At 73.8% G+C, this 110,630-nt stretch carries 109 protein-coding genes and 1 pseudogene (1 of these 110 running past the window's edge); 71 read left to right on the top strand and 39 right to left on the bottom strand.

Annotated elements, in window-relative coordinates; genetic code table 11:
* The 10 genes from AB0J97_RS38190 to menC all read left to right on the top strand — a co-directional run.
* On the top strand, positions 1–987 hold the 3' portion of the coding sequence (locus tag AB0J97_RS38190; protein WP_364098248.1) for an MFS transporter. The gene continues 447 nt to the left of window position 1, outside the view; the window shows 987 of its 1,434 coding nt (coding positions 448–1,434); its start codon lies beyond the left edge, outside the window; it ends in the stop codon at positions 985–987.
* 97 nt (positions 988–1,084) lie between these two features.
* Positions 1,085–2,656, top strand: a complete 1,572-nt coding sequence (locus AB0J97_RS38185; RefSeq protein WP_364098245.1) for a serine hydrolase domain-containing protein — start codon at positions 1,085–1,087, stop codon at positions 2,654–2,656.
* Between the two features lie 121 nt (positions 2,657–2,777).
* Positions 2,778–4,337, top strand: a complete 1,560-nt coding sequence (locus AB0J97_RS38180; protein WP_364098242.1) for an ABC transporter substrate-binding protein — start codon at positions 2,778–2,780, stop codon at positions 4,335–4,337.
* On the top strand, positions 4,337–5,284 hold the full coding sequence (locus AB0J97_RS38175) for an ABC transporter permease (protein ID WP_364098239.1): 948 nt from the start codon (positions 4,337–4,339) through the stop codon (positions 5,282–5,284). The genes AB0J97_RS38180 and AB0J97_RS38175 overlap by 1 nt, the downstream gene beginning before the upstream one ends.
* Positions 5,281–6,138 (top strand): ABC transporter permease, encoded by an 858-nt coding sequence (locus tag AB0J97_RS38170; protein ID WP_364098236.1) that lies wholly within the window; start codon positions 5,281–5,283, stop codon positions 6,136–6,138. Before AB0J97_RS38175 ends, AB0J97_RS38170 begins: the two co-directional genes overlap by 4 nt.
* Positions 6,131–7,843: an ABC transporter ATP-binding protein gene (locus AB0J97_RS38165; protein ID WP_364098233.1), complete on the top strand. Its 1,713-nt coding sequence runs from the start codon at positions 6,131–6,133 to the stop codon at positions 7,841–7,843. The genes AB0J97_RS38170 and AB0J97_RS38165 overlap by 8 nt, the downstream gene beginning before the upstream one ends.
* Positions 7,844–7,884: 41 nt before the next feature.
* Positions 7,885–9,435 carry an amidohydrolase family protein gene (locus AB0J97_RS38160; RefSeq protein ID WP_364098230.1) on the top strand — a complete coding sequence of 517 codons (1,551 nt, stop codon included), beginning with the start codon at positions 7,885–7,887 and terminating at the stop codon, positions 9,433–9,435.
* Positions 9,432–11,048 carry a helix-turn-helix domain-containing protein gene (locus tag AB0J97_RS38155; RefSeq protein WP_364098227.1) on the top strand — a complete coding sequence of 539 codons (1,617 nt, stop codon included), beginning with the start codon at positions 9,432–9,434 and terminating at the stop codon, positions 11,046–11,048. The genes AB0J97_RS38160 and AB0J97_RS38155 overlap by 4 nt, the downstream gene beginning before the upstream one ends.
* A gap of 53 nt (positions 11,049–11,101) precedes the next feature.
* Positions 11,102–11,899: a GNAT family N-acetyltransferase gene (locus AB0J97_RS38150; RefSeq protein WP_364098224.1), complete on the top strand. Its 798-nt coding sequence runs from the start codon at positions 11,102–11,104 to the stop codon at positions 11,897–11,899.
* The gene (gene menC / locus AB0J97_RS38145) at positions 11,896–13,014 is read left to right on the top strand and encodes an o-succinylbenzoate synthase (protein WP_364098221.1); all 1,119 of its coding nucleotides are present in this window, start codon (positions 11,896–11,898) and stop codon (positions 13,012–13,014) included. Before AB0J97_RS38150 ends, menC begins: the two co-directional genes overlap by 4 nt.
* Here the strand turns inward: menC and AB0J97_RS38140 are convergent.
* Positions 12,998–13,453 (bottom strand): MarR family transcriptional regulator, encoded by a 456-nt coding sequence (locus tag AB0J97_RS38140; protein WP_364098218.1) that lies wholly within the window; start codon positions 13,451–13,453, stop codon positions 12,998–13,000. The genes menC and AB0J97_RS38140 overlap by 17 nt on opposite strands.
* Positions 13,454–13,543: 90 nt before the next feature.
* Here AB0J97_RS38140 and AB0J97_RS38135 point away from each other — a divergent pair, with 90 nt between their 5' ends.
* Both AB0J97_RS38135 and AB0J97_RS38130 read left to right on the top strand, forming a co-directional pair.
* Entirely contained in the window at positions 13,544–14,089 is a 546-nt protein-coding gene (locus AB0J97_RS38135) for a YceI family protein (protein WP_357705533.1), read from the top strand.
* 21 nt (positions 14,090–14,110) lie between these two features.
* Positions 14,111–14,734, top strand: coding sequence for a GDSL-type esterase/lipase family protein (locus AB0J97_RS38130; protein WP_364098215.1), 624 nt, complete (start codon positions 14,111–14,113; stop codon positions 14,732–14,734).
* 12 nt (positions 14,735–14,746) lie between these two features.
* Here AB0J97_RS38130 and fxlM read toward each other — a convergent pair whose 3' ends face one another.
* Both fxlM and AB0J97_RS38120 read right to left on the bottom strand, forming a co-directional pair.
* Positions 14,747–15,970 carry a methyltransferase, FxLD system gene (gene fxlM, locus AB0J97_RS38125; protein WP_364098212.1) on the bottom strand — a complete coding sequence of 408 codons (1,224 nt, stop codon included), beginning with the start codon at positions 15,968–15,970 and terminating at the stop codon, positions 14,747–14,749.
* Positions 15,971–16,116: 146 nt separating this feature from the next.
* Entirely contained in the window at positions 16,117–16,461 is a 345-nt protein-coding gene (locus AB0J97_RS38120; protein ID WP_357705529.1) for a helix-turn-helix domain-containing protein, read from the bottom strand.
* 136 nt (positions 16,462–16,597) lie between these two features.
* Between AB0J97_RS38120 and AB0J97_RS38115 the strand changes: the two genes are divergently transcribed.
* Positions 16,598–18,067 carry an MFS transporter gene (locus AB0J97_RS38115; RefSeq protein ID WP_364098209.1) on the top strand — a complete coding sequence of 490 codons (1,470 nt, stop codon included), beginning with the start codon at positions 16,598–16,600 and terminating at the stop codon, positions 18,065–18,067.
* 85 nt (positions 18,068–18,152) lie between these two features.
* Here AB0J97_RS38115 and AB0J97_RS38110 read toward each other — a convergent pair whose 3' ends face one another.
* Complete coding sequence (locus AB0J97_RS38110; protein ID WP_364098206.1) at positions 18,153–18,578, bottom strand: MerR family transcriptional regulator; 426 nt, start codon at positions 18,576–18,578, stop codon at positions 18,153–18,155.
* Between the two features lie 178 nt (positions 18,579–18,756).
* Between AB0J97_RS38110 and AB0J97_RS38105 the strand changes: the two genes are divergently transcribed.
* Together AB0J97_RS38105 and AB0J97_RS38100 are read left to right on the top strand one after the other, a co-directional pair.
* A complete protein-coding gene (locus tag AB0J97_RS38105) occupies positions 18,757–19,212 on the top strand; it encodes an SgcJ/EcaC family oxidoreductase (protein WP_364098203.1) in 456 nt (151 codons plus the stop codon).
* Positions 19,213–19,413: 201 nt separating this feature from the next.
* Positions 19,414–19,569, top strand: coding sequence for an NAD(P)H-binding protein (locus tag AB0J97_RS38100; RefSeq protein ID WP_364098200.1), 156 nt, complete (start codon positions 19,414–19,416; stop codon positions 19,567–19,569).
* Here AB0J97_RS38100 and AB0J97_RS38095 read toward each other — a convergent pair.
* Positions 19,526–20,167: a TetR/AcrR family transcriptional regulator gene (locus AB0J97_RS38095; protein ID WP_364098197.1), complete on the bottom strand. Its 642-nt coding sequence runs from the start codon at positions 20,165–20,167 to the stop codon at positions 19,526–19,528. The two genes, AB0J97_RS38100 and AB0J97_RS38095, sit on opposite strands and share 44 nt — an antisense overlap.
* A 90-nt stretch (positions 20,168–20,257) precedes the next feature.
* Here AB0J97_RS38095 and AB0J97_RS38090 point away from each other — a divergent pair, with 90 nt between their 5' ends.
* The 3 genes from AB0J97_RS38090 (at position 20,258) to AB0J97_RS38080 (ending at position 22,746) form a co-directional block, all read left to right on the top strand.
* Positions 20,258–20,914 carry a CatB-related O-acetyltransferase gene (locus AB0J97_RS38090; protein ID WP_364098194.1) on the top strand — a complete coding sequence of 219 codons (657 nt, stop codon included), beginning with the start codon at positions 20,258–20,260 and terminating at the stop codon, positions 20,912–20,914.
* Positions 20,915–20,979: 65 nt separating this feature from the next.
* Entirely contained in the window at positions 20,980–22,155 is a 1,176-nt protein-coding gene (locus AB0J97_RS38085; RefSeq protein WP_364098191.1) for a macrolide family glycosyltransferase, read from the top strand.
* 24 nt (positions 22,156–22,179) lie between these two features.
* Complete coding sequence (locus AB0J97_RS38080; RefSeq protein WP_364098188.1) at positions 22,180–22,746, top strand: YciI family protein; 567 nt, start codon at positions 22,180–22,182, stop codon at positions 22,744–22,746.
* A gap of 21 nt (positions 22,747–22,767) precedes the next feature.
* Here the strand turns inward: AB0J97_RS38080 and AB0J97_RS38075 are convergent, their stop codons facing one another.
* Positions 22,768–23,160: an STAS domain-containing protein gene (locus tag AB0J97_RS38075; RefSeq protein WP_357705520.1), complete on the bottom strand. Its 393-nt coding sequence runs from the start codon at positions 23,158–23,160 to the stop codon at positions 22,768–22,770.
* A complete protein-coding gene (locus tag AB0J97_RS38070) occupies positions 23,160–23,543 on the bottom strand; it encodes an STAS domain-containing protein (RefSeq protein WP_357705519.1) in 384 nt (127 codons plus the stop codon). The genes AB0J97_RS38075 and AB0J97_RS38070 overlap by 1 nt, the downstream gene beginning before the upstream one ends.
* 257 nt (positions 23,544–23,800) lie before the next feature.
* Here AB0J97_RS38070 and AB0J97_RS38065 point away from each other — a divergent pair, with 257 nt between their 5' ends.
* A complete protein-coding gene (locus AB0J97_RS38065) occupies positions 23,801–24,373 on the top strand; it encodes a dienelactone hydrolase family protein (protein ID WP_357705518.1) in 573 nt (190 codons plus the stop codon).
* Positions 24,374–24,559: 186 nt separating this feature from the next.
* Here the strand turns inward: AB0J97_RS38065 and AB0J97_RS38060 are convergent, their stop codons facing one another.
* Together AB0J97_RS38060 and AB0J97_RS38055 are read right to left on the bottom strand one after the other, a co-directional pair.
* A complete protein-coding gene (locus AB0J97_RS38060; RefSeq protein ID WP_364098183.1) occupies positions 24,560–25,045 on the bottom strand; it encodes a DUF4232 domain-containing protein in 486 nt (161 codons plus the stop codon).
* 309 nt (positions 25,046–25,354) lie between these two features.
* The gene (locus tag AB0J97_RS38055; protein WP_364098180.1) at positions 25,355–28,408 is read right to left on the bottom strand and encodes a M4 family metallopeptidase; all 3,054 of its coding nucleotides are present in this window, start codon (positions 28,406–28,408) and stop codon (positions 25,355–25,357) included.
* A 367-nt stretch (positions 28,409–28,775) separates the two neighbouring features.
* On the opposite strand from AB0J97_RS38055, the gene AB0J97_RS38050 reads away from it, so the two are divergent.
* Both AB0J97_RS38050 and AB0J97_RS38045 read left to right on the top strand, forming a co-directional pair.
* Positions 28,776–29,123: a hypothetical protein gene (locus AB0J97_RS38050; protein WP_364098177.1), complete on the top strand. Its 348-nt coding sequence runs from the start codon at positions 28,776–28,778 to the stop codon at positions 29,121–29,123.
* A gap of 20 nt (positions 29,124–29,143) precedes the next feature.
* Positions 29,144–31,255 (top strand): hypothetical protein, encoded by a 2,112-nt coding sequence (locus AB0J97_RS38045; RefSeq protein ID WP_364098174.1) that lies wholly within the window; start codon positions 29,144–29,146, stop codon positions 31,253–31,255.
* A 9-nt stretch (positions 31,256–31,264) separates the two neighbouring features.
* Here AB0J97_RS38045 and AB0J97_RS38040 read toward each other — a convergent pair whose 3' ends face one another.
* Together AB0J97_RS38040 and AB0J97_RS38035 are read right to left on the bottom strand one after the other, a co-directional pair.
* Entirely contained in the window at positions 31,265–32,680 is a 1,416-nt protein-coding gene (locus AB0J97_RS38040) for an amino acid permease (RefSeq protein WP_364098171.1), read from the bottom strand.
* Positions 32,681–32,770: 90 nt separating this feature from the next.
* Positions 32,771–36,139, bottom strand: coding sequence for a PDZ domain-containing protein (locus AB0J97_RS38035; protein WP_364098168.1), 3,369 nt, complete (start codon positions 36,137–36,139; stop codon positions 32,771–32,773).
* Between the two features lie 238 nt (positions 36,140–36,377).
* Between AB0J97_RS38035 and AB0J97_RS38030 the strand changes: the two genes are divergently transcribed.
* The 3 genes from AB0J97_RS38030 to AB0J97_RS38020 are packed head-to-tail and all read left to right on the top strand — an operon-like array spanning position 36,378 to position 39,315.
* Complete coding sequence (locus AB0J97_RS38030; RefSeq protein WP_364098165.1) at positions 36,378–37,502, top strand: winged helix DNA-binding domain-containing protein; 1,125 nt, start codon at positions 36,378–36,380, stop codon at positions 37,500–37,502.
* Between the two features lie 59 nt (positions 37,503–37,561).
* A complete protein-coding gene (locus AB0J97_RS38025) occupies positions 37,562–38,188 on the top strand; it encodes a PAS domain-containing protein (RefSeq protein ID WP_364098162.1) in 627 nt (208 codons plus the stop codon).
* A complete protein-coding gene (locus tag AB0J97_RS38020; protein WP_364098159.1) occupies positions 38,185–39,315 on the top strand; it encodes a pyridoxal phosphate-dependent aminotransferase in 1,131 nt (376 codons plus the stop codon). The genes AB0J97_RS38025 and AB0J97_RS38020 overlap by 4 nt, the downstream gene beginning before the upstream one ends.
* Positions 39,316–39,331: 16 nt before the next feature.
* Here the strand turns inward: AB0J97_RS38020 and AB0J97_RS38015 are convergent, their stop codons facing one another.
* From AB0J97_RS38015 to AB0J97_RS37995, 5 genes are all read right to left on the bottom strand, one after another.
* Positions 39,332–40,111, bottom strand: a complete 780-nt coding sequence (locus AB0J97_RS38015) for a TetR/AcrR family transcriptional regulator C-terminal domain-containing protein (RefSeq protein ID WP_357705508.1) — start codon at positions 40,109–40,111, stop codon at positions 39,332–39,334.
* A 142-nt stretch (positions 40,112–40,253) separates the two neighbouring features.
* Entirely contained in the window at positions 40,254–40,604 is a 351-nt protein-coding gene (locus AB0J97_RS38010) for a hypothetical protein (RefSeq protein WP_364098156.1), read from the bottom strand.
* Complete coding sequence (locus tag AB0J97_RS38005; RefSeq protein ID WP_364098153.1) at positions 40,594–41,214, bottom strand: hypothetical protein; 621 nt, start codon at positions 41,212–41,214, stop codon at positions 40,594–40,596. Before AB0J97_RS38005 ends, AB0J97_RS38010 begins: the two co-directional genes overlap by 11 nt.
* Before the next feature lie 69 nt (positions 41,215–41,283).
* A complete protein-coding gene (locus AB0J97_RS38000; protein WP_364098150.1) occupies positions 41,284–41,919 on the bottom strand; it encodes a GNAT family N-acetyltransferase in 636 nt (211 codons plus the stop codon).
* Between the two features lie 22 nt (positions 41,920–41,941).
* Positions 41,942–42,331, bottom strand: a complete 390-nt coding sequence (locus tag AB0J97_RS37995) for a MerR family transcriptional regulator (RefSeq protein WP_364098147.1) — start codon at positions 42,329–42,331, stop codon at positions 41,942–41,944.
* A gap of 55 nt (positions 42,332–42,386) precedes the next feature.
* Between AB0J97_RS37995 and AB0J97_RS37990 the strand changes: the two genes are divergently transcribed.
* On the top strand, positions 42,387–43,631 hold the full coding sequence (locus AB0J97_RS37990; protein ID WP_364098144.1) for an MFS transporter: 1,245 nt from the start codon (positions 42,387–42,389) through the stop codon (positions 43,629–43,631).
* On the opposite strand, the gene AB0J97_RS37985 is transcribed toward AB0J97_RS37990, so the two are convergent.
* Complete coding sequence (locus AB0J97_RS37985) at positions 43,555–44,991, bottom strand: LLM class flavin-dependent oxidoreductase (RefSeq protein ID WP_364098141.1); 1,437 nt, start codon at positions 44,989–44,991, stop codon at positions 43,555–43,557. The two genes, AB0J97_RS37990 and AB0J97_RS37985, sit on opposite strands and share 77 nt — an antisense overlap.
* A gap of 93 nt (positions 44,992–45,084) precedes the next feature.
* Between AB0J97_RS37985 and AB0J97_RS37980 the strand changes: the two genes are divergently transcribed.
* Entirely contained in the window at positions 45,085–45,555 is a 471-nt protein-coding gene (locus AB0J97_RS37980) for a MarR family transcriptional regulator (RefSeq protein WP_357705501.1), read from the top strand.
* A gap of 35 nt (positions 45,556–45,590) precedes the next feature.
* Here the strand turns inward: AB0J97_RS37980 and AB0J97_RS37975 are convergent, their stop codons facing one another.
* Entirely contained in the window at positions 45,591–46,550 is a 960-nt protein-coding gene (locus AB0J97_RS37975; protein WP_364098137.1) for a DsbA family protein, read from the bottom strand.
* A gap of 57 nt (positions 46,551–46,607) precedes the next feature.
* Here AB0J97_RS37975 and AB0J97_RS37970 point away from each other — a divergent pair, with 57 nt between their 5' ends.
* The 6 genes from AB0J97_RS37970 to AB0J97_RS37945 all read left to right on the top strand — a co-directional run bounded on the left by AB0J97_RS37970 (position 46,608) and on the right by AB0J97_RS37945 (position 51,770).
* Positions 46,608–47,171 (top strand): TetR/AcrR family transcriptional regulator, encoded by a 564-nt coding sequence (locus tag AB0J97_RS37970; protein WP_364098134.1) that lies wholly within the window; start codon positions 46,608–46,610, stop codon positions 47,169–47,171.
* 121 nt (positions 47,172–47,292) lie between these two features.
* Entirely contained in the window at positions 47,293–48,264 is a 972-nt protein-coding gene (locus AB0J97_RS37965; protein WP_364098131.1) for a small ribosomal subunit Rsm22 family protein, read from the top strand.
* 27 nt (positions 48,265–48,291) lie between these two features.
* Complete coding sequence (locus AB0J97_RS37960) at positions 48,292–49,059, top strand: GNAT family N-acetyltransferase (RefSeq protein ID WP_364098128.1); 768 nt, start codon at positions 48,292–48,294, stop codon at positions 49,057–49,059.
* Positions 49,060–49,103: 44 nt separating this feature from the next.
* A complete protein-coding gene (locus AB0J97_RS37955; protein ID WP_364098125.1) occupies positions 49,104–49,991 on the top strand; it encodes a pentapeptide repeat-containing protein in 888 nt (295 codons plus the stop codon).
* A gap of 31 nt (positions 49,992–50,022) precedes the next feature.
* Positions 50,023–50,502 carry an Rrf2 family transcriptional regulator gene (locus AB0J97_RS37950; RefSeq protein ID WP_357705495.1) on the top strand — a complete coding sequence of 160 codons (480 nt, stop codon included), beginning with the start codon at positions 50,023–50,025 and terminating at the stop codon, positions 50,500–50,502.
* 44 nt (positions 50,503–50,546) lie between these two features.
* Complete coding sequence (locus AB0J97_RS37945; RefSeq protein WP_364098122.1) at positions 50,547–51,770, top strand: MFS transporter; 1,224 nt, start codon at positions 50,547–50,549, stop codon at positions 51,768–51,770.
* Between the two features lie 89 nt (positions 51,771–51,859).
* Here AB0J97_RS37945 and AB0J97_RS37940 read toward each other — a convergent pair whose 3' ends face one another.
* Together AB0J97_RS37940 and AB0J97_RS37935 are read right to left on the bottom strand one after the other, a co-directional pair.
* Positions 51,860–52,621 carry a hypothetical protein gene (locus tag AB0J97_RS37940; protein WP_364098119.1) on the bottom strand — a complete coding sequence of 254 codons (762 nt, stop codon included), beginning with the start codon at positions 52,619–52,621 and terminating at the stop codon, positions 51,860–51,862.
* Positions 52,622–52,871: 250 nt separating this feature from the next.
* On the bottom strand, positions 52,872–53,369 hold the full coding sequence (locus AB0J97_RS37935; protein WP_364098116.1) for a MarR family transcriptional regulator: 498 nt from the start codon (positions 53,367–53,369) through the stop codon (positions 52,872–52,874).
* A gap of 77 nt (positions 53,370–53,446) precedes the next feature.
* On the opposite strand from AB0J97_RS37935, the gene AB0J97_RS37930 reads away from it, so the two are divergent.
* Positions 53,447–54,355 (top strand): EamA family transporter, encoded by a 909-nt coding sequence (locus tag AB0J97_RS37930; protein WP_364098113.1) that lies wholly within the window; start codon positions 53,447–53,449, stop codon positions 54,353–54,355.
* Between the two features lie 37 nt (positions 54,356–54,392).
* On the top strand, positions 54,393–55,256 hold the full coding sequence (locus AB0J97_RS37925; protein ID WP_364098110.1) for an SMP-30/gluconolactonase/LRE family protein: 864 nt from the start codon (positions 54,393–54,395) through the stop codon (positions 55,254–55,256).
* Between the two features lie 15 nt (positions 55,257–55,271).
* Here the strand turns inward: AB0J97_RS37925 and AB0J97_RS37920 are convergent, their stop codons facing one another.
* The gene (locus AB0J97_RS37920; protein ID WP_364098107.1) at positions 55,272–55,760 is read right to left on the bottom strand and encodes a DinB family protein; all 489 of its coding nucleotides are present in this window, start codon (positions 55,758–55,760) and stop codon (positions 55,272–55,274) included.
* A gap of 67 nt (positions 55,761–55,827) precedes the next feature.
* Between AB0J97_RS37920 and AB0J97_RS37915 the strand changes: the two genes are divergently transcribed.
* The 8 genes from AB0J97_RS37915 to egtE all read left to right on the top strand — a co-directional run bounded on the left by AB0J97_RS37915 (position 55,828) and on the right by egtE (position 62,866).
* Positions 55,828–56,226 (top strand): VOC family protein, encoded by a 399-nt coding sequence (locus tag AB0J97_RS37915; protein ID WP_364098104.1) that lies wholly within the window; start codon positions 55,828–55,830, stop codon positions 56,224–56,226.
* 229 nt (positions 56,227–56,455) lie between these two features.
* Positions 56,456–57,049: a sigma-70 family RNA polymerase sigma factor gene (locus AB0J97_RS37910; protein ID WP_357705487.1), complete on the top strand. Its 594-nt coding sequence runs from the start codon at positions 56,456–56,458 to the stop codon at positions 57,047–57,049.
* Between the two features lie 40 nt (positions 57,050–57,089).
* Positions 57,090–57,335: an anti-sigma factor gene (locus AB0J97_RS37905; RefSeq protein WP_357705486.1), complete on the top strand. Its 246-nt coding sequence runs from the start codon at positions 57,090–57,092 to the stop codon at positions 57,333–57,335.
* A 90-nt stretch (positions 57,336–57,425) separates the two neighbouring features.
* Positions 57,426–58,691 (top strand): ergothioneine biosynthesis glutamate--cysteine ligase EgtA, encoded by a 1,266-nt coding sequence (egtA, locus tag AB0J97_RS37900; RefSeq protein WP_364098100.1) that lies wholly within the window; start codon positions 57,426–57,428, stop codon positions 58,689–58,691.
* Positions 58,688–59,983, top strand: a complete 1,296-nt coding sequence (gene egtB, locus AB0J97_RS37895; protein ID WP_364098097.1) for an ergothioneine biosynthesis protein EgtB — start codon at positions 58,688–58,690, stop codon at positions 59,981–59,983. Before egtA ends, egtB begins: the two co-directional genes overlap by 4 nt.
* Positions 59,984–60,694: an ergothioneine biosynthesis protein EgtC gene (gene egtC, locus AB0J97_RS37890; protein WP_364098094.1), complete on the top strand. Its 711-nt coding sequence runs from the start codon at positions 59,984–59,986 to the stop codon at positions 60,692–60,694. It abuts the gene before it with no gap.
* Between the two features lie 19 nt (positions 60,695–60,713).
* Positions 60,714–61,694 (top strand): L-histidine N(alpha)-methyltransferase, encoded by a 981-nt coding sequence (egtD, locus tag AB0J97_RS37885; protein ID WP_364098091.1) that lies wholly within the window; start codon positions 60,714–60,716, stop codon positions 61,692–61,694.
* The gene (gene egtE, locus AB0J97_RS37880; RefSeq protein ID WP_364098088.1) at positions 61,694–62,866 is read left to right on the top strand and encodes an ergothioneine biosynthesis PLP-dependent enzyme EgtE; all 1,173 of its coding nucleotides are present in this window, start codon (positions 61,694–61,696) and stop codon (positions 62,864–62,866) included. Before egtD ends, egtE begins: the two co-directional genes overlap by 1 nt.
* An 86-nt stretch (positions 62,867–62,952) precedes the next feature.
* On the opposite strand, the gene AB0J97_RS37875 is transcribed toward egtE, so the two are convergent.
* From AB0J97_RS37875 to AB0J97_RS37865, 3 genes are read right to left on the bottom strand one after another with little or no spacing between them, the layout of a single operon-like run.
* Positions 62,953–64,200, bottom strand: coding sequence for a cytochrome P450 (locus AB0J97_RS37875; protein ID WP_364098085.1), 1,248 nt, complete (start codon positions 64,198–64,200; stop codon positions 62,953–62,955).
* Positions 64,201–64,216: 16 nt separating this feature from the next.
* Positions 64,217–65,593: an FAD-dependent oxidoreductase gene (locus tag AB0J97_RS37870; protein WP_364098082.1), complete on the bottom strand. Its 1,377-nt coding sequence runs from the start codon at positions 65,591–65,593 to the stop codon at positions 64,217–64,219.
* Positions 65,586–65,786, bottom strand: a complete 201-nt coding sequence (locus tag AB0J97_RS37865) for a ferredoxin (RefSeq protein WP_357705478.1) — start codon at positions 65,784–65,786, stop codon at positions 65,586–65,588. The genes AB0J97_RS37870 and AB0J97_RS37865 overlap by 8 nt, the downstream gene beginning before the upstream one ends.
* Before the next feature lie 131 nt (positions 65,787–65,917).
* Between AB0J97_RS37865 and AB0J97_RS37860 the strand changes: the two genes are divergently transcribed.
* From AB0J97_RS37860 to AB0J97_RS37815, 10 genes are all read left to right on the top strand, one after another.
* On the top strand, positions 65,918–66,490 hold the full coding sequence (locus tag AB0J97_RS37860) for a TetR/AcrR family transcriptional regulator (RefSeq protein WP_364098304.1): 573 nt from the start codon (positions 65,918–65,920) through the stop codon (positions 66,488–66,490).
* On the top strand, positions 66,487–67,866 hold the full coding sequence (locus AB0J97_RS37855; protein WP_364098079.1) for a DHA2 family efflux MFS transporter permease subunit: 1,380 nt from the start codon (positions 66,487–66,489) through the stop codon (positions 67,864–67,866). The genes AB0J97_RS37860 and AB0J97_RS37855 overlap by 4 nt, the downstream gene beginning before the upstream one ends.
* A complete protein-coding gene (locus AB0J97_RS37850; protein ID WP_357705476.1) occupies positions 67,863–68,369 on the top strand; it encodes an FBP domain-containing protein in 507 nt (168 codons plus the stop codon). The genes AB0J97_RS37855 and AB0J97_RS37850 overlap by 4 nt, the downstream gene beginning before the upstream one ends.
* Positions 68,370–68,604: 235 nt before the next feature.
* Complete coding sequence (locus AB0J97_RS37845) at positions 68,605–68,994, top strand: hypothetical protein (protein ID WP_364098076.1); 390 nt, start codon at positions 68,605–68,607, stop codon at positions 68,992–68,994.
* A 67-nt stretch (positions 68,995–69,061) separates the two neighbouring features.
* A complete protein-coding gene (locus tag AB0J97_RS37840) occupies positions 69,062–69,628 on the top strand; it encodes a toxin-antitoxin system HicB family antitoxin (RefSeq protein ID WP_364098073.1) in 567 nt (188 codons plus the stop codon).
* Entirely contained in the window at positions 69,628–70,566 is a 939-nt protein-coding gene (locus AB0J97_RS37835; protein WP_364098070.1) for a DUF4097 family beta strand repeat-containing protein, read from the top strand. The genes AB0J97_RS37840 and AB0J97_RS37835 overlap by 1 nt, the downstream gene beginning before the upstream one ends.
* Before the next feature lie 17 nt (positions 70,567–70,583).
* Positions 70,584–71,549 carry an ATP-binding cassette domain-containing protein gene (locus AB0J97_RS37830; protein WP_364098067.1) on the top strand — a complete coding sequence of 322 codons (966 nt, stop codon included), beginning with the start codon at positions 70,584–70,586 and terminating at the stop codon, positions 71,547–71,549.
* Positions 71,546–72,349 carry an ABC transporter permease gene (locus AB0J97_RS37825; protein ID WP_357705471.1) on the top strand — a complete coding sequence of 268 codons (804 nt, stop codon included), beginning with the start codon at positions 71,546–71,548 and terminating at the stop codon, positions 72,347–72,349. The genes AB0J97_RS37830 and AB0J97_RS37825 overlap by 4 nt, the downstream gene beginning before the upstream one ends.
* Complete coding sequence (locus tag AB0J97_RS37820) at positions 72,346–72,852, top strand: DUF1707 domain-containing protein (protein ID WP_364098064.1); 507 nt, start codon at positions 72,346–72,348, stop codon at positions 72,850–72,852. The genes AB0J97_RS37825 and AB0J97_RS37820 overlap by 4 nt, the downstream gene beginning before the upstream one ends.
* 19 nt (positions 72,853–72,871) lie before the next feature.
* A complete protein-coding gene (locus AB0J97_RS37815; RefSeq protein ID WP_364098301.1) occupies positions 72,872–73,939 on the top strand; it encodes a helix-turn-helix domain-containing protein in 1,068 nt (355 codons plus the stop codon).
* A gap of 171 nt (positions 73,940–74,110) precedes the next feature.
* Here AB0J97_RS37815 and AB0J97_RS37810 read toward each other — a convergent pair.
* Positions 74,111–76,021 (bottom strand): annotated as a pseudogene (locus tag AB0J97_RS37810) (prolyl oligopeptidase family serine peptidase); the annotation flags it as partial.
* 406 nt (positions 76,022–76,427) lie between these two features.
* Between AB0J97_RS37810 and AB0J97_RS37805 the strand changes: the two are divergent.
* Positions 76,428–77,216, top strand: a complete 789-nt coding sequence (locus tag AB0J97_RS37805) for a putative protein N(5)-glutamine methyltransferase (protein ID WP_364098298.1) — start codon at positions 76,428–76,430, stop codon at positions 77,214–77,216.
* 132 nt (positions 77,217–77,348) lie between these two features.
* Here AB0J97_RS37805 and AB0J97_RS37800 read toward each other — a convergent pair whose 3' ends face one another.
* The 3 genes from AB0J97_RS37800 to AB0J97_RS37790 all read right to left on the bottom strand — a co-directional run bounded on the left by AB0J97_RS37800 (position 77,349) and on the right by AB0J97_RS37790 (position 81,004).
* Positions 77,349–77,693, bottom strand: coding sequence for a WGxxGxxG family protein (locus AB0J97_RS37800; protein WP_364098061.1), 345 nt, complete (start codon positions 77,691–77,693; stop codon positions 77,349–77,351).
* 184 nt (positions 77,694–77,877) lie between these two features.
* Positions 77,878–79,248, bottom strand: a complete 1,371-nt coding sequence (locus AB0J97_RS37795) for a diaminopimelate decarboxylase (protein WP_357705466.1) — start codon at positions 79,246–79,248, stop codon at positions 77,878–77,880.
* A gap of 151 nt (positions 79,249–79,399) precedes the next feature.
* Positions 79,400–81,004: a helix-turn-helix domain-containing protein gene (locus tag AB0J97_RS37790; RefSeq protein ID WP_364098057.1), complete on the bottom strand. Its 1,605-nt coding sequence runs from the start codon at positions 81,002–81,004 to the stop codon at positions 79,400–79,402.
* Positions 81,005–81,049: 45 nt separating this feature from the next.
* Here AB0J97_RS37790 and AB0J97_RS37785 point away from each other — a divergent pair, with 45 nt between their 5' ends.
* Positions 81,050–81,583, top strand: a complete 534-nt coding sequence (locus AB0J97_RS37785; protein ID WP_364098054.1) for a hypothetical protein — start codon at positions 81,050–81,052, stop codon at positions 81,581–81,583.
* A 61-nt stretch (positions 81,584–81,644) separates the two neighbouring features.
* On the opposite strand, the gene AB0J97_RS37780 is transcribed toward AB0J97_RS37785, so the two are convergent.
* Positions 81,645–82,409, bottom strand: coding sequence for a SpoIIE family protein phosphatase (locus tag AB0J97_RS37780; protein ID WP_364098051.1), 765 nt, complete (start codon positions 82,407–82,409; stop codon positions 81,645–81,647).
* A 284-nt stretch (positions 82,410–82,693) separates the two neighbouring features.
* Between AB0J97_RS37780 and AB0J97_RS37775 the strand changes: the two genes are divergently transcribed.
* The 7 genes from AB0J97_RS37775 (at position 82,694) to AB0J97_RS37745 (ending at position 89,608) form a co-directional block, all read left to right on the top strand.
* Positions 82,694–83,896 carry a hypothetical protein gene (locus tag AB0J97_RS37775; protein ID WP_364098048.1) on the top strand — a complete coding sequence of 401 codons (1,203 nt, stop codon included), beginning with the start codon at positions 82,694–82,696 and terminating at the stop codon, positions 83,894–83,896.
* Positions 83,893–85,011: a hypothetical protein gene (locus AB0J97_RS37770; RefSeq protein ID WP_364098045.1), complete on the top strand. Its 1,119-nt coding sequence runs from the start codon at positions 83,893–83,895 to the stop codon at positions 85,009–85,011. Before AB0J97_RS37775 ends, AB0J97_RS37770 begins: the two co-directional genes overlap by 4 nt.
* Positions 84,981–85,673 (top strand): sigma factor-like helix-turn-helix DNA-binding protein, encoded by a 693-nt coding sequence (locus AB0J97_RS37765; RefSeq protein ID WP_357705460.1) that lies wholly within the window; start codon positions 84,981–84,983, stop codon positions 85,671–85,673. The genes AB0J97_RS37770 and AB0J97_RS37765 overlap by 31 nt, the downstream gene beginning before the upstream one ends.
* A 43-nt stretch (positions 85,674–85,716) precedes the next feature.
* On the top strand, positions 85,717–86,145 hold the full coding sequence (locus AB0J97_RS37760) for a pyridoxamine 5'-phosphate oxidase family protein (RefSeq protein ID WP_364098042.1): 429 nt from the start codon (positions 85,717–85,719) through the stop codon (positions 86,143–86,145).
* Positions 86,146–86,256: 111 nt separating this feature from the next.
* Positions 86,257–87,567: a hemolysin family protein gene (locus tag AB0J97_RS37755; RefSeq protein ID WP_364098039.1), complete on the top strand. Its 1,311-nt coding sequence runs from the start codon at positions 86,257–86,259 to the stop codon at positions 87,565–87,567.
* A complete protein-coding gene (locus AB0J97_RS37750) occupies positions 87,564–88,565 on the top strand; it encodes a hemolysin family protein (protein ID WP_364098036.1) in 1,002 nt (333 codons plus the stop codon). The genes AB0J97_RS37755 and AB0J97_RS37750 overlap by 4 nt, the downstream gene beginning before the upstream one ends.
* A gap of 71 nt (positions 88,566–88,636) precedes the next feature.
* Positions 88,637–89,608, top strand: coding sequence for a glycosyltransferase family 2 protein (locus AB0J97_RS37745; protein WP_364098033.1), 972 nt, complete (start codon positions 88,637–88,639; stop codon positions 89,606–89,608).
* A gap of 3 nt (positions 89,609–89,611) precedes the next feature.
* Here the strand turns inward: AB0J97_RS37745 and AB0J97_RS37740 are convergent, their stop codons facing one another.
* The 9 genes from AB0J97_RS37740 to AB0J97_RS37700 all read right to left on the bottom strand — a co-directional run bounded on the left by AB0J97_RS37740 (position 89,612) and on the right by AB0J97_RS37700 (position 98,063).
* Entirely contained in the window at positions 89,612–90,850 is a 1,239-nt protein-coding gene (locus tag AB0J97_RS37740) for a glycosyltransferase family 4 protein (RefSeq protein WP_364098030.1), read from the bottom strand.
* Entirely contained in the window at positions 90,847–92,100 is a 1,254-nt protein-coding gene (locus AB0J97_RS37735) for a hypothetical protein (protein ID WP_364098027.1), read from the bottom strand. Before AB0J97_RS37735 ends, AB0J97_RS37740 begins: the two co-directional genes overlap by 4 nt.
* Complete coding sequence (locus tag AB0J97_RS37730) at positions 92,088–92,834, bottom strand: NTP transferase domain-containing protein (protein ID WP_364098024.1); 747 nt, start codon at positions 92,832–92,834, stop codon at positions 92,088–92,090. Before AB0J97_RS37730 ends, AB0J97_RS37735 begins: the two co-directional genes overlap by 13 nt.
* Positions 92,831–93,466 (bottom strand): HAD family phosphatase, encoded by a 636-nt coding sequence (locus AB0J97_RS37725; protein ID WP_364098021.1) that lies wholly within the window; start codon positions 93,464–93,466, stop codon positions 92,831–92,833. The genes AB0J97_RS37730 and AB0J97_RS37725 overlap by 4 nt, the downstream gene beginning before the upstream one ends.
* A 5-nt stretch (positions 93,467–93,471) precedes the next feature.
* On the bottom strand, positions 93,472–94,635 hold the full coding sequence (locus tag AB0J97_RS37720; RefSeq protein WP_364098018.1) for a 2-phospho-L-lactate transferase CofD family protein: 1,164 nt from the start codon (positions 94,633–94,635) through the stop codon (positions 93,472–93,474).
* A complete protein-coding gene (locus AB0J97_RS37715; protein ID WP_357705450.1) occupies positions 94,632–95,420 on the bottom strand; it encodes a glycosyltransferase family 2 protein in 789 nt (262 codons plus the stop codon). Before AB0J97_RS37715 ends, AB0J97_RS37720 begins: the two co-directional genes overlap by 4 nt.
* A gap of 5 nt (positions 95,421–95,425) precedes the next feature.
* Entirely contained in the window at positions 95,426–96,109 is a 684-nt protein-coding gene (locus AB0J97_RS37710) for a hypothetical protein (RefSeq protein ID WP_364098015.1), read from the bottom strand.
* 403 nt (positions 96,110–96,512) lie between these two features.
* Positions 96,513–97,718, bottom strand: coding sequence for a CoA transferase (locus AB0J97_RS37705; RefSeq protein WP_364098012.1), 1,206 nt, complete (start codon positions 97,716–97,718; stop codon positions 96,513–96,515).
* Positions 97,719–97,886: 168 nt separating this feature from the next.
* Positions 97,887–98,063 (bottom strand): hypothetical protein, encoded by a 177-nt coding sequence (locus tag AB0J97_RS37700; protein ID WP_357705571.1) that lies wholly within the window; start codon positions 98,061–98,063, stop codon positions 97,887–97,889.
* Here AB0J97_RS37700 and AB0J97_RS37695 point away from each other — a divergent pair.
* From AB0J97_RS37695 to AB0J97_RS37660, 8 genes are all read left to right on the top strand, one after another.
* Positions 97,983–98,762 (top strand): SAM-dependent methyltransferase, encoded by a 780-nt coding sequence (locus tag AB0J97_RS37695; protein WP_364098295.1) that lies wholly within the window; start codon positions 97,983–97,985, stop codon positions 98,760–98,762. The two genes, AB0J97_RS37700 and AB0J97_RS37695, sit on opposite strands and share 81 nt — an antisense overlap.
* Positions 98,763–99,107: 345 nt before the next feature.
* A complete protein-coding gene (locus AB0J97_RS37690) occupies positions 99,108–99,524 on the top strand; it encodes a MarR family transcriptional regulator (protein WP_357705447.1) in 417 nt (138 codons plus the stop codon).
* Between the two features lie 274 nt (positions 99,525–99,798).
* Positions 99,799–103,506, top strand: a complete 3,708-nt coding sequence (locus AB0J97_RS37685; RefSeq protein WP_364098009.1) for a nitrate reductase subunit alpha — start codon at positions 99,799–99,801, stop codon at positions 103,504–103,506.
* Positions 103,476–105,056, top strand: coding sequence for a nitrate reductase subunit beta (gene narH / locus AB0J97_RS37680; protein WP_364098006.1), 1,581 nt, complete (start codon positions 103,476–103,478; stop codon positions 105,054–105,056). The genes AB0J97_RS37685 and narH overlap by 31 nt, the downstream gene beginning before the upstream one ends.
* The gene (narJ, locus tag AB0J97_RS37675; RefSeq protein WP_364098003.1) at positions 105,053–105,667 is read left to right on the top strand and encodes a nitrate reductase molybdenum cofactor assembly chaperone; all 615 of its coding nucleotides are present in this window, start codon (positions 105,053–105,055) and stop codon (positions 105,665–105,667) included. The genes narH and narJ overlap by 4 nt, the downstream gene beginning before the upstream one ends.
* A complete protein-coding gene (gene narI, locus AB0J97_RS37670; RefSeq protein WP_364098000.1) occupies positions 105,667–106,356 on the top strand; it encodes a respiratory nitrate reductase subunit gamma in 690 nt (229 codons plus the stop codon). The genes narJ and narI overlap by 1 nt, the downstream gene beginning before the upstream one ends.
* The gene (locus tag AB0J97_RS37665; protein WP_364097998.1) at positions 106,353–106,562 is read left to right on the top strand and encodes a hypothetical protein; all 210 of its coding nucleotides are present in this window, start codon (positions 106,353–106,355) and stop codon (positions 106,560–106,562) included. Before narI ends, AB0J97_RS37665 begins: the two co-directional genes overlap by 4 nt.
* A gap of 7 nt (positions 106,563–106,569) precedes the next feature.
* Positions 106,570–107,025: a MarR family transcriptional regulator gene (locus AB0J97_RS37660; RefSeq protein ID WP_364097995.1), complete on the top strand. Its 456-nt coding sequence runs from the start codon at positions 106,570–106,572 to the stop codon at positions 107,023–107,025.
* Positions 107,026–107,050: 25 nt separating this feature from the next.
* Here AB0J97_RS37660 and AB0J97_RS37655 read toward each other — a convergent pair whose 3' ends face one another.
* Positions 107,051–108,136 carry a hypothetical protein gene (locus AB0J97_RS37655; protein ID WP_364097992.1) on the bottom strand — a complete coding sequence of 362 codons (1,086 nt, stop codon included), beginning with the start codon at positions 108,134–108,136 and terminating at the stop codon, positions 107,051–107,053.
* 310 nt (positions 108,137–108,446) lie between these two features.
* Here AB0J97_RS37655 and AB0J97_RS37650 point away from each other — a divergent pair, with 310 nt between their 5' ends.
* Positions 108,447–109,556, top strand: coding sequence for a class I SAM-dependent methyltransferase (locus AB0J97_RS37650; RefSeq protein ID WP_364097989.1), 1,110 nt, complete (start codon positions 108,447–108,449; stop codon positions 109,554–109,556).
* A gap of 144 nt (positions 109,557–109,700) precedes the next feature.
* Positions 109,701–110,474 carry a methyltransferase domain-containing protein gene (locus AB0J97_RS37645; protein ID WP_364097986.1) on the top strand — a complete coding sequence of 258 codons (774 nt, stop codon included), beginning with the start codon at positions 109,701–109,703 and terminating at the stop codon, positions 110,472–110,474.
* Positions 110,475–110,630: the final 156 nt, after the last annotated feature.

Here is a 110,630-nt window from a genome sequence, read left to right as displayed (position 1 = left end):
GCCGGGCCGATCAGCTCGGCTCTCGGCTACCGGTGGCTGTTCCTGCTCGCCGTGATCGGCGTGGCGGCGGCCTTCGTCCTGGCCTGGTACACGGTTCCGGCCACCCCGCGCGCGGCCGGCGGTCGCGTCGACTGGACGGGCGGGCTGCTGCTCGGCGGCGGCGTGGCCCTGCTCATGCTGGGCCTGACCGCCGCCTCCGCCTGGGGCTGGACGGCCCCGGCCACCCTCGCCCTGTTCGCCGCCGCCGCCCTGACGCTGGGCTCGTGGGCGGTCGTCGAGCTGCGCGTCGCCGACCCGCTCGTGGATCTGCGGCTGCTGGCCGGACGCACCCCGGCCGGGGTGACGGCCATGGGGGTCGTGTTCGGCTTCGCCTCCTTCGGCCTCGTCGTCGCGCTGCCGATGATGCTGGCCGCGCCCGCCGGGACCGGGTACGGCCTGGGCGCCGACACCCTGTGGATCGGGATCTACATGTTCCCCATGGGGATCGCGGGCACCGTGGTCGCGCCGCTGGTCGGGCCGATGACCAGGCTGCTCGGACGGCGTGCCGTGCTGGTGCTCGGCAGCGCGCTCGTCTGCGCCGGGACCGGCGGGCTGGCCCTGTGGCACTCCTCCCCGTGGCAGGTCATGGCCGGGGTGACGGTCATGGGGCTGGGCGGTTCCATCGGCCTGACCGCCGGGCTCAACGCGGTGGCCTCCGACGTGCCCGGCGACCGCTCGGCCGGGGTCAGCGGCGTGGTCTTCGTCGCCAAGAGCATCGGCGGCACGTTCGGCGCGCAGCTCGGCGCCATGGTGCTGGCCTCCGGCGCGGTCGCGGGGGTGCCCACCGAGCAGAGCTTCGTCGACACATACCTGCTGTCGGCGGCGCTGGGCCTGCTGGCCGTCGCCGCCGCCTTCGTGATCCCCGCCGCCGGGCGGCGGGCACGAGCCGGGGACGCCGCTCCCGCCCCGGCGGCGAAGTCGGCCGTGCGGCCCGGTGAGAGCGCGTGACCGCCAGGACGGCCCTGTGCGGCAGACCAACCACGCGGCCCCCAGGTTTGCCGCTCCGGACAAGTGTTTCGAACCAGGACATCCAGATACTTGAACGATGGATTTTGAGCAGGTAGAACGCGCGCTCGACGCCCTTCCCGGCCTCCGCCCCGACGGGCCGGGGCTGGCGGTCGGGGTCTACGCCGACGGCAAGGTGCTGCACACCTCGGCCAGGGGCGTGGCGACCGTCGAGTTCGGCGTCCCGATCGACTCCCGCACCCGCTTCGACATCGCCTCCATCAGCAAGCAGTTCACCGCCGCGTGCCTGCTGCTGCTGGCGCGCGACGGCAGGCTGAGCCTGGCGGACGACGTCCGCGAGCACGTCCCCGAGCTGCGGCTCGGCGTGCCCGTCACGCTCGACCAGTGCCTGCGGCACACCGGCGGCCTGCCCGAGTGGTACGGCCTGCAGGCCGTCACCGGCGTCCCGTTCACCCTGATGGACGAGGAACGCCTGATGAAGATCGTGGCGGGCGTGCGCCGGACCTCGTTCGAGCCCGGCACCCGCTTCTCCTACTCCAACACCGGCTACGTCCTGGCCGCCGTCGTGGTCCGGCGGCTCACCGGCCGGTCGCTGGCCGACTTCGCCCGCGAGCGGCTGTTCGGCCCGCTCGGCATGGACGACACCGTCTTCCGCGACGACGCCTCCGTCCCGCTGCCGCGGATGGCCTACGGCTACGACGGCGCCGGCGCGCGGGCCGACACGCAGGAGAGCGCGGTCGGCGACGGCGGCCTGGTGACCGGTGTCGCCGACCTCGCCCCCTGGTTCGGTTTCCTGGCCGACGGCCGGGTGCTGGGCGCCGACGTGCGCGCCGCGCTGCTGGAGCGGACCGTGCTCGCCGACGGCGCCGTCCTGCGGTACGCCCGCGGCATCTGCCACCTGGCCGTCGGCGAGGCGGCCGGGTACGGCCACGCCGGCGGCATGCACGGCTACGTCGGCAACCTGCTCCACCTGCCGGAGCCCGGCCTCGGCGTGGCCGTGCTGACCAACCACAGCGGCCTGGACCCCGTCGGCCTCAGCCTCCGCCTGGCCCGCGCCCTCACCGGCCAGGGCCCGGCCCCCCGTCCGGCCCCCGCCCGCCGGGCCGACGCCGAGGCGGCGCGGCCCGCCCTGCTCGGCCACTGGCACGACCCGGAGACCGACGCCACCCTCACCCTCGAACCCGCCGACGGCGACGACGGCGGCGGCGGCGGAATCTCCCTGACCGGCGCCACCGACTTCGAGCTCGCCCTCGACGAAGACGGCCGCTGGTACGCGCAGGTGCCGGCCGGCCGGATCTGGCTCGTGCCGGAGGGCGGGCGGCTGCTGCTCGGCCACGACGGGTCGATCCGGTGGCCGCACGTGTACGAGCCGTGCGACCCGCCGGGGGAGGGGCCCGTCCCGCATGGCGCCTGGCTCAACGACGAGACGGGCGTGCTCGCCGTCATCGACGAGGGCACGCTGTGCGTCGGCCTGACCTTCCAGGCTCCCGTCGCCCCCGCACCCGCCGGGACGTGGCGGGCCGGCCCGTTCACCCTGCGCCTCGACGGGGACGGCGACCTGCTGCTCAGCGGCTTCGGCCTGCTCGGCCTGCGCTTCGCCGCCCAGCCCGAGGGCACCGCGCCCGTCGGCGTCCCCCCTGGTCTGGTCTAGGGCCGTGTTGGCCTGCAGCACGAGCCGGGGCGCGCAGAGTTTGGCTGCCGGGTCAGTGAACGAGGGAGGCCGGGCTTCTAGCGTCCGACTATTCCCCCCGCTCACTCCCCGAGGTGGTTCCATGACATCCGCAACCGCACTCGCCAGGCTCGCGACGGGCGCTCTGCTCGTGCTGGTGACCGGCTGCGCCGGAGCCGCGAGCTCCGGCGCGGCCCCCGACACGCTCCGCTGGGCGATGGGGCTCGCCCCCAACAGCCTCGACATCGCCCACGGCTTCAACGACGCCTCCACCACCGTGCAGTTCGCCGTCCTCGACACGATGGTGACCCTCGGCCCGGACGGCAGGGTCATCCCGAGCATCGCCGCCTCCTGGACCCATCCCGACCCGCGCACGTACGTCTTCACCCTGCGCGAGGGCCCGAGGTTCAGCGACGGCACGCCGGTCACCGCCGAGGACGCCGCCTACTCGCTGACCCGCCACCTCGACCCCGCCGTGACCTCCCAGGCCGCCAGCTACGTCACGCAGGTCAAGAAGGCCGAGGTCACCGGCCCGCGCATGGTGAAGGTCACCCTCGGCAAGCCCAGCCCCGCCTTCCTGGCCACCGCCGCGCTGGCCTGGCAGATCGTGCCGAAGAAGCTGGCCGCCGCGCACCCGAAGGACCTCGGCTCGCCCGAGGTCGGCACCCTCGGCTCCGGCCCCTTCAAGGTCACCAAGTTCTCGCTCACCTCGGGGGTGACGCTGGAACGCAACGAGCTGTACTGGGGGCCGAAGCCGGCGCTGCGCAGGATCGAGGTCAAGGCGATCGGCGACCCCGAGACGTTGCGCCTGGCCGTCTCCTCCGGCGAGGTGGACGGCACCAACGACATCCAGGTCAGCGAGACGCGCAAGTGGAGCGCCCTGTCCGGCGTCACGACCGCCTTCTACCCGGCCAACAACATCGCCTACCTGTCCCTCGGCGTCCGCGAGGGCCCGCTCAAGGACGTGCACGTACGCCGCGCCATCGCCCACGCCCTCGACCGGGAGGCGCTGGCCACGCTCATGACCAGCGGCCACGGCGGCATCGCCGACCTGATGCTGCCCAAGCCGCAGATCGCCGCCCTGTACGGCGGCAAGCCGCCCAAACTGCCCGCCCACCCCTACGACGTGAACGCCGCCAAGGCCGAGCTGGCCAAGTCGGCCCACCCCGGGGGCTTCACCCTGGCCGCGCCGTACGACAGCGGCAGCGACGACGTCAAGGCGCTCCAGGCCATCGCCGCCGACCTGGCGGTGATCGGCATCAAGCTCGACCTCCAGCCGCTGCCCACCGAGCAGTACCGGCAGCGCATGTTCAGCCACCAGGACACCCCGCTACAGCTCGTCGACCTGCTCTACGGCACCCCCGACCCGGGTGAGGTGCTGCCCGACCTGGTCAGCCGCGCCTCGGCCGGGCCCCAGGGCTTCAACTTCAGCGGCTACGGCTCGCCCGAGACCGACGCCCGGCTCGACGACCTCGGCACGCACGAGGGCGCCGACCGTGCCGCCGCCGTCACCGAGGTGCTGGCCGAGATCGCCGACCAGGTGCCGTACGTGCCGCTCTACACCAAGGAGGCCGCCGTCGCGCTGCGCAAGCGGTTCACCGGCCAGTTCGGCACCTGGACCATGAACGTCTTCAGCACCATCCGCCCGGGGGCCGGTGCCTGATGGCCTTCGTCGCCCGCCGCCTGGCCGCCGCGCTGCTCCTGCTCGGCGTGCTGTCCGTGCTCACCTACGCGCTGCTGGCGCTCGCCCCCGGGGACCCGGAGCAGGTCCTGCTCGGGCCGCGGCCCTCCACCGCCGAGTCGCGCGCCGCCGTCCGCGCGCAGTACCACCTCGACGACCCGCTGCCCGTCCGCTACGCCACCTGGCTCGGCGACGCCGTGCGCGGCGACTTCGGCGCCTCCCTCTACAGCCGCGAACCGGTCGCCGGCGTCATCGCCGACCGCCTGCCGGTCACCGCCGGCCTGGCCGCCTACGCGATCGTGCTCACGCTGGCCGTCGGCCTGCCCGCCGGGCTGGCCGCCGCCATGCGCAGGGGCGGCCCGCTCGACCGGGGCATCACGCTCTCCGCGCTGGTCGGCCTCGCGATCCCGCCGTTCGCCATGAGCATCCTGCTGCTGTACGGCTTCGCCGTCACCCTCGGCTGGTTCCCCGTCTTCGGCGCGGGCGAGACGTTCGCCGAGCGGGTCGCGCACCTGACGCTGCCCGCGATCGCGCTGGCCACCGGGCAGGCGGCGGTCGTCATCAGACAGATGCGGGCGGCCGCGCTCGACCTGGCCGGGCAGGACTACATGACCTTCGCCCGGGCGCGCGGCGTCGGCCGGGCCCGCTACTGGATCGGGTACGCGCTGCGCAACACCGCGCTGCCCGTCCTCACGGTCGGCGGCCTGCTGCTGGCCGCCAACCTCACCGGCGCGCTGTTCGTCGAACGGGCCTTCGGGCTGCACGGCGTCGGCGAGCTGCTCGTCAGCGCCGTCGGGCAGAAGGACCTGCCCGTCGTCCAGGCGCTCGTCCTGATGGGAGGCGCCGTGGTGGTCGCCGTCAACCTGCTGATCGACCTGGCCTACCTCGCGGTGGACCCGCGGGTGCGCCACGGGGCGGTGGCCGCGTGAGCGTCGTGCCGGGGACCGTGCGCCTCGGCGGACGGGCGCGCCGGCTGCGCCGGACCGGGCCGGGGCCGCTGACGCTGCTGTCGGGCGGGATCCTGGCCCTCATGGCGGCAGCCGCCCTGTTCGGAACGTGGATCGCCCCCTACGACCCGGCCGCGCAGGACCTCGCGCTCGGCGCGACGATGCCCGGCTGGGCCCACTGGGCGGGCACCGACGAGCTGGGCCGGGACGTGTTGTCGCGCTGCCTGGCCGGAGCCCGCTCGGCGCTGCTGTGGCCGGTCGTCGTCGCGCTGGGCACCTGCGCGATGAGCACCTCGCTCGGGCTGCTGGCCGGCTACCGCCGCGGCTGGATCGACGCCGTCATGATGCGCGTGGTGGACCTGCTCATCGCGATGCCGGGGCTGCTCATGCTGATCGTCCTGGTGGGCGTGCTCGGCGGCGGCATCGGCTGGGCGGTGCTGGCGATGGCGGTGCTGTTCACGCCCGGCGACATCCGGGTGGTGCGCAGCCTCACCATGGCCCAGCGCGAGCTGGCCTACGCCGAGGCGGCCCGCACGCTCGGGCTCAGCCGCACCCGGATCATGTTCAGGCACCTGCTGCCCAACATCGCGCCCACGGTCGTGGCGGGCGCGCTGCTCAGCTTCGTCGCCGCGCTGGTCGCGCTCTCCGGTCTGTCCTTCCTGGGCATCGGCCTGCCCGCCGGCACGCCCGACTGGGGGCTGATGATCGAGGAGAACCGCGGCCTGCTCGACCTCAACCCGTGGGCCGCGGTGGTGCCCGCCGCGCTGGTCACCGTCGCCGCCACCGCCGCCACCCTGCTGGGCGACCAGCTCTTCGAGAGGCTCTCCGATGCTTGAGACACGCGGCCTGCGGGTCGTCGGCGACCGGGTGCTCGTGGACGGCGTGGACCTGACGGTCGCCGCGGGCGAGACCGTCGGGCTGGTCGGCGAGTCCGGCAGCGGCAAGTCCCTGACCGCCCGCGCCCTCGTCGGCCTGCTCCCGCGCGGCCTGCGCGCCGAGGGGTCGGTCGAGGTCGGCGGCGCCCAGCTCGTCGGCGCGTCCGAGCGGCTGCTGCGCGGCGTGCGCGGACGGCGGATCTCGCTGCTCATGCAGGACCCCTTCGCCATGCTCAACCCGCTGCGCACGGCCTGCGCGCACATCGCCGAGACCCTGCGCGGCCGGACGTCCCGGCAGGAGATCGCGCGCAGGCTGGCCGAGGTCGGCATCGACGACCCCGCCGTGGCCGGGCGTTACCCCTTCCAGCTCTCGGGCGGCATGCGGCAGCGCGTCGCCCTGGCCGCCGCGCTGGCCGGCGACCCCGAACTGCTCGTCGCCGACGAGCCCACCACCGCGCTGGACGCCACCACCCAGCACGAGATCCTGGCGCTGCTGCGCCGTGTGCAGGAGGCGCGGGGCATGGGCGTGCTGCTCATCACCCACGACCTGCGCGTGGCGTTCGCCGTCTGCGACCGGGTCGCCGTGATGTACGCAGGGCGCGTCGTCGAGCAGGGGCCGGGCCCGGAGCTGGCCGCGGCGCCCGCGCACCCGTACACCTCGGGGCTGCTGGGCGCGCTGCCTTCGGCCGAGCTCACGCTGGAACGCCTGGTGGGCATCCCGGGCGCCGTGCCGCGGGCGGACGCGGTGGCCGGCGTCTGCGCGTTCGCCACCCGTTGCGACCGGGTCGCGGACGCCTGCACCGCGGCCAGGCCGCCGTTGCGCCCGATCGGCCGTGACCGGCTGACCGCCTGCGTCCACGACACCGCCGGGGCCGCCCGCCCGCCGCTGCGCGAGGCCGCGCTCCCCGCCGTCCCGGCCGGCGGCGAACCGCTGCTGCACGTCGAGGGCCTGCGCAAACGGTACGGCGCCCACACCGCCCTGGGCGGCGTCAGCCTGCACGTGAACCCCGGCGAGACCGTCGGCCTGGTGGGGGAGTCGGGCTCGGGGAAGACCACGCTGGCCCGCTCGGTGCTCGGCCTGCTGACCCCCGACGGCGGCCGGATCCGGCTGGCCGGACTCGACGTCACCGACCGCGCCGCCCTGGACCCGCGCGAGCGCGCCCGGGTGCACCGGCTCGTCCAGTGCGTCTTCCAGGACCCCTCCACCTCGCTCAACCCCGCCATGACCGTCGGCGCGACGCTGGCCGAGGCGATCGCCAGGGCCGCGCCCGCCGACCGGATCGGCGTGGGCGAGCTGCTGGAGCTGGTCGGCCTGCCCGCCGCGTACGCCGCCCGCCGCCCCAAGGCGCTGTCCGGCGGCGAACGCCAGCGCGTCGCCGTCGCCCGTGCCCTGGCCGTCCGGCCCGCGCTGCTGATCTGCGACGAACCGGTCGCCTCCCTGGACGTGTCGGTCCAGGCGCACGTGCTCGAACTGCTGCGCGGCATCGGCCGGGAGCTCGGCACCGGGATGTTGTTCATCACCCACGACCTGGCGGTCGTCCGCCAGGTCGCCGCCAGGACCGTGGTGCTGCTGAAGGGCGTGGTCGTGGAGGAGGGGACCACCTCGGCCGTCCTGGACGCCCCCGCCCACGACTACACCAGGCGCCTGGTGGCGGCCGTCCCCTGACATGACCGACGAATCTCGTACCCGGGAAAGGTAATACCTGCATGCACGACCTCATCCTGCGCGGCGGCACTCTGCACGACGGGTTCGGCTCGCCCGGCCGTACCGCGGACGTGGCCATCGGTGGCGGACGCGTCACCGCGACCGGCCGCGACCTCGGCCGGGCCGCCCGCGTGGTGGACGTGGACGGCATGGTCGTCGCGCCCGGCTTCATCGACCCGCACAGCCATTCCGACACCGTGCCGTTCATGGCCGGGGAGCAGCCGTTCAAGCTGTGGCAGGGCGTCACCACCGAGATCATCGGGAACTGCGGCTTCTCCTGCGGACCGGCCTACCCCGAGTCGGCCCATTTGGCCCCCGGGATCTTCGGCGAGCACGCCTTCACCACCTTCGGCGGTTACCTCGACGCCGTGGAGCGGGAGGGCACGACCAACAACCTGGCCGCGCTCGTCGGCCACAACACGCTGCGCACGGCCGTCTGCGGCATGGACGCCGCGCCGCCGCCCGGCGCGCTCGACCGGATGACCGAGCTGGCCGAGGAGGCGTTCGCCGCGGGCGCGTGCGGGCTGTCCAGCGGCCTGGAGTACGTGCCGGGCGCCTACGCCGGCACCGGCGAGCTGATCGCGCTGGCCCGCGCGGCCCGGCGCTGGAACCTCGTCTACGCCACCCACCTGCGCAGCGAGAGCGAGGGGCTGGCCGGCGCGCTGGACGAGGCCGTCGAGGTCGCGGCGGCGGCCGGGGTGCGGCTGCAGGTCTCCCACTGCAAGGCGTCGGGCCGGGCTGTGCACGGCTCGTCGGCCATGCTGCTGGACAAGCTGACGGCCGCCCGGGTCCGGGGCGTGGACGTGCGGGCCGACGTGTACCCGTACCGGGCGTTCTGCACCGGGCTGGTCGCGCTGCTGCCGCCCACCGCGTGCGAAGGCGGTGAGCCGGAGCTGCTCAGGAGGCTGGCCGACCCGGCGGAACGGCGGGCGCTGCGCGCGCTGGCCGAGGATCCCGAGCGCACGACCGGCGTCGGCCTGTGGCGGGAGACGCACCCCGAGGACGTGCGGCTGCTGCGGCACGCCTCCGCCGGCGTCACCGGCCGCTCGCTGGCCGACCTGCTGGACGGCCGCGAGCCCTGGGACGCGCTGTGCGACCTGCTCATGGCCGACCCGCACGCCGACGGCGTCTTCCACACCATGCACGACGACGACGTCACCCGGATCATGCGGCACCCCCTCGTGTCGATCGGCTCCGACGGCGGGCCGCCCGACGGGCCGACCCATCCGCGCACGTACGGCACCTTCCCCACCTTCCTCGGCGAGTACGTGCGCGAACGCGGGCTCGTGCCGATGGCCGAGGCGATCAGGAAGGTCGGCTCGGCCACCGCGGCCCAGTTCGGCCTGGCCGACCGGGGCTGGCTGGGCAGGGGAGCGGTCGCCGACGTGTGCGTGTTCGACCCCGCCGCCATCCGCCACGATGGCACCTACGACGAGCCCGCCACCCGCCCGGCCGGCGTCACCCACGTGCTCCTGGGCGGCCGCATGGTGATCGACGACGGCGAGTTCACCGGCGGCCGGCACGGACGCCTCCTGCGCGGGGGGCGGGCGTGAGCGGCCAGGGCCGGGTGACGCTCGGCGTGCTGCTCGACAGCCTCGGCGCGGAGACGGTGAGCGCGCTGTGCCTGCCGTCCGGCCGCCAGGCGATGGTGGGCGCGCCGGTCATCCACGGCTCCGACGAGCCGCTGGCCGCCTACGCCGGGGCGCTGCTGCTGGCCACCGGCAGGCCGGAGCCGTCCCTGCTGGAGAGCGCGGCCGGGGCGGGCGTGAGCGCGGTCGTCGTCCGGGCCGGGATCGGCGACGCCGCCGCGCTGACCGAGGCGGCCCGCGGCGCGGGCGTGGCGCTGCTGGCCGCCGCCCCCGGCCTGGCCTGGGGCCAGCTCTACGCCCTGGTGGACGCCCTGCTCGCGCTCGTCGCCCCGGCCGCGGACCTGGGCGGCGGCCAGGCGGGCGACCTGTTCGCGCTGGCCAACCAGGTCGCCGCCCGCGTCGGGGGCGCGGTGGCCATCGAGGACCTGGCCATGCGCGTCCTGGCCTACTCCACGATCGGCCAGCCGATCGACGACCTGCGCAGGGAGGGCATCCTCGGCCGGCGCGTGCCCGAGCACCCGACGAACGCCGAGGAGTACGCCGCCGTCCTGCGCTGCGAGGGGGCCGTGTGGAGCCACGAGCCGCGCGAGTACCTGCCCCGGCTGGCCATCGCGGTCCGCGCCAGGGGCGAGGCGCTCGGCACGATCTGGGCCATCCAGGCGGACGAGCCGCTCGCGCCCGACGCCGACGCGGTGCTCGCCGAGGCCGCCAGGACCGCCGCCCCGCACCTGGCCCGCCTCAGCCTGGCCGCCGACGAGGCCCGCCGGACCAGGGACGAGTGGGTGGGCCGGCTGCTGCGCGGCGCAGGCCCCGCCGGGGAGCTGGCCGCCTCCTTGGGCCTGCGCCCGGACGAGCCGGTCAGGGTGGTGGCCGCCGGGGACCCGGCCGGGCGGACCGACGTCTTCGCCGCCACGCACGCCGCCGACCTGCTGCGCACCGCCTACGCCGTCTACCGGATCAGGGCCGCCGTCGGCGCCGTGGAGGGCCGGACGTACGCGATCGTGGCGGCCGGCGCCGGGACCCCGCTGCTGCGCCGCGTCACCGCCGACACCCTCGCCCGGATCACCGACCGGCTCGGCGGGCACTGGCGGGCGGGCGTCGGACGGACCGCGGCCTCGCTCGCCCAGGTCCCGGCCGCCGCCCGGCAGGCCGACGAGGCGCTGCGTGCGATGGGCGGTCCGTTCGCGGGCGGCGAGGTGGGCCTGCACGAGGAGCTGGCCGCGGCGCTGTTCCTGCTGGACGCGGCCGCCTCGATGCGGTCCGGCCCGGCGGCGGCGGGCGAGCCGCTGTCCCTGGTGGCCGAGCACGACGCCGGGCACGGCACCGACTACGTCCGCAGCCTGCGGGTCTGGCTGGCCGCCCACTACGACGTGCCCAGGGCGGCCGAGACGTTGTCGCTGCACCCCAACACGCTCAGGTACCGGCTGCGCCGCATCGGCGAGCTGATCCCGCTCGACGACCCCGACGTCCGGCTCGTGCTGGGCCTTCAGCTCCGGCTGGCCGAGATCGGCGCGGGCGGCACGGGCGGAACGGGGGGCGGCCGGAGCCCGGCGTCCGGCACAAACGGCGGCGGCTGAAGTTGGGCTTGCGCGCCAACGATCCGGCGGCGGTCCGGCGGAATGCTGGTGCCATGCTCGAAATCCGCATCCTCCACGGAACCTCCGAGTTCCAGGCCGCCGACCGGCTGCTGCGCCGCGTCTGGAACACCAGGGCGGGCGACGATCCGCCGGTGGCCGTCGACCTCATGTGCGCCCTTGAGCACACCGGCGGGTACGTCAGTGGCGCCTTCCTCGGCGGCGAGCTCGTGGCCGCCGCCTCCGGGTTCCTGGCCGAGGGGGCCGGCCTGCACTCCCACGTGGTGGGCGTGGCCGCCGAGGCGCGGGGCCGGGGGGTCGGCCAGGCGATCAAGGCACACCAGCGGGCGTGGGCCGCCGAACGCGGCCTGAGCTCCATCTCCTGGACCTTCGACCCGCTCGTACGCCGCAACGCCTTCTTCAACCTGGGCAGGCTCGGCGCGCGGGCCGAGCGGTACGTCCCCGACTTCTACGGGCCGATGAACGACGGCATCAACGGCGGCGACCTCACCGATCGTCTGTTCGCCCACTGGCCCGTGAACCCTGCCCCTGCCCTGGATCCGGCGCGGAGCCCTGTCCCGGTGGCCCCGGACTCGGGGCTGTCCGCCCTGGGCGGGACCGAGAAGGCCGAGGTGATCCTCGACGAGACCGGGGCGCCGCGCGAGCCGGGCGGCGCGGCCGTACTGCGCTGCGCGACGCCCGCCGACGCCGAGCGGCTGCGGCGCGAGGACCCCGCGGAGGCGGCGCGGTGGCGGGCCGCCCAGCGGGCCGCCCTGGGCGGCGCGCTCGCCCGCGGCTACCGGATCGCCACCTTCACCAGGGACGGCTGGTACGTGCTGGAGCGTGCGGCGTGAGGATCGCCGAGGCCGAGCTGCACACGGTCGCGCTGCCGCTGCTCACCCCGTTCCGCACCTCGCTCGGCACGCAGACCGAGCGCCGGGCGCTGCTGGTGCGCGTGCGCGGGGCCGAGGGGGAGGAGGGCTGGGGCGAGTGCGTGGCCGAGGACGAGCCCACCTACAGCCCCGAGTACCTGGAGGGCGCGGCCGACCTCATCCGCCGCTTCCTGCTGCCCGCCCTGTTCGCGGTGCCCGGCCTCGACCCGGCCGGCGTCGCGCCCGCGCTGGCGCACCTGCGCGGCCATCCGATGGCCAAGGCCGCCGTCGAGACGGCCGTCCTGGACGCCGTGCTCAAGGCGCGCGGCCTGTCACTGGCCGCCTACCTGGGCGGGGTGCGGCGCAGCGTACGCGTCGGCGTGTCGGTCGGCATCGCCGCCACCCTCGACGACCTGCTCGACACCGTGGACCGGCACGTCGGCGCCGGGTACGCCCGGATCAAGCTCAAGATCGAGCCCGGCTGGGACCTGGAGCCGGTCCGGCTGGTGCGCGAGACGTTCGGCCCCGGCCTGATGCTCACCGCCGACGCCAACACCGCCTACGCCCCCGCCGACGCCCGCCACCTGGCCCGCCTCGACGCGTACGGCCTGACCCTGCTGGAGCAGCCCTTCGCCCCGGACGACCTGCACGGCCACGCCCTGCTCGCCGCCCGCATGGACACGCCGATCTGCCTGGACGAGTCGATCACCTCGGCCCGCGCCGCCACCGCCGCCATCAGGGCGCGCGCCTGCTCGGTGATCAACATCAAGCCCGGCCGGGTCGGCGGCTACCTGGAGGCCCGCCGGATCCACGACCTGGCCCGGGCCGCCGACGTGCCGGTGTGGTGCGGCGGGATGCTGGAGACCGGGCTCGGCCGGACGGCGAACCTGGCGCTGGCCAGCCTGCCCGGCTTCACCCTGCCGGGCGACATCTCGGCGACCGCCCGCTACTTCGAGCGCGACCTCACCGCGCCGGTCGTGCTGACCGGCGACTCCATCACGGTCCCCGACGGCCCCGGGATCGGCGTCGCGCCGGACCCGGACGCCCTGGCGGCGTTCACCGCCGAGCCGCCCGTACGCGTCACCCCTTCTCGATGAGGTGGTCGAGCAGGACCTGACTGATGTCGGCGAGCTGTCGCAGCTGTTCCTCGGTGAGCAGGTCGACCAGGTGCTCGCGGACGCTGGCGACGTGCTCCGGGGCGGCGGCCCGGAGCGCGGCGAGCCCGTCGTCGGTGAGCACCGCCAGCCAGCCGCGCCGGTCGCCGGCGTAGTGCTCCCGGCGCACCCAGCCCTTCTGCTCCAGCTTGTTGACCGCGTGTGAGATGCGGCTCGGCTTGGAGTTGGTCCAGTGCGCCAGCTCGCTCATGCGCATCGTGCGCGCGGGGGCCTCCGACAGCAGGACGAGCAGCTCGTAGTAGGTGGGCGGCATGTCGGCCGCCGCCATCAGGTCGCGTTCCAGACGATCGGTCAGCAGGCGGGTGGCCAGGCCGAAGGCGCGCCACGCCTGTTGTTCGTCGTCGGTGAGCCAGCGGGTCATGCGTCGAGCGTACTGGAAAGTTGCGTGCTGAAATAAAGCTATGTACTGTCGTGCCGAATCTTCCAGTGCTGAACTAATTGGAGCGCGACCATGTACCCCAGCGAGCTGAGCGGCCACTACACCATCGACCCGGACCACAGCCGGTTCGGTTTCGTCGCCCGCCACGCCATGGTGACCAAGGTGCGCGGCAGCATCCCCGTCCAGGAGGCCACCGCCCGCCTGGACGCGGCCGACCCCACCGCCTCCGCCGTCCGCGTGGTGCTCGACGTGGCCGGCATCCAGACCGGCAACCAGATGCGCGACAACCACCTGCGCACCGGCGACTTCCTCGACGCCGCCGCCCATCCGCACATCACCTTCGAGTCCGCCTTCGTCGTGCACGCGGGCGGCGACAGCTTCGAGGTCACCGGCGACCTGACGATCCGCGGGGTGACCCGGCGGATCACCGTCCCCCTCGACTACACCGGCACCGCCGTCGACGCCCAGGGGCTGACCCGGGTCGGCTTCGAGGGCAGCGTGGCGGTCAACCGCAAGGACTTCGGCATGACGTACAACGCCGCGCTGGAGACCGGCGGGGTGATGATCTCCGATCGCATCACGCTGGAGTTCGACCTGTCCGCCGTCCGCTCCGCCTGACCACACCCCAGGACCCCCGTCATGAGCAATCCCCTCCTTTCTGGAATCTCGGGGAGGCCCGTCGTGCGCAGGCTCGCCGTTCCCGCCCTCACCGTCGTGCTCGCCCTGGCCGTGGGCATCACCCCAGCCGGCGCGCATCGCGCCGATGGGTGGCGGCGTGGGGCGCCGCCGTCCAGCCCGCCACCCCCAGCACCTCCTGGTACGGCCCCAACTGGTCCGAGGACGGCTTCGCCCGCCGGGGTCCCGAGACCCGGCGTCCGCACCGTCATCATCATGGACGGCATCAACGACCTGGCCGAATGGAACAAGCCTCACCAGGCGACCGCCCGCCGGATCATCGACGGCCACAAGGAGCTGATCCGGGCCGCCCACGCCCGGGGCATCCGTGCCGTCGGCGCCACCCTCACCCCCGTCAAGGGCTCGCCGCTCGCCTACAGCCCGGCGGCGGAGGCCGTACGCGACCAGGTCAACGAATGGATCCGCGCCAGCGGCGCGTACGACCACGTGGTGGACTTCGAAGCGGCCGTCCGCCGCCCCGACGACCCCGACTCCCTGCGCCCGGAGTACGACTCGGGCGACGGCGTCCATCTCGACGATCGCGGCTACGACGCCCTCGCCCGAGCCGTCGACCTCGACGCCCTGTGACGCCCCGCACGATCAGGGCCAGGCCATGACCAGCTGGGTGTGACGCTTGCGGAAGACCCGACCGGCGGCGGGAGGCGGCACGACGGCGCCCGCGGGGTGAAGGGTGAAGACCGGGTCCGGACGGTCCCGCAGGCGGTGATCCCAGGTCCGCACATGATCGGCCAGCTCCCGGGCGAGCCCGGCGCCCTCGCGGCCGTGGCCACAGGCCCCGAACTCCCAGCGCCGCCGGTCGTCCTCGCGGACGCACGACTCGCGGATGGTGAGATAGGCGAAGCTGTCGCGGGTGATGAGCGCGGGACAGTACCAGCGCATGGCCGGCCGGACGAGCCCGCAATCGCGCTCGGGATCCTGCCAGAACATGCCGAACCGCTCGTCGACCGCCGCGATCGACAGGTGCATCGAGTCGAACGGCTCATCATGGCCGACGGTGACGCCGGTCCACAGCTCGGTCCGGTCGGCGCCCAGCGCCCGGTCGAGGGCGGCCCTGTCGAGCGCGGGGCCGCTCTCCAGGGTCAGCCTGACGGCTCCGCCCGCCAGGACCGGTTCCTGGTCGGGCAGCATTCCGGCCCCCTGGCAGGGGACGAAGCCGCAGACCGTCGGGTTCAGCCCCAGGAAGTGGTCGCCCTCGCGGACGAAGGTGAAGGACCGGCTGACGGTGGAGAAGCGCAGCGGCACGACCATCCGGCCGCCCGGCGCGAGAAGGTGTCCCCAGGGAACGTCCCAGACGCCGACGGTGACGATGACGGCGTCGAAGCCGCCGCTCGGCGCGTGTTGCTCGGCCGCATGCTCGGCATCGCCCAGGACGACCTTCACCTGCCCGTAGCCGGTCTCGGCGAGGAAACGGCCCGCGCGCCCGGTGACGAAGGGGTCGATGTCCACGGTGACGACCAGCCCGTCCGGCCCGGCGATCTCGGCGATGAGGGCGGCGTTGCAGCCGCCGGAACCGACCTCCAGGACCTTCGCGCCGGGACGGATCCGTGCCGCTTCGAGCATGTCGGCCTGCAGCCAAGGCGCGCTGATCGAACTCGTGGCCCTGCCGTCGGGCCCGCGCTTGGTGACGACGACGTCGTGGGCCGAGTAGGCCGCGCTCGGCGACACCTCGGGCGCGAAGCGCTCCCGCGGCACCTTGGCGAACGCCGCTTCGACCTCGGGGGAGCGGACCCAGCCGCCCCGCCTGAGCTCGGCGACCAGCTCGGCCCGGAGACGGTCGGGGGAGTCGGACGACAGGGTGGTCACCACAGCGAGGATAGCCGGGCCCTGCGGGGTGGAACGGAGATTCGAGGCATGGCGCGGGACACCTCGGCGACCATATTGCCCTGCACCGAAGCAAACGTGACCGTTCCGCGGCGCTGAAGGCAATGCGAGGCGCCGGGGCCCCGTGGTCAGGCGGCGGAGTCGGGGTGCTGGGTGGCGGCGTCGGTGCGGGCGCCGGAGAGGATGGCGTCGAGCAGGCCGGGGTAGCGGGCGTCCAGGTCCTCGCGCCGCAGGACGAGCAGGTTCTCCCGCCCCGAGGGCTGCTGCCGGATGACGCCGCTGTCGCGCAGCACCCGCCAATGGTGCGTCATGGTCGACTTCGCGGTGATCCCCAGCGTGTTCAGGACGCTGGTGCAGTTGTGCTCGCCCCCGGCGTCGAGGATGCGGACGACCGACAGACGCACGCCGTTCCCCAGCGCCGACAGCACGTCTTCGACCCGGATCTGGTCGCGGTCGGGATGACGGAAAGCCATGGTTCAACTGTACCGCGACTGTCGAACAATCCTTCTCCGGTCTGGCATAGTACGACTGTACGTAAATCCTCGTACGATCGTTTCGTGCGGCGGGCTTCCGCGTGCCCGCTCCCCGGCTCCCTCCGAAGGGCGTTCCATGTCCACACCATCCACGCTGCCCGCGGCCGTCGCGGACGGCGTCAAGCCGCGACTCGGCTGGACCCTGGCGTTGCTCGCCCTGGCCCAGCTCATCTACGCGCTCGACCTCAACATCGTCTTCGTCGCGCTTCCGCAGATCGGCACCGAGCTGGGCTTCCCCGGCCAGACCCAGCAGCTGGTGGTCAGCGCGTACGTCGTCTTCGCCGGCGGCTTCCTGCTGCTGGGCGGCCGGGCCGCCGACCTGCTCGGCCGCCGCCGCGTCTTCGTGCTCGCCCTGGCCCTCTACGCGTTGTCCTCGCTGGCCGGCGGGCTGGCCGGCGGTCCCGTCGTCATCATCGTCGCCCGCGCGGTCCAGGGCATCGGCGGGGCGTTGCTGCTGCCCTCGACGCTGGCCCTGCTCAACAGCCTGTTCGCGGAGGGGCCGCAGCGCAACCGGGCGCTGGCCGTCTGGGGTGGCGCGGGCGCCAGCGGGCTGACGATCGGCGCGCTGCTCGGCGGCGTCCTCACCCAGAACTTCGGCTGGCCCGCCGTCTTCTTCGTGAACGTCCCCCTGGCCGGGCTGGTCGCGCTGGCCGCCCTGGCCGTCATCCCGCGCGACCCGGCCAGGAGGGAACGGCGCAGGTTCGACCTGCCGGGGGCGCTCACCGTCACCGGCGGGTCCACGCTGCTGGTCTTCGCCCTGGTCGAGGGGCCCGAACTGGGCTGGGGCAGCCCGCCGGTCGTGGGCGCCTTCGCGCTGGCCGCCGTCCTGCTGGTGATTTTCGCGCTGGTCGAGGCCCGCAGCGCGGATCCGCTCATGCCGTTCCGGCTCTTCCGCAACCGCAGCCTGACCGTCGGCATGCTGGTCACCTTCGTCTACATGGCCACGTTCGGCGTCCTGCCGTACTTCCTCACCGTGCTGCTGCAGAGCGTCCACGGTTACAGCGCCCTGCAGACCGGGCTGGCCTTCCTCATCCCCTCGCTGGCCATCGCCGCCGGCACGCAGAGCGGCGAACGTCTGGCGACCCGGATCGGCACCCGTCTCACGCTGCTGATCGGCTTCGCCGTCGGTGTCGTGGGGACCGCCGTCCTGGCCCTCGGCTTCGACGCCGACGCCGGGTACGGCCTGCTGATCCCCGGCCTGGTCGTCTCCGGGCTCGGCCAGGGCATCGTCTGGACCGCCATGTGGATCGCCGCCGCCACCGGGACCCCCGCCCACGAACAGGGCGTCGCCAACGGCATCGCCTCCACCGCGCTCAACATCGGCAACGCCATCGGCCTGGCCGTCTTCACCGTCATCGCCGACCTCGGCACCGAGGGCAGGACCGGTCAGGCCCTGCGCGCCGCCACGGCGGACGGCGAGTTCCTGGTCGTCCTGCTCACGGCGGCGGCGATGATCGCCGGGCTGCTGATCACCCTCACCCTGCCCCGCCGCACTCCCCGGCCCCCGGCGCCCGTACAGCCGGACGAGTCGCTCGCGACCGGCTGACCGCACGTCGTCGCCCGCGAGCACCTGGCCCGCACCCCGGGTGCTCGCGGAGCAGGAACCCGCCGCCGACGTGACGCCCGGCCGGTCAGTGCCGGTGAGCCTCTTCCAGGGACGCCCCCGCCAGCCGCGCCTTGACCGCGCCGGTGAAGGACGAGCACTCGAAGGCGTTCTCGTGCGGGCACGCCATGCCGTGCGCGATGGCGGTGCGCGCCACCTGGGCCCGGGCGATGCGCTCGTCCAGCTCGTCGAGCTTGCGCCGATACAGCTCCCGCCACGCGTCGCCCGGCTCGGACCGGACCGCGAGGAACGTCTTGACCTCGCGCAACGTGAGGCCGACCTCGCGCAGCAGCAGGATCGCGGCGACCAGCTCGACCGCCGACGGCGGATAGCGCCGCTGCCCCGAGACGCGCTCCGGCTCCGGGATCAGCCCGAGCTCCTCCCAGTAGCGCAGAGCGGAAGTGGCGACCCCGGTGCGCTCGGCCAGCTCGCCGATCGTCAACTGCTCACTCATGGAACGCCAAGCATACGTGTCGGGCCCGCGTCGGCGATCGAGCAGCCGCTCCTGCGCGGGGGCCGGGACGCGGCCGGTGTTGACAGTGGTCGGCGTCATCTCTAATCTCTTCTTCAGTGCAGATAAATCTTCAAAGAAGTAAATGCTTCCGAGAAGCTGCTGAAGGAAGGCAACGACCATGCATAACACCCTCACCGCCGCCGACGCCGCCGCCATCAACGCCGTGCTCGACCGCCTCGCCGACGCCTGGCAGCGGGCCGACGGTGACGCGTACGGGGCCCTGTTCACCGACGACGCCACCTACATCACGTACGTCGGCACCCTCTACACCGGCGCCCAGGAGATCGGCGACGCCCACCAGGCGCTGTTCGACAGCTTCGTCAAGGGCACCAGACTGGCCGGCGAGACCCTCGGCATCCGCCTCGCGGGCCCCGACACCGCCCTGGTGATCACCCGCGGCGACACCTACAAGGGCAAGTCCGGGAAGCTGCACAAGATCCAGACCTACACGATGGTCCGCCAGGCGGACGGCGACTGGAAGATCGCGGCCTTCCAGAACACCAAGCACCAGGCCCTCATGGAGGCCATCTCCTTCAAGTTCCAGCCCGCCAGCAAGCCCGCCGCCCACGCCTGAACCGCAGCCCCGGAAGATCCCGCCACAGAAGACCCAGCCCCATGACACCCGCCACGGAAGGCCGCGCATGACCTCCCTCGCCGTCGTCGCCGCCACGGGCCGCACCGGACGCCTCGTCGTCGAACGCGCCCTGGCGGCCCGGACACACCGTCACCGCCATCGCCCGTCGCCCGGCTCTTCGGCCGCGTCCTGCACCACGTCATGCGCCATCCGTACGCCGACATGGCCCGCATGGAACAGGCGCTCTCCGGGACCGGGCTCACCTGGACGGCCGTCCGCCCCACCGGCCTGACCGACAAGCCCGGCGACCGCCTCAGGCGCCCGACGAAGAGGCGGGCTCGGAGCCGGTACGGGTGAAGGCGCCCGCGGACGCCGCGAGCACGGCCGTCCGCGCAGCCTGGTCCGGGAGGTCCGGGTCCGGGGGCGTGCGAAGGAGCACCAGGTGGTGGTAGAGCGGCGCGGTCGCGGCGACGAGCAGCCGCTGCGCGTCGGTGTCCGCCGGAAGCTCGCCCCGCTCGACCGCCCGCCCCACGATGACCTCGCACCGGGTGTACCGGTCCTCCCAGAGCCGCCGTAGCCCGCGGGCGGCCTCCTCGGAACGGAAAGAGGCGGCGATCAGGGCCGCGGCGATCGACGGCTGCGCGGTCAGGGCCGCCTGGTTCTCGTGGTTGAGCGCGGCCAGGTCGCCCAGCAGGGACCCGGTGTCCTCGGGCAGCCAGTCGTCGTCGCCCGTCGCCTCCAGCACGTCGGCGAGCAGGCCGCCGACGTCCCGCCAGCGCCGGTAGACCGTCGCGCGGTGCACGCCCGCGCGGGCCGCGACGGCGTCGAGGGTCAGCCCGTCGTAGCCGTGCTCCCCGAGCTCGGCGCGGACCGCGTCGAGAACCTGCGTACGGATGCGACCGGTACGGCCACCCGGACGGCGGCGCGGACCGGGCGACGGGCTCTCGGACGTCATCGCTCCCTTTCCCGTTTGCGAGGCGGACGGCGACATGACACCATCTTAATGTACAAGTTGTCGCATTAGCAGTGGCGGAAGGAAAGATCCATGAACGCCCACGTCCCCGCCGACCCGACCGTCATCCACCCGATGCCCGGCCAGCCACGGGTGGCGCTGCTGCGGCCACTGGTCAAGTCCCCGCTGATCGAGGTGGGGGAGTACACCTACTACGACGACCCGGACGACCCGACCGCGTTCGAGACCCGCAACGTGCTCTACCACTACGGCCCGGAGAAGCTGGTCATCGGCAGGTTCTGCGCCCTGGGCACCGGGGTGCGGTTCATCATGAACGGCGCCAACCACCGCATGGACGGCCCCTCGACCTTCCCCTTCCCCACCATGGGCGGCTCGTGGTCCGACCACTTCGACCTGCTCACCGGCCTGCCGAACCGCGGCGACACCGTCGTCGGCAACGACGTCTGGTTCGGCTACGGCGCGACGGTGATGCCCGGCGTGCGCATCGGCCACGGCGCGATCATCGGCGCCGGCTCGGTGGTCACCTCCGACGTGCCCGACTACGGGATCGTCGGCGGCAACCCGGCCCGTCTCATCCGCACCCGCTACCCCGCCGAGGACGTCGCCCGCCTGCTCGCACTGGCCTGGTGGGACTGGCCCGCCGAGCACATCACCGAGCACGTGCGCACGATCATGTCGGGCAGCGTCGCCGACCTGGAGGCCGCCGCCCCGGGCGCCCGCCGCGCCTGAACCGCCGTCCCGCCGCCCGTTCCACCGCTCGAACGTCGCGTAGAACCCGAAATGAGTGATCGTCCATGTCCCGCCGCCGCGCCCACATCGCCATGGTCGGCATCCCCGCCGTCAGCCACGTCCTGCCCAGCCTGGAGATCGTCCGCGAGCTGGTGGCGCGCGGCCACCGGGTGACGTACGCCAACGACCCGGCGGTCGGCGAGCTGGTCACGGGCACCGGCGCCGAGCTGGTCCCCTGCTCCTCGACGCTGCCGGTCGCCGACAACAAGTGGCCCGACGACCCCATCGCGGCGATGAGCCTCTTCCTGGACGACGCCGTCCAGGCACTCCCGCAACTGCGCGCCGCCTACGACGCCGACCCCGCCGACCTCTACCTGTACGACATCGGCGCCTACGCCGCGCGGGCCCTGGCCGAGACGCAGGGCCGTCCCCTCATGCAGCTGTCGCCGACGTTCGTGGCCTGGGAGGGATACTCCGAGGAGGTGGCGGCGCAGCTGTGGCGACTGCCGGGAGCCGACGCCTACCTGGCCAGGTTCGCCCGCTGGCTCACCGACTGCGGCGTCTCCACCACCGACGTGGAGACCTTCTCCGGCCGCCCGCCGCACACGCTGGCCCTGATCCCGCGGGCGATGCAGCCGCAGGCCGACCGGGTCGACACCGGCACCGTGACCTACGTCGGCCCCTGCCACGACCCGCGCGGGCAGCAGGGCGGCTGGACCCGTCCCGGTGATGCCGCGAACGTCCTGCTGGTCTCCCTGGGGTCGGCCTACACCCGTCAGCCGGAGTTCTACCGCCAGTGCCTGGCGGCCTTCGGCGACCTGCCGGGGTGGCACGTCGTCCTGCAGATCGGCAAGTACACCGACGCGGCGGAGCTGGGCGAGATCCCGTCCAACGTCGAGGTGCACCCGTGGGTGCCGCAGCGGGCGATCCTCGACCAGGCCGACGCGTTCGTCACCCACGCGGGCATGGGCGGCTGCTGCGAGGGGCTGCTGGCCGGGGTGCCGATGATCGCCGTGCCGCAGGGCGCCGAGCAGTTCGCCAACGCCGACCGGCTCGTGGAGCTGGGCGTGGCCCGCCGCATCGACACCCCGGACGCCACGGCCGAGACCCTGCGCGCCGCCCTGGGCGAGCTGACCGCCGACCCGGAGGTGGCCCGCCGCCTGACGCGCCTTCAGGCCGAGGCACGGGCCGAGGGCGGCACCGCCCGCGCCGCCGACCTCGTCGAGCAGCTGCTGGGCTGAGCCGCCCGGACTGGGAGATGATCTGTGGTAGGTACTCTCCGCATGGAGTTCTTCTGCTATCACCGTGACCGTCCTGACTCGGGCGCCCTGCGCGCGGAACTGGTCGAGGCGCACTGGTCCTACATGGACCGCTACGAGGCCGAGCTGATCGCCCGCGGCCCGACCTTCGACCGCGACACCGACACGGCCACCGGCAGCGTGCACATCGTCGACCTGCCCGACCTCGCCTCCGTGCGGGCGTTCGCCTTCGACGAGCCCAACTACCAGGCCGGCGTCTACCGCGACGTGCTGGTACGCCGGTGGCGCAACGTGCTGGGACGCACCATGTGGGAGTTCCCCGGCGGCCGGGAGGGCGGCAACCGGTATCTGGTGCTGGGCCTCGGCTCCGGGCAGCCCGCCGACCTCGTCCCGCCGGCCGGCGGCGACGAGCTGATCGCGTACGGGCCGCTGCTGTCCGACGACGGCGCCACCTGGGTCGGCACCGCCCTGCTGGTCCGGGCGCCCGACGCGGACGCGGCCCGCGCCGTCCTCACCGCCGGCCGGTACGCCGACATCGAGGTGCACGACTGGGAGTTCGGCGGCCGGCGCTGACCCCCGCCGGCCACCAGGACGTCAGACGGCCTCGGTGGGGCCGGCGGCTTCGAGCGCCCCGGCCCTGGCGTCCCGGAGCGCCTCCACCGCGGCGACGGCCCGGGTGACGTGGTCGTGGATCGTCACGAGCTCCACGGTGCCGGTGATCTCCAGCAGCCGGGCCACCGTGGGCCGGAGGCCCGCCAGGTGCACGTCCACGCCGTGCGCGCGGGCCAGCGTGGCGGCGGCGAGCAGGACGGACAGGCCGGAGCTGTCCAGGAACGCCAGCCGGCTCACGTCGAAGATCAGGTGCTCGTCCAGGCTGCGGCGTACCTGGTCGAGGTAGGCCTCCAGATGGCCGGAGGCGGTGGCGTCGACCTCGCCGGCCACCGTGACCACCGTGATCCCCGGCAGGTAGCTGCTGGCCAGGTGCATCACAACCGCTCCACATCATCCGGCAGTCGATCGGGCGAGGCGCCCCGGGCCGCTGCGACGGCCTCGTCCACGCAGGCATGGATGTGCAGCACGTCCCACACCCCGGTGATCTGCAGGATGCGGGCCGGGATGTCCCGTACGGCGGCCAGGCGCAGGCAGCCGCCCGCGCCGCGGACGTCGTCGTGCGCCCGCAGCAGCACGTGCAGACCGCTGCTGTCCATGAAGGTGAGCTCGCCCAGGTCGAGGACCAGGGATCGGCCGGGTCGACGGGCGTCGCGGATGGCGGACTCCAGTCGATCGGCGTTGGTGGCGTCGAGCTCACCGGAGACCGTGAGCAGCACGCCGGCGGGTACTGGCCGGCAGGTCATGTCGAGCACGGACATGGCGGCTCGGTGGCGACGGCAAGGTACGTCTGGGTGACGGACATCTGTTGTTCCCCAAGTGGGCCTGGCCGGTCGGAACGGCATCGAGCCGCCCCAGCACCAAGATTAGGGGCGAAGCTGGTTGCAGGAAAGAGGTTTCGTCATACGATCTTCAGGTGACCGCTCGGCGGGTCCGGGACGCCCCTGCGGACCGGCCAGTACGCCTGACCCGCCGGGGCACGCGTCCCGCGGGCGCTCGGGGTCACTAAGCTGCGCGTATGGCGCGGATTCTCCTCCTGCATTCGATGTACGGCCTGCGGCCCGCCGTCCACCAGGCGGCCGACAGGCTCCGGGAGGCGGGGCACGAGGTGCACGTCCCCGACCTGTACGACGGGCGCGTCGTCGACACGTCCGAGGAGGGCATCGCGATCAAGGAGGAGATCGGCAGCGAGGAGTTGCTGAAGCGGGCCATCGCGGCGGCGGCCCCGCTGTCCGGCGACGGCCTGGTGTACGCGGGCTTCTCCCTCGGCGCGGCCATCGCCCAGAACCTCGCCCTGGGCGACGAGCGCGCCCGGGGGCTGCTGCTCATGCACGGCACCTCCGACATGGCCGAGGGCGCCACCGCCGACGACCTGCCGGTGCAGCTCCACGTCGCCGACCCCGACTTCTACGAGCCGGTCGACTGGCTCAACGCCTGGTATCTCCAGATGCGCCGGGCGGGGGCCGACGTGGAGGTCTTCCGGTATCCGGGGGTCGGCCACCTGTTCACCGACCCCGGCCTGCCCGACCACGACGCCCCGGCGGCCGAACGCGCCTGGGCCGTCGCCCTCGACTTCGTCGCCGGTCTCTGACGTCCGCGCGGGCCGGGATACGACCCCGGCCGCCAGGGGTAGGGGCCGGGGATGAGGTTCGGGGGCTGGGACGTGCGACCGCTGGGCGGCTGGATCGGCTGCCTGGCGATGATCCTGATCTCGCTGCTGCTGTCGATCGTGCTGACGGTCGTCGTCAACTGGCTGCGCTGACCGGCCCCCCGGACGTCAGGCCAGTGGCTTGACGTCGAGCCGTCCGCCGTCGCACACCTGGCCGGCGTCGAACGGGACGTTGACGTACGACTGCTCGTCCGGCGGGATGACCAGCAGGCGGGCCGGGCTCGGGCAGTGGGTCTCGTCGCCGGTCTCGACGACCGTCCAGTGCAGCGTCGTACGGGCGCTGCCGCCCGGCTTGACCGTCACCTGGTGCTTGGTCCCGGCGGCGCGGCGGACGCGGGTGCGGAGGGCGTCGCCCTGCTTGTCGATCATGATCAGGCCGGGGTGGCCGTACAGCGTGCAGGTGGTGCGTGAGCTGTTGGTGAACACCAGCGGCGCGTTCCTGTTGCCGGCGCCGGCGTCGATCGTGCCCAGGCGCACCTGGAGCTGGGCGGCCGAGCAGCGGCGGACGGGCGAGGACTGGCTGGCCATCGCGGGGGCGGCCCCGCCCGCCAGCAGCAGCCCGGCCACGAGCGTGGCGGTGGTGAAGCGTCTCATGGTGTGTTTGACGCAGGGAACGCGGCGAAAGTTATGAACAGGCCGTCGGGATACAGCGGCAGGTCACCGGACGGATCGCGCATCGAGGAACGCTCGGCGGTGAGCGCTCCGGCCACGGCATCGCGACGAGGCCGAAACGGTAGCGGCGCACGGGCACTCCCACCCAGGACAGGCGACCGAGGCGCCCACCCTACTGAAGCACCACGTACGTGATCAAACAGTGGGAAACCAGAACGGAGGGGGTCCGGGTGGACCCCCTCCGTTCCGGCCCTCAGTCACCCCCCGGGTTGCGGGGCGCCGGGCGGATCGTCATCCGATCCGCTGCCAGAGAGCCGGTACGACGTCGGGCGTCCAGTCCGGCTGCGAGGTGTGGGCGATCACGCAGCGGTAGCGGACACCCTGGTAGGTGACCTCGTCGCCGGCGTTGTAGGCGTGCCATTCCTGCCAGGTGTCACCGCCGCCGCCACCGTTCACCGTCAGCGAGAACGACGTGCCGTGGCTGGCGGCGCCGTTCGCGTTGAGGGTGATCGTGTACGTCTGCGCCGGCGTGCCGGCCGTCGTGCTCACCGTCACCGTGGACGACTCGCCCGAGTTGATGGACGCCGGGCTGAACGTCACGGTCGCGCCCGGCGGCACGCCGTCGGCCGCCAGCGTCAGCGGGATCGGCCGGCCGGTGGTGACCTGTGTGCTCAGCGTGGTGGTCGCCGTCCCGCCCGCCGTGACGGTGGCCGACGACGGGTCGGCGGCGACGGTGAAGTCGCCCGCCGGCGTGCCGCCGGTGACCGTGAGCGCGTAGCTCGCCGTCTGCGTCTGGGCGGTGCCGGCGGCCGTCACCGTGATCGGGTAGGTGCCGTTCTTCGCCGTCGAGGCGACGGTGAAGGTCAGCCTGGACGACTGGCCCGACTGGATCGTGGCCGGGTCGAAGGCCACGGTGACGCCGTTCGGCAGCTTGGTGGCCGACAGCGTGACCTGCTGCGGCTGGCCGCCGGTCGTCGCCGTGTTCACCGTGGTGGCCGCGGTGCTCCCGGCCGTCGCGGTGCCCGCCTCCGGGTCGAGCCGGACGGAGAACGCGTCCGGGTCACCGGGACGGGAGACCGTCAGGGTGTAGTTCGCGGTCTGCGTCTGGGCCGCGCCCTGGGCGATCACCTGGAGGGTGTACGTCCCGGCCGGCACGGTGGACGCCGTCGCGATCGTCAGCGCCGACGACTGGCCCGACTGGATGGTGGCCGGGTTGAAGGTCGCGGTCACGCCGGTCGGGAGCGTCCCCGTCCTGAGCTGGATCTGCTGGGCGTTGCCGCTCGTCGTCGTGGTGGTCAGGGTCGAGGCGGTGCTGCCGCCCGCGTCCACGGACCCGGACGCCGGGCTGAGCGCCAGCGAGAACTGGTCGGGGATGGGCCGGTTGACGGTGAGCGAGTAGTTCTGCGTCTGCGTCTGGGCCGTGCCCTGAGCGATCACCTGCACGGTGTACGCCCCGGGAGCCGCGTTCGCCGCCACGTTGAGGGTCAGCGTGGACGACTGTCCCGACTGGATGGTGGCCGGGTTGAAGGTCGCGGTCACGCCGGCCGGGAGCGTCCCCGTCCTGAGCTGGATCTGCTGGGGGTTGCCGCCGGTCGTCACCGTGGTCAGGGTGGTGGAGGCCGAGCCGCCCGGGTCGGCCGCGCCGGAGCCGGGGCTGACCTGCAACGAGAAGGTGTCCGGGTTGGCCACGCAGCTCGGGTCGCTGGTGGCCCGGACGCTCACGGCGTCCCAGGCGGCCTTGACCGCGTTGAACTCCACGCAGCTGTTCGGGAACAGCGACTTGGCGGCGTTGAGCGAGGCCACCCGCGCCTTGGCGTGGGTCCACGGCTGGGTCTTGGCCTGCAGTGTGCCCATGAAGATCTTGCCGGCCTTCTGGATGCCGATGCCGGTCACCGAGGACGGTCCGCCCTGGCAGATCGGGCTGCTCGGCTTGCCGCCGCCGGGGTTGTTGCCCTCGGCCAGCAGGTAGAACCAGTGGTTCTGCGGACCGGCCGCCGCGTGCACCTCGGTGGTGGGGATCGCGGTGCTGTAGCAGTTGGGGTCGCCCACCTGGGACGGGTTGTACATGTACCGGATCGGGCCGTTCCCGACGAGGTTGACCTCTTCGCCCACCTGGTAGTCCGGCGGGTCGTTCGGGTTGTTGGCGTACGCCTCGGTCAGCGCGCCGAAGATGTCGCCGGTGGACTCGTTCAGGCCTCCGACCTCGTTGTTGCCGCTGTCGCCGCCGGGGGTGTTGGTGAAGACGGAGTGGCCGAACTCGTGGCCGACGACGTCCATCGGGGTGGCCTGCTGGTTGCCGGCCTGGTTGTGGCCGAAGGTGGTGTACGAGCCGTTCCAGAACGCGTTGACGTCGTTGAGGCCGACGCGGATGGGGAAGGACCGGCCGTTCCCGCTGTGGCCGTTGCGGCCCAGCCAGTCCCGCAGCATGTTCCATTCCATCTGGGCGGCGTACAGCGCGTCCACGCAGGCCGTCTCCAGGTCGGTGCCCGACCCATTGCCCCAGGAATCGGTGCTCTTGGTGTAGGCCGTCCCGCCCTGGCCGCCGCACTGGAGGCCGGGCCTGGTGGTGTCCACCATCCGGTACGAGCCGGCGGACCCGCTGGTGTCGATCGTCACCGTGCCGTCGTAGTAGCCGCGGCCGGTGCCCTCCCGCACCTTGTCGAACTTGTCGATCAGCGAGCCGGACCGCGCGTCCACGAACACGTCGAGGATGCTGGGCCTGCCGGTGGCCGTCCGTCCGGTGACCTGGACCTGCCAGGCCAGCCTGGGCGTGGCGGTGGTCGCGTGGACGACCAGCTTGGCCGCGGACACCTCGTCCACGTCCGGCAGGAGGGCTCGGGCGGTGGCCGACGCCTGCTTGCCCGTCACCGACGGCTTGACCCCGAGGTCGATCTTCGCGGTCTGGCCGGTGACCACCTGCTGGATCACCTGTCCGGCCCGGTCGGTGCCGACGACGACCTCGCCGCCGAAGACGGGCAGGCCCTTGTACGTGCGTTCGTAGGTCAGATATTGCAGGCCGTAGGTTCCGGCGACGTTGGCCGAGAGAGTGAAGGCGTCGCCGGAGCCCTTGTGCAGGCGTCCGGCGTCGGCGGCGAGTGCCGCGTCGGCGTTCACTTTCGCGCGGTCGCGCGACTTGGGGTCCGCGGGCGCGAACGCCGGCGGTTCGGTCCGGGCGACGGTGGTCGCCGCGATGGATGCCGTGCTGGATCCCGTGCTGGATCCCGTGCTGGATGGCGTGGTGGATAAGTGTGCCTTCGACGTGGCGCCGGCGGCGCCCGTCATCGGGACGGCCAGGGCCGCCGCCGCCAACACGGCGATGGCGCCCGACTTGAACGTGCTGTTCACTCTGGGTGACTCCTCTCACATGTCCCCGGGGGTGTGGGGATCGAAGGAGCCCTTTGGCTGGGGCTTGATTAAAGTTGCCACCCAAGGTCGTCAGGCGAACAGCTCACAAATTTCCATAACGCCACGGTATGCCGGGCGCACCGGGAGCTCCGGGTCCGCAAGTCCTTGATCTTCATCAATTGGACGCTGATATCCTCCGAAAAAGGGCGGGCTCGAAGGGCGGGGGACGCACGGCTCACCGACGACGGACCCGCCACGGGCCGCCGTCCGTGGCGCAGGGCGACCCGCGGCCCGTGGTGAACCGGCCCGACCGGTTCCGGCCGGCGATCGACGAGGTCTGACACCGCGTACGGACGCAGGAGGGCACGTGCAGCACGCACCGGAGCGGGCAGGCGGGATCCGCGCCTGGGGGCGGGTCGCGGTCGACATGCCCGGCCCGGAGTTCGAGCCTTTCGGGCCGTTCGAGCTGTTCGAGCTGTTCGGGTCGGTCGGGCCGAAGCGGCCGGGCCCGCAGGGAGGCACGTGCCCCGACGCCGGGCTGCCCGGCGCGTCCGCCTCGACGGTCGGGGCGTCGAAGGCGTGCCACGCTTCGGTGTGGGCCGTCCACGCCCAGCCCGACGAGGGCCGTCCGGCCCCCGATCTCACCGTGGCCCTCCGACGTTTCGACGACGACCGGACGATGCTCGCCCCGTGGCCGAGGGACGCGGCCCGATGAGCGGCCCGACGGGAGGTCCCATGGGCGGCGCGGACCGGGTGGACCGGGCGGACCTCGTTCTCGGCCGGCGTCTCGGGCAGGGAGGCCGGGGGACGGTCCACGAGGTGCCCGGCCGCCGGATCAACGGCCAGTGGGACGTCGTCTACAAGGAGTACGACCCCGCCGTCCTGCCCGGCCTCGACGCCGGCGTGCTCGCCGAGATGGCCGGGCTGATCGGCCGGCTTTCCGGATGGGACGCTGCCTGGCTGTGCGACAGGACCGCCTGGCCCGCCGAGGTCGTCGAGTCCGGCGGGGTGGTCTGCGGCTTCCTCATGCGGTCGGTGCCCCACCGGTTCTCCTTCGCCAGGCAGACGCCGTCAGGCACCGAACACCGCCCTGCCACGATGAACCTCCTGCTCGACGACAACGCCTACGCCGTCGGCACCGGCCCGCACGTCGGCCCGCGGGTCGGCGAGCGCGACCGTCTGCTGTTGCTGGCCGACCTGGCCGACACGCTGGCCCGTCTGCACGCGATGGACATCGTCGTGGGGGACCTGTCGCCCACGAGCCTGCTGTTCGCCACGGAGGGCTCCCCGGAGTGCTTCCTCATCGGCTGCGACGCGATGCGGCTGGCCGGGACGGAGGCGTTACCGCAGGTCGAGACGCCCGGCTGGCAGCTCCCCGCCGACGAGCCCAAAGGCACCCCGCAGACGGACGCCTACAAGTTCGCGCTGCTGGCCGTCCGGCTCTTGGCCCGCGACCGGACCTCCACGGACCCCGGCCGGCTGGCCGCCGTCGGCCCCGGGCTCGCCGACCTCGCGACGGCGGCGCTCGGCGGCCCTGCGGACCAGCGTCCCCGCCCGGAGCAGTGGGCGAAGGAACTACGCCAAGCCGCATCCTCAACCACCCCCACCCCCACCCCCAAACCGCTCCCCACCCCCACCACCAACCCGCTCCCCACCACCAACCCGCCGCCCACCCTCCAACCACCGTCCGCCCTCGGATCACCGCCCACCCTCCAACCACCGTCCGCCCTCGGATCACCGCCCGCGTCGGGACCGTCGCCTGCTTTTGGGCCATTGCCCGCGTTCGGATCGCCGTCTGCCCCCGAACCGCCGTCCGCGCTTGGACCGCCACCCTCCCAGGGGCCGCCACCCTCCCAGGGGCCGCCGCCCGCGTTGGGACCGTCGCCTGCTTTCGGGCCATCGGCCGGCCTCGGGCCTCCGCGTGGTCCGGTGCCGCGTGGTCCGGTGCCGCCGGGGCCGATGCGGCCAGGGCAGATGCCACCGCCTCCGTCCGGCAGCGGGCTCAGCACCGGGATGAAGGTCGGACTCGGGGCCGGGGTCGGGGTGATCGGTGTGGTGCTTGCCGTGGTGGGGGCGGTGGTCGTGGTGTCGGCGGTGAAGGGTCTTGACCGGGGAAGCGGGGAGAGCCTGCTGACCGCGGCGTCCTCCGGCCCGCCCGTCGCCACCGTCCCGACGCCCTGGCCGTCGCCGTCCTCCGTCACCCCGGGCCCCAGCGAGCAGCCGACGGCGACCCCCACCGACCCACCCACGGAGACGCCCACGCTCGACCTGCCCACCGACGAGCCGTTCGACCCCGGCGACCTCGACCGCCAGGACACCGACCCGACCCCGCTGACGCCGAGCGCCCTGCTGCCCCGCTCCTTCACCACGGCCAAGGGCGTGCGCTACACTCTCCGGTCGAGCGGCGTGGACAAGTGCCCGGACGCCTACCACGCGGCCAACGTCCGCTCGGTGCTGCGCAAGGCGCGCTGCTCCAAGATGGTCAAGGGCTCGTACGTGAACCCGGGCGCGCCGGCGAACAAGCGCATCATGGTCTCGGTGTGGGTCGTGCCGCTGAAGAACGACGGCCGGGCCGACACCGCGTACGCGCGCCTCGACGACGCCTACGCCGACGCCTGGGGGATCGTGTGCCCGAGGAAGGGCCCCGGCTCCGGGCTGTGCCACTCGACGAGCTGGAGCAGGGCCCAGACCTGGGGATGGGTCGGGTACACCCACCGCTACCTGCTGCACACCATGGCCGTCTACACCAACCGCGCCAACGCCACCAGCACCCGGCCCTGGCTCAAGGACGCCTCGAAGGCGGCGTACAGGGCCATCGGGCCCACGGTCTACCAGGACACGAACTGAGGCGGCACGTCAGTCGCGGCGGTTCAGCGCCGAGTGGCGGCGCCCGTAGGCGAAGTAGATCACCAGCCCGATCAGGAACCACACGACGAACCTGAGCCAGGTCAGCGGCTCCAGGAACGTGATCAGCCAGATGGAGAAGAGCACCCCGATCGCCGGCACCACCGGCATGCCCGGCATGCGGAACCCGCGCGGCAGGTCGGGACGCCGGTAGCGCAGCACGATCACCGCCGCGCAGACCACCACGAAGGCCAGCAGGATGCCGATGTTGGTCAGCTCCGCGGCCTCCCTGATCGGCAGGAACCCGGCGATGAGCGCCGAGGCGACGCCGACGATCCAGGTCACCCTGACCGGCACGTGCCGTACGGGGTGGAGCTTGGCGAACCAGGACGGCAGCAGCCCGTCGCGGCTCATCGCGAACCACACGCGGGTCACGCCGAGCATGAACGTGAACATGACGGTCAGGATGCCGACGATGGCGCCGACCGCGATCACGCTGGCCAGCCCCGACAGCCCGACGGACGCGAACGCCGAGGAGAAGCCGCTCTCGGGGTCGATGTCCTGGTAGTTCTGCATGCCGGTGAGGACGAGGCAGGCCAGCACGTACAGGACCATCGAAATGGCCAGGGAGTACAGGATGGCCTTGGGCATGTGCCGCTGGGCGTCCTTCGACTCCTCGGCGGCCGTGCTCATCGCGTCGTAGCCGAAGACGGCGAAGAACACGGTGGCCGCGCCGGTCACCGCCCCGCCGAACCCGAAGGGGAAGAACGGCGTGTAGTTCTCGGTGCGGATGTAGAAGAAGCCCACCACGATCACCAGCAGCACCACCGCGACCTTGATCATGACGACGAACGTCTCGAACCGGGCGGCCGACCGCATCCCGAGGTTGAGCAGGAACGCGATGAACAGGCACAGAATCCCGGCGAACAGGTCGACGACGTGCCCCGGGCCGGTGCCCGGCGCGCCGAGCATCCAGGCGGGCAGGTCGACGCCGAGCTGGCCGAGGAGGAAGCCGAAGTAGCCCGAGATGCCGATCGCCACGACCGCGACGATGGCGGTGTACTCCAGCAGCAGGTCCCAGCCGATGAACCAGCCGACGATCTCGCCGAGCACCGCGTAGCCGTACGTGTACGCCGATCCGGCCTTCGGGATCATGCCGGTGAACTCCGCGTAGGAGAACGCGGCGGCGGCGCTGGCGATGCCCGCGATCAGGAAGGAGATCACGACGGCGGGCCCGGCGGTCTGGTTGGCGACGGCGCCGGCGAGCGCGAAGATGCCGGCGCCGATGATGCCGCCCACCCCGATCGCGGTGAGCTGCCAGAGCCCGAGCACGCGGTTGAGCTCACCTTCGTGCTCGGTGGCGATCTGTTCTACCGGTTTGCGGCGGAAAATCCCGGACCCGCCGCCGAAGCCTCGCGCAGACGTCATGGCGGGGTCCTGCCCTGACGGGATGCCCGCCATGCGCATGACACCGGAAGTCGGACGGACCGGCTCAAGGCGGGCCGGCCCGTCCGCGACCTAGCCGGCGCGTCCCACGGTGATCCGGGTGCGGGCCTCGGTGGCGTTGCCCGCCCGGTCGACCGCCCGGTACGTGACCGTGTACACCCGGTCCTCGGCGCCGTCCCGCTCGGCGCGCAGCGCGAAGGCGGTGTCGTCGGTGCCGGGGTCGGCCCCGCGGACGTCATCCGCGGCGTCGCCCTGGGAGCTGGTGACCGAGACCAGGGTGACGGTGACGGGCCCGGCGTCGGACGCCTTCAGCGCGACCCGCACCGGGACCAGCCTGCGGTTCGGCGGCCACAGCCGGACGGGGTCCGGCGTGACGGTCAGCGTGGGGGCCGTCGCGTCGATCCGGACGGTGACCGTCCTGGGCTCCTCGACGTTGCCCGCCCGGTCGGCGCTGCGGAAGGCGAGCACGCTCTCCCCTTCGCGGTCCACCCGCACGGGGGCCGTGTAGGGCTGCCAGGCTCCGTCGCCGAGCCGGTACTCGGTGCGCTCGACGCCGGAGCCCGCGTCGGCGGCGGTCAGGACCACGGTGACGGGCTCGGCCGACCAGCCGGAGGGCACCCCGGACGCGGTCGTCACCGGCGCCTCGCCGTCCTCGGTCGCGGGAGCGGAGTGGATCTTGAAGCCGTCCACGATGAAGTACGAGCCGTCCTTCTTGACGCCCTTGAGCTTGTGCGGGCCCGGCGCGAGCCCGGTCTTGCGGTAGACGACCTTCTGGTACACCCGGGTCGGGTTGCTGTTGTCGATCGTGGCGTCGAGCTTGCCGTCCAGGTAGAGGTCGACCTTGCCCTCGTCGGAGTTGACCTGGGCGACGTACTCGACGCCGGTGCCGTGGAAGGCCAGCTCGAAGGAGTCGCCGTCGTTCTGGGTGGCGTGCAGGTCGTCGAGGGTCGAGCCCGCGCCGCCGCGCCGGTCGTTCTTCCAGTCCCAGCCCTGGCCGGTGTAGGTGACGCCGGAGACGTTGTCGATGGTCTCCACGCCGTACGCCTTGGTCAGGCTCACGTCCGTCAGCGCCTGCGCCCGCCAGACCTTCAGCGCCACCGGACGCCCGGCGGGCGTGCGGTTGTAGACCTTCCAGAAGCTGTCGCGGTCGGTGACCTTGGTACCCGCGATCTCCCTGATCACGTCGCCGGTGCGCAGCCCCTGCCCGTGGGCGTGGGACCCGGCCGGGACGGCGGCCAGGAACAGGCCGTCGTAGTCGGTGAGCCCGACCGAGGACTTCACCTCGTCGCTGTGGATCTCGGTGGCCGTGGCGCCCATGAGCGGCTCGGCCAGGTTGCCGATCGTCATGCCGGTCTCGGGCTCGCGCCAGGTGAGCGGCGGCGGCGTGGGCGCGCCGGGCCTGCCGAAGCCGGTCATCGGGAACGGCTGGAAGCCCAGCGTCAGGGCGGGGGAGCCGGCCTTGAGCGTGTAGTCGAGCTTGGCCGGGTCGGCGTACGGGCTCGGCCCCTCGAACAGCGGGTCGGCGACGACCGAGCGGGTGTCGAGCCCGCGGGCCCGCCAGGCGGCGGTGATGTCGGCGACGGGTCTGCCGTTGTTCCAGAACAGGTTGTCGTCGTAGACGGTCCCGGAGGTGGACGGGTCGCTCTGGATGAAGTCGTAGGGGTCGTCGGTGACGAAGATGTTCTTCTCGACGACGTCGCCGTTGTTCTCGTAGGAGACGTGGAAGTGGCCGCCGCCGTTGACGAAGACGTTGCCGCGCACGGTCCTGTGGAAGCCCTCGCGCAGCTTCACCCCGCCGTTGAGCAGCAGGTTCCCGGTGATCTCGTAGTTGGAGGAGCCGTCGTCGAGGTCGATGTCCCATTGGGAGGAGTGCCGGATCCGGTTGTGCCGGATCTTCGTCGTCTCCGTCGCGTCGAGCTTGGCGTACGCCTTCTTCTGGGCGTCGCCGGCCGTCAGCGGCCAGAACCGGTCGCGGCCCCAGGAGTTGATCGGCCCGTGGTCGGAGGTCTCCTTGACGCAGTCGAAGATGTCGTTGTCCTCGATGACGTGCCCGCCCCACGTGCCGTCGTTGATGTTGACGCAGGCGCGCGGGCCGTCGTGCACGGTGTTGCCGGAGACCGTGACCCGGCGGCTCATCGAGATCTGCACGCCGGAGCTCTGCTTCTCGAACCGGCCGTTGCGGGTCATGTGGTTGCCGCTGACGGTGATGTCGCGCGGGTAGTCCTCGGTCTTCGGGCCCGGCGTGGTGTCGGTGATCGTGCGGCGCATGTCGTCCCAGGTGGACGGCTCGCGGACGGCCGCCGGCGAGCCGACGATGGCGACGTCGCTGGCCCCTGACCCGCGGAACTCGCCGCCGGAGACGACGTTGCCCTCGGCGTAGCCGTCCATGAAGACGGCGTTGCCGCCGACCTGGTCGAAGCGGGCGTCGCGGATGGTGATCTGCTTGCTGTTCTTCAGGTAGACCGCGCCGGCGCGGACGATCGCCCAGTCGCCGAGCTGCAGTTTCTCGTACGGGCGGCTGAACAGCGTGCGGTGGGTCTGGGTGAAGGTGAACCCGGTGAAGGTGAGGTCGTGCACCGGCGCGGACGGCGAGTCGCCGACGACGCGGACGAGTTCCTCGCGTTCGGCGGTCTCGACGCGGGCCTCGGCAGGGTCGAGACCGGCGGGCGGCTGGAGGTAGAGGCGGCCGGCGTCCTTGTCGTAGAACCACTCGCCGGGGGCGTCCAGCTCCTCCAGGACGTTCTCGACCATGCGCTTCTGCGGGTGCAGGCCGTCGCCCCGGTTGTTGTCGCCGACCCACTTCAGGATCGGGTCGCCGCCGGGGGCGACGCCGGTCACCTTGAAGGAGTTCCCGCCCCATTCGCCCTGGTGCAGCCCGCGGACCAGCGCGGTCGTCGGGTTCTTCCAGCGGGCGACCCGTTCGGGGGAGATCGCGTCGGCGGCGTACCCGTCGAGCACGGCGACCGTGGGGTCGGCGTTGGGGTAGCGGGCCAGGACCTGCCGCGTGCCGTCGAGGAACAGCTCGTCGAAGTCGAGCCCCGGACCGATGTCGGCGACCAGGGTCGCGCCCTGGTACGGGGTCCAGGCGGGGGTCAGCCGGCGTCCGCCGCTGAGCACGACCTGCTCGCCGGGGGCCGCCTCGTAGACGGCGCCGGAGTCGGCGGGGGTGAAGGTGAGGGGCTCGGCGAGGTGGTAGACGCCGCCGCGGACCCGTACCCGGGGCGGCTCCTGCGCGGACGTCAGGGCCGCGCGCACGGCGAGCTGGGCGCGCGCGATCGTCCTGAACGGCGCCGCCTCGGTGCCGGCGGCGCTGTCGTCGCCGTCGGGGGAGACGTGGAAGACGGTGCCGGCCGCGTTGGCGGAGGCTGGGGTGAGGGCGGTCAGTCCGGTCGCGGCGAGAGCCGCCGCGAGGAGCAGCCGCCAGGGCTTGCCATGGCGCACAAGGGCCTCCAGTCGGGGGATGGCCCTCATTGTGGCCAACCCCTCCGGTGAAGACGATCACGCCGAGGTCACGTTTCATCCGATCTATCAACGCCTGTACTCGCTAAGTGAGGCTGAAACAGCCCCTGAATCCCTTTCGTGCTCTACTTATGATCGGATCTTTCGTCGCGGGGGAATGAGGAACGAACCTTGCCGCATCACCTCCTACGGTGAAGGGGAACGCATCGAGGAGGAATTCGTGATCGAACTGTCGTGGCCGCAGGTCAGCGCGCGGCGTCTGGAGCGCGCCCACCTGGCCGCCCCCGCCGCGGACAAGGGCCAGGCCGCCGTCGTGGCCGCCATGTGCGGGGCGCACGCCCAGGTCATGTCGGCGGCCGAGCTCTCGATCGGCCTGCGCCTCGACGGCGTCACCCGCCTCCACGTGCGCGAGGCGTTGTGGGGCGAGCAGGCCCTGGTCAAGACGCACGGGCCGCGCGGAACCGTGCACCTGCTCCCGGCGGCCGAGCTGCCCATGTGGTGGGGCGCCCTGTCGTCGATGCCCGCCGGGCCCGCCGGGGCCGAGGGTGCCCGGATGACGGCCGAGCAGACCGACGAGGTCGTCCGGGCCGTGCGCGACGTGCTGTCCGTGGCCGACATGACGATCGACGAGCTGAGCGACGCGGTCATCGCCGCCACCGGGCCGTGGGCGGGCGACCTGGTCATGCCGGCGTTCCAGGGCATGTGGCCGCGCTGGCGGCAGGCGATGGCCACGGCGGCGCACCGGGGCGCGTTCGTGTACGGGCCGGCCAGGGGACGCAAGGTCACCTACCGCGTCGCGCCGGACGTCCCCGTGCCGGCGGACGGGCGGGCCGGCCTGGTCAGGGCCTACCTGGCCGCGTACGGGCCGGCCACCCCGGCCCAGTTCGCCCAGTGGGCCGGGGCGCCGGTGCGGTGGGCGGCCGAGGGGTTCGCGTCGGTGGAGACCGAGGAGGTGCTGTTCGACGGGCGTCCGGCCCAGGTGCTGGCGGGGGACACGGCGGTGCCGGACGGGCCGCCGCGCGGTGTGCGGCTGCTGCCGTACTTCGACGCGTACCTGGTCGCGGGCCGCCCGCGCGAGCTGCTCTATCCCGGCCCGGCCTTCCGGCGGGCGCTGGCCGGCGGCCAGGCGGGCAACTTCCCCGTGCTGCTCGTGGACGGCGAGGTCCGCGGCGTGTGGCACCAGCGGCGCTCCGGCGGCAGGATCGACGTCACCGTCGAACCGCTGTCCGGCCTGACCGCCGCCCAGCTCCGCGAGCTCGACGAGCAGGTGGAACGGGTGGCGGAGATCCTGGAGGGCAGGCCGCGCCTGACCATCGGCCCGGTGACCGTGGGCGCGCACGCCTGACGGTCGGCCCGGCCGTCCCGTTTGGACAGACTGTCCGAACTGGACATAAGATCCGAGATGTGACGGAGACGGATGCCCGCGTGCGGCTGTGGTCACCGGTGTGCGAGGCGGTGGCGGCGCTGCTGGCCCCGTACGCCGAGGTGATCCTGCACGACGTCCGCAGCGACCGGGTGCTGGGCGTGTGGAACCCGATGTCCGGGCGCGCCCCCGGCGCCCCTTCGCTGCTCGGCGAGCTGGACCGGCTCGACTCCTCGCCCAACGGCGTCTACGGCCCCTACGAGAAGCTGACGGCCGACGGGCGGCGGCTGTCGTCGGTGAGCGCCGTGCTGCGCGACCCCGACGGCGAGCCGTCCGCGGTGCTCTGCGTGAACCTCGACCGTACCCCGCTGGAGCAGGCCGCGACCCTGCTGGCCGCCTTCGCCGCGCCGTCGGCGCCCCGCCCCGAGGCGCTGTTCGAGCAGGACTGGACCGATCGCGTCCAGCGGATCGTCGGCGCCTACGTCCGCGAGCACGGGCGGCCGGTGGAACGGCTGACCCGCGAGGACCGGCTCGCCGTGGTGGCCGAGCTCGAACTGGCCGGGGTCTTCGCCGTCCGGCGGGCCACGGCCGTCGTCGCAAGGGCGTTGCGGACCTCCCGTTCCACCCTCTACGCCCTGCTCGCCGAGCTCAGGAGGAGCCGACCGTGACCCGACTGCCCGACTTCCGGCTGGAGGTCTACTTCTCTCGCTGGGAGTTCACCGCCCGGCACCACATGGCCGCCTCCGACGCGCAGACCATGACCATGTCCGGCCTGCTCGCCCTGGCCGGCGACGACGACCGGCACGCCTGGGAGACGTTGTCGCTCGGCTACACCGAGACCTTCGGCGACCCCGGGCTGCGCCAGGCCGTCGCGGACACCTACGAGCAGCTCACCGCGGACGACGTGATCGTCTTCGCGGGCGCCGAGGAGGCCCTGTACCTGGCCATGCAGGTGCTGCTCGGCCCCGGCGACCACGCCGTGGTGGTCACGCCCTGCTACCAGTCCGCCGAGACGGTGCCGGCGTCGTTGTGCGAGGTCACCGGCGTCGCGCTCGATCCCGACCGCGACTGGGCGCTCGACCTCGACGCCGTGGCCGCCGCCATCCGGCCGAACACCCGCGTGGTGTCGGTCAACTTCCCCAACAACCCGACGGGCAAGGTCATCGGCGCCGCCGACCTCGCCCGGCTGGCCGAGCTGTGCGAGGAGCGCGGCGTCCACCTGTTCAGTGACGAGGTCTACCGCGGCCTGGAGCTCGACCCCGCCCTTACGCTGCCGCAGGCCGCCGACCTGTCGCCGACGGCGCTCTCGCTGAACGTCACCTCCAAGTCCCTCGGCCTGCCCGGCCTGCGCATCGGCTGGATCGCCTGCCGCGACCGCGAGCTGCGCGCCCGCCTCGAACGCGCCAAGCACTACACGACCATCTGCAACTCCGCGCCCAGCGAGATCCTGGCCCGCATCGCGATCAAGGCGCGGGAGACCATCCTGGAGCGCAACCGCGGGATCATCGCCGCGAACCTGCCCAGGTTCGAGGCGTTCTTCGGGGAGTTCGGCGACCTGTTCGAGTGGCGGGCGCCCGACGGCGGCTGCGTCACGTTCCCGCGCTACCTGGGCGCCGACGGCGTCGAGGCGTTCTGCGCCGAGCTGGTCGAACGGGCCGGCGTGCTGCTGCTTCCCGCGAGCGTCTACCGGTCGGAGCTCACGCCCACGCCGGACGACCGGTTCCGCCTCGGCGTGGGCCGCAGCGACCCCGGGCCGGCCCTGGAAGCCTGGGCGTCCTTCCTCAGGAGGCGCTGACCCCGGCGGGCGCGGGTCAGCCCGCCCCGACGGCGACCTCCACGCCGTCGAGCAGCACGGTGAGCCCGACCGTGAACGCCTCGTTCACCTTGTGCTCCACGTACGGCTCGCCCTCACCGGGGACGCCGCCCTCGCTCTCCACCCAGGCCACCATGGGGAAGCGGGCCGCGAACCCCGGCGCGACCTCCTCCAGCAGGCGCGACCGGGTGAGCCACCACTCCTCGTCCGACACGCCGGTGGCCGAGGGGGCCTGCCGGGACTCGGCGACCGTCCTGGCCGCGCCGCGGACGAAGTCGAACAGCAGCGACACCACGCCGCGCAGCCGGGGCGGCCGCAGGCCGGTCTCGCGCAGGATCGCGACCAGGCTCTCCAGCAGCGCGAACTCGTTGGGGCCGAGCACCGGCCGGGCCTGCGACACCTGGAGCAGCCACGGGTGGCGCTGGTAGAACCGCCACAGGTGCTCGGCCCACGCGGTGACCGCCGCCCGCCAGCCTCCGGCCAGGTCGTAGGCGGTGGGCAGCTCGCCCAGGGCCTTGTCGTACATGAGGTCCACCAGCTCGCCCTTGCTGGGGACGTAGGTGTAGAGGGCCATGCCGGTGCGGCCCAGCCGTTCGCCGACCTTGCGCATGGACAGCGCGGCCATGCCCTCGGCGTCGGCGACGGCGATGGCGGCGTCGACGATCACGTCCACGCTCAGGCCCGGTTTGGGGCCGGGACGCGACTCGCCCGGCTCCTCGGTCCGCCACAGCAACGCCATCGAACGGCGCGCGTCCCCCTGCCCGGCGAAGACGACCACAGTACCGACTCTCCTCTGCCGTGGATCTCTTTACGGCAGAAGATATCAGCGGCCGGGGGCCTGCCCGGGAGCCGCCGCGGGGACGCGCCGATCCCGGCACCCTCGCGGGGCGCCGGGATCGAGGTGTGTGAGGGGGCCGGTCCTAGACGCCGACGCCCGCGCCCGGGCCGTAGCCGTGACCGATCCAGTTGCCGTTCCCGCTGCCCGGCCAGTTGTGGCGGCCGTGGTCCTTGTGCTTCCAGCCCCAGCCCTCGTCGTCGCCGTCGAAGCCGTGCTCACCGCCCTTGCAGGCGTCGGCGTCACGGGTGCCGGCGAACCTGCCCTCCTTCGTGACGTGGTGGTACGTGGAGTCGTCGTTCGTTCCGAGGCTGCAGTTGTCCGGGTACCAGTGCCTCTCGTCGTTCCAGGTGTCCGCGGCGGCCACGCCGGCCATGCTGAACACCGTGGCCGCGACGAGCAGCGCACCGCCGGCGGCGATGAGGTTACCTCTCATGAGCTCCCCCTGTAATCACGAAGTGACATCGGCCATCACTATACGTAGCGATCTTGGACGGCTTCCGCAGCGCCACACCCGGTTTCCCCCAACAGCGGGCCCCCGACCAGCAAACTCCAGGACGCCGGCGGCCCCGGCCTGGCAAGGGAACGCGGGCCGCCGGACCGCCGTCCTCACTGTCGATGAGGAGCGTGGGCACGGCGAGGCCGGCGTACCGGGACAGCGTGGCCGTGCCGGTCAGCCGGAGGTCGTGGACGAGCGTGGGCGCGATGCCCTCCAGCACCGGACGGGACGGCGACCCCGCCATGGCCGCCACCATCTCGGGCGGGATGCCGACCGAGAGCTGGAACGCCTCGACCGCCGCGCCGCGCCGCCCCTCCTTGACCAGCCTGTCCAGCTCGTCGCCCAGCCCGGCGTCGTCGCCGCTGTCGCCGCGCCCGCGCCGGTCGTAGGTGAGGACGGTGAAGCCGCGGGCCAGTTCGGCCGCCAGCGGCCCGCCCGGCCCCGAGCCGCGGAAGCGCATCGCTCCGTCCACCAGGACGACGGCGGGTCCCTCGCCTGCCTGGTCGTAGGCGATGCGGGTGCCGTCACCGGAGATGACCGTGTTCATCGTTGTCCCTTTCCGTTGTGTTCCGATGCCCTCCCGACGAACGGGACCCGCCGGGACAGACACCTTCGTTCAGCCGTCTTCCGGAAGAAGCAGCACCTCGGCGCCCATCGGGAGGTAACCCGCCGCGAGGAAGGCCCGTACGCTCGCGGCGTTGCCCGGCGCGATCTGCGCCCACAGCGGGCCGGGCGTCAGGTGCCTGGCCGCCGTGGCCAGCGACCTGCCGAGCCCCCGCCCGCGGTGCTCCGGCTCCACCTCGACGGCCGCCTCCCAGCGTCCGGCCACGCCGCGTCCCAGCGTGACCAGGCCGCCGCCGTCGCCGGTGACCCACACCCGTACGGCGTCGCGGTGGCGGCGGGCCCGGACGACCCGCGGATGGTCGGCGGCGGCGAGCTCCTCCAGCGGGAGCGGAGGCGGCCCGGGGAGCGGGGTGGCCAGCGCGAGCAGGTCGAGGTTGCCGGTCCGCCGGCCGGTCGCGGCCTCCATCGCCGTCAGGAACGCGGGCATGAGCGGGGCCGACAGGTCGCCGGCGGGCAGCAGGGCGTGCACCCGCGCCGGTTCGACGTCGGCGAAGACGACCGTGTGGGCGGTGAAGGCGATGATCCCCGCGTCGCGCTCCGACGGCTGGGGCAGGACGGTCACGGTGCCGTCGGGGGCGGGCGGGCGGCCCGACGCCGCGTCCGAGAGAAGGTCGGCCAAGGTCTCCATGCCCCTCATTCCAGCAGAACGATCAGGCGGAGGCCGCGCCCTCGCCCGCGGCGGACCGCACGGCGGCCAGGTAGGCGTGGATGGCGTCCCGGTTGCGGGACAGGCACTCGATGCGCTGCTGGATGCGGCCAGCCTCGGCCTGCAACAGCTCGGCCAGCTCGGACGTCAGGCACGCCGGATGCAGGTGGATGTCGTCCGGCCTGGTCAGGAACGGCAGGATGCGGCGGATGATCTCCGTGGTGAGGCCGGAGTCGAGCAGGCCGCGGATCTGCTGGACCCGGTAGACCGCCGACTCGGGGTAGTCCCGGTAGCCGTTGTCGGCGCGGTCGGGGTGCAGGAGGTCCTGCTCCTCGTAGTAGCGGAGCATGCGCGTCGGCACGCCCGTACGCTGGGACAACTGTCCGATCTTCATGCTTCCCTCGGGTGATTTGCCTTCACACTGATGTGAAGGTTTCAGCATAGGCGGCATGTCTCCTGCGAAACTCCCGTGGGCGGGCCTGCTCGCGCTGTTCACGGCGGCGTTCACGGCCGTGATGACCGAACTCCTCCCGGCGGGCCTGCTGCCGCAGCTCTCCGGCGCCCTCGGCGTGCCGGAGGGAACGGCCGGCTTCCTCGTGACCGCCTACGCGGTCGCCTCCTTCCTGGCCGCGATCCCGCTGACCGCGCTGCTGCGCGGGCTGCCCAGGCGGCAGGTGCTGGTGGCCGCGCTGAGCGGGTTCGCGCTGCTCAACGCCGTCACGGCGGTGTCGTCGTCGTACGCGGTGACGTTCGGGGCGCGGGTCGGCGCGGGGGCGATGGGCGGCATCCTGTGGGCCATGCTCGTCGGGTACGCCGCCCGCATGGTCCCCGCCGAGCGCCGCGGGAGGGCCATCGCGATCGTCTCGGCCGGGATCACCGTGGCGCTGTGCGCGGGCATCCCGGCGGGGACGCAGCTCGCGGCGGCCGTCGGATGGCGGGCGGCGTTCGGGTCGCTGTCGGCGGTGGCGGTGGTCCTGGTGGGCTGGGTCATGTGGAAGGTGCCGCCCTTCCCGGGCGAGCCGGCGGCGCGGCGGGTGCCGCTGCGGCGGGTCGCGGTCATCCCCGGCGTCAGGACCGTGCTGGCGGTGACGGTCCTGGTGCTGTTGGGGCACCAGGCGATGTACACGTACCTGGCGCTGTTCGCCGAGCGGGCGGGGCTCGGCCGGCCGGGGACCGTGCTGCTGGTGTTCGGCGTGGCCACGGTGGCGGGGATCTGGGTGGTCGGCGCGGTGATCGACAGGCGTCCGCGGGCGACCCTGCTCGCGGTGCTGGCGGCGGTGGCCGCGTCCATGTCGGCCCTCGGCCTGTACGCCGGGTCCGCCGCGGTGCTGCTGGGCGCGGTCGCGTTGTGGGGCATGGCGTTCGGGGGCGCGCCGACCTTGTTGCAGACCGCGCTGGTCACCGCCTCGGGGCCGGACAACGCCGACGTGGCCACGTCCATGCAGACCACCGTCTACAACGCGGGCATCGCGGCCGGATCGCTCACCGGAGGGCTGGTGCTGGAGGGCGCGGGGGCGGGCGCGCTGCCGTGGACCGCGCTCCCGGCCGCCGTCGCCGCCCTGGCCATCGTGGCCGCCGCCCGCCGGTACGCCTTCCCGGCGCCCGGCGGCCCCACGGTCAGAAACCGTGCCTCGACAGCGGCGCCACCAGCTCCCGCTCCTCGTACGACAGGTGGGACAGCAGCGCGTCGCTGAGCAGGTCGACGGCGGTACGCAGGTCGTCCAGGCCGCCGGGCTCGCCGACGAAGGCGACCAGCGTGCGGTCCACCCGTTCGATGATCTTGTGGATCGCCTCGTGCTCCTCCTGGAGGCGGTCCAGCACGGGCGCGAGCCCCGGCTCGGCCCGGCGCAGCTTCGGGAAGACCATGCTGTCCTCGCCGGTGTGGTGCATGGTGACGAGCCGGCAGTACGACTCGCAGTACGCCCCCAGCGTCCAGTTGTTCTGCCGCATCGTCATGGTCGCGATGTGCGAACGGGCGGCGCCCGCGTCGATCGTCCCCGCGGCCACCTGCTCGACGAGGTCGCGGAGCTGGGCCAGCTCGGCCCGCAGGTGGTCGTGCACGTCCACGAGGTGCTGCCCGGCGGCCTGCTCCTGCGGGGTGTAGCGGCGGCCCGGGTCGGGGTCGGGCGCGGTGGGGCGGGTGGCCTCGTCCCAGACGCGGGTCTCGGGGCGGGTCTCGGGGCGGCGTTCCGGCTCCGGGGACCGTCCGCGCCCGGCGGCGACCAGCTCGCGTACGGCCGGGGCGGTCTCGGCGGCGAACCGCTCGAACTGCCGCGGATCGCCGGACATGAGGATGAAGCCGCTCACCCCGTGGACGAGCGCGAGCTCGGCGAGCTGCTCGGCGGGCAGCGGCTCGGCCAGGTTGAGCAGCCGCCGCACGTCGGACGGCGACCGTCCGGCCTCGGTGGCGGCCTCGTCGATGACGGCGTTCCCCTCGGCCAGGGCGGCGGCGTCCGTGAGGCGGGGGAGCGAGGGCAGCCAGCCGTCGGCCAGCCGCCCGGTGAGCCGGAGCATGCGCGGCTTGTACGCCCCGATCCAGATCCCGATGTCGTGGGCCGGTCGCGGGCCGCGCTTGAGCCCGTCCACCCGGTAGTGCTCGCCGCGGTGGTGGATGCCGCCGCGCGTGCCGGTGTCCCAGCTCGCGCGGATGATCCCGATTCCCTCCTCCAGTGCGTCCACGGCCTGGGCCGGTGTGTGCCGGGGGCCGCCCATGGCCTCGATGGCGTCCCAGTAGCCGCCCGCGCCGAGCGCCAGCTCGAACCGGCCGTGGCTGAGCAGGTCGAGGCTGGCCGCGGCCTGGGCGAGCACGGCCGGCGGGCGCAGCGGCAGCGGGTGCACGTTGCCGGCCAGCCGGATGTGCTCGGTGCGCGCGGCGACGAAGGCGAGCAGCGTCCAGGTGTCGAGGAGGGCGGGCTGGTAGGGGTGGTCCTGGAAGGTCACCAGGTCCAGCCCGGCGCGCTCGGCGAGCTGGGCGAGGGCCACGACCTCGTCCGCCTGCCCGGCGGCCGGGACGAGGTTGGCGCTGAACATCAGGTCGTGTCCGTAGTCGGGCATGAGGGGCTCACCCATTAGTTGGTTGTACGAACTGTTTGTGTCGCGAAGTAAACTTAGTTCGTGCCGCCAACTACTGTCAATTACACTGGTCGCATGGTCGCCACCGAAGCGCCCGGCCTGAGCCTCACCGAGGCGCTCGTCCGCCTGGCGCACCTGGTCCATCAGGTCTACGGCGAGGTCAGCAGGGAACACGACCTGACCCCGCAGCAGGCCCAGCTCCTGTGCCTGCTGGTCGACGGGCCCATCGGGATGACCGGGCTGACCCGGGCGCTGCACCTGGAGAAGTCGAGCCTGACCGGGCTGGTCGACCGCGCCGAGAAACGCGGGCTGGTGGCCCGGGTGCGCGACGCGCGCGACCGCCGCGCCTGCCTGATCGAGCTGACCTGCGCGGGCGCGGAGATCGCGGTGCGTGCCCACGACGGGGTGACGGCCCGCCTGGAGACGCTGGCCGCCGGTCTGCCCGCGCCGCACCGCGACCTGCTGGCCGGGACCATCGGGACGATCCTGACCGAGGACACCGCCCGTACGGGCCGCGCCTGGGCCGCCCCCGAGCCCGGCCGCTGACCGGCCGCTGACCGGCCGGCCGCCGTGGCTCGGCGTCAGGCGTAGTCGGGGGTCATGGCGGCGGCCAGGGTCAGGTGCGGGGCCGCCTGCTCCGGGTGGCCCTGGCGGTGGAGGGTGCGGCCGAGGAGGTGACGGGCGTAGGAGTCGTCGGGCGCCTCGGCGACCAGGCTCTCCAGGGCCGTACGTGCCCGGCCGAGCTGGGCCGAGGCGAAGTACGACCTGGCGGCCAGAAGCCGCACCCCGCGATCCGTCCCGTGCTCGTCGAGCAGCGGGCGCAGCAGCGTGAGCGCGCCGAGCGGGTCGCGCTGGTCGAGCAGCGACTCGGCGAGGCGCAGGCGCTCCACCTCGGCGGGCAGCCGCCTGACCGGGTGGCCGGCGGCGTCGGCCAGGAACTCCCTGATCACGTCCGGCGGCTGGGCCCCGGCCAGGGCGCGGTCGCCCGCCACGATGGTCGGCGACGTGCGCACGCCCTTGGCCTTGCCCGTGAGCAGCAGCTCGCGCACCAGAGCGGCGCCCCGCCCGTCCCACGGCACTCCGGACTCGGCGGCGATCGCCGACAGCACGGCCGGGTCGCCGATGTCGCGGGTCTCGACGAAGTGGGCCGACAACACCCGCTCGACCACGGCCGACTGCAGGGCCGTGCCGCCCGTCTCGTACGCCACGGCGATCAGCCGGTGGGCCTCCAGCGTGTTGGGCCGCCAGGCCGCCCCCCACTGCTCCCCGAGCCCCTCGTCGGCGGCGATGCCCGCCACCCGCACCCGGTTGTCGGCCGGGGACAGGCCGGGCGAGCAGGCCCGCAGCGCCTCGTCGGCCATCGGGTCGCGCAGCGCCTCCGCCAGCGGCTCGGCCTTCGCGGGGGCCGACGGATCGATCTGGTACGGCCGCCAGACCACCTCGACCGGCTCGCCCTCCCAGGACGCGAGGGCCTTCTCCAGCCGCCGCTTCCCGATGTGGGCCCATCCGCAGACCATGTCCGCCCAGACTTCGATTCGCATGGCAGGCAATCTATGCGACAACTGTCGATTAGTCAACACATGTCGTATAGTGGCGGCGTGAACCCGGATGATCCGCGCGCGCGGCGTACGCGTGCCCGTCTCAAGGCCGCCGTGCTGGAGCTGGCCGCCCGGCAGGAACTGGGCAGCATCACCATGTCCGCGCTCGCCCAGCACGCCGAGGTCAACCGCGCCACGGTCTACCTCCACTATCCGGACGTCGACGCGCTGGTCACCGACGCCATGGAGGACGCCGTCACCGCCGTGGCGCGGGCGGCCGCCCTGTGCCCGCTCGACGCCCCCCGCGACCGGCCGCCGGCCCCGCTGGCGGAGCTGTTCGACCACGTGGCCGCCAACGCCACCCTGTACGAGCGCATGCTCGGCGGCCAGGGCAGCGCCCGCTTCGCCGCCCGGATGCGCGAGCGGCTCACCGAGGAGCTGACCGGCCGGTTCGCCGTGGGCAACCGTCCGGCGGGGTTCGAGGACGTGCCCGCCGACGTGCACGCCGCCTTTCTGGCCGGGGCGCTCATCGGCGTGATCACGCACTGGGTGTGCGGCGGCCGCCGGGACGCCGGCGCGGCCCAGTCGTTCTGGCGGCTGTTCCGGCCCCCGCTTCCCGGCTGAGCTCCGCCGCCCCCTTGATACGCTGCGTCGCGACATCGCTGGACGGACGGCAGTTCACCGGCCCCTCGCCGAGGTCGACACCGCCCTTCCCCGACACCGCCCAGACCGCCAGGACGACACGATGACCATGCTCCCCGACGAGCTCAGGACCGCTCTGGAGTCGGCCCTGGCCCGCTACGCGCCGCACGACCTGTCCCGCGCGACGGAACAGCTCACCGAGCGCTACCGCACCGGCCCGTCCGCCGCCGCGCCGCACCTGCGCACCCCGGCCGACATCGCGGCCTACGCCGCCTACCGCATGCCCGCCACGTACGCCGCCGCGGGCACCGCCATGCGCCGGGCCGCCGCGATGACCCCGGGCTTCGCGCCGCGGACGCAGCTCGACGTGGGCGGCGGCACCGGCGCGGCGGTCTGGGCGGCCGGGCCGGTCTGGCCCTCGCTGGAGCGCGTCACCGTCATCGAGCACGACCCCCAGATCATCGAACTCGGCCGGCGGCTGGCCAGGACCGCGCCCGTGCGCGACGTCACCTGGCGACGCGCCTCGATCGACCCGGGGCTCGACCGGCCCGCGGCCGACCTGGTCACCATGTCCTACGCCCTGAACGAGCTGCCCCCGCAGCGGCACGCCGACGTCGTGCGCTGGCTGGCCGGGGACGCGACGATGGTGATCGTCATCGAGCCCGGCACCCCCGCCGGCTACGCCAACATCGCCACCGCCCGGGAGACGCTGACCGGGTGCGGCCTGACCATCGTCGCCCCCTGCCCGCACGACGGCCCCTGCCCGATCCGGCAGGGCGGCGACTGGTGCCACTTCTCCGTACGTCTGCCGCGCACCTCTCTCCACCGCCGCGTCAAGTCGGGCACGCTCGGCTTCGAGGACGAGAAGTTCTCCTACGTGGCCGCCGTACGGGGGGAGTGGCCGCGGGCGGCGGCCCGCGTCCTGCGCCACCCGCAGAAGCGCAAGGGCATGGTGTCGCTGCGCCTGTGCACCGGCGACGAGGTCCGGGACGTGGTCGTCTCCAAGCGGCAGGGCGAGCTGTACCGGCTGGCCCGCGACGTCGACTGGGGCGACGACTGGCCGGCCGCCGACTGACCGCCGCCCGGCGGTAGGGTCGGCGAAATGGACCATGACGAGGTTTTGGCGCTGTTCGACCGGCAGTCGCGGCGGGAGGCGCGCCCCGACGGGCCGGGCGCCAGGGTCGAGCGCGACGGCGACGTGGTCCGCCAGGTCGGGCCGCCGCACGCGTGGAACGGCGTCCTGTGGTCCGGCCTCGACGAGGAGAGCGCCGACGCGGCCGTCGCCCGCCAGGTGCGCTTCTTCGGCGACCTCGGCCTGGGGTTCGAGTGGAAGCTGTACGCCCACGACCGGCCCGCCGACCTGGCCGACCGGCTCCTGGCAGCCGGGTTCGCCGCCGAGCCCGCCGAGACCGTGATGGTGGCCCGGATCGCCGACCTCGACACCACGGTCGAGCCGCCCGACGGCGTGCGCCTGGTGCCGGTCACCGACGTGGCGGGCGTGGAGTCGCTGGCCGAGGTGCACGAGCTGGCCTTCGGCACCGACAGCGGCCGACTCCGCGACCACCTGCTGGCACGACTGTCCGACGACACCGTCGTCCCCGTCCTGGCGGTGGCGGACGGGCGGCCGGTGAGCGCGGCCCGGCTCGACCTGACCCCCGGCACGAGCTTCGCCGGGCTGTGGGGTGGCGGCACCGTGCCGGGCTGGCGGGGGCGCGGGCTCTACCGGGCGCTGATCGCCTGGCGGGCGCGGCGGGCCGCCGACCGCGGCTACGACTACCTCCAGGTCGACGCCTCCGATCAGAGCCGGCCGATCCTGCTCGGGCTCGGGTTCGTCCCGCTGACCACGACCACGCCGTACGTGCGGCCCTGACCTCGCCGGTACCCTGGGCACACCCCGTCGTGACAAGGAGAGCGTTGCCCGAGAGGAACCCGCGCGAGCTCGGCCTGCTGGCCGACTGCGAGAGCTGTTTCGCCCTGTGCTGCGTCGCCCTGCCGTTCGCCGCCTCGGCCGACTTCGCCGTCGCCAAGGACGCCGGCCGTCCCTGCGTCAACCTGCGCGACGACTTCCGCTGCGGCATCCACGCCCAGCTCCGGCAGCGCGGCTTCCCCGGCTGCACCGTCTTCGACTGCTTCGGCGCCGGGCAGAAGGTCTCCCAGGTCACCTTCGAGGGCCGCGACTGGCGTGCCGCGCCCGAGACGTCCGGGCAGATGTTCGCCGTGTTCCCGGTCATGCGGCAGCTCCACGAGCTGCTGTGGTACCTCGCCGAGGCGCTGACCCTCGACGCCGCCGCGGAGATCGCCCCCGAGCTGCGGGCGGCGTACGAGGCGACCGAGCGCCTGACCCGCGAGAGCCCCGGCGTCCTGGAGCGGCTCGACGTGGCCGCCCACCGGGGTGAGGTCAACACGCTGCTGCTGCGGACGAGCGAGCTGGTCAGGGCCGGTCGGCGGGGCAGGGAGCACCGCGGGGCCGACCTGATCGGCGCCAACCTCAAGGGCGCCGACCTGTGCGCGGCCAACCTGCGCGGCGCCTACCTCATCGGCGCGAACCTGCGCGGGGCCGACCTGCGCCTGGCCGACCTGATCGGCGCCGACCTGCGCGGCGCCGACCTGTCCGGGGCCGACCTCACCGGCTGCGTCTTCCTCACCCAGGCCCAGGTCAACGCGGCCAAGGGCACCCCCGCCACGAAACTGCCCGCCTCCCTGGCCCGCCCCGACCACTGGACGGCCACCGCCGGCGAGCCGGCGCCCCGCGGCCGCCGCGACAGGGCCGGCTCCCGTGGACGGCAGGGCCGCCGCGGCTGACACCCGAAAGGGACATGTAGTATCCCCTTTCATGCGCATGGGTGAAGGCGTCGAATGGGGGCTCCACTGCTGCCTGGTGCTGGCGTGGCTGGAGGACGAGGCCCCGCTGCCCACCGGGCGGCTGGCGGCGCTGTTCGAGCTGCCGCCCGTCTACCTCAAGAAGCGGCTCCAGGCGCTGGTACGCGCGGGCGTCCTGGCCTCGGTGCCGGGCGCGCAGGGCGGGTTCAGGCTGGCCAGGCCGCCCGGCCGGATCACGCTCATGGACGTCGTGGCCGCGGTCGAGGGCCCGGACGAGGCGTTCAGGTGCACTGAGATCCGGCAGCGCGGCGCGGGGGCCGAGGCGCCCGCCCGCGAGTTCGCCCACCCCTGCGGGGTCGCGGCGGCCATGCGCCGAGCCGAGCTCGCCTGGCGGCGCGAGCTGGCCGCCCAGACGGTCGCCGACCTCATGGCCGCGGCTCCGGCGAACGCCCCTGACCGCGCGCGCCGCCACTACGAACGCCTTCGCGGCTGAATCCGACCCCGCCCACAGGGCGCACACGTTTAAGGAGAATCGGGATGTCGAATGTCCCGAATGAGACGGAGCCCCGAGGGCTCGCCCCGACGCTCGTGCTGGCGCTCGGGACGTTCGCGGTGGGCACGGACGCGTTCGTGGTCGCCGGATTCCTGCCGGACCTGGCCGCGTCGCTGGGCGTCACCGAGGGGGCGGCCGGGCAGTCGGTGACGGTGTTCGCCGCGGCGTACGCGGTGCTGTCGCCCGTCCTGGCCACCGTCGCCGCGCGGGTCCCGCGGCGGGTCCTGCTGGTCGCGGCGCTGGTCGTGCTCGGGCTGGCCAACCTGGGGTCGGCGCTGGCGCCGTCGTTCCCCGTCCTGGTGGTCACCCGGGTGCTGGCCGCGGCGGGGGCGGCGGCGTACACGCCGGGCGCGGGCGCGGTGGCGGCCGCTCTGGTGCGGCCCGAGCTGCGGGCGCGGGCGCTGGCCGTGGTGGTGGGCGGGCTGACGGTCGCGACGGCGCTCGGCGTGCCGCTCGGCGACCTGGCCGGCGAACGGCTCGGATGGCGGTACGCGCTCGGCGCGGTGGCCGTGGCCTGCCTGGCGGTCGCCGCCGGGGTGCGCGCCGTCATGCCGGTGCTGCCGGGCGCGCCGCCGGTGCCGCTGCGTGCCAGGCTGGACGTGCTGAGGCGGCCGGCGGTGACGGCCATCCTGCCGCTCACCGTGCTCGGGATGGCGGCCAGCTACACCGTCTACGCCTACAGCGCGCCCGCTCTGCGCGCCGTGGGCGTGGAGGGGACGGCGGGCCTGCTCTTCCTGTACGGGCTCGGCGCCGTCCTCGGCAACCTGGCCGCCGGGTACGCCACCGACCGGTGGGGCGCGCACCGGGTGCTCCCGGCCGCGTACCTGGTCATGGCCGTCAGCCTGGGGCTGCTCGGCTGGATGGCGGCGCCCGGCGCGGCGGCCCCGTCCGGCGCGCTGTCCAGTACACCGTCCGGCATGCCGTCAGGCGTGCTGGTCGGCGTGCTGGTCCTGGCGTGGGGCGCGAGCAGCTGGTGCCAGACGCCGCCGCAGCAGCACCGGCTCATCGCCGCCGCGCCCCTGGAAGCGCCGCTGGTGGTCTCGCTCAACTCCTCGGCGATCTACGCGGGGATCGGCGCGGGCACGCTGCTCGGCGGGCTCACGCTGCCGTCGGGCGCGGCCCTCACGTACGGGACCGGCGCGGCGCTGGCGGCCGTCGCCCTGGCGTACGCCCTGGCCACCCGCCGCCGGGACCGGGACCGGCCCTGACGACCGCCGCGCCCCACCTGCCGGACCATTCCGTGCTCTCGCCGGTCCCGGCGGGCTCGGCGGGCCGGTGGCCGGGCCGGGGCGGTGGGTCAGCGTCTGCGTGGCCTGGTCCGTACGTCCGTCGGAACCTTGCGCGGCAACGACGGTCTCGTCAGGGGTTCCGTCGACGGCCCGTCCCAGTCCGGCCTCTTCACCTCTCCGCCGCCCTCGGCGGGATCGGCGCCGTCGAGGGACAGGATGCGGCCCTTGAAGGTGGGGTGCTTGGACTCCCAGTACCGCCAGCCCTCCACCCTGGCGGGCACGTTGGCTATCCCCGCGCCGACCTCGACGTTCCGGCAGGTGCCGAGCACCGACCAGGCCGACCAGCCGATGCGGTAGCCGAAAACGCGGTACCACATATTGCCGTACATCCCTTTGCTGATGGTCCGGCTGTATTCATGGCCAGTGAAAACCATATGCCGCTCTTCGAGGTGCGGCAGGCCCATCCTGCGCAGATTGCTGACCAGATCTCCGGTCGTGATCGAGGATTGCCGCTCGTTCTCCGTCTCCCGGAACGCCCGCACTTCGTATTCCCGCGTCACCGTCACCGTGATGGTCCCGCCGGGGCCGTCAATGTAGCGGGTGCGGGGGATGAAGAAGTTCCTCGGCGAGAGGGAATGGATTTTGAAGAAGGTGTGCTCGTCACAGGGCCCGCCATCGCCCGCGTGCGCCGCCGGAGGAACCAGGGCGAGGACGAGGGCCGTCGAGAGCGAACCCCGCGCGACCGCTCGCGTCGTGGTGCGCCCAAGACGACGTGCTGTCGATCGGAAGGGGTTGATGACGGCTTTTGTTCGCCTATCGGGTGAGAACATGTACCGTTCCTTTCGGAATGTAGCCCAAAGTCGCCACCCGAACCCGTAGACCGGAATGCGGCCTTTCCGTTCGGCGAGCAGGGCATTTAGACCGGTACGATGTTTACACTTGCCCCGAATCGCTCATCGACGCCACACCGGAAACGCATTCCCGGTGACCGGCAAGATTCAGTCGCAGAAGTGCCATGGATCAGAAGCGACGGCGTCCGTCACATCGATCAGGCGCCGGCGGGCCACCGCGCCGCCCGTGTCAGGGGGTGCTGTCGCCGAGGGATTCGAGCAGGTCGCGCAGGGTGGTGGCCAGTTGTTCGCGCCGCCGTCCGGTGAGCGCCGCCAGCAGCCGCTGCTCGGTCGCCAGGTGGTCGGGCAGCGCGCGGTCGACCAGCGCGAGCCCTTCGGCGGTGAGCGTCACGTGCACGCCGCGCCCGTCGGAGTCGCTGGGCGTACGCCGCACCAGCCCGCGCGACTCCAGCCGGTCGAGCCGCTGGGTGACGGCCCCCGAGGTGACCATGGAGGCGCGCATCAGGGCGGCGGGGGTCAGGCGGTGGGGCGGGTCGCTGCGCCGCAGCGTGGCCAGCACGTCGAACGAGGCCCGGTCGAGACCGTGCCCGGCGAACGTGCGGCTCAGCTCGGCGTCGATCAGCCGGGACAGCCGCGACAGCCGTCCGATCACCGCCATGGGGGAGACATCCAGGTCAGGGCGTTGCGCGTGCCACTGCCTGAGGATGGAGTCAACCTGGTCAGCCACGTCCGCAGCCTACAAGTGTCTTAGCGGTGAGGAAAATCACCTGGCTGGAACGTCCGGAGTTGGGTTAATTTGTCTTAGTGCTAAGTAATCGAACGGGAACCGTTCTGCTGACCGCCCTCACGCCCGCCATCTGGGGGACCACCTATCTGATCACGACAGAACTGCTGCCGCCCGGCCGCCCCTTGCTGGCCGCGTTGATCCGGGCCCTGCCGGCCGGGCTGATCCTGATCGCGATCACCCGCCGGCTGCCCGAGGGGAGCTGGTGGTGGCGCGCCCTGGTGCTCGGGGCGCTCAACATCGGATTGTTCTTCGCCTTGTTGTTCGTGGGCGCGTACCGGCTGCCCGGTGGGGTGGCCGCGACCGTCGGCGCCATCCAGCCGCTGCTGGTCGCGTTGTTGTCGGCGGGACTGCTGGGGGAGCGGGTGACCTGGCGCGTCGCGCTCGCCGCGGCGGCGGGCGTGGCCGGGGTGAGCCTGCTGGTGCTGCGCGCCGACGCCCGGCTCGACCTGCTGGGCGTGGCCGCCGCGCTGGGCGGTGCGGTGGTGATGGCGGTGGGGGTCGTGCTCAGCAAGCGCTGGAAGTCGCCCGCGCCGCTGCTGGCCACCACAGGCTGGCAGCTCACGGCCGGCGGCCTGCTGCTCGCCCCGGTCACGCTCCTCGTCGAGGGGCCGCCACCCGCGCACCTGACCGGCGAGAACCTCGCCGGGTACGCCTACCTCGCGATCATCGGCTCGGCCCTGGCCTACACCCTGTGGTTCCGGGGCATCCGCGAGCTGTCGGCCACCAAGGTCACCTTCCTCGGCCTGCTCAGCCCCGTGGTCGCCACCGCGCTCGGCTGGCTGGTGCTCGGCCAGCGGCTCACGCTCGCGCAGGTGATCGGCGCGGTCGTCGTGCTCGCCGCCCTCGTCGTGGCGCAGCTCCAGCCCGTACGGCATCGCGCCGCGCCCGAGCCGCTGGCCCCCGTGCCCGCCGGCGACAAACGGTGATCGCGTACGCCGTTAGGATCGGGGCGAGGAGGCCGGTATGAGCATCAAGGCGTACCCCGTCACCGATCCGGTGGCCGAGCACGGCGAGGGGCCCGTGTGGTCCGGCCGCTGGGGCGGGCTGCGGTGGGTGGACATGCTCGCCGGCGACGTGCTCGCCCTCGACGACTCCGGCGGCGTGCGGCGGCGGCACGTGGGCGAGGTCGCCGCGGCCCTGCGCCCCCGCGTGTCCGGCGGCTACGTGGTCGCCGGCGAACGCGAGCTGCTGCTGGCCGACTCCGACGACCTCGAGGCGCCGCTGCGCTCGCTCGGCCAGGCGTGGAGCGACCCCGGCGTGCGCATGAACGACGGCGGCTGCGACCCCCAGGGCCGCTTCTACATCGGCAGCATGCCCTACGACGAGACCCCCGGACGCGGCTCCCTCTACGTGGCCGGGCCGGACGGCGCGCTCAGCCCGGTGCTGACCGGCGTGACCGTCTCCAACGGCCTCGACTTCAGCCCCGACGAGAGCCTGGCCTACTACGCCGACACCGCCACCGGCCGGGTGGACGTCCTCGACCACGACCCGGCGGGCGGGCTCACCGGGCGCCGGCCGTTCGTGACGATCGATCCCGCCCAGGGCGCGCCCGACGGGCTCACGGTCGACGCCGAGGGCGGCGTGTGGGTGGCGCTCTGGCAGGGGCACGCCGTGCACCGGTACACCCCCGACGGGCGGCTCGACGCCGTCGTCGGGCTGCCGGTCGGCAAGGTCACCGCGGTCACGTTCGGCGGCCCGAGTCTCGACCGGCTGTTCGTCACCACGTCGAGGCTCGGGGTCGACCCCCGGGAGCAGCCGGAGGCCGGGGCCCTGTTCGCGGCCGACCCCGGCGTGCGCGGCCGGCCGGTGCTGCCCGCCGCCCTGTGACGAGGGCGGTGACGGTCAGCGAGGATGGTCGCCGGTGGCGCCGTCGATCAGCTCCCGCAGGATGTCCATGTGGCCCGCGTGCCGCACGGTGTCCTCGATCATGTGGATGAGCACCCAGCGCAGCGTCACCCGCTCGCCCGCCCACGAGGTGCCGGGCGCGTCGAGGGGGAGGTCGGAGATCGCCTTGTCGGCGGCCGCGCGGGCCCGGCCGTAGAAGGCGGCGATCTGCTCGGTGGTCTCCCGCTCGCCGATCTCGAAGTCGTCCTCGGGGGCGAACCACAGCGGCTCGACCTCGCGGCCGAACGTCGAGCAGAACCAGCCGTACTCGACGGCGGCCAGGTGTTTGACGATGCCGAGCAGCGACGTGCCGGACGGTGTCATCGGCCGCCTGACCTGCTCCTCGCCGAGGCCCTGGAGCTTCCACACGATGACGTCGCGGTGCCGGTCGAGGCTGGCGTGCAGGCTCTCCTTCTCGCCACCGGACGGAGGCACTCTTCTTCCCATGCCCGCGACCGTAACAGCGTGGTCCGACACGTTGCCGCCGCGGGCCGGGGGCCGCGATACTCCGTGCATGATCGGTCATATCGGCATCAACGTCCCCGACATGCGGGCGGCCAAGGAATACTACGACGCCCTCCTGCCCCTCCTCGGCTACAAGGAGTTCTTCGACAGCGAGGAGGAGATCGGCTACATGCCGGCGAACGACAAGCCGGGCACGTACCTGTTCCTCTACCGCTCGCAGGAGCCCGGCGGCTACTCGCGGCACCGCACCGGGCTGCAACATCTGGCGTTCATGGTGCCCAGCCGGTCAGCGGTGGCGGAGGCGCACGCGCGGGCCGTGGAGCTCGGCTCGGAGGTGCTGCACGAGCCCAAGGAGTTCCCGGAGTACCCGCCGCCCTACCACGCCGCGTTCTGGCTCGACCCGCACGGCGTCATGCTGGAGGCCGTCTGCCACCACGACCGCGACTGACCTGCGGCGATCCCGGTCCCGTGCGGCTGGACGGCCTCCGCCGGGGAAGGTTCCCTGTCGGTGCCGCCGTACGACGTGCGGGCGCGGACCGGTGTGCGATCTTCAGGTACGAGGGGGCGAGGGCTAGCCTGGAGCGTGAGTCCCGCACGTGCCCGGCGGCCGGCCGGGCGTGGACGACGCGCGGCCCGATGTCATGATGTCCCCGACGCTCGACCGGGAGGAAACGATCGTGGGGCCTTTCGCGGGCGGTGGGCTGCCCCCGGACGACGTCGTCGTGGCGGCGTTGCGCGCCGGGGACGAGTCGATGTTCGCCGCGCTCCTCGACACCTGGTCGCGGGGGATGTTGCGGGCGGCCAGGTCCTACGTGTCCACCGACGACTCGGCCGAGGAGGTCGTGCAGGACACGTGGCTGGCGGTCATCGGCGCCATCGACGGGTTCGAGGGACGCTCCTCGGTCAAGACGTGGGTCTACCGCATCCTGGTCAACACCGCCAAGAAGCGCGGCCTGCGGGAGAGCCGCACGCTGCCGTGGAGCGCGTTCGAGCCGCCGGCCGGGCCGGCCCAGAAGGAGCACGGCCCCACGCCGGAGGGCGCGGTGCTGGCCTCGGAGGCCCGCGGCCTCATCGGGGAGGCGCTGGCCGGGCTGCCGCCCCGGCAGCGGGTCGTGATCACGCTGCGTGACCTGGAGGGATGCACGTCCGAGGAGGTTTGCGAGATCCTGGAGATCTCGGCCGCCAACCAACGAGTGCTCCTGCACCGGGCAAGGGCCACGGTCCGAGATCGGCTCGAAGGCTACTACCAGTCCGTGAAGCGGTCAGAATAGGTTAAACGGTTCAACGTTCAGAGGTGAGGCGGTCAACGTCGTGAAGCGGTTCACGTGCGACGAGCTGGTGGAACTCATCACCGCCTATCTTGACGACGCTCTTGACCGGCCCGAACGCGAGGGGTTCGAGGCGCATGCGGCGTCCTGCGCCGACTGCGGGCGGCAGCTCGACCAGTTCCGCGAGACCATCCGGGCCCTCGGCCAGTTCCCGCCGGAGCGCAAGCTGTCCGACGGCACCCGCGACCGCCTGATGTCCGCCTTCAGGGCCCGCCGCCATCGAGGGTGACGCTCCCGCGCGAAGGGTGCGAAAGGGGCAAATTTAGGCGGATCATCAGATTTCGCGTAACGCTGGCGGGCCTCGCGGGTCTGTATCCACATGCGCCACGCGATGACCGGCCCGGTGGCCGGCGGGTCCGGCGCCTCGGAAGCGGCCGGCCGGCCGCTGCGGGGCGTGCCGGAGGTCGAGGAGTTCGCACGCAGGTGCTTCGCCCCCGCCCCGGGTGACCGGGTGGGGGCCGAGCTGGAGTTCCTGGTCTTCGACCGGGCGGACCCGGCGCGGCAGGTGCCGATGGGCCGGGTCGAGCGGGCCGTCCCGGCACTGGCCGGCGGGAGCCGGGTGACGTACGAGCCGGGCGGCCAGATCGAGCTGTCGGGCCCGGCCGGGCCGCTCGCCGAGGCCGTCGGGCGGCTGGCCGCCGACGTCGCCGCCGTACGCGCGGCGCTCGGGCGGGACGGGCTGGTGCTGGCCGGGGTGGGGCTCGACCCGCTGCGCCCGGCCCGGCGGCAGCTCCGCCAGCCGCGCTACGACGCCATGGCCGAGTTCCTGGGCCGCCCGTACGGGCCGCTGATGATGTGCTCGACCGCGTCCGTCCAGGTCAACGTGGACCTGGGGGAACGGCCGGCGGCCCGGTGGGAGCGCGCCCGGCTGCTCGCGCCCGTCCTGACCGCGGCCTTCGCCAACTCGCCGCTGAGCCACGGACGCCCCTGCGGCTGGATGTCGGGCCGCCAGGCCGTCTGGGAGAACCTGGACCCGACCCGCACCGCCCCCGTCGACGGCTCCGGCGACCCGGCGGCGGCCTGGGCGGCGTACCTGCTCGACGCCCGGCTCATGCTCGTCCGCGAGGACGAGCGCCGCTACCGCGCGGTCGACGACGGATCGACCTTCCGCGACTGGCTCGACGGCGCGGGCGAGCGCCCGCCCACCCCCGACGACCTGGCCTACCACGCCACCACGCTCTTCCCGCCGGTCCGGCCGCGCGGCTGGCTGGAGATCCGCTACCTCGACGCCCAGCACCCCGACGACTGGCCGGTGTGCGTCGCGGTCACCCACGCGCTGATCACCGACGACCGCGCCGCCGACGCCGCCCTGGCGGCCGCCGAGCCCGTCGCGGGCCTGGCGGAGGTGGCCGCCAGGTGCGGCCTGACCGACCCGCGGCTCGCCCGCGCCGCCGAGGCCGCCTTCCGCGCCGCCGTCGAGGCGCTGCCCCGGCTCGGCGTGCCCCCCGGCCTGGCCGCCGAGGTGTCCGGCTTCGCCGCCCGGTACGTGAGCGCGGGCCGCTCCCCGGCGGCCGACCTGATGGACCTGATGACGGACCCGGTACGGCGGCTGCCGGCCTGGTTGAGCGGAGAAGGACAGGCATGAACGACATCAAGCAGCGCATCGCCGCCGAGCTGACCGCGGTACGCGACCGTTCGCTGACCTACACCGAGGCCGAGGACGACCTGCTGCTGCGCCAGCACTCCCCGCTGATGTCGCCGCTGGTGTGGGACCTCGCGCACGTCGGCAACTACGAGGAGCTGTGGGTGCTGCGCGAGGCCGCCGGGATCACGCCGCTGCGCCCCGAGATCGACGACATCTACGACGCCTTCAAACACCCCCGCAAGGACCGTCCCACCCTGCCGATCCTCGGCCCGGAGGAGGCCAGGAAGTACATCGGCGGCGTACGCGGCCGGGTGCTCGACGTCCTGGACGCGATCGACCTGGAGTCCGCCGCGCCGCTGCACCGCGACGGGTTCGTGTTCGGCCTGGTCATCCAGCACGAGCACCAGCACGACGAGACGATGCTGGCCACCTGGCAGCTGTCCGGGCAGCCCGGCCTGATCCGCGACGGCGACCTGCCGCCGGGCCGCGCCGCCGGCTCCGACGAGGTGCACGTCCCCGCCGGACCCTTCCAGATGGGCACCGGCACCCTGCCGTGGGCCTACGACAACGAACGCCCCGCCCACCAGGTCGACCTGCCCGCCTATTGGATCGACCGGCTGCCGGTCGGCAACGCCGCCTACGCCGCGTTCGTCGACTCCGGCGGCTACGACGACCCGCGCTGGTGGCACCCGGACGGCTGGCGCTGGCGGCAGCGGAGCGGAGCCGCCGCGCCGCTGTTCTGGACCCGCGACGGCGGCACCTGGTGGCGCACCCGCTTCGGCCGCGCCGAGCCGGTCCCGATGGACGAGCCGGTCCAGCACGTGAGCTGGTACGAGGCCGACGCCTACGCCCGCTGGGCGGGCCGGCGGCTGCCGACCGAGGCCGAGTGGGAGAAGGCCTGCGGCTGGGACCCGGCGGCCGGACGGGCCCGCAAGTACCCGTGGGGCGACGAGGATCCCCGTCCGGACCTGGCCAACCTCGGTCACCGGGCGGCCCGGCCGGCCCCGCTGGGCGCCTATCCGGCCGGGGCGAGCGCGTACGGGGCCGAGCAGATGGTCGGCGACGTGTGGGAGTGGACCGGGTCGTGGTTCCAGCCCTATCCCGGGTTCCGCAGCTTCCCGTACAAGGAGTACAGCGAGGTCTTCTTCGGGCAGGAGTACCGGGTGCTGCGCGGCGGCTCGTGGGCGGCCGACCCGGCGGCGGTGCGGACGACGTTCCGGAACTGGGACTACCCGATCAGGCGGCAGATCTTCACCGGTTTCCGCTGCGCCCGCGACGCCGAGCGGGCCTAGATGTGCCGGCACGCCGCCTGGCTGGGCGCCCCGCGCGCGCTGACCACGCTGATCCACGAGCCGGAGCACGGCCTGCTCGCCCAGTCGTACGCGCCCCGGCGGCAGCGCCACGGCACGGTCAACGCCGACGGCTACGGCATGGCCTGGTACGACCCGGCCAGGACCGAGCCCGTGCGCTACCGCCGCGCGATCCCCATCTGGGCCGACGCCAACCTGCCCGCCCTCGCCGAGATCGCCCGCTCCCGCTGCCTGCTGGCGGCCGTGCGGTGCGCCACGACCGGCATGCCGGTCGAGGAGAGCGCCACCGCGCCGTTCGCCGGGGGCGGCTGGCTGCTCAGCCACAACGGCCGGGTCGAGCGCGACGCGGTCATGGACCTGGCCGACGACCTGCCCGAGAGCCCCTGCGACTCGGCCTGGCTGGCCGCCGCCGTGTTCGCCCGCGGGAGCGCGGGGCTCGGCCTGGCCGCGGCGCTGGCCGACGTCGTCGTGCGCGCGGGGGAGAAGGACCCCGCCGCCCGCCTGAACCTGCTCGCCTGCGACGGCACCGCGCTCGCCGCGACCGTCTGGGGCGACACCCTCTTCTTCCACGCCGACCAGGACGGCGTGTACGTGGCCAGCGAGCCGCTCGACGACCGGCCGGGCTGGCAGGCGGTGCCCGATCGCAGCCTGCTGACCGCCACGCCGGACGACGTACGCGTCCAGCCGTTGTGACCTTCTGAAGGAGGATCTCGTGCCCGTCACCCAGCCGACCGTCCGTGTGATCAACCATCTTGACCCCGGCTACCTGCGCCAGGCGCTCGAACACGACGTCAGGACCGGGCTGACGGCCACGCCGAAGTGGCTGCCGCCCAAGTGGTTCTACGACGAGGTGGGCAGCGACCTGTTCTCGCGCATCACCCGGTTGCCCGAGTACTACCCGACCCGCCGCGAACTGACGATCCTGCGCGCGCGGGCGGGCGAGATCGCCGCGGTGAGCGGCGCCGACACGCTGGTCGAGCTGGGGTCGGGCACGAGCGAGAAGACCGTGATCCTGCTGGACGCGCTCACCGCGGCGGGCACGCTGCGCGCCTACACGCCGGTGGACGTGGACGCCGTCACGCTGGAGGCGGCCGCGCGCCGGCTGGGCGGCCGTTACTCCGGGCTGGAGGTGCGGCCGGTGTGCGCCGACTTCGAGCGGCACCTGCGGCTGCTGCCGCGCTCGGGCAGGCGCATGGTGGCCTTCCTCGGCGGCACGATCGGCAACCTCGAACCGGCCGCCCGCCAGGTGTTCCTCAAGGAACTGCGCGCCACCCTGCGGCCCGGCGACACGTTCCTGCTCGGCGCCGACCTGGTCAAGGACACCGCGCGGCTGGTCGCCGCCTACGACGACGCCGCCGGGGTGACGGCCGCGTTCAACAGGAACGTCCTGCGCGTGGTGAACCGGGAGCTGGCGGCCGGGTTCGAGCCGGAGGCGTTCGAGCACGTCGCCCTGTACGACGAGCGCAACGAGTGGATCGAGATGCGGCTGCGGGCCACCCGGGACATGCGGGTGCCGGTCGGCGCGCTCGGGCTGACGGTGGACTTCACCGCGGGGGAGGAGATGCGGACCGAGATCAGCGCCAAGTTCCGGCTGGAGCCGCTGAGGGAGGAGCTGGCCGCGGCCGGGTTCACCGTCCTGCGCTCGTGGACCGACCCCGACGGCGACTTCGGGCTGCTGCTGGCCGGTACGTGATGGCCGAACACCGGCGGGCTGCTGCCGGCCGGTACGTGATCGCCGAACGCTGGCGGGCCGCGCGCTCGGCCGGGCCGCCCGGCCACCTCGACGCGGCCGGCTGCAACGTGCCCAGCGACCGCGTGCTGGCCGCGACGGTCGAGCACCTGGAACGGGAGCGCGAGCGCGGCGGGTACGCCGCCGTGCCCGGCCTCACCGCGCCCAGGTCCGCGCTGGCCGCCCTGACCGGCGCGGCCGCCGCCGACGTCGCCTTCCTGGAGAGCGGCACGGCCGCGATGGCGGCGCTGCTCGGCGGCTGGCGCCTGCCGCCGGGCGCCCGGGTCGGCTTCACCCGCTCGGAGTACGGCAGCACGCTCATGCTGCTGCGCCGCCTGGCCGCCGAGCGCGGCTGGACCCTCGCCGAGCTGCCCGCCGACGACGACGCCCGCCTCGACCTCGACGCCCTGTCCGCCGCCCTGCGCCGCGGCCTGGACCTGGTCACCCTTCCGCACCTGCCCTCCCACCGGGGGACCGCGCAGCCGGTCAGGGAGATCGGCCGCCTGTGCCGGGAGGCCGGCGTGCCCCTCGTCCTGGACGTGTGCCAGTCGCTCGGCCACCTGGACGTCACCGGCACGATGGCCACCGCCTACGTCGGCACCTCCCGCAAGTGGCTGGCCGGGCCGCGCGGCGTCGGCTTCCTCATCGTGCCCGGCCTCACCGAGGAGATGGACGCGGCGGCCCCCACGCTCGGCGGTCACGTATGGCTGGACGACCCGCCGCGCACCGGGCCGCTGCCCGGGGCCGCGCGCTACGAGAGCGCCGAGTCGGCGGTCGCGGCGCGGGTCGGCCTCGGCGTCGCCGTCCTGGAGCACCACGACCTGGGGCCGGACGCGGTCCGCGGCCACCTCGCCGACCTGGGCGCGACGGCCCGGCGCACGCTCGACGGCCGGGGCGGCTGGCGGGTGGTGGAGCCGTACGACGAGCCGACGGCCGTCGTCACCCTGCGCCCGCCCGACGGCGGCGACGCCGCCAGGACCGCGGCGGCGGCGGCCGGGGCGGGCCTGCTGGTGGGCGTCGCGCCGGTCGCCCGCGCCCCGCTCGACCTGCGCGAGCCGGTACTGCGCGTCTCCCCGCCCCCGGGCACCCGGCAGGAGACGTTGGACGCCCTGGCCCGCCTCCTCGACGGGCGCTAGAGCGGCCGTCGAAGACGGACGCCGGACCAGGCGGTCGAAGAGGGCGGTCGAAGGCGGGCGTCAGAGCAGGCGGTCGGCGGCGGGTGTCAGAGCAGGCGGTCGAAGCCCACCGTCAGGTGCGCGGGGCCGCGCAGCGACGCGCTGTGCCGGTACGGCGGCGGGTCGGCGGCCAGTTCCGGCCCGACCAGCCGGGTCACCAGCGCCCCCAGCGCGGCCCGCGCCTCGATCCGGGCCAGCGGCGCCCCCACGCAGTAGTGGACGCCTCCGCCGAACCCCAGGTGCTGGTTGTCCCGGCGCGCCGGGTCGAAGCGGTCGGCGCCGGGGAAGCGGGCCTGGTCCCGGCTGCCCGAGGCCAGCAGCAGCGCCACGTCCGCGCCCTGGGGGATGGTGACCCCGGCGATCTCGATGTCGGCCAGCGTCGTGCGGGTGCGGAACTGCACCGGCGGGTCGTAGCGCAGCACCTCCTCGACGGCCGGCACGATCAGCGCGGGGTCGGCGCGCAGCCGCGCCAGCGCCTCCGGGTTGCGCAGGAACGTCAGCATGCCGTTGGTGATCAGGTTGACGGTCGTCTCGTGACCGGCGATGAGCAGCAGGGCCATCGTCGCGATGATCTCCTGGGGATCCATCCGCTCGGCCTCGCCGTCGGTGAGCAGCGCCGACAGCAGGTCGTCCGACGGGCGGGCGTGCCGCTCTCCGGCCAGGCCGATCAGGTACGCGCGCAGCTCCGGCGCGGCGGCCTCGGCCTGCCGCACCTCCTCCTCCGACAGCCCCTCGGGCGGGTCCAGCGTACGGGCCAGCGCCGAGGCCCAGCCGTGGAAGCGCGGCTCGTCCTCCTTGGGCACGCCGAGCAGCTCGCAGATCACCGTGACCGGCAGCGGGTAGGCCAAATCGTCCACCACGTCCATGGAGTCGGAGCCGGCGCGGCGGTCGAGCAGCTCGGCCACCAGCGACACCACGTCCTCACCGAGCCGGTTGATCCGCTCGGGGGTGAAGTGCCGCATGACGATCCGCCGCAGCCGGTCGTGGTCGGGCGGGTCGAGGAAGATGAACGCCGGTTTCCGCGAGTCCTGCCCGTCCTCGGCGTTCTGGGCGGCCATGAGCCTGCCGGAGGCGCCGAACGAGCCGGAGCCGCTCCTGCTCTTGCGCTCGTCGGAGCTGATCCGCGGGTCGTGCAGCAGCGAGACGATCTCGGCGTACGTGCTCACCGCGTACAGGTCGTCCCCCTGGCGGGCGACGGGCGTCTCGCGCATCCGGGCGTACAGCGGGTACGGGTCCGGGCGGCTCGCCTCGTCCAGGACCTGCGCGAACAGGCTCTGCGTCACCTGGTGGGCCATGGTCGTCCTCCGGCTCTCATTCCAGCGGCGGCGCGGTCAGCGGCGAGCGGGGGTCGCGCTCGCGCGGCACCTCGCGCGCGGTCGGGCCGGGCCCGGTCACCGCGGCCGTCGGGCTGTGGGTGGACTGGCCGTCCACGGCGAGGCCGGCGGGCACCGGGAGCAGCGCGCGCGGCCCGTCGGCGGCCCGCAGGTCGGGCGGGAAGGGCGCGGCCGCCTCGATGAGGTCGGCGTAGGCGGGCAGCGCGCGCGGCGCGTCCACCGCGACCGCCGCCACGCACCGGCCCTGGCGGCCGAAACAGGCCACGAAGCGGCGCTCGGCCACCGAACCTTGCGTGACCACCACCTCGTCGGCGATCGTCGGCAGCCCGACGGACTTGATGCTGACGCCGAACTGGTAGGACCAGAACGCGGGCAGCCCCCGGTGCGGGCGCGGCCGGTCGGCGACCATGTTGTGCGCGGCCGTGGACGCCTGGCGCACCGCGTTGTCCCAGTGCTCCACGGCCAGCAGCAGGCCGTCGTAGTGCGGGTGCGGCCAGCGGGCCACGTCCCCGGCCACGAAGACGTCGGAGGTGACGATCGCGTCGGCGTCGAAGGCCCGGCAGGCGGCGTCGCACACCACCCCGCGCGGGTCGGCCGCCAGGCCCGACCCGGCCAGCCACTCGGTGTTGCGGACGGCCCCGAGCGCCACCACCGCGACCTCGACCGGCAGCACGTCGCCGTCGGACAGGTGAGCGGCGTGCAGCCGGCCGTCCGCGTCGCCCTCCAGGGCCATGACCGTGGTGTTCACCCGCAGGTCCACGCCGTGCTCGCGGTGCAGCCGGGCGGCCACGCTCCCGGCCGCCGCGCCCAGGGCGCCGGCCAGCGGGGCCGGGCCGCGTTCCGCGACCGTCACGGCCAGGCCCATCTCGCGGCAGACGGAGGCGATCTCCGAGCCGGTGAACCCGCCGCCGATGACCAGCACCCGGCTCGGCCCGGCGGCGAGCGCGGCCTGAAGGCTCGCCGCGTCGTCGCGTCCGCGCAGCGTGAAGACGCCGTCCAGGGCCGCCTCGGCGGGGTCCGGCCAGGGCCGCGCCCGGGTGCCGGTGGCGATCAGCACCCGGTCGAAGCCGATCTCCCGCCCGCCGGACAGGCGTACCTGGCGGGTGCGCAGGTCCAGGCCGGTGGCGGGCTCGCCGAGCAGCCAGCGTGCCCGCAGGTCCTCGGCCATGACGAGCGCGGTGTGCGCGGGCGAGGCCCGTCCGGCCAGCACCTGCTTGGACAGCGGCGGCCGGTCGTAGGGCTCGTACGGCTCGTCGCCGATCAGGGTGAGCTCCCCGGTGAAGCCCTCGGCGCGCAGCGTCTCGGCGGCCCGCAGCCCGGCCAGCGAGGCGCCGACGATCACCGCGCTACGCACGGTCGTCCGGCGAGTAGCTGATCGCCTGCACCGGGCAGGCCGCGGCGGCCTCCCGTACCTGCTCGCGCATCGCGTCGGCGGGGGCGTAGTCGTACTCGAGTGACTCGGCGCCGTGGAAGCGGAAGACCGCCGGCGCCGCGAACACGCACTGCCCGTAGCTCAGGCAGCGGTTCAGATCGACGAGCACTCTCATGTCCGCCACGTTACGAACGGCTGCTCCAGCCACGTTCCAACCTGATCCCAAGTTTTCCTGATTTGCCAAACCTAGGAGCCCTAGGATAAAACCTAGGAAGGTTAGGTTTGCTGCTATGGAGGTGGAGCATGATGGCTCGGGCGGGTCTGACGGCGGACCGCGTGACGGAGGCGGCCGGGGAACTGGCCGACGAGGCCGGGTTCGACAACCTGACGATCTCGGCGCTGGCGCGCCGCTTCGGCGTCGCGGACGCGAGCCTCTACTCCCACGTCAGGAACCTCCAGGACCTGCGCGTACGGGTGGCGCTGCGGGCCGCCCGCATCCAGGCCGACGCCCTGACCGCGGCGGTCGCCGGCAAGGCGGGCAAGGACGCGCTGGCCGCCTTCGCCGCCGCCTACCGCGACTTCGCCCTGGCCCACCCGGGCCTGTACGAGGCCACCCAGCTCCGGCTCGACCCCGAGATCGTCGCCGCGTGCGCCGACGTGCAGCGCATCTTCACCACCACCAACGCCGTCGTGGCCGCGTACGGGCTGCCCGAACCGGCCCACACCGACGCCATCCGGCTGCTCCGCAGCACCTTCCACGGCTTCACCAACCTGGAGGCCCGCGGCGGCTTCCAGGCCTCCCGCGACGTCCGGCAGTCGTGGGACGCGATCATCGACGCGCTCGACAGCGCCCTCAGGCATTGGCAGGTGTCCCCATGACCGGCACAAGCGCGCACGCGCACACCGCAGGGTCTCCGCCCGGCCTCGACCGGCGGCTGGTGACGGTCGCCGGGGTGCTCACCCTCGGCGCGTTCACCGCGCTGCTCGACGGCACCGTCGTCGGCGTCGCCACGCACACCCTGGCCCGCACGTTCTCCGCCGACCTGGCGGCCACCCAATGGGTGACCACCGCCTACCTGCTCGCCCTGGCCGCGGTCATCCCGGCGACCGGGTGGGCCGCCCGGCGGTTCGGCGCGGGAACGGCCTGGACCGTCTCGCTCGGCGTGTTCCTGGCCGGCTCGATCCTGTGCGGGTCGGCCTGGTCGCTCGGCAGCCTCGTCGCCTTCCGCGTCGTGCAGGGAGCGGGGGCGGGCATGTTGTTCCCGCTCAGCCGGATCATCGTCGTCGAGCTGGCCGGGCGCGACCGGCTCGGGCGGATGATGGCGCTGATGGCCGTACCCGCCGTGTTCGCGCCCGTCCTCGGGCCGGTCGTCGGCGGCGTGCTGCTGGAGGCGTTGTCGTGGCGGTGGGTGTTCCTGGTCAACGTCCCGTTCGTGGCGGCCGGCGTCGTCCTCTCCGCCCTGTACGTCCGCACCGCCCGGCCTGACGGCCCGGCCGAACGCCTCGACCTGGCCGGCCTGCTCGGCGTGAGCGGCGGCCTGACCCTGCTGCTCCACGGGCTGAGCGGGGCCGGTGAGCCCGTCGCCGCGCTGACCGCGGCGGCCGGCGCGCTGCTGCTGGCCGGCTGTCTGTGGCGGGCCTCCCGCACCTCCGGGCCGCGGATCGTCGAGCCCGGCCTGTTCCGCGACCGGGCCTTCGCCGCCTCCGCCGCGCTGGCCTTCCTGGCGAACTTCTCCCTGTTCGCCGCCGTGTTCCTGGTGCCGCTGTTCTTCCAGACGGCCGAAGGCTCCGGGGCGCTCGGCGCCGGGCTGGTCCTCGCGCCGCAGGGGCTCGGCATGCTCGTCGCGGTGCTCGCCGCCGGCCGGCTCATCGACCTCAACGGCAACCCGCGCCGGATCGTCGTCACGGGCCTGGTCCTGCTGGCGGCCGGGACGCTGCCGTTCGCGCTGGCCGACCCGGGCACGGGCGCGGCGCTGCTGCCGGTGGCGCTGTTCGTGCGCGGGGTGGGGGCCGCGCTCGCCGTCTCACCCACCATGATCACCCTCTACCACTCGCTGCCGCCGGCCAAGGTGCCCGCCGCGACCACCGCCAACGCCATCGGCCAGCAGGTCGGCGCGGCGGCCGGCACCGCCTGTGTGGCCGTGCTGCTCCAGCACGGCGGCTACCGGCCCGCCTTCTGGGTCGCGCTGGCCGCCGTCGCGCTCTGCCTCCTGCCCGCCCTGTTCCTCCCGTCCTCGAAAGCAGGCACGTCATGAACCCCGTCACCGAGAACGAGATCCGCTCGTCCTTCGTCAACTGTTCCAAGGGCGAGGCCCGCAGGCTCGCCGTCCCCCGGGGGCTGTCCGAGCTGCCCTGGCCCGACCTCGACTTCCTGGGCTGGCGCGATCCGGGGGCGCCCGAGCGCGCGTACCTGGTGGCCGAGCGCGGCGGCGCGGCGGTCGGCGTCGCGCTGCGGCTCGGCCAGGAGGTGCGCAGGAGCTTCACCAAGAGCACGCTGTGCTCGATCTGCGTGACCCCGCACGCCGGGACCGGGGTCGCGCTGTTCACCGCGCCCCGGGTCGGCGCGGCGGGGCGGCAGGGCAACACGGTGGGCGCGTACATGTGCTCCGACCTGGCCTGCTCCCTGTACGTGCGGGAGCTGAAGCAGACCGAGCTGGGCGTCCGGTTCGAGTCGCTGACCGTGCCCGAACGCGTCGCCCGCGCCGCGGTCAACCTGGACGCCTTCCTCGACAAGGTGCTCGACGGCGCCCTCGCCTGACGGGGAGGGAGCTGGAGGGGCGGCGTCCAGCTCGCGTCGCAGGGCGGGAAGGGCCACCCGCGGCGTCGGCCGACACGTCTGCGCCCTCAGGCGCCCGACGCCGGCGCGGAACGCCGCCCTCGACTTGGACCCCCGCGACGGCCGCCCGGTTCCCCGGTTCCGGAACCGGCGTCCTTCCCGATCGGCGCCCGCCGGAGAACGGTGGAGTGTCGGACCCGCCTGCGACACTGCCCCGATGTTGATACTGGAATTGTTGCGTCCGGTGATACGGGCCGCGTGGGGGCCCGACACCTGCGACACCGCCGCGCGGGAGGAATGGCGGCCCGCCAACCCCGCCAGAGGGCAGTGCGGCACGACCGCCCTGGTGGTCCATGACCTGCTCGGGGGAGACCTGATCCTGGCCGAGGTGCAGGCCGATGGCGTCAAGGTCGGTCACCACTACTGGAACCGCCTGCCCGACGGCACCGAGATCGACTTCGCCGGGGACCAGTTCCATCCGGGTGAGGTCGTCGTGAACCCCCAGGTCCAGCAGCGTCCGCCCGACGCGCCGCGCCGCTGCCGGGAGGAGTACGAGCTGCTGCGTCACCGCGTCGTCACCGCGCTGTCCCCGTCCCTGCCCGGCTGAGGCGTGACGCCATAGTGACGTCATAGCGTGGTTGCAATGGCGTCACTCTGCATGTCATGATGGCGTCATGGACCTTGCGCCGTATGTGGACCAACTCCGGCGCGAGCTCATGCTCGCCGCCGGGACGGGCGGCGAGGAAGCTCGTGCGCTGGCCGAACACTTCTCCGCGACGCTGGCGTCGGCCGCCCGCCTCGCCCTGCTGGAGGCCCTGTCGGCCGCCGCGGACGAGATCACCCAGGACCTCGCGCCCGGGTCGGTCGAGGTGCGCCTGCGCGGGCGCGACCCCGCCTTCGTCGTGACGCCACCGCCCGCCGCCCATCCGTTCGCGGAGGAGGGCGAAGCCGTCGTGGGTGGAGCCATGGGTGCGGCAGGGCCGGGCGCACACCTGCCACCGCAACCGCCCGCGCCGCCGCCTTCCGACGCCGACGAGGGTGGTACGTCCCGGATCTCGCTCCGGGTCCCCGAGGCGCTCAAGCCGCGCATCGAGGAGGCCGCCGCGCGCGAAGGGCTGTCGGTCAACGCCTGGCTGGTCCGCGCCGTCTCGGCGGCCCTCGACCCCGGCGACGCCGCCCGCCGCACCCCCCGCGGCCCCGCCCGGCAGACCGGCAACCGCTACAGCGGCTGGGTGCGCTGATGACCATGCCGACCGACGACAAGGAGTCCGGAATGCCGGTCTTCGACACGCCCCGACCCATCGTCGTCCTCCTCGACCTGGGGACCGCCGCCGTCCGCGTCGTCGCGGGCGACCGTGCCGACACCGTGGTCGAGGTCCGCCCGAGCGACGAGCACAACGACGCCGACGTGCAGGCGGCCCGGCACGTCCAGGTCCATCACGCCGACGGCAGGCTCACGGTGGCCGCCGACAAGGAGCAGGGAGCGCCGGTCCTCGGCTGGGGGCTCTCGCTCGGCAAGCTCGTCGAGTCGCCCGCCGACTGGGCGCGTTCGCTGCTGCTCGGCACGGGCTCGGTGGACGTCACGATCGAGCTGCCGGCCGGATCCCGCCTCGACGCCAAGACGCCCGGCGGCGTCTCCTGCCGCGGCCTGCTCGGCGAGGTGACCGTCGCCACCACGTACGGCGACATCCGCGTCGAGGAGGCGGGCCGGCTGCGCCTGAAGAGCGCCCACGGCAACGTCTCCGTCACCCGCGCCCGCGGGCACGCCGAGATCACCACGAACCACGGCGACATCCGGGTCGGCGAGATCGACGGCGCCGCCGCGGTCAAGACCGCCCACGGCGATGTGCGCCTCGGCGTGGTGACCGGTGAGCTGCGGCTCAACAGCGCCCACGGCGACATCACCGTCGACCGCCCGCTGGCCGGAGTCGTCGCCAAGACCGCCTACGCCGGCGTGCAGATCCACGAGATGTCCTCCGGCGCGGTCGTCATGGAGACCACCGGCGGCGGCCTCGACCTCGGCGTCCGGGCGGGCACCGCCGCCTGGCTGGACGTCAGCTCCAGGTACGGCACGGTCGACGTCACCCTCGACCCGGGCGACGACCCCGGCGACGGGGCGGCGATCGTCGAGGTCCGCGCCCACACCACCCATGGGGACATCGTCATCCACCGTTCCTGACGAGCTAGGAGACCGACATGCCTGACGCGATCGTGGCCGAAGGACTGACCAAGAGATACGGCGACGTGGCCGCCCTCGACGGGATGGACCTGACCGTCCCCGAAGGGACGGTGCTGGGCCTGCTGGGCCCCAACGGCGCCGGCAAGACCACCACGGTGAGGATCCTCACCACGCTCCTGCGACCGGACGCCGGCCACGCCACGGTGGCCGGGCTCGACGTCGTGCGCGACGCCCACCGGCTGCGCGCCCGCATCGGCGCGTCCGGCCAGTACGCCGCCGTCGACGACCATTTGACCGGCGCCGAGAACCTGGAGATGGTCGGCCGCCTCTACCACCTGGGCACCAGGCCCAGCCGCGAGCGCGCCCGCGAGCTGCTGGAGCGCTTCGACCTCACCGACGCCGCCGACCGTCCGGTGCGCGGCTACTCCGGCGGCATGCGCCGCCGCCTCGACCTGGCCGGCGCGCTGGTCGCCAACCCGCCCGTGCTCTTCCTGGACGAGCCCACCACCGGCCTCGACCCGCGCGCCCGGATCAGCCTCTGGGACGTCATCGCCGAGCTCGTCCGGGAGGGCACCACCGTCCTGCTGACCACCCAGTACCTGGAGGAGGCCGACCGGCTGGCCGACCGCATCGCGGTGGTCGACCAGGGGCGGGTGATCGCGCGAGGCACGGCCGACGAGCTGAAGGACCAGGTCGGCGGCGACCGCATCCAGGTCTCGGTGACCAGCGCGGCGAACCTGGAGACCGCCGCCCGCGCCCTGGCGCCGCTGGCCCTGGGGGACGTGCAGATCGACGCCGCCGCGCTGCGGATGACGATCCCGGTGACCGGTGGCGCGGCCGCGCTGACCCAGGCGCTCGGCCACCTGGCCGCCGAGCGGATCGCCGTCCGCGACGCCGGCCTGCGCCGGCCCACCCTCGACGACGTGTTCCTCACCCTCACGGGACGCCAGGCCGACGAGAAGACCAAGGAGACCGTCCGATGAACGCCCTCCAGCTGGCCGCCGCCGACGGCCTGACCATCGCCAAGCGCAACGCGCTGAAGATCCGCAGAGCCCCCGACCTGCTGGGCGGCGTGATCATGCTGCCCATCGTGTTCGTGGTGCTGTTCACCTACGTCTTCGGCAGCATGATCGAGCTGCCCGGTATGTCCTACGGCGAGTACCTGCTCCCCGGGATCTTCGTCATGACGATCGTCACCAGCGCGCAGATCACCGGCTACACGCTGACCCAGGACCTGCAGAAGGGCATCTTCGACCGGTTCCGCACCCTGCCGATGTCCCCGACGGCGGTGCTCACCGGCCAGACCCTCAGCGACGTCATCATGAACGTCACCAGCATCGCCACCATGGCGCTCGTCGGCCTGCTGGTCGGCTGGCGCGTCCACAGCTCACCGGCGCAGGCGGCCCTCGGGTTCGCGATGCTGCTGCTGTTCGCCTACGCCTTCTCCTGGGTGACGGCCACGGTCGCGCTGGCCCTGCGCACGCCCGAGGTGTTCAACAACATCGCCACGCTGACGTCGTTGCCGCTGGTCTTCCTGTCCAACGCGTTCGCCGACAGCTCGCGCCTGCCCGGCCCGCTGCGGCCGATCGCCGAATGGAACCCGGTCTCCACGCTCGTCCAGGCCGCGCGTGAGCTGTTCGGCAACACCAGCGCCGCCCTGCCCCAGCCCGGCGCCTGGCCGCTGCGGCACGCCGTGCCGGTGTCGCTGCTGTGGTCGGTCCTGCTCCTGGTCGTGTTCGTGCCGCTGGCGACGCGGCTGTACAAGAGGGCCGTCAGCCGATGAACACAGTCTCGGGCGCTGACCGCGAGCGGGCGGTCGAGCTGGTCCAGCAGGCGTACGCGGACGGCCGGCTCGACCCCGCCGAGCTGGAACGCCGGCTCGAACTGGCGCTCACCGCCACCTCCTCCCACGAGCTGGCGCCGATCGTCGGCGACCTGCCGGACGAGGCGGTCCATCTGTCCTCCACCGGCGGCAGCGTCACACGCACCGGCGACTGGGAGGTCCCGCGACGGCTGCGCGTCGACTCCAAGTACGGCAAGGTGCGGCTCGACCTGTCGCGGGCCCACGTCCCGTACGCGCGGATCGACATCGAACTCCAGCTGGCCTACGGCAGCGCCACGATCATCCTGCCGGTGGGCGCCACGGCGAACACCGACGGGGTGCGTTCCGAATGGGGGCGCGTGACCTGCAAGGTCCCCGGCCGCCCGAACCCCGGTCATCCGCACGTCCAGGTGACCGGCGACCTGCCCCACGGCCGCCTCGTCATCCGCCCCGCCCGCCGATGACCCAGGCCGGGCGTCCGCCATGCCGGTCGCGGTGAGCATGGCGGACCGGCCGTGCCCGCCTCAGTCGTGGAAGCCGGCCGGGCCGGTCCGCCCGCCAGGGATGGGGCCGGGCCGGAACACGCGGGTCGTGGCCCGTCAATCGGATGGTGATCGTGCTGCCAGCCGGTCGGCTGAGGATGCCGGCATGACCAGGGGAACGTTGAAGATCATCTTCACCGGGGAGGACCTGGCCCGGGTGCGCATCGCCTCCCGCGTCGACGAGCTGTGGGAGATGGCCATGAGCCTGCACGTGCTGCAGCGGCCCGGCGGCGGCCAGGACATGGCGGCCTGGCGGCGGCGGGCGCGTGCCGACCTGTCCGGATCGGGGCTGCTGCGGCCGGTGCGCGAGACGCTGGTCCCGCTGATGCCGATCAAGGCCTACTTCCCCGACTTCCTGACCCCGTACGAGGCCCAGGCGGGGTTGCGGAACGGCGTCGAGGTGCTGGCCGACACCCCGGCCGTCCGGGTGCGCCACGAGATCGACCGGCTGCGCCGGCACGTCAGCCTGCCCGCCGCCCTCGACGGCCTGGCCCGCGGCCACCGGCGTGCGCTCCGCCACCTGGCCCACCTGGCCGGCCGCTACTGCGAGGTCGCCTTCGACCCCCACCGCGCCACGATGGAACGCGCGCTCGGCCGCGAACGCGCCAGGCTCACCCGGCTGCTCACCGACCAGGGCGGCGGCCGGGGACTGACCCTGATCCCGTCCTACTTCTGCCGTTGCACCCCGGTCGCGCTGGCCGACCCCAGCCTGCCTCCCGTCCTGATCTTCCCGGCCCCGCGCCGCGCCCCCGAACCCGGCCCCGGCGACCCGCTGCCCGACCTCCTCGGGGCCAACCGGGCCCGCATCCTGCGCTGCGTCGCCGCCACCACCGGCTGCACCACCAGCGAGCTGGCCCGCCGTACCGGCACCTCGCTGTCGTCGGCCAGCGCCCACGCCCAGGTGCTGCACCGCGCGGGCCTGATCGCCAGCACCCGGCACGCCAACATGGTCATCCACCAGCTCACCCACCTGGGCGCGGGCCTGCTCACCGGCCGAACCCCCTCCTGACGGCGCAGCCGGGCCGCTGAAAGCGGGGCTCGGCGGGCTACGGGGCCAGGTGCCGGCGCAGGAAGTCGAGCTGGAGGAGGAGCAGGCCCTCGAACACGTCCTCGTCGGAAGCACCTCGTGCGGGCGTCCCGCGGCCAGCAGTGCGGACGACAGGCGCAGCGTGCCCGCCGGGAACACGTTGTCGTCGGACAGGCCGTGGGCGAGTTGCAGGGGCCGGGACAGGGTGTGCGCCTCGACCAGCGTCGAGCAGGCGTCGTAGCGCTCGGGGTGGCGGTCGGGGTGGCCGAGGAAGCGTTCGCGCCAGTGGGTGTCGTACAGGCGCTGCTCGCTCGGGGCGGCCCCGGCGACGGCGGCGTGGAAGACGTCGGGACGGCGCAGCACCGCCATGACGGCCAGCGTGCCCGCGTACGACCAGCCGCGTATGGCGACCCGGCGCAGGTCCAGCCCGGGGTGGCGCTCGGCGACCGCGTGCAGGGCGGCCACCTGGTCCTCCAGCACGGGGCCGAACATGTCGCCGTGCACCTCGCGCTCCCAGTCGGGGCCGCGGCCCGGCGTGCCGGCCCCGTCGGTGACCAGGACGGCGAACCCCTGCTCGGCGAACCACTGCGAGACGAACATCATCGGCGCCTGCTCGTCGGTGACGCGGCGCGCGGCCGGCCCCGCGTACGGGTCCAGCAGGACGGGCAGCGCCGGGTCGCCGGGGCGGTGCCAGGAGGGCAGGTGCAGGTGGCTGCGCAGTTCGCGCCGGGTGGTGACGAGCGACAGGCGGCGCAGCGTCAACACGGGCCGCTGCGCCACGGACACCACCTCGATCCCAGCCTGTCCGGCCTGCGACGCCGCGGCGGGCGGGTCCTGGCGGATCACGTGGGTGCGTTCGCCCGGGTGTTCGGCGGTGCGGGTGACGTGGACGAGGGTGCCCGCTCGCCGCGTCCCGCCGTGCACGCCCGGTGCGACGCTGAGCCGCCGGACGCCCGTCGCCGGGGTCTGCAGCCACAGGTGCGTCTGGACGGGGTCGTCGGAGGCGGTGAAGAGCACGTCGTCGCCGTCCACGCCGAGGACCGCCTCCAGCTGCAGACCGGGCGGCGTGACCGGGACGCCGCCGACGGTGAGCCGCCGGGTGCCGTCCAGGTCGGCGTGGGCGACCAGGCGGCCGGAGCCCGTACGGGCGGGCGTGCCCGGGACGAGCTGGACCCAGCGCGCATCGTGCTGCTCGGCCAGCAGCCGGGTCCGGCCGGAGTCCGGGGCGGCGGCCAGCACCCGGACCGTCCGCTGGTCCCGGCTCTGCACCGACAGGTAGGGGCCGTGGGCGTCCCAGCCGGCCGCCGTCACGTACTCGAAGGCGGTCCGGTCCCAGGAGACCTCCACGCGTTCCCCGTCCGGGCGGGCGATCCAGAGGGTGACGTCGGCGTTGGCGGTGCCGGCCGCCGGGTACCGCACGGCACGGGGCGGGCGCGCGGGTTCGGCGGGGTCGCCCACGTGCCAGAGCGCGACGCGGGACTCGTCCACCCGGGTCGTCAGCAGGCGGGCGCCGTCGGGGGACCACCAGTGGCCCCGGGAGCGTCCCATGGAGCCGGACGCGGCGTACTCGGCGACGCCGAACCGCACGTCCGGCCCGTCGGGCTCGGCCACGGCGCGGTCGTCCGTGCCGTCGGCGCCGATCACCCGCAGCGCGCCGCCGGAGAGGTAGGCGACCAGCCGCCCGGACGGGTCGGGGCGCGGGTCGCGGGCCCCGGCGGGCACCGGCAGCGCGCGGGCGACGCCGGTGGCGACGTCCACCGCCCACAGCCCGCCCGCCAGGGTGAACACCGCCAGGGACGCCGCGTCGTCCGTGGCGTAGGAGGCGATCCCGTGGGCACGGCCGCCGGTCAGCGCGGCGGGGTCGGCGAGCAGCCGCTCCCGGCCGGAGGCGGCGTCCAGGGCCCACAGGCAGGTGACCGGGTCGTCGCCGGCGCGGCTGCGCAGGAACAGCACGAAGGAGCCGTCCGCGGAGACGGTGAAGGCCGAGGGGGCGCCCAGGGTGAACCGCCGGGTGCGGGCGAACTGCCGGGGCAGGCTGATCTTGTCGTCGTCGTGGTGCTGCATGCGTGCCTGGTTTCCTCTCACTGCGGTCCGGTTTTCGGGCACAGCAAAAAGCGCACACCATGGCGGTGTGCGCTTCGTCTGTGTCAGATGATCGGCGGGATGCTGTCGTGCGGCTCCCGCGGCCGCTTCCCGCTCGCCGGGACGATGCCTGCGGTCGAGCTCAGAAGCATTCTACTGCATGATCATCGAGCGGGTGGATCCCCGGGAGGCCCCCACGTTTCCGCGAAATCGGCTCTGGTACTGTGACGGTCTCTGGCCGAGATCGTCCTTGGGAGGTGAGACCCATTACCGCTTCGTCAGGCTGGGGCTCCCTTCCGGCGCACGTGCGGCCCGCCGGGGCCAGGTGACCGCGGGGAGCGCCCATCGGCATCCCGAAAGGCTCCCCATGCATCCCTCCCCGATCCCCATGCACTCCTCCCCGATCCCCATGTCCGCCGTCGTCTCCCGGCTGCGCGCCGCCGGCTGCGTCTTCGCCGAGGACGAGGCCGAACTGCTGGTCTCCACCGCGCGTACCGCCGCCGAGCTGGCGGAGATGGTCGAGCGCCGGGCCGGCGGGCTGCCGCTTGAGCACGTCCTGGGCTGGGCGCGGTTCTGCGGGCTGCGCGTCGCCGTCGAGCCCGGCGTGTTCGTGCCGCGTCCGCGCACCGAGTTCCTCATCCGTCAGGCCGTCGCGCTGGCCCGCCGGATCGGCCGTCCGCCCGTCGTCCTCGACCTGTGCTGCGGCACGGGCGCGATGGGGGCCGCGGTCGCGGCGGCGCTGGGGGAGGCCGAGGTGCACGCGGCCGACCTCGATCCCGCCGCCGTGCGCTGCGCCCGGCGCAACCTGCCCGGCGGCCACGTCCACCAGGGCGACCTGTACGACGCCCTGCCCGCCTCGCTGCGCGGCCGCGTCGGCATCCTGATCGCCAGCCCGCCCTACGTGCCCACCGAGTCGGTCGGCCTGCTGCCGCCCGAGGCCCGTCTGCACGAACCGCTGATGGCGCTCGACGGCGGCGACGACGGGCTCGACGTCGTGCGCCGGGTGATCGCGGGGGCGTCCGGCTGGCTCGCGCCGGGCGGTCACCTGCTGGTGGAGACCAGCGAACGGCAGGCCGCGGCCACCGTCGAGGCCGCCGTGGCCGCCGGGCTCTCGGCGCGCGCCACGGTCTCGGAGGAGCTGGACGCCACCGCCGTCGTCGGCACCCGTCCCGCCTGACGGGTCCTGGCGGGAAGTCGCCGGTACCCGTCCCGCCTGAAGGGCTCTGGCGGGTGCTGGCGGGGAGACGTCGTCGCGGGCAGCGCGGTGCCCGGCGCGCCGGAGCGTGCCGGGCACCGCCCGCGTCCTTCCTTACGGACGCTGCGGGCGAGTGGGGTTGGCGGTGGTCCCCGTCGTGCCGGTGGTGCCGGTCGTGCCGGTGGTCCCCGTCGTGCCGGTGGTGCGGGTGGTGGACATGTGCTCAGCCGTCCCCACCGGGTTGCGGCCCTTGCGCAGGCCGGCCAGCCCCAGCAGGCCGAGCAGCCCCAGCAGGCCCCACAGACCGCCGTTGCCGCCGCCCTCTTCGTGTCTGGTCTCGGTCGGTTGCGGGCTCGGCGTCGCCTGGCTCTGGACGACGGGCGTGTCCGCCACAGCGGTGGCGGCCGGGGCCAGCGCCAAGCAGAATGCCATCCCCAGGCCGGTGAGCGTCTTGCGCATGTGGGTTCCCCCGGATCCGGCGGCTCTCAAGGCGGAGAGGCCGCCTGTCGCGCCTCCCGGGCGACGGCCCGGAAGGTTCCCCCGAAATGGAGCGAGAACTCCATACTCGCCGGTAGACATACCCTCACCCGCGAAAACAATCCCCTCAAACCGGGGCATACCGCCGCATTCGGGACGCGAGGCGTCAGCCGATGGCCGCCAGGAGGCCGGTGAGCGCGTCGGCCTGCGCGAGCCCGCTGGAGGCCGCGATCTCGTCCAGGGTCTGCGCCGGGCGGACCTCGCTCAGCCGCACGTCGCCGTCCGCCGTGACGGTGAAGCCGTGCACGGCCGGATAGGGCAGGCTGTTGTAGGCCCACGGGGTGGAGAAGTAGTAGGCGCCGGTGTCGTACAGCACGACGATGTCGCCCTCGGCCAGCTCCGGCAGCTCCCTGGCGTGCGCGACCACGTCGCCGGCGAAGCAGCACGGGCCCGCGACGTCCTGGGCGAGCAGGGGGCCGTCCTTGGGGTCGCCCGCCGGGCCGTACGCGCCGACCCGCAGCGGCCAGGCGTCCGGCATGAGCACCGTGCGGGTGGCCACCTGCGCGCCCGCGTGGGTGATCGCCACCCGCCGCCCGCCCGCATCCTTGGTGTACTCCACCAGCGCCGCGACGAAGCCGTTCTTGGCCAGCAGCGACCGGCCGAACTCGGTGACCAGCGCGTACCGGCCGTCGAACAGCCCGGGGACGGCCGCGCGCAGCGTGGCGACGTAGTCGGCGTAGGTGGGGGTCACCTCGTCGTCGTCGAAGTTCACCGGAAGGCCGCCGCCGATGTCGATGCTGGTGATCTGCCGCGCGCCGATCGTCGCGTTGATCTCCTCGGCCAGCCGGTACGTCTCGGCGATGCCCGCCGCGATCAGCTCCAGCGGGCACCCCTGGGAGCCGACGTGCGCGTGCAGGCGGGTCAGCCAGGGCCGTTCGGCGAAGGCGCGGACGACGGCCTCGCGCGCCCCGGGGTCGCGCAGCGCGACGCCGAACTTGGAGGTGGCGGTCGCGGTGCTCATCGCGCCGATCGTCCCGGTGCCGACCTGCGGGTTCACCCGAAGGCCCAGCACCGAGGAGGAGTCCGGCGCGCGCAGCTCGTCGATGCGGCGCAGCTCGTCGAGGCTGTCGGCGTTGACCGCGACGCCCAGCGAGAGGGCCTGGCGCAGCTCCTCGCGGGTCTTGGCGGGGGAGTCGAAGACGATCGTGCCCGGCGCGAACCCGGCGTCCAGCGCGATCCGCAGCTCGCCGGGGCTGGCGACCTCGCACCCCATGCCCGACGCGGCCAGCAGCCGCAGGACGGGGATCAGCGACGCGGCCTTGGCGGCGAAGGTGTGCAGCACGTCCGGAACCTCGCCGAACGCCTCGTGCAGGGCCCTGACCGAGTCCCGCACGCCGGCGGTGTCGAGGAACCCGGCGACGGGCTCGCCGGGGCCGAGCGCGCCGGCGCGCACGGCGTGGCGCAGCACGTGGGCGGCGCGTTCGGCGGTGGTGCCGCGGGCAGGGGCGGGCGCGAGCGTGGCACTGCTCTGGATCACGTCCAAGGCTCCTGGGTGCATCGGGAAAGAGGGAGTTTCGGAGGGGGGCCAGACGAGATTCGGGCATGACCGCAGGCTGAGTCTTCATCCGGTGGGCCAAAGCCCGCCTCCGGCTTTGTCCGTCCGGCCAAGGAAAAGCCGGAGCCCCAGGTCAGCCCGCCAGGCGGACGGCGAGGGTCAGCAGGAGGCGGGTGTCGGGATCGTCGAGGTCGACGCCGAAGCGCTCGCGGACGCGGCGCAGCCGGTAGCGCAGGGTGTTCGGGTGCAGGACCAGCCGGCGGGCGGCCCGGCCGACGTCCCCGGCGGCGTCGAGGTAGGCGGCGATCGAGCGGACCAGCTCGCCGCCCGCGGCCAGGTCGGTGCGCACCAGGTCGTACACCGGGCCGCTGCCGCGCTCCCACACCGGGCGGACGGCGTCCAGCACGCGCAGCACGTCCAGGGCGGGGCCGAGGTCGGCGGCCAGGGCGTGGCGCGGGCCGGCGGCGCGGGCGCGCAGGACCCGGACGACCAGGTCGGCCTCCTCCCGCGAGCCCGAAGCGACCAGCGGCGAGGCGGCCACCGAGCCCGCCCCCGCCCACACCGGGGCGGCGCCCGGCGTCGAGGCGGCCAGCCCGTCCAGCTCGCGGGCCAGTCCGGGCACGTCCCGCTCGTCGCCGCCGCGCACCGGCACCAGCGCCAGCACCCGCCCGGTCTCCCGCAGCACCCGCACTCCCGGGCGGTAGGAGGCGGCGTGCAGCGCGAGCACCTCCAGCACCCGCTCACCGGCCGACCCCCGGGCCGCCGCGCCCTCGCCGTCGGGGCCGGCCTCGGCGATCACGACGGCGCAGCGCTGGTCGGGCGGCAGGCCGAGGGTCCAGGCGTGGGTGCTCATGTCGCCCTCGCCGGTCAGCAGGCCGCGCAGCGCGTGCTCCTCGCGCAGCCGCGCGCCGCTCTCCCGCAGCCGGTGCTGCACCAGGTACGGCACCGCCACCTCCGCTGCCCGGCTCAGCGCGCTGGCCGCGTTGGGCGACAGGCTGCGGCCGTCGGCGGCGGCCCAGATCGAGCCCAGCATCTCCCGGCCGCTCCGGATGGCGATGATCAGCCGCTCGGGGGTGCCGCCGTCGGCGGGCCGGTGGATCACCTCGCCGGAGGACCACAGGGTGCGCAGCAGGCCGCTGCGCCGCAGCTCGTCCACCCGCCAGTCGGGCACCCGGCCGCCCAGGATGGTGGAGCGGCGCAGTTCGTCGGCCTCCGGCCCGGTGGCCGAGTGCGCCAGCACGCGGAACTGGGTGTCCTCGATGGTGATCGAGCCGCCGGTGAACTCGGCGACCACCGACGCCAGCGCGGCCAGCCCGCCGCCCGCCGTGGCCTCGGCCATGCGGTCGCCGCGTCCCGCCTCGCCGTAGGCGGCGGCCGAGCGCAGCAGGGTCGCCACGTCGTCCCAGTCGGCCCACTCGGCGCGGGCCAGCAGGGCGATGCCGACCTGCTCGGCCGCGGCGAGCGCGTCGTCGGCCAGGTCCTCGCCGGCGCGCACGACCACCGCCGCGGCGCCGCGCCGCGCCGCCTCGCGGATGGAGGCCGTGGCCGCGCCGGTGGAGTGGAACAGCCCGGCGGCCAGCACGATCCGGCCCGCGTACGAGCGGGCGGGCCCCTCGTCGCCGATGATCATTCCGGACACGTGGACGTCCTGGCCCGAGGGCGCGAGCAGCAGCCGCAGCACGCCGCCCTCGTCGAAGGCGAGCAGCTCGCGGAGGGTGATTTGCCCCCGTTTGTTCATGACGGGGAGCATACGCAGGTGCCGCCACCTGGCAGGCTGGGGGCCATGCGATTCGGCGTACGCCAGTTCGAGCTGGCCCTGATGCACCGCATGCGCGACCTCAACCCGCAGCGCGTGGAACAGGCGCTGGCCGACGTGGACGCCTCCCGCGCCGAGCTGCGCGCCGCCCACACCCACTGGACCCGGCTGGCCCACTCCGCGACCGCGCCCAAGGGCCGGGCCGCGCTGCGGATGGCCCTCGGCCCGCCCGCGTACGCCGGCACGACCCCGTTCGGCAGCCTGACCTGCGACGTGACCCGCTGGCGGCTGCCGTCCTGGCCGGAGCTGGAGTTCGAGGCGCTGACCGGGCCCGGCGGCGAGGTGTGGAACCTGTGGTTCGTGCGGCCCGGCGGCGACCGGCGGCTGTCGTTCGCGGACCTGACCCCGTGGGAGTGCGTCGTGGCCGACGTCGGCGCGAGCTTCCCGGTGAGCGCCCAGGGCGAGGGGTCGGCCCCCCATCACTGGGCGGTCGACTTCGCCTGCGCGGGGACGCCCCGCCGCGCCCTGTTCGTGTACGGCCTCTACCAGCGCCTGGCCTGACCTCCGTGCCACCCGGCCCCCGCCTTTGTGCCGGGTGGCACGTTCCAGGGACGGCCGGAGGTCAGGCGGTGACGAAGTCCGCGACGACGATCGTGGCGTCGTCCTTCGGGGCCGCGGCGGCCACCTCGTCGTACAGCCGGTCCAGGCACGCGGCGGGGGACGGGCCGACGGCCAGCAATTCGGTCAGGCGGTGCTCGCCCAGCGCCTTGAGCACGCCGTCGGTGACGACGGCCACGCGGTCTCCCGGCCGCAGCGGCACGGTGCCGAGCTCGGGGTTCAGCGTGGAGGCCAGGCCGATCCCGCGCAGCAGCGGGCCGTCGTCGAAGGAGTGCGACGTGGTGAGCCGGCGCGGCTTGCCGCCCTTGGCGCAGTGCCAGATCGCGCCGTTGCCGACGTGGGCGAAGCGCAGGCACGGCGTCTCGCCGGGGACGAGCACCAGCAGGTCCATCGTCGTGACCAGCGCCGGCCTGGACGGCGTGCGCACCGCCGCCCGCCGCACGGCCCGGTGGGCGGCCTGGGCGCACTCGTCCATGTCCTCGTCCCGCCGGACGGTGTGCTGCGGGCGGGCGGCGACCACGGCGCCCAGGGCCAGGGCCGCCGCCGTGTGCGCGACCTCCGTGCCGCCCTGGCCGTCGGCCAGCGCGATCAGCCGCTCCTGGACGACGTAGGCGTCGGAGGGGTGGCCGTGCGAGCCGTCGTACGTGCCGCCCGCGGTCACCAGGCGGGGCCGCGCCGCGGGCATGCCGGGCGGCCAGCCCCCGCGACGACCGCGTACCGCCATCACGGAGAGGCAGCCGAGCAGAATCGAGATCGAGAAAACAGTCATGATCGTCCCTCCGGTCGCGCGCGACGACACCTGTCCAGTACATCCCTTGTGCGGCGGATGCGACTGACGGCTGATCGGCCGTCGTGGCGGCACGACGGCCGATCAGCCGTCATGTCCGCCGCGGGCCGCGCGGCCCACAGTGAGGCAGGCGGCGAACGTGCCCGGAGAGCCGCCGGCCCCCGAGGAAGAGCCATGGAAACAGCTGACCGTCATAACGGGAACAAGCCTGTTCAAAGTCGATACTGTGAGATCCGTCCTGTGCTCTCTTCGCGGGCGGATCGCACATGGCTCACCCCGGTTCCACGGGTCTCCTCAAGTGGCTCCCCAAGTGGCCGCTCAAGAGGCTCGACACGAGATACGACTCCGCGACCCGGCAACTGGACAAGGCCGTCGCGCGTACCGCCGCGGGCGCGCGCGGCGCCGTCGGCCTGGTGTCGGTGGTCTCGGCCGCGCTGGGCGCGGTCCCGCCGGTCTCGGCCGCGTGGCTGGCGCCCGTCCTGGCGGCCGGCCTGGTGTGGACCGGGCTGTACCTGCGCCGGTTGCGCCGCGAGGAGCCGCTGCCGCACTGGCTGGTGGCCGGGGACGCGGCGACCACCGTGGCGGCCTGCCTGGCCCAAGGGCACCTCGTGCCCATCCAGGCGTTCGACGCCGGGTCGAGCTGGATCGCGGGGATGGTCACCATGACGATCATCGTCACCGGGGTCACCTGGCGGCCCCGGGTCGCCGTGCCCGCCGGGCTGGCCGTGGCGGGGGCGTACCTGGCCGGGGTGCGGCTCGCGGCGCCGTCCCAGGACGTGGCCGGCACGCTGGGCATCCACCTCGTCCAGCTCCTGGCGATCGTGATGCTGATGACGCTGCTGCGCCGCTCGGCCGCCTCCGCCGACGCGTTCCTGCGCGGGAGCGCGCGAGCCGAGATCGCCCTCATGGTCGAACGCCTGCGCCGCGAGGACGAGCTGCGCCAGGTCGCCAGCATCCACGAGACCGCCCTGCACACCCTGACCATGGTCGGCCTCGGCACCTACGACGAGCCCTCGTCCACCCTGCGCGCCCAGGTGCGCACCGACCTCGCCGCCCTGGAGAAGCTGCGCGACCGGCCGCGCCCCGAGGCCGCCCCCATCGCCCTGGACAGCCTGCTCGACGAGGTGGCCGGCCGCGTGCCCGGCCTGGACGTACGCCGCCGGCTGACCCCGCAGACCGTCCCCGGCGACGTCGCCGAGCACTTCGCCCGCGCCGTCACCGAGGCCCTGGCCAACGTCGCGCGGCACGCCGGCGTGGCCGAGGCCGTCCTGGTCTCCAGCGGGCACGACGGCGAGGTCCGGGTGGAGGTGGCCGACGCGGGCCACGGGTTCGACCAGGACCGCCTGCCGCCCGACCGGTTCGGCGTGCGCGGCTCGATCCTCGACACGATGAACGCGCTGCGCGGCGGCGGCGCCCGGATCTCCTCCGGCGACACCGGCACGCGGGTGAGCATGTGGTGGCGGCCGTGACCGACGACATCGAGCAGGTCGCCCAGCGCTACGCCCGCTACACCGCGCTCGGCGCGGCCGTCATCGCCGGGTTCTGGCACACCGGCTACGACCTCACCGTCACCGTCACCGGCTGGAGCTCCTTCCGCTGGCCGCCGCTCGCCGGGGCCGCCTGGGCCGTCTACACGGTGGTCGGCGTGATCGCGGGGCTGTCGCTCGCGCGCACCTCGCGCGGCCCGGACCGCATCCTCGGCCTGGCCGTCGCGGCGCTGGCCGCCGACGTCGCGGTGATCGTGGCCTGCCGCCCGCAGGACCTGCTCGGCATCAGCGACTGGGGATGGGGGTCGGTCGGCTGGCTGGGCGTCATGCTGGCCTGGAACCGGCCGCGCTGGCGGGCGGAGCTGGGCGCGTTCCTCGCCGTCAACGCCGCCGTCATGCTGGCCGCGATGGCCGTGGCCGGGACGCTCGACCGGGTCTCGGTCGCCAAGTACCTGGTGGTCATCGTCGGCGGCGTCACCATGCAGCTCGGCTACACCGCCGGCTGCGCCCTGCTGCGCGCCCGCGCCGAGGACGCCGTGCTGCTGGCCCGCAGGCTCGCCGCCGACGACGCCTGGCGGGAGTCGGCCAGGAGCATCCACGCCGACCGCATCCGCAGGTACGCCGCCATCAGGGACGTGGCCGAGTCGCTGCTCCAGCGGCTCGCCGACGGCGCCGACCCCGGCGACCCCCGGGTCCGCGAGGACTGCACGGCCGGCGCCATGCGGCTGCGCCGCCTGATCACCGAACGCGAGGACGTGCCCGACGCGCTGGTGGCCGCCCTGCGCGAGCGCATCGACGCGGCCGAGCGGCGCCAGGTGCTGGTGACCGCGCCGCCGTTCGGCGAGAATCTGCCCGCGCTGCCCGAGGGCGTGCGGGAGGATCTGCTCAGGGCGCCCGTCCTGGCGCTGGACGGCGCCCGCTCGCGGGCCAGGGTCACCGTGTCGGCGATGTCGGCCATGGTGAGCGTGGCCGTCGTCGCCGACAACGACGACCTGCCGGTCAGCCCCACCCCGGTGCGCGAGCCCAGCGGGGTCGTGGTCACCTACCAGCGCCAGGGAGGGGAGGTATGGGTCAACAGCATCTGGCAGCGCCCGTGACGGTCGCCCTGGTCGAGGACCACCAGGTCGTGGTGGACGGCGTGCGCTCCTGGTTCGGGCCGGGCAGCGGCGTGGAGCTGGTCGCCCAGGGGCCCACGATCGAGTCGGTCCGCGGCGTGCCCGCCGACGTGCTGCTGCTCGACCTCAACCTCAACGGCACGATGGTCGCCGACCGGGTGGGCGGGCTGTGCGCGGACGGCCAGCGCGTGATCGTCTTCTCCGAGCACGAGGAGCCCGAGATCGTCCGCGCGGTGCTGGACGCGGGCGCGTCGGCGTTCATCGGCAAGGGACGCGCCACCCGGGAGTCCTGCCTGGAGACGATCATGGAGGTGGCCGCCGACCGGCCGTCCGTGACGCTGCCCATGGCCCAGGCCATCGCCACGGACGAGGGCCCGCACCGCCCCCAGCTCTCGGACAAGGAGCGGGCGGCGCTGCTGTTCTGGTTCCAGTCGATGTCGAAGGCGTCGGTCGCGGCCCGCATGGGCATCAAGGAACGCACCGTGCGCCAGTACATCGACCGGGCCAGGGTCAAGTACGCGGCGGCCGGCCGGCCCGCGCCGACGAAGGAGAAACTGCTCATCTGCGCCATCCAGGACGGCCTGATCCGCCCCGACGAGGTCGGGATCTACACCTCCCACGCCCGCCAGGGCCCGCCCTCCTGACGCTCGGGCCCCTTCACCGGTCCCCTTCCTCGGGCGCTGTACGATGTCGCTCGCCCGGAACCCCGAGGAGTCCCTGAGGAGGATCGTGGACCTGGCCGAGCTGGGCGAGGCGTTCGCCGCGTTCTGGCGGGAGCGGCACCTGTGCACGCTCGCCACCGCCCGCGACGGAGGCCCACCGCACGTGGTGCCCGTGGGCGTGACGCTCGACCTGGACACCGCGACCGCCCGCGTGATCACCTCCGGGTCCTCCCACAAGGCCCGGCTGATCGGCACGGACGGCGCGCCGGTGTCGCTGTGCCAGGTCGACGGCCGCCGCTGGTCCACCCTGGAAGGGCGGGCCGTCGTGCGCACGGCGCCCGAGCAGGTCGCCGACGCCGAACGCCGTTACGCCGCCCGCTACAAGCCGCCCCGGCCCAACCCGTCCAGGGTGGTGCTGGAGATCCAGGTGACGCGCGTGCTGGGCAACGTCTGATCAACGGCGGTTCGTCATGACTTCCGCGCGCCCGAGGCGGATGCTAGCTTTCGCCCGTGGAGTCTGAGTACGACCGGCCGCCCGCGGCGTTACCCGAGGGCCCGGGCTGACGTGCTCCTCGACGCCGTCTACCTGCTCGCGGCCCTCGCCCTGATCCTGGCCAACGGCGTCTTCGTCGCGGCCGAGTTCTCCCTCGTCACCGTCGAACGCGGCCAGGTCCGCCAGCTCGCCGAGGACGGCGACCGGGGCGCCCAGGGCGTCGAGGCCGCGTTGCGACGGCTGTCGTTCCACCTGTCGGGCGCCCAGCTCGGCATCACCGTCACCTCCCTGCTGCTCGGCGTCGTGGCCGAGCCCGCCATCGCCGACCTGCTCGACCCGCTGCTCGGCGGCGTCCCGGTCGTGCCGGTCGTGCTGGCGATCGCGCTGTCCACGGTGGCGCAGATGGTGCTGGGCGAGCTGGTGCCCAAGAACGCCGCCCTGTCCAGGCCGCTCGCGGTGGCCCGGCTGGCGACGCCGCCGCAGCGGGCGTTCTCGGCGGCGTGCGGGCCGCTGATCCGGCTGTGCAACGCGGTGGCCGACGCGATCGTCCGCCGGCTCGGCGCCGAGCCGCAGGAGGAGCTGGCCTCCGCCCGCTCGCCCGAGGAACTGGGCCTGCTGGTACGCCTGTCCGCCGAGGCCGGCGTGCTCCAGCCCGGCACCGCCGCCATGCTCCAGCGGGCCCTGCGCTTCGGCGGCAAGACCGCCGGTGAGGCCATGACACCCCGTACGGACTGCGTGACCGTGCCGGGCACCACCAGCGTCACCGAGTTCCTCAAACTGGCCAGGAGCCGCCGCCACCTGCGCATCCCCGTCTGCGGCGCGGAACGCGACGACATCCTCGGCATCGCCAGCGTCCCCGGCGCCTGCGCGGTGCCGCCGTCCGAACGCGACACCACCCAGGTGGCCGCGATCGCCAGGCCCGCCCTCCAGGTGCCCGAGACGCTGCGGCTGGAGGTCGTGCAGGAGCGCCTGGCCACGGCCCGCGCCGAGATGGCCGTCGTGATCGACGAGTACGGCGGCCTGGCCGGCGTCGTCACCGTCGAGGACCTGGCCGAGGAGCTGATCGGCGACATCGCCGACGAGTACGACCTGCCCGAGGAGCAGTCCGACGAGCCCTCGCCGGTGCTGCTCCCGCCGGGCGCCTCGGTGGGCCTGCCCGCGCTGCTGCGCGCCGACGAGGTCGAGGAACGCACCGGCTTCCGCATGCCGCCGGGCCCGTACGAGACGCTCGCCGGGCTGGTGATGGCCGCGCTCGGCCGCATCCCCGACCCGGGGGACGAGGTGGCGGTGCGCGACTGGGTCCTGCGGGTGGAGGCCATGCGGGGCCGCCGGATCGAGCAGGTCACGCTGACCGCGCCGCGCCGGGCGGGGGAGCGGCCGTGAGCCTCGCCCAAGGGCTGGTCATCGTGGTGCTGCTGGCCGTCAACGGCTTCTTCGTGGGCGCGGAGTTCGCGCTCATCTCCGCCCGCCGCACCCTGATCGAGCCTCGGGCGCGCGAGGGCTCACGGCGGGCGCAGGCCGTGCTCGCCGCCATGAACGCCGTCCCCACCATGCTGGCGGCGGCGCAGCTCGGCGTGACGCTGGCCTCGCTCGTGCTCGGAGCGGTCGGGGAGCCGGTGGTGGCCGAGGCCGTACGGCCGCCGCTGGCCGCCCTGGGGCTGCCCGAGCGCCTGGCCCATCCGGTCGCCTTCGCGCTGGCGCTGCTGCTGGTGGTCGCCGCGCACGTGATCATCGGCGAGATGGTGCCGAAGAACCTGGCGCTGTCGGCGCCCGACGTGGCCGCGCTGTGGCTGGTGCCGCCGCTGTTCGTGCTGGCCAGGGCGACGCGGCCGGTGCTGACGCTGGTCAAGGCCATGGCGGGGGTGGTGCTGCGGCTGCTGCGCGTCCCGTCCGCCGAGGAGGTCCGTACGGTCTACACCTCCGGCGAGCTGCCCGTGCTCATCGAGGAGTCGCGCCGCCACCACCTGCTCCGCCAGGACGAACGCGACCGCCTGATCGCCACCCTCGCCCTGCACGCCCGCCCGGTCGGCTCGGTGATGGTGCCGATGAGCGAGGTCGTCAGCGTGCCGGAGACCATCGACAGCGCCGGCCTGCAACGGTACGCCGGCCGCCACGGCCACTCCCGCTTCCCCGTGCACGGCGACGACCCCGCCGAGCTGCGCGGCTACCTGCACGTCCTGGACGCCCTGAACGGCCACGGGGCCCGCGAGCCGCTGCCCCTGCGCGCCCTGCCGCAGGTGCCCGCCACCGCCACCCTGGCCCAGGTGCTGGCCGTCATGCGCGCCCGGCGCGCCCAGCTCGCCGCCGTCGCCGACGACTCCGGCCAGGTGCTCGGCGTCGTCACCCTGGACGACGTGCTCGGCGGCATCCTGACTGGCTGACGACGGGGTCTCTGCGAGATCATGGAGGAGGGCCGCCGCGCGGCCGGGGAACTCGCCGAAGGGCAACGCTCGTGACGAGGATTTCGCTGATCGTGCCGTGCTACAACGCGGCCAGGACCCTGCGCCTGTGCCTGGAGTCGGTGCTGGCCCAGACCCGGCTGCCCGACGAGATCGTGGTCGTGGACGACGCCGGCTCCGACGGCTCGGCGGCCATCGCCGAGGAGCTGGGCTGCCGGGTCGTCCGCCTGTCGGAGAACCGCGGCGTGTCGGCGGCCAGGAACGCCGGCGTCGAGCACACGACCGGCGACGTGATCTTCTTCCTGGACAGCGACGTGGCGCTGCGGCCCGACGCGGTCGCCAACGCCGTCGCCGTCCTGGAGGCCGATCCGGGCGTCGGCTGCGTGCACGGCGTCTACGACACCGAGCCGCTCATCGACGACGGCCCGGTGGAGTGGTACCGGCTGCTGCACCAGGTCCACTGGCGGCGCCGGCACCTCGGCGAGGTCAACAGCGTCGTGTTCGCCCTGGCCGCCATCCGCCGCGAGGTGCTGACCGGGGCCGGACGGCTCGACGAGAGCCTGCGCGACTGCGAGGACGTCGAGTACAGCAGCCGCCTGGCCGTCCGCACCCGGATCGTGCTGACCGACACCGTGGTCGGCCGGCACGACGAGGGCCACCGGTTCCTGCCCGTGCTGTCGGAGCAGTGGCGGCGGGCGCTGCCGCTCATCCCGCTCGCGCTGGCCACGGCCAGGCGGGGCGCGGCCAAGCCGGAGAACGCCAACAGCCGCGCCGGCATCCTCGCCTGCGCGCTGGCGCTGGCCTGCCTGCCGCTCGGCCTGTTCGCGCCGGTGCTGTTCGCGGTGCCCGCCGTGCTGGTCGGGTGGTTCGTGGTGGCCGACCCGGAGCTGCTGCGGTTCGTCCACCGGCAGCGCGGCACCGCCTTCACCGCCTACTTCATGGCCGTGCACCTGGCCGTGCACGTGGTGCTGGTCACCGGGCTCGCCGTCGGCTCGCTGCGCGTCCTGCGGGGCAGCCCGGCCTGACGATCAGGAGGCGGGCGGCTTGAGAGCCGCCCGGTAGACCCCCGCCGTCGCCGCCGCCGCCCGTTCCCAGCTCAGGCCCTCCCGGACGAACCGCTCGCCGCGCTCGCCCAGCGACCGCCGCAGCCCCTCGTCCGACATGACCTCGATCACCCCGCGGGCGATGTCGGACGCCTCCGCGGCCCGCACGAACCGCACGGCGGGCCGTCCGGGCTCGTCCCCGAGGAAGATCCGGGAGAAGCCGTCGCCCAGGACGGTCGCCCGTCCCAGCGCCATCGCCTCGGTCGCCACCAGCCCGAACGGCTCGAACAACGAGGGGAACACGCACGCGTCGGCCAGCTCGTAGTACTCCAGCAACTCGCGGCCCGTGACGAAGCGGCCCGAGGTCAGCACCCGTCCCCGCAGCCCGGTCGCCTCCACGATGCGCCGGACGCCGGCCTCGTCGCCCTCCCCGACGATCAGCAGCCGCAGCCTCGGGACGGCGGCCGACGCCGCGCGCATCGCCTCCAGGAGCTGGTAGACGCCCTTCTGGCGTTCGATCCGGCCCACGAACAGCAGCACCCGGTCGCGCTCGGACAGGCCCAGCCGCTCCCGCAGCGCCGCCGCGCCCCTCCGCAGCGCGTCCCGGTCGAAGGCCGGATCGGCGACGACCCGCTCGTACGTCCCGCCGAGCGGCACCACGTCGATCGGCGTGTGCCGCCACCCGGCGGCGAGCAGCTGCGCGCGTACCTCCGGCGTGGCCACCACCACCCGCCGGGAGATCCGGGCCAGCCGGCGTTCCAGCGCCGCGAACAGGTTCAGCGGGTCGCGGATGGTGCGCTGCGCGGCCACGCCGTACTCGGTGGTGTGCACGTGCAGGACCACCGGCAGGCGCAGCAGGTAGTGGCAGAGCAGGCCGGCCAGGAAGTTCGTCGAGTCGTGCACGGCGACCAGGTCCGGACGCCCGCCGCGGCGCAGCCGCCGCACGTACCGCCAGTTGCTGGCCACGACCTGCGCCGTCAGCAGCAGGAACTCCGTCCGGCGGGTGCGGTTGAGCCGCCGCCCGCGGGTCCCGGGCAGCCGGACGCGCGGCCGGTGCACGGTGACGCCGTCCACCCGCTCGTCCACGGGCAGGCCGCCGACGTTGAGGGTGTGGACGGTCACCTCGTGGTCGCGGGCCAGGTACGGGGTGATCAGCTCGACGTACCGGCCGAGCCCCGCCGTGACGTTGGGCGGGAACTGGTTGACGACGCAGGCGATTCTCATGACAGGTCCTTGAGGTAGACCCGCGCGGCCGACACGGCCACGACGGCCAGCAGGAGAAGGTTGGCCAGCGCGAACCCGGCCAGGCCCCCGGCCAGCCCGTGCCACCGGATACACCAGGCCGGCACGGCCAGCGCCACCGGCGTGCCCGCGAGCAGGCAGCCGATCAGCACGCGGGCGCCGCGCACCCCGTCCATGGACAGCGCCACCGAGTACAGGTTGAACGCCGTGTGCGCCCCGATGCCCAGCGCCGACAGCGCCGTCAGCCCCGTCGAGTACGGGTACTCGCCGCCCATGAGCAGGAAGAACACCGTGCTCGCGGCGAAGGAGAAGACCGCCGTCACCCCCGCCACGGCCGGGACCAGCCGGGCGATCCGCCGCATCAGCACCGGTTTGTCGGCGGTGGCCATCCTGGGCAGCAGCACCAGCAGCACCCCGTCGGTGAACACCACGCCGAGCAGCCGCTTGGGGAAGCCGTTGTAGACCGAGTACACGCCGACGTCGGCCGGGGCCGCCCAGTGGTTGAGGAAGATCACGTCCACGCCGAACAGCAGGCCGGTCAGCGCGGCGACGGCCGTCACGTACGCGCCGTGCCGGTAGAGCGAGCGGGTCAGCCGCGCCGAGAACGCCCGCGGGCGCACCCCCGCCCCCGCCGTCGCCACCACCGCGAACGCCGCGTTCGTCACGATCAGCGCGACCAGGTACGGCTCGGCGTCCCTGATCCCCAGCACCAGCAGGCAGAAGCAGGCCGCGCCCAGGTAGGCGACCGCGACCGCCAGCTTGAGCCGGGCCACCAGCGCGAACCGGCCCAGCCCCCGCAGGAAGCCGTCCGCGAGCTGGTTGACCGTCATCGACACCGCCAGCGCCAGCCCGTAGGCCAGCGTCGGGACGTCCACGTTCAGCGCCGACGTCAGCAGGGGAGCGGCCGCCAGGCCCAGCGCGGCCAGCCCGGCGCTCACCGCCAGCGTCGCCGCCAGCGCCGTGGTGACCAGCGCCGGACGCTCGCCCGGCACGGCCCGCGGCAGCTCCTGGAGCATGACGTAGTGCAGGCTCGTCAGCATGGCCACGGTGACGATCAGCGCGATCGACAGCACCACCGTGAAGTGCCCGAACGCGCTCGCCCCCGCCCCGCGCGCGACGACCAGCGTGGTGGCCGCCGCGATGCCGCTGGCCGCCGTGCTCACCAGCGTCGGCCCGGCCGCCCACCGGTGGCCCCGGACGAGGCCCGCCGCGCGCCCCCTCAGCCCGAGCACCGCGCGTACGCCCGCCGGGCGAACTCCAGGTCGTCGGCCGTGTTGACGCCGCGCGCCTCGGCCGGGTCGTCCACCGGCACGACCGTCAGCGGCCAGCCCTCGGCCCGCGACAGATGCGTCAGGAACGGGAGGAAGTTCACCTCGCCGGTGGCCGAGCCGCGCGCCGCGCCCGCCGCGTACCGCTCCCACGCCTCCCGCAGGCCCGCGGTGGCCAGGCAGAACACGCCGATGTCGCTGAGCCCGCCCGGACGGCACTCCTCGCCCTCGCGAGACTGCCGCACCCGGACGAGCTCCCCGCCGGCCAGCTCGTACTCCACGTAGGGGTCGTCCATCGGCACCAGCGGCAGGGTCAGCCCCTCGCCCGGATGGGCGGCGACGACCCGGCGCACGGTCCGCGCCGACAGGTTCGCCTGGTCGCCCCAGACCACGAGGATCGTCTCGTACCCGGCCCAGTGGCCGGCCGCGCCGAAGATCGCCTCGCCCATCCCGGTCGGCCGCTCCTGCACGCTCACCGACACCCCGGGCGTCCCCGCCACCAGCTCGCCGAACGGGCCCGCGCCCGCCGGGGACACCACGACGTGCACGTGCCCGGCCGGCGGGCGCAGCCGCCGGTGCAGCACGTCCCACACGGTGACGCCGTCGGCCAGGCCGATCATGATCTTCGGCAGGTCGTGGCCGAGCCGCGTCCCGCGCCCCGCGGCCGGGATCACCGCGCACAGCCGCCGTTCACTCACCTCGCCGACCACCTCTCCAGCAGGGACACGATGTGATCCAGGTCCGGCGCCGCGACCGCGCCGGGCGCGGCCTCGGCGGTGTGCACGTGCAGCGTCGCCAGGCCCGCGCCGACGGCCGAGGCCACGCCGTGCGCGGAGTCCTCCAGCGCGACGGCCGCGGCCGGACGCACCCCCCAGCGGCGGCAGGCCGCACGGTAGAACCCCGGGTCGGGCTTGCTCACCGGCACGTCGTCGGCGGTCAGCACGTCGCGCACCGGCAGCGGGCACGCGGACAGCACCCGCTCCACCGAGGCCCGGCTGCCGCCGGTGACCAGGTAGGCCGCCCGGCCGGCCGCGCCCAGCGCGTCCAGCAGGCGGTGTGCGCCCGGGAACGGCCGGACCAGGCCCGCCTCGACGTAGGCGCGGTAGAGCCGCTGCTTGTGCCGCGCCAGCCGGGCGGCCGCCGCCGGGCCGCCGGTCAGCCGGGCGGCCACCGCGGCGGTGCTCGCGCCCGCGTGGTCGGCGTAGCGGAAGGTCTCCAGCGCGGCGGGCGCGTGCTCGGCCAGGGCGTGGCGGAAGGCGGCCTCGTGCGCGGGGGCGGAGTCCACCAGCGTGCCGTCGAGGTCGCACAGCCAGGCCGTCCAGGGAAGCATCCGGCTCACCCGGCCCGCGCCAGCGACGCCTCGCCGAGCACCGCGAGCAGCGCCTCGGCCGTACGCGGGCCGCGGTGGGCGCCGGGCCTGGCCGGGTCCTCCAGGTCGGCGCTGATCCAGCGCGCCCCCGCCCACGAGCCCCGGTCCAGCACGCAGGCCGGCACGGCGGGCCCGGCCGTGCCCCGGCCGCTCAGCACATGCGTGATCGAGGCCCGCTCGTTGCCCGGGTCACCCAGGTAGGCCAGCGTGCGATCCACCAGGTCGGTGGCCGTCAGCCCCTGGACGTCGTGGTCGCCGCCGACGTTCACGACGAACACCCGGGCCGCGGCCCGACTCCCGGACACGGCCTCGGCCAGGCCCGGGGTCAGGTAGCTGGGCAGCAGCGAGGAGTGGGGGGTGCCGGGGCCGAACACGACGAGGTCGGCCTCGGCCAGGGCCCGCAGCGCCTCGGGGTTGGGCGTGACGTCCGCGGACCGGCGGGCCAGCAGCTCGCGCACCCGCTCGGCGGGACGGCCCGCCAGCGCGGCGCGGTCGGCGGCGGTCAGCGGCTCGCGCAGCAGGAACAGCCCGGTGATGGCCCCGGCGTCCTGCGGCGCGACGATGTCGGCCTCGTCGGCCAGCACCCGGCCGTCCTGCTTGAGCGCGACGAGGAAGGCGTTCTCGCCGCCGGTCACGTTCAGCAGCCGCACCGGCGAGCCGAACGTGCGCGCGCACGCCATTACCGCCGCGTTGAAGTCCTCGCCCAGCCGCAGGTACGCCCCGGCGAACACGAGGTTGCCCAGCGCGCAGTCGGCCAGGTCGAGCCCGCCGGGCCGGGCGGCCAGGCGTTCGGCGACCACCCGCAGGTCCCGTGCCGCCCCCGCGAGGCCCGCCGCGGCGATGTCGTCGGTCAGCGCGTCCAGGGCGGCCAGGGTGGTGCCAGGAGGGAGCCGGCGTTCCAGCAGCGTGTGGCGCGGGTCGCCGGGGTCGAGGTGCAGCAGGAGGTTCTTGCGGAAGTCCGACGGGCCCAGCATGCCCGGCAGCCAGCGGCGCAGCGCGCCCGTGGACAGCCCGTTGTCGTACCCGTTCACCAGCAGGGACAGGCTCGTCCCGGAGGTGCGCAGCAGCGCGCGGGCGATGCCGGCCGCGCCGCGCCCGCCGCCGAACAGGGCCACCGACACCGGGCTCATCGCACCTCCTCCAGCGAGGAGCGGCCCAGCGGGAACGGCGCGAGCGGCGCCCGCAGCACGCCCCGGCGCAGCAGCCAGCGTCGCAGCCCGAGATAGCCGACGAACAACGCCCGGTCGCGCGCGCCGCGCCAGAACCGCCAGCCCCGGCTGCCGCCGCCGCGCTCGCGGTGCTCGATCGGCAGCTCCTCCCACGCGTGCCCCAGCTCGGCGACGCGGGCGGTGATCTCGGTCGAGCAGTTCATGCCCGCCGACTCCAGCGGCAGCGCCCTGAACAGCGGGCCGCGCACCACCTTGAAGATCGAGTTGAAGTCGCGGTAGCGGGTGTGGTGCAGCAGGTTGCTGACCGCGCCGCTGGCCGCCGACCCCCACCGGTACGGCAGGCTGTCGGCCTTCCTGACCCGCGCGCCCGAGAAGGCGGGCCCGCCGCCGTCACGGATGCGTTCCAGGAACGCGTCGAGGTTGGCGATCGGGAACTGGCCGTCGGAGTCGAGCAGCACCACCCAGTCCAGCCGGGTGCGCGCGACGGCCGCGGCGATGGCGGCCCCGGCCCCCCGATTGCGCCCGAAGGTGACGACGACGAGCTGCGGGCAGCCCTCCCGCAGCTCCCGCAGGATCTGCCCGGTCGCGTCGGAGCTGCCGTCGTCGCACACGACGATCTCCCACGCGCCCACCCCCGGGTGGCGCTCCAGGTACTCCCGCCATTCCGTCACCGCCGCCGCGATGTTGTCCGCCTCGTTGTACGCGGGTGCCGCCACGGAGACGTCGACGGCCGGCCTGTTCGGCAAGGGGGTCACCTCCTCGGGGTGGCGTCCGTGCCGGCGCCGGCCCCGGTCAGGCGTGTGATCCAGCGATCCAGCGGAAGCAGGTTGATCCCGGCGATCACCGGGACGTGCGCCAGCGTGAACACGATCGCCCCCCAGAACGGGATCGGCCCGCCGGTGAACAGGTTGATGTGCGGGGCGTCGATCCGGTCGGGGAGCTCGACCGGGTTGACCACCTGCCACATCACGTCGAGGAAGCCGGAGAACACGATCAGCACCCCGGTGGCCATGATCTTCAGGCACCGGCCCGGCGAGCCGCCCCCGATCCGGTACGCGGCGGCGACCGTCAGCACGATCCCCGGGTAGAGCAGCAGGTACAGGTGCGTGTAGAAGTTGTCGCCCTGGGCCCGCGCGCCGTCGCCGTAGTAGAACCAGCTGATCCTCGGGATGAGGTAGCCGGTCAGGAACACGAACGGCACGTACAGCAGCCAGTGCAGGCGCGGCGACACCCAGGGGAAGAACGCGATCGCGCAGCACAGGCAGGCGAAGGCGAGCAGCTTGGCGGCGAGCTGCCAGGCCGCGTCGATCTCGCGGGCGTGCGGGGTGGCCAGCCAGACGAAGGCGAAGCCGGCCGCGCCGACGGCCAGGGCGATCCACCAGATGTGGGCGGCCCAGGGGCGCGGGGCGTCGAGCAGGGGGTCGGGATGGTTCACTACCGGTCCTCGTGGGCTCATCGAAGGGTCACGGGAGCGCTCCCAACGCAGTATGTCACCTGTCCCCGTGACGGCCACCGCAATATCAGATAACGGACGCACCGGAACTTGCGGACCGGCTGACTGGTTGTAGTGCGTGCCTGAAAGACCAGCTCAGTGCCCATATGGCGGGTGGTGGAACGATTCACGGCCGGAGTGACCACAAAGGGCCTGCCTGCGATGTCAAGGCCCGGCGTCGGAATCGCCTGAACGAGGTTCCGTCCGGCTCCTTTTGGGTGAAACTTGAACTGTATTCGGAAAGCAGCAGTTCAGAGGACTGTTCGGAGCTGTGGGAGCGCTCCCGCGACTTGTCATCTTTCGGGCCCGTAATTCGGCTTTCGGGCCTGTTGAAACGGCCCAAGGGTCAGGCGACCACGCCCCGCGCGCGCAGTTCCGCCACCTCCGACGCCGACATCGACAGCAGCTCGCCCAGCACCTCGTCGGTGTGCTCGCCCAGCTCGGGAGCGGGCGACGGCGGGACCTGGCGGCCGTCCACGAGAAGGGGGCCGCCGGGGGCCAGGTGGGGGCCGACGCCCGGCTGGTCGAGCGGGGACATCAGCGGCTCGGCCCGCAACACCGCCGCCCCGCCCGCGGCCAGCTCCTCCAACGTCCGGTACCGCGACCACAACACCGACGTGCCCGTCAGCGCCTCCTCGGCCTCGGCCGCCGTCCGCGCGGCGAACCACGGCGCGAGCAGCCCGCCCAGCGCCTCCCGGTGGGCGTACCGGTCGGACTCGGAGCCGAAGTCGGCGGGCAGCGCCTCCTCCAGCGCCGACACCACGCGTCCCAGCCCGGTCGCGGCGACCAGGTCGCGCCAGTGGCGTCCGGTGAGGACCAGGACCATGAGCCGCCGCCCGTCGGCGGTGACGAAGTCGCGGCCGAAGTCACCGTAGAGGTCGTTGCCGATGCGTGGACGGCCGGCGCCGCGGAGCTGGGCCTCGGCCAGGAGGCCCAGGTTGCCCATGGTCGCCAGGGCGACGTCGTGCAGGGCCACGTCGATACGGCGTCCGTGGCCGGTCGCGGCCCGTCGGCGGTCGGCCGCGAGCAGGCCCACGGCCAGGTAGAGGCCGCAGGCGACGTCCCAGGCGGGCAGCACGTGGTTGACCGGGCCGTCGTGGTGGGCGGGACCCGTCACGTACGGCAGGCCGAGCCCGGCGTTGACCGTGTAGTCCACGGCGGGACGGCCGTCGCGGTGGCCGAGCAGCCGCGCGTACACCAGGTCGGGGCGGCGCGCGGCCAGCTCCTCGTACGACAGCCCGGCCCGCGGCGGCGCGTTGGTGAGCACCGTGCCCGCCGCGACGGCCAGGTCGGCGACCAGCTCCCGCCCGCAGTCCGAACGCAGGTCCACGGTGACCGAGCGCTTGCCCTTGTTCAGGCCCGCCCAGTAGAGGCTGCGGCCGGAGGGCGCGAGCGGCCAGCGCCGCGCGTCGGGCCCGCCGCCGACCGGATCGACGCGGACGACCTCCGCCCCGAGCTGGGCCAGCGTCATCCCGCCGAGCGGCGCGGCGACGAAGCTGGACAACTCGACGATCCGCATCCCGGCCAGCGGCGCTGCATGATCCTCCGGCACGGCCACCTCCACCTCGACCCCGCCGATCCTACGCGCGGACGCCGTCCAAATGATCTCGCCGGAAGTTCTGGTAACAAACATTTCCCGAAATAACCGGTCTGCCCCATTGTCATTAACTGGAATTGTTGGAACATATGGTCTGAGTCACGAGTGAAGTCCAAAGATCGCCTACCGCAAGAAGGTGGCGGCGAGGGGAAAGGGGCAACGCTCATGCGCCAGCGTGCTGTCCGTAATTTGGCCAGGCTTGGCACGGCGCACGCCAGGATCACCCGGATCCTGGATGCCGCCGCCGGTGGGAAGAACAACTTCCTCGCCGACAGAGACCTGGTTCGGCATTTCGATCAAGTGACTCCTGTCGCCACCACCGCGGCCCGTGCTGTCCTTGAATACCTGTCGCGGGTGATCCGTCATTTGGCCGCTGTCGAAGGCGTGGACCAGTTCATGATCGTGGGGAGCGGGGTGCCGAACGGCCCGTCGGCCGGCACTCGCCTGCACGACGTGGCCCGCCTGACCTCCGCCGGCCCGGACGTCCGCGTGGTGTACGTCGAGAGCGACCCGATGGCCCTGACGCTGGCCCAGGCCACCATCGAGCCCTTCTGCGACCTGGTGCGCGTGGTCGACGGCGACGTGCGGGAGATGGACGAGATGCTCGGCGACCCGGTGGTGCAGACGTTCCTCGACTGGGACAGGCCGATCGCGGTGCTGCTGCTGTCGGCCCACAGCCTGGACGACGAGTGCGCCCGTACCGTCATCAAGCGCCTGCGGCACGCCGCCCCCGAGGGCAGCTTCCTCGGCCTGCTGCACATCACCTTCGACGGCGTGCCCGGGGAGCTGGCCCCGGCCGTGCGGGGCATGCTCGCCATGACGTTGCCCGGCCTGACCGTGCGCACCCGGGACGAGGTCGCGGACCTGCTGGACGGTCTCGACCTGCTGGAGCCCGGCCTGGTCTGGGTCCCCGAGTGGCGTCCGGGCGGGGACGAGCCCACCTGCGCCGACGCGCCCGGCTCGTCCGGCAACTACGGAGCCGTGGCCCGCATCCCCTGACCCTCCATGTGCGACCTCCGCTCCCCGTCCTCCCGCGTGTCCCGTGTGACAGGCGGGGCCGACCGGTGTCACTGAGGCTTGAGGGGCCATCCGCAATTCATCACCATTTGAAAACCTCCGGGGAAAACCTCTGTAATGGGTAGTGAACACCGTCGCTCAGCCGGGCGGGCGGTGTCGTCCACGCTCGTACCGGTCGGGAGTGCGTCACGGGCCGGCCGCTGCTAGGAATTTCCTTTTCCGGTCGTCGGCGCAGTGATGAACAGGTGGCCCGTTATGTGGAAAAATGTCGGACGAGCGGCTTCAGCTTTCCCGGGCCGTTCCACGACACCGCGTGAAGGTGCGGTCATGGACGACTCGGCCTGGCACATCGAGGAGGCGTCCCTGGTGCTGGTGGAGGCGACGCTCGACGCCATGGCCGCGCTGGGCGACCTGTCGGTGCCCCGCCTGCGGGTGTTGCTGGCGGTCGACCGGCACGGCCCGATGAACCTCCGCTCCCTGGCCGAACGCCTGGACATGTCGTTGTCGGCGGCCGGCCGGGTCGTCGACCGCCTGGACACCGCCGGCCTGCTGAGCAGGGCCCCGGCCGCCCACAGCCGCCGGGAGATCCGCATCAGCGCGACCCCGGCCGGCCGGGAGGTGCTGGAGCGGTTGCGCGCCGCGCGGCGGCAGCGCATCGGCCAGGCGCTGGAGAAGCTGGCCCCGGACGACCGTACGACGCTCGTCCACGTGCTGCGGCGGCTGACCGAGGCGGCCGACTCCTGAACGCCTGATCCGCCGACATTTCCCCTTTATCGCGTTATTTCGGTCGATAGACCTAATGGTGTTTTCGGGGGCGGCGAAACGTTCTCGGGGAACTAACGCATTCCATATGGACACTGTCGCATGCTAGAAACAGTCGCCTGACTGCACGCATCACTTTCAGTCGATTCGCCGGTTTCGGGGTTACGGGAAGCGCCGTCCCCCGCCGCACCGGCGCGGATACCCACAGCGTCATCTCCACGTAAGGGGGTCATGTGTCGTGCCTGGCGGAATACGCATGCATCTGACACGAGCCGAACGCGCCGCCGACACGGCGGCCGCGCGATTGCTGGCGGCGGGCACCCAGTTGCTGCGCGCCGACACCACGCCCGACCGGCGGGCGGTGTACCGCGGCGAGGACAAGGTCAACGACTCCCCGTACCGGCGCCGATGGGCGCACGACAAGGTGGTGCGCTCCACCCACGGGGTCAACTGCACCGGCTCGTGCTCCTGGAAGGTCTACGTCAAGGACGGCCTGATCACCTGGGAGACCCAGCAGACCGACTACCCCAGCGTCGGCCCCGACCGCCCCGAGTACGAACCGCGCGGCTGCCCCCGCGGCGCCGCCTTCTCCTGGTACACCTACTCGCCCACCCGGGTGCGCTACCCGCACGCCCGCGGCGTCCTGGTCGAGCTGTACCGCGAGGCCAGGGCCCGCCTGGGCGACCCGGTCGCGGCCTGGGCCGAGATCACCACCGATCCCCGCAAACGACACCGGTACCAGTCGGCCCGCGGCCAGGGCGGCCTGGTCAGGATCGAATGGGACGAGGCGCTGGAGATCGCGGCGGCGGCCCACGTCCACACGCTCATGACGTACGGGCCCGACCGGGTCGCCGGGTTCTCGCCGATCCCGGCCATGTCGATGGCCTCGCACGCGGTGGGCGCCCGGTTCATGTCGCTGATCGGCGCGCCGATGTTGTCCTTCTACGACTGGTACGCCGACCTGCCCGTAGCCTCACCGCAGGTGTTCGGCGACCAGACCGACGTGCCGGAGTCGGGCGACTGGTGGGACGCGGCCTACCTCATGCTGTGGGGGTCCAACGTCCCGGTCACCCGCACCCCCGACGCCCACTGGGTCACCGAGGCCCGCTACCGGGGCCAGAAGGTGATCGTGGTCTCGCCCGACTACTCCGACGCCACCAAGTTCGCCGACGAGTGGCTGCACCCGCATCCCGGCACCGACGGCGCGCTCGCCGTCGCGATGGGGCACGTCATCCTGCGCGAGTTCTTCGCCGACCGGCAGACCCCGCACTTCACTGGCTACGTCAGGCGCTTCACCGACCTGCCCTTCCTGGTGGGCCTGGAGGAGCACGACGACGGCGGGCTGCGTCCGGGCAAGTTCCTGACCTCGGCCGACCTGGGCGGACAGGAAGAGGAGGACCGGTGGCGGCCGATGATCCTCGACGCCGCCTCCGGCCGCCCGGTCGCGCCCAACGGCACGCTCGGCGACCGCTGGAGCGCCGAGCAGGGACGCTGGAACCTCGACCTGGGCGACCTCGACCCGCTGCTCACCCTGCACGTGCCCGGCTGCGACAGTGCCGAGGTGGTCCTGCCGCGCTTCGACGAGCCCGGGGTCGTCCGCAGGGGCGTGCCGGTCCGGCGCGTCGGCGACCGGCTCGTCACCACCGTCTTCGACCTGCTCATGGCCCAGTACGGCGTCGCCCGCCCCGGCCTGCCGGGCCACTGGCCCACCGGCTACGACGACCCCGACGCCCCCGGCACCCCCGCCTGGCAGGAGCGCATCACCTCCACCCCGGCCGCGCAGGCGATCAGGATCGCCAGGGAGTTCGCCGCCACCGCCGAACGCACCGACGGCCGGGCGATGATCGTGATGGGCGCGGGCACCAACCACTGGTTCCACTCCGACACCATCTACCGCTCCTTCCTGACGCTGCTGCTGCTCACCGGCTGCCAGGGCGTCAACGGCGGCGGCTGGGCCCATTACGTGGGGCAGGAGAAGGTCCGGCCGCTGGCGGGCTGGCAGCAGCTGTCCACCGCGGCCGACTGGGTGCGCCCCTCCCGCCAGATGGCCGGCACGCCGTACTGGTACGTCCACACCGGCCAATGGCGCTACGAACGGTTCTCGGCGGGAACGTTGTCCAGCCCGGCCGGGCCCCGCCGGTTCGCCGGGCGGCACACCGCCGACCTGGTGGCGCAGTCGGCCCGGCTGGGCTGGATGCCGAGCTACCCCACCTTCGCGGCCAACCCCCTCGACCTGGGCCGCCGCATCCACGACGGCGGCGAGGACCCGGCCCGCTGGATCGCCGGCGAGGTCGGGGCCGGACGGCTGGCGTTCGCCTGCGAGGACCCCGACGCGCCGGAGAACTGGCCGCGGGTGCTCACCGTCTGGCGGGCCAACCTGATCGGCTCCTCGGCCAAGGGCAACGAGTACTTCCTGCGCCACCTGCTGGGCGCGCCCGACAACGCCACCGCCGAGGAGGCGCCGCCGCGCGACCGTCCCCGGGAGGTCACCTGGCGGGAGGGGCCGCGCGGCAAGCTCGACCTGCTGCTCGCCCTCGACTTCCGGATGACCTCCACGACGCTCTTCGCCGACCTGGTGCTGCCCGCCGCCACCTGGTACGAGAAGCACGACCTGTCCAGCACCGACCTGCACCCTTTCGTGCACGCCTTCACCCCGGCGATCAACCCGCCGTGGCAGGCCCGCACCGACTTCGACATCTTCCACTCCCTGGCCCGCAAGCTGAGCGAGCTGGCCGCCGGCCGCCTCGACGTCGCCCACGACCTGGTGAGCACCGCCCTCCAGCACGACACGCCCGGCGAGATCGCCCAGCCCGGCGGCGGCGTCCCCGACTGGCGGGAGAGCGGCGTCGCGCCCGTACCCGGCCGCACCATGCCCGCCGTGACGCTGGTCGAGCGGGACTACACCGCGATCGCCGACAAGCTGGCCGCCTTCGGCCCGCTGGCCGAGCGTCAGGGCATGACCGTCAAGGGCGTCACCGTGCGGCCCGTCCCCGAGTCGGCCTGGCTCGCCGCGCGCTGCGGCACGGCCGCCGGAGGCCCGGCCGAGGGCCGTCCGCTGCTGGACAGCGACGTCAAGCTGTGCGAGGCGGTGCTGGCGCTGTCGGGCACCACCAACGGCAGGATCGCCGCCGAGGGCTTCGACCGGCTCGCCGAACGCTGCGGCCCCGGCTCGGGGCTGTCGGAGCTGGGCGCGTCGGTCGCCGGGCACCGCACGGTGTTCTCCGACACCCAGGTCCGGCCGGTGCCCGCCGGGGCCAGCTTCGAGTGGTCGGGCGCGGAGGGGCACGACCGCCGGTACGCGCCGTTCACCATCAACACCGAGCACCGCAAGCCCTGGCACACGCTCACCGGCCGCCAGCACTTCTACCTCGACCACGACTGGATGGCCGAGCTGGGCGAGCAGCTCCCCGTCTACCGGCCGCCGCTGGACCTCGACGCGCTGGGCGAGAGCCTGCCCGCCGCGCCCGACGGCGGCAAGGCGGTGAACGTCCGCTACCTCACGCCGCACTCCAAATGGTCGATCCACTCCGAGTACCAGGAGAACCTGCTCATGCAGACCCTGGCCAGAGGCGGCCCGGTCATCTGGATCAGCGTCGAGGACGCCGCCGCCATCGGCGTGGCCGACAACGACTGGATCGAGGCGCTCAACGTCAACGGCGTCGTGGTGGCCCGCGCCGTCGTCTCCCACCGCATGCCGGCCGGCACCGTGTTCATGTACCACGTCCAGGAACGCCTGGTGAACGTGCCCAAGTCGCAGGCCACCGGCCGGCGCGGCGGTGTGCACAACGCGCTCACCAAGCTCCTGGTCAAGCCGACCCACCTGATCGGCGGGTACGGCCAGCTCTCCTTCGCCCCCAACTACTACGGCCCCACCGGCAACCAGCGCGACGCGGTGACCGTCATCCGCCGCAGGGATCAGGAGGTGCGTTACCGATGCGACCTATGGCCCAGATCGCCATGGTGATGAACCTGGACAAGTGCATCGGCTGCCACACCTGCTCGGTGACCTGCAAGCAGACGTGGACCAACCGGCCGGGCACCGAGTACGTCTGGTTCAACAACGTCGAGACCCGCCCCGGCCAGGGCTATCCCCGGGGCTGGCAGGACCAGGACCGGTGGCGCGGCGGCTGGCGGCTGCGCCACGGCCGCCTGGTGCCCCGCGCCGGCGGCCGGCTGCGCCGCCTGACCACGCTCTTCGCCAACCCCGACTTCCCCGGCCTCGACGACTACTACGAGCCGTGGACCTACGACTACGACAACCTCATCAGCGCGCCGCTCGGCGACGACGTGCCGACCGCGCCGCCCCGCTCGCTGATCGACGGACGGCCCACCGCCGTCACCTGGGGCCCGAACTGGGACGACGACCTGGGCGGCGGCCCGGAGCAGCTCGCCGCCGACGTCGTCCTGCGCAAGGTGAGCGACACCGTGCGCCTGGACTACGAGCGGGCGTTCATGTTCCACCTGCCGCGCATCTGCGAGCACTGCCTCAACCCCTCCTGCGTGGCCGCCTGCCCGTCGGGGGCGATGTACAAGCGCATGGAGGACGGCATCGTCCTGGTCGACCAGGACCGGTGCCGGGGGTGGCGGATGTGTGTGTCCGGCTGCCCGTACAAGAAGGTGTACTTCAACCACCAGACCGGCAAGGCCGAGAAGTGCACGTTCTGCTACCCGCGCATCGAGGCGGGTGAGCCGACGGTCTGCTCCGAGACGTGCGTCGGCCGCCTGCGCTACCTCGGGGTCATGCTCTACGACGCCGACCGCGTCGGGGAGGCCGCGGCCGTGCCCGAGGAACGTGACCTGTACCAGGCGCAGCTCGACTGCTTCCTCGACCCCGCCGACCCCGGGGTGGTCGCCGCCGCCGAGGCGGCGGGCATCCCGCACGACTGGCTGGAGGCCGCCCGCCGCTCGCCCGTGCGCCGGCTCATCACCGAGTTCCGGATCGCGCTGCCCCTGCACCCGGAGTACCGCACGATGCCCATGGTCTGGTACGTCCCGCCGCTGTCGCCCATCGTCGACGCGCTGGCCGAGACCGGCCACGACGGCGAGGACGCGGGCAACCTGTTCGGCGCCATCGGCTCGCTGCGCATCCCGGTCGGCTACCTGGCCGAGCTGTTCACCGCGGGCGACCCGGCCCCGGTGGAGGCCGCGCTGTGCCGCCTGGCCGCCATGCGCTCCCACATGCGGGCCCGCAACCTCGGCGACGAGCCGGACCCCGGCATCGCCGCCGGGACCGGTCTGGAGGCCGCCGACCTGGAACGCATGTACCGCCTGCTCGCCCTCGCCAAGTACGACGAGCGGTACGTCATCCCCACCGCCTACGTCACCTCCGACCACACCGGGGAGGCGGGATGCAGCCTGGACGCCCCCGGCGGCCCCGGCATGCTCGCCGAGGGCTTCCACAGCCCGCCGGTCACCAAGGACGAACGGCTGCGCGGCCGGGTCAACCTCCTCAACTGGGACGGCAAGGGCACACCCGACGGCCTGTTCCCGTCCAAGGGCGAGGCGGGCGAGTGAACCGGTACGAGTCCCGCCTGATCCACCAGGCCGCCTCCCTCCTGCTGAGCTACCCGGGGGACGACTGGGCCGCCCGCCTCGACCTGGTGCGCACCGCGCTGGACACGGGGGGCGGCGCCGCCACCGAGCGCCTGCGCGGCTTCTGCGCCGAGGCCGCGGCCCAGCCCGCGCTCGACGCCGGCGCCGCGTACGTGGCCACCTTCGACCGCAGCGGCCGCCGCACGCTCCACATGACCTACTACGGCGACGGCGACACCCGCAGGCGCGGCGAGTCCCTCCTGGAGCTCAAGACGCTCTACCGCGACCACGGCTGGCAGCCCGGCGCCGGGGAGCTGCCCGACTTCCTGCCGGTGATGCTGGAGTTCGCCGCCCGCGTGCCCGGCCCCGGCGGCCGGCTGCTGCGCGACCACCGGCCCGGCCTCGACCTGCTGCGCACCGGCCTGACCGCGCGCCGCAGCCACTACGCCGCCGTCGTGGAGGCCGTGCTGATGACGTTGCCCCGCGCCACGTCCGCCGACCGCCGGACCGTGCGGGAGCGGGTGGCGCTCGGCCCGCCCGCCGAGCGGGTCGGCCGTACCGTTCTGCCCGAGGTTCCCGGAGGGGTCCGCTGATGAGACATCTGGAGATCGCCCTGTGGGGCGTGCTGCCGTACGTCGTCCTGGTGCTGTTCGCGGCCGGTGTGGCCTGGCGTCACCGCTACGACCGGTTCGGGCTGACCACCCGTTCCAGCCAGCTCCACGAGAGCCGCCTGCTGCGGGTGGGCGGGCCGCTGTTCCACTTCGGGCTGCTGTTCGTGATCGCCGGTCACCTGGTCGGCCTGCTCGTCCCCGAGCGGTTCACCGAGGCCGTGCACGTGACCGAGCCCATGTACCGGCTCAACGCCCTGGTCGTCGGCGGGCTGGCCGGGCTGGCCACCGTGGCCGGGCTCGGTGTGCTGCTGTGGCGGCGGCTGCGCGTGCGGGCCGTGCGGCGGGCGTCCGGGCGCTCCGACCGCGTCCTGTACCCGGTGCTGGCCACCGTGCTGCTCGCCGGGCTGATCGCCACCCTGCTCGGGCCGTACGGCCACTACGACTACCGGCTCGGCGTGTCGGTGTGGTTCCGCAGCCTGCTCGAACTGGAGCCGGACGTGGACGCCATGGCGTCGGCGCCGTTCGTCTTCCAGGCGCACACGCTGCTCGGGCTGGCGCTGTTCGCGCTGTGGCCGTTCAGCCGCCTGGTGCACGCCTTCGCCGCCCCCGTCGCGTACCTGGCCAGGCCGTACATCGTCTACCGCTCGCGCGGTGGCGCCCTGCCCCGATGAGCGCCGAAGCCGCCGCGACCACGCTGATCGTGGCGCTGGGCTTCCTGCGCACCCCGCTGAACCTGGCCGTCCTGCTGACCGCCGTGGTGCTCACGACCCTCGTCCTGCTCGCGCTGGGACGGCTGCGCGCCTCCCACGTGGTAACTTCACAGAAGAAGTTACTTCTTGGAGGATTTATCTTCTCCGGGAGGGAGAACAGGAAGTGAGGATCGTGTGCCGAACACCCCGGACCCGTCCGACGCCGGCCGGCTCTACCGCCGTTACCTGAGCGCGGTGATGCTGCACGGCCACGCCGGCGCCAAAGCGTGCGGCCTGGGCGCCACCGACCTGTACGCCCTGAACATCCTCGAACTCGCCGGCCCGATGACCCCCGGCGAGCTCGGCACCCGCACCGGCCTGACCACCGGCCCGACCACCCGGCTGATCGACCGGCTGGAACAGGCCGGGTACGTCCGCCGCGTCCCCGCCCCCGACGACCGCCGCAAGGTGATCGTCGAGCCGGTCGGCAAGCCCGCCGAGCTCGACGAGGTCATGGCCCCCGTCCGGCGGAAGATCGGCGACATCCTCGCGGAGTACCCGGCCGAGCACCGCGACGTGCTCTTCGACTACTTCGACCGGGCCGCCCGCGCCTACCAGGAGGCCGCCGAGCAACTGCGCTCCGGCTCCTGACCCGGCTCCCGAACCGGCTTCGCGGTCAGCGGAAGTCGGAGATGCGCAGCACCGCCAGCATGTCCGTCGCCCGCGAGCCGGTCGAGAAGGACGCCTCCACCCCGATCCAGCCGCGGAAGGCCCCCGTGTCGTCGATGATCTGCATCAGCGGCTTGACGTGGGAGTTGCCCGTGTAGCAGAACTCGCCGCGCTCCATCGCCAGGCACGTGCACCAGTGCCACAGCGTGTCGCGGCGGTCGGACTTGGAGATCGTCGTCAGGTAGTACTGGATCGAGCTGACGTTGGGCCGCGTCCCGCCGCCGAACTTGGGGCAGCCGCCCGACTTCTGGCACGCTCCTCGCGAGGACGGCTGCAGGTAGGTCAGGCACGAGGTGGTCGACTTGCAGGCGCGGAAGGAGGAGAGGCCGAACGGCTGGTCGCCGGCCTTGACCAGCGTGCCGCTCGCCCAGCTCGTCAGGTCCTGCCGGAGCGAGCCGGGGAAGGCCCGCACCGAGCTCATCGCGCGCCGGGTGCCGACCGCGGCGTTGCTGCCGTACCCGTAGCCGTGCGTGGCCAGGCTGCTGGCCTTGAGGTCGAGGCGGGCCAGCTTGCCGTCGGGCGAGGTGCGGACGTACCACTGCTCGGTCCAGGTCTGGGCGATCTTCCACCGGATGGTGAGCACGTTGCCCGCCAGCGTGTACGTCCCCGTACGGGCCTCGCTCGGCCCGCCGGTGTAGCCGCCCGCGGTGAGCACCTCGCAGCCGCGCGGGCGGGTGGCGACGCCGCCCGCCTTCGTCGTGCAGCTCGGGTCGGGCACGGTGCCGGTGCGCTGCCTGGCCTTGGGGAAGCGCTGCCACCACAGGTAGAGGGCGGCGCTCACCGTGCCGTTCGCGGCGAAGCGGTAGGTGCCCAGACGCACCCAGTTCTGCCGGGAGGCGGCCTGGAGATGGCCCTGCGAGACGACGAAGGTGGACTTGCCGCCCGGCAGCGACGCCGCGGCGGCCGAGGAGGTCGCGGTGGACGTGGTGGACGTGGTGGACGCGGTGGACGCGCCGGTGACGGCGGTCACCGGCTGGACGGGCAGGAGGGCGAGGGCGAGCACGAAGGAGAGGACTGCCGCTGCGGTACGCATGGAGATGCTCCGTAGGCTTGCGGGCGTTGGCCGATCGTCAACGGCCCACCGTATTCCGGCCTGACCGGATCTGTCCGGGAAAGCGGTCAAGAGGATCCTGACAACGCTCGACGCGCGCCCGTGAGGGCCACCCCCTAGGATGAGGGGGTTCCCGATCCCACGAGGAGGTTGATCATGTCGTTCCCACCGCCCGGCATGGTTCTCGGCGACGCCCCGGCGCGCACTTCCTCGCGGGAGGCCGCCACAGGCTGATCCACCGCGTCGAAGTGCTCTTCATGACCATCACTGGTTCGATCATGAGGAGCCCTGAGTGCTCGAGATCCGCTGGACCGAAGACGGCGAGGCCCGGTCGGCCCGCTGGCGTTCCGAGAACGGTTCGCCGCCGCCCGCGCACGTGGTGATCGCCGACGACCGGCTGGCCGCCGCCACCGCGTACCGCCTGGCCTGCGAGGGCACGGCCCTGCTGTGGCGCGGCGACTTCCACGCCGCCCGCCGGCTGCTGCGCGCCATGGCACGGCGCGCCGACCACCACCCACCCCCGCCCGCCCCCTCGCTCGCGCGTGCCTTCCACCAGCAGCGCCAGGCCCGTTCCCAGCGGGCCGTCGTGCTGGGCCGGCTGCTGGTGCCGCTCGACCCGGACCACGCCGTCCCCCTGCGGCGTGCCCCCGACGTGCGGCGCGCCTGCGCGGAGGTCTACGGCCCCGGGGAGGCGTCGGTGACCTCGCTGCGCGAGCTGCTGGGCATCGTCGGGGCCTACGAGTGGCGCAGGAGAGGCGTCGAGGTGCCCGCCCTGAACGACCGCGTCCATCCCCACTACGGCGTCTTCTCGCCGGTACGCGGCGAGTACGTCGACCTGGTGGCCAGGGCGCCGCTGGTCTCGCGCGCCGGGGCATTCGACATCGGCACCGGGACCGGCGTGCTCGCCGCCGTCCTGGCCCGCAGGGGCGTCCGGCGGCTCGTGGCCACCGACCGCGACCCGCGCGCCGTGGCCTGCGCCCGCGACAACCTGCGGCGGCTGGGCCTGGACGGCCGGGTCGACGTCCTGGACGCCGACCTCTTCCCGCCCGGACGCGCGCCGCTCGTCGTCTGCAACCCCCCGTGGTTGCCGGCCAAGCCGGCCTCGCCCCTCGACCACGCGGTCTACGACCCCGGAAGCCGCATGCTGCGCGGCTTCCTCGACGGCCTGGACGAGCACCTGGAACCGGCGGGCGAGGGCTGGCTGATCCTGTCGGACCTGGCCGAACGCCTGGGGCTGCGGACCCGAGCCGAGCTCCTGTCCGCCTTCGCGACGGCGGGCCTGCGAGTCGTGGGCCGCCTCCAGGCCAGGCCCCGGCACCCGCGCGCCTTCGACGCGTCCGACCCCTTGCACGCGGCCCGCGCGAGCGAGATCACCTCCCTGTGGCGCCTCCGCCGCACCTGACCACCCTGCCCGGTCCGCACCGCGCCGAGCCGCAACCGGACCGACCCACCCGCTGCGCCCTGCCCACCCCTGGGCGGGCGGGGCTGCACGGAACCTTCACCTGGTGTGCCGGGGATCTGCGCACTCGTCTGGTTGGCTGGGTTCATGATCGACATTGACCCCGCCTCCCGCCCCGACCCGATCGCCTACCTCGACCACGTCGCCTCGACCGACGTCGGCAAGGGCTACAAGCGGCAGGTCCTGGACCTGCTGGACCTGCGGCCCGGCCAGACCGTGCTCGACCTCGGCTGCGGCCCGGGGACGGACCTCGCGGCCATGGCCGACGCCGTCGCCCCCGCCGGACGGGTGATCGGCCTCGACCGCGACCCGGTGATGGTCGCCGAGGCCCGCGCCCGCCTGGCCGGACGGCCGCTGGTCGAGGTGCGCCCCGGGGACGTGCACGCGCTGCCGGTCGCGGACGGGAGCATCGACCGGGCCCGTACCGACCGGGTGTTGCAGCACGTGGACGACCCGGCGCGGGTGCTGGCGGAGTTCCGCCGGGTGGCCCGTCCCGGGGCGCGGATCGTCATGGCCGAGCCCGACTGGGAGGGCCTGCTGATCGACTCGCCGCGCCCGGACGTGGGCCGCACGCTGACCCGGTTCATCGCCACCGAGATGATCCGCCACGGCACGCTCGGCCGGCGTCTGGCCCGGTTGTGCGTGGAGGCGGGCCTCGCGGTGCGGTCGGTGGTGACGGTCGCGCCCGTCTTCCAGGACCTGGCCACCGCCGACCAGGTCCTCGGCCTGCGCCGCAACCTGGTCAGGGCCGTCGGCGCCGGGTACCTCGAACCCGGCGCCGAGGAGTGGTTCGACGACCTCGCCTCCCGCCCCTTCCTGGCCTCGGCCCTGCTGTTCCTGGTCACGGCCGAGGTGGATTGAGCGTCGGGCGGGTCAGCCGATGCGCAGCGGCAGGGTTCGGGGGCCGCGTACCTGACCGGGTGCCCAGGTGACGGCGTCGGGGTCGGCGAGGGTGAAGGTGGGGATGCGTTGGAGCCAGACGTCGAGTGCGGTGCGGAGTTCCATGCGGGCCAGGTG

Origin of the sequence: Nonomuraea sp. NPDC049607 (genome assembly GCF_040675375.1) — a bacterium.
Lineage (GTDB): Bacteria > Actinomycetota > Actinomycetes > Streptosporangiales > Streptosporangiaceae > Nonomuraea.
Note: the sequence above shows the minus strand (reverse complement) of the source record. Positions and strands in the feature narration are given on the sequence as shown.

What these genes read in the sequence shown, in the direction of transcription:
- AB0J97_RS38165 (WP_364098233.1), top strand. Translation starts at nt 6,131, where the DNA reads ATGCTTGAGACACGCGGCCTGCGGGTCGTCGGCGACCGGGTGCTCGTG.
- AB0J97_RS37655 (WP_364097992.1), bottom strand. Translation starts at nt 108,136, where the DNA reads ATGCGTACCGCAGCGGCAGTCCTCTCCTTCGTGCTCGCCCTCGCCCTC.
- AB0J97_RS38065 (WP_357705518.1), top strand. Translation starts at nt 23,801, where the DNA reads ATGGCGCGGATTCTCCTCCTGCATTCGATGTACGGCCTGCGGCCCGCC.
- AB0J97_RS38070 (WP_357705519.1), bottom strand. Translation starts at nt 23,543, where the DNA reads ATGTCCGTGCTCGACATGACCTGCCGGCCAGTACCCGCCGGCGTGCTG.
- AB0J97_RS38010 (WP_364098156.1), bottom strand. Translation starts at nt 40,604, where the DNA reads ATGAGAGGTAACCTCATCGCCGCCGGCGGTGCGCTGCTCGTCGCGGCC.
- AB0J97_RS38100 (WP_364098200.1), top strand. Translation starts at nt 19,414, where the DNA reads ATGCGCCATCCGTACGCCGACATGGCCCGCATGGAACAGGCGCTCTCC.
- AB0J97_RS38180 (WP_364098242.1), top strand. Translation starts at nt 2,778, where the DNA reads ATGACATCCGCAACCGCACTCGCCAGGCTCGCGACGGGCGCTCTGCTC.
- egtB (WP_364098097.1), top strand. Translation starts at nt 58,688, where the DNA reads ATGAACGACATCAAGCAGCGCATCGCCGCCGAGCTGACCGCGGTACGC.
- AB0J97_RS37985 (WP_364098141.1), bottom strand. Translation starts at nt 44,991, where the DNA reads ATGCCCGACTACGGACACGACCTGATGTTCAGCGCCAACCTCGTCCCG.
- AB0J97_RS38000 (WP_364098150.1), bottom strand. Translation starts at nt 41,919, where the DNA reads ATGGAGACCTTGGCCGACCTTCTCTCGGACGCGGCGTCGGGCCGCCCG.
- AB0J97_RS37920 (WP_364098107.1), bottom strand. Translation starts at nt 55,760, where the DNA reads ATGGGAAGAAGAGTGCCTCCGTCCGGTGGCGAGAAGGAGAGCCTGCAC.
- egtC (WP_364098094.1), top strand. Translation starts at nt 59,984, where the DNA reads ATGTGCCGGCACGCCGCCTGGCTGGGCGCCCCGCGCGCGCTGACCACG.
- AB0J97_RS38105 (WP_364098203.1), top strand. Translation starts at nt 18,757, where the DNA reads ATGCATAACACCCTCACCGCCGCCGACGCCGCCGCCATCAACGCCGTG.
- narH (WP_364098006.1), top strand. Translation starts at nt 103,476, where the DNA reads ATGCGACCTATGGCCCAGATCGCCATGGTGATGAACCTGGACAAGTGC.
- AB0J97_RS37815 (WP_364098301.1), top strand. Translation starts at nt 72,872, where the DNA reads ATGCCGGTCGCGGTGAGCATGGCGGACCGGCCGTGCCCGCCTCAGTCG.
- AB0J97_RS38090 (WP_364098194.1), top strand. Translation starts at nt 20,258, where the DNA reads ATGAACGCCCACGTCCCCGCCGACCCGACCGTCATCCACCCGATGCCC.
- AB0J97_RS37765 (WP_357705460.1), top strand. Translation starts at nt 84,981, where the DNA reads ATGGGTCAACAGCATCTGGCAGCGCCCGTGACGGTCGCCCTGGTCGAG.
- AB0J97_RS37980 (WP_357705501.1), top strand. Translation starts at nt 45,085, where the DNA reads ATGGTCGCCACCGAAGCGCCCGGCCTGAGCCTCACCGAGGCGCTCGTC.
- AB0J97_RS37805 (WP_364098298.1), top strand. Translation starts at nt 76,428, where the DNA reads ATGCACTCCTCCCCGATCCCCATGTCCGCCGTCGTCTCCCGGCTGCGC.
- egtA (WP_364098100.1), top strand. Translation starts at nt 57,426, where the DNA reads ATGCGCCACGCGATGACCGGCCCGGTGGCCGGCGGGTCCGGCGCCTCG.
- AB0J97_RS38150 (WP_364098224.1), top strand. Translation starts at nt 11,102, where the DNA reads ATGCTCGAAATCCGCATCCTCCACGGAACCTCCGAGTTCCAGGCCGCC.
- AB0J97_RS37950 (WP_357705495.1), top strand. Translation starts at nt 50,023, where the DNA reads ATGCGCATGGGTGAAGGCGTCGAATGGGGGCTCCACTGCTGCCTGGTG.
- egtE (WP_364098088.1), top strand. Translation starts at nt 61,694, where the DNA reads ATGGCCGAACACCGGCGGGCTGCTGCCGGCCGGTACGTGATCGCCGAA.
- AB0J97_RS37820 (WP_364098064.1), top strand. Translation starts at nt 72,346, where the DNA reads ATGAACACAGTCTCGGGCGCTGACCGCGAGCGGGCGGTCGAGCTGGTC.
- AB0J97_RS37645 (WP_364097986.1), top strand. Translation starts at nt 109,701, where the DNA reads ATGATCGACATTGACCCCGCCTCCCGCCCCGACCCGATCGCCTACCTC.
- AB0J97_RS37780 (WP_364098051.1), bottom strand. Translation starts at nt 82,409, where the DNA reads ATGACTGTTTTCTCGATCTCGATTCTGCTCGGCTGCCTCTCCGTGATG.
- AB0J97_RS38095 (WP_364098197.1), bottom strand. Translation starts at nt 20,167, where the DNA reads ATGACGTCCGAGAGCCCGTCGCCCGGTCCGCGCCGCCGTCCGGGTGGC.
- AB0J97_RS37775 (WP_364098048.1), top strand. Translation starts at nt 82,694, where the DNA reads ATGGCTCACCCCGGTTCCACGGGTCTCCTCAAGTGGCTCCCCAAGTGG.
- AB0J97_RS37690 (WP_357705447.1), top strand. Translation starts at nt 99,108, where the DNA reads ATGGACGACTCGGCCTGGCACATCGAGGAGGCGTCCCTGGTGCTGGTG.
- AB0J97_RS38085 (WP_364098191.1), top strand. Translation starts at nt 20,980, where the DNA reads ATGTCCCGCCGCCGCGCCCACATCGCCATGGTCGGCATCCCCGCCGTC.
- AB0J97_RS37720 (WP_364098018.1), bottom strand. Translation starts at nt 94,635, where the DNA reads ATGAGCCCGGTGTCGGTGGCCCTGTTCGGCGGCGGGCGCGGCGCGGCC.
- AB0J97_RS37850 (WP_357705476.1), top strand. Translation starts at nt 67,863, where the DNA reads ATGAACCCCGTCACCGAGAACGAGATCCGCTCGTCCTTCGTCAACTGT.
- AB0J97_RS37760 (WP_364098042.1), top strand. Translation starts at nt 85,717, where the DNA reads ATGTCGCTCGCCCGGAACCCCGAGGAGTCCCTGAGGAGGATCGTGGAC.
- AB0J97_RS37665 (WP_364097998.1), top strand. Translation starts at nt 106,353, where the DNA reads ATGAGCGCCGAAGCCGCCGCGACCACGCTGATCGTGGCGCTGGGCTTC.
- AB0J97_RS37840 (WP_364098073.1), top strand. Translation starts at nt 69,062, where the DNA reads ATGGACCTTGCGCCGTATGTGGACCAACTCCGGCGCGAGCTCATGCTC.
- AB0J97_RS38185 (WP_364098245.1), top strand. Translation starts at nt 1,085, where the DNA reads ATGGATTTTGAGCAGGTAGAACGCGCGCTCGACGCCCTTCCCGGCCTC.
- AB0J97_RS37855 (WP_364098079.1), top strand. Translation starts at nt 66,487, where the DNA reads ATGACCGGCACAAGCGCGCACGCGCACACCGCAGGGTCTCCGCCCGGC.
- AB0J97_RS38005 (WP_364098153.1), bottom strand. Translation starts at nt 41,214, where the DNA reads ATGAACACGGTCATCTCCGGTGACGGCACCCGCATCGCCTACGACCAG.
- AB0J97_RS37825 (WP_357705471.1), top strand. Translation starts at nt 71,546, where the DNA reads ATGAACGCCCTCCAGCTGGCCGCCGCCGACGGCCTGACCATCGCCAAG.
- AB0J97_RS38140 (WP_364098218.1), bottom strand. Translation starts at nt 13,453, where the DNA reads ATGACCCGCTGGCTCACCGACGACGAACAACAGGCGTGGCGCGCCTTC.
- AB0J97_RS37960 (WP_364098128.1), top strand. Translation starts at nt 48,292, where the DNA reads ATGGACCATGACGAGGTTTTGGCGCTGTTCGACCGGCAGTCGCGGCGG.
- AB0J97_RS37740 (WP_364098030.1), bottom strand. Translation starts at nt 90,850, where the DNA reads ATGAGAATCGCCTGCGTCGTCAACCAGTTCCCGCCCAACGTCACGGCG.
- AB0J97_RS37990 (WP_364098144.1), top strand. Translation starts at nt 42,387, where the DNA reads ATGTCTCCTGCGAAACTCCCGTGGGCGGGCCTGCTCGCGCTGTTCACG.
- AB0J97_RS37785 (WP_364098054.1), top strand. Translation starts at nt 81,050, where the DNA reads ATGCGATTCGGCGTACGCCAGTTCGAGCTGGCCCTGATGCACCGCATG.
- AB0J97_RS38175 (WP_364098239.1), top strand. Translation starts at nt 4,337, where the DNA reads ATGGCCTTCGTCGCCCGCCGCCTGGCCGCCGCGCTGCTCCTGCTCGGC.
- AB0J97_RS37725 (WP_364098021.1), bottom strand. Translation starts at nt 93,466, where the DNA reads ATGCTTCCCTGGACGGCCTGGCTGTGCGACCTCGACGGCACGCTGGTG.
- AB0J97_RS38060 (WP_364098183.1), bottom strand. Translation starts at nt 25,045, where the DNA reads ATGAGACGCTTCACCACCGCCACGCTCGTGGCCGGGCTGCTGCTGGCG.
- AB0J97_RS38075 (WP_357705520.1), bottom strand. Translation starts at nt 23,160, where the DNA reads ATGCACCTGGCCAGCAGCTACCTGCCGGGGATCACGGTGGTCACGGTG.
- AB0J97_RS37965 (WP_364098131.1), top strand. Translation starts at nt 47,293, where the DNA reads ATGACCATGCTCCCCGACGAGCTCAGGACCGCTCTGGAGTCGGCCCTG.
- AB0J97_RS37835 (WP_364098070.1), top strand. Translation starts at nt 69,628, where the DNA reads ATGACCATGCCGACCGACGACAAGGAGTCCGGAATGCCGGTCTTCGAC.
- AB0J97_RS38130 (WP_364098215.1), top strand. Translation starts at nt 14,111, where the DNA reads ATGAGCAATCCCCTCCTTTCTGGAATCTCGGGGAGGCCCGTCGTGCGC.
- narI (WP_364098000.1), top strand. Translation starts at nt 105,667, where the DNA reads ATGAGACATCTGGAGATCGCCCTGTGGGGCGTGCTGCCGTACGTCGTC.
- AB0J97_RS37945 (WP_364098122.1), top strand. Translation starts at nt 50,547, where the DNA reads ATGTCGAATGTCCCGAATGAGACGGAGCCCCGAGGGCTCGCCCCGACG.
- AB0J97_RS38040 (WP_364098171.1), bottom strand. Translation starts at nt 32,680, where the DNA reads ATGACGTCTGCGCGAGGCTTCGGCGGCGGGTCCGGGATTTTCCGCCGC.
- AB0J97_RS37830 (WP_364098067.1), top strand. Translation starts at nt 70,584, where the DNA reads ATGCCTGACGCGATCGTGGCCGAAGGACTGACCAAGAGATACGGCGAC.
- AB0J97_RS37995 (WP_364098147.1), bottom strand. Translation starts at nt 42,331, where the DNA reads ATGAAGATCGGACAGTTGTCCCAGCGTACGGGCGTGCCGACGCGCATG.
- AB0J97_RS38115 (WP_364098209.1), top strand. Translation starts at nt 16,598, where the DNA reads ATGTCCACACCATCCACGCTGCCCGCGGCCGTCGCGGACGGCGTCAAG.
- AB0J97_RS38120 (WP_357705529.1), bottom strand. Translation starts at nt 16,461, where the DNA reads ATGGCTTTCCGTCATCCCGACCGCGACCAGATCCGGGTCGAAGACGTG.
- AB0J97_RS38135 (WP_357705533.1), top strand. Translation starts at nt 13,544, where the DNA reads ATGTACCCCAGCGAGCTGAGCGGCCACTACACCATCGACCCGGACCAC.
- AB0J97_RS38045 (WP_364098174.1), top strand. Translation starts at nt 29,144, where the DNA reads ATGGGCGGCGCGGACCGGGTGGACCGGGCGGACCTCGTTCTCGGCCGG.
- AB0J97_RS37940 (WP_364098119.1), bottom strand. Translation starts at nt 52,621, where the DNA reads ATGTTCTCACCCGATAGGCGAACAAAAGCCGTCATCAACCCCTTCCGA.
- AB0J97_RS37925 (WP_364098110.1), top strand. Translation starts at nt 54,393, where the DNA reads ATGAGCATCAAGGCGTACCCCGTCACCGATCCGGTGGCCGAGCACGGC.
- AB0J97_RS37875 (WP_364098085.1), bottom strand. Translation starts at nt 64,200, where the DNA reads ATGGCCCACCAGGTGACGCAGAGCCTGTTCGCGCAGGTCCTGGACGAG.
- AB0J97_RS38160 (WP_364098230.1), top strand. Translation starts at nt 7,885, where the DNA reads ATGCACGACCTCATCCTGCGCGGCGGCACTCTGCACGACGGGTTCGGC.
- AB0J97_RS37845 (WP_364098076.1), top strand. Translation starts at nt 68,605, where the DNA reads ATGTTGATACTGGAATTGTTGCGTCCGGTGATACGGGCCGCGTGGGGG.
- AB0J97_RS37975 (WP_364098137.1), bottom strand. Translation starts at nt 46,550, where the DNA reads ATGCGAATCGAAGTCTGGGCGGACATGGTCTGCGGATGGGCCCACATC.
- AB0J97_RS37790 (WP_364098057.1), bottom strand. Translation starts at nt 81,004, where the DNA reads ATGAACAAACGGGGGCAAATCACCCTCCGCGAGCTGCTCGCCTTCGAC.
- AB0J97_RS37860 (WP_364098304.1), top strand. Translation starts at nt 65,918, where the DNA reads ATGGCTCGGGCGGGTCTGACGGCGGACCGCGTGACGGAGGCGGCCGGG.
- AB0J97_RS37915 (WP_364098104.1), top strand. Translation starts at nt 55,828, where the DNA reads ATGATCGGTCATATCGGCATCAACGTCCCCGACATGCGGGCGGCCAAG.
- AB0J97_RS37865 (WP_357705478.1), bottom strand. Translation starts at nt 65,786, where the DNA reads ATGAGAGTGCTCGTCGATCTGAACCGCTGCCTGAGCTACGGGCAGTGC.
- AB0J97_RS37800 (WP_364098061.1), bottom strand. Translation starts at nt 77,693, where the DNA reads ATGCGCAAGACGCTCACCGGCCTGGGGATGGCATTCTGCTTGGCGCTG.
- AB0J97_RS37685 (WP_364098009.1), top strand. Translation starts at nt 99,799, where the DNA reads ATGCATCTGACACGAGCCGAACGCGCCGCCGACACGGCGGCCGCGCGA.
- AB0J97_RS38110 (WP_364098206.1), bottom strand. Translation starts at nt 18,578, where the DNA reads ATGAGTGAGCAGTTGACGATCGGCGAGCTGGCCGAGCGCACCGGGGTC.